This is a genomic window from Klebsiella sp. CTHL.F3a (assembly GCF_019890895.1).
In the GTDB taxonomy this organism is placed as follows: Bacteria; Pseudomonadota; Gammaproteobacteria; order Enterobacterales; family Enterobacteriaceae; genus Klebsiella; species Klebsiella grimontii.
In genome coordinates, this window is record NZ_CP082360.1 from 5,912,114 (window position 1) to 5,995,415 (window position 83,302).

General features: G+C 53.1%; 73 protein-coding genes and 3 rRNA genes (1 of these 76 only partly in view). 40 read left to right on the forward strand and 36 right to left on the reverse strand.

Annotated features, from left to right (window positions below; translation table 11 throughout):
* Nucleotides 1–1,215: the 3' portion of an MFS transporter gene (locus K7H21_RS27670; RefSeq protein WP_142481703.1), read on the forward strand. It extends 177 nt beyond the left edge of the window; 1,215 of the gene's 1,392 nt are visible here — the last part of the coding sequence; its start codon lies off the left edge, out of view; the stop codon is at nucleotides 1,213–1,215.
* A gap of 79 nt (nucleotides 1,216–1,294) precedes the next feature.
* Nucleotides 1,295–1,987, forward strand: a complete 693-nt coding sequence (gene ompL / locus K7H21_RS27675) for a porin OmpL (protein WP_142481704.1) — start codon at nucleotides 1,295–1,297, stop codon at nucleotides 1,985–1,987.
* A 59-nt stretch (nucleotides 1,988–2,046) separates the two neighbouring features.
* On the opposite strand, the gene typA is transcribed toward ompL, so the two are convergent.
* Nucleotides 2,047–3,870, reverse strand: a complete 1,824-nt coding sequence (typA, locus tag K7H21_RS27680; RefSeq protein ID WP_004127103.1) for a ribosome-dependent GTPase TypA — start codon at nucleotides 3,868–3,870, stop codon at nucleotides 2,047–2,049.
* A gap of 378 nt (nucleotides 3,871–4,248) precedes the next feature.
* On the opposite strand from typA, the gene glnA reads away from it, so the two are divergent.
* The 4 genes from glnA to K7H21_RS27700 all read left to right on the forward strand — a co-directional run bounded on the left by glnA (nucleotide 4,249) and on the right by K7H21_RS27700 (nucleotide 8,536).
* Nucleotides 4,249–5,658: a glutamate--ammonia ligase gene (gene glnA, locus K7H21_RS27685; RefSeq protein ID WP_004127100.1), complete on the forward strand. Its 1,410-nt coding sequence runs from the start codon at nucleotides 4,249–4,251 to the stop codon at nucleotides 5,656–5,658.
* 188 nt (nucleotides 5,659–5,846) lie between these two features.
* Nucleotides 5,847–6,896 (forward strand): nitrogen regulation protein NR(II), encoded by a 1,050-nt coding sequence (gene glnL / locus K7H21_RS27690; protein WP_004127098.1) that lies wholly within the window; start codon nucleotides 5,847–5,849, stop codon nucleotides 6,894–6,896.
* 8 nt (nucleotides 6,897–6,904) lie between these two features.
* Nucleotides 6,905–8,314, forward strand: a complete 1,410-nt coding sequence (glnG, locus tag K7H21_RS27695) for a nitrogen regulation protein NR(I) (RefSeq protein WP_004107350.1) — start codon at nucleotides 6,905–6,907, stop codon at nucleotides 8,312–8,314.
* 111 nt (nucleotides 8,315–8,425) lie between these two features.
* Nucleotides 8,426–8,536 (forward strand): YshB family small membrane protein, encoded by a 111-nt coding sequence (locus tag K7H21_RS27700; RefSeq protein WP_004127096.1) that lies wholly within the window; start codon nucleotides 8,426–8,428, stop codon nucleotides 8,534–8,536.
* A gap of 36 nt (nucleotides 8,537–8,572) precedes the next feature.
* On the opposite strand, the gene hemN is transcribed toward K7H21_RS27700, so the two are convergent.
* Nucleotides 8,573–9,946, reverse strand: a complete 1,374-nt coding sequence (hemN, locus tag K7H21_RS27705; protein ID WP_049113224.1) for an oxygen-independent coproporphyrinogen III oxidase — start codon at nucleotides 9,944–9,946, stop codon at nucleotides 8,573–8,575.
* A 188-nt stretch (nucleotides 9,947–10,134) separates the two neighbouring features.
* The gene (gene yihI / locus K7H21_RS27710; RefSeq protein ID WP_142445133.1) at nucleotides 10,135–10,641 is read right to left on the reverse strand and encodes a Der GTPase-activating protein YihI; all 507 of its coding nucleotides are present in this window, start codon (nucleotides 10,639–10,641) and stop codon (nucleotides 10,135–10,137) included.
* 583 nt (nucleotides 10,642–11,224) lie between these two features.
* Here yihI and yihA point away from each other — a divergent pair.
* Nucleotides 11,225–11,857: a ribosome biogenesis GTP-binding protein YihA/YsxC gene (gene yihA, locus K7H21_RS27715; protein WP_004127091.1), complete on the forward strand. Its 633-nt coding sequence runs from the start codon at nucleotides 11,225–11,227 to the stop codon at nucleotides 11,855–11,857.
* Between the two features lie 135 nt (nucleotides 11,858–11,992).
* On the opposite strand, the gene spfP is transcribed toward yihA, so the two are convergent.
* Both spfP and polA read right to left on the reverse strand, forming a co-directional pair.
* On the reverse strand, nucleotides 11,993–12,040 hold the full coding sequence (gene spfP / locus K7H21_RS29455; RefSeq protein ID WP_071892919.1) for a small protein SpfP: 48 nt from the start codon (nucleotides 12,038–12,040) through the stop codon (nucleotides 11,993–11,995).
* A gap of 165 nt (nucleotides 12,041–12,205) precedes the next feature.
* Complete coding sequence (gene polA / locus K7H21_RS27720; RefSeq protein ID WP_223035493.1) at nucleotides 12,206–14,995, reverse strand: DNA polymerase I; 2,790 nt, start codon at nucleotides 14,993–14,995, stop codon at nucleotides 12,206–12,208.
* Between the two features lie 396 nt (nucleotides 14,996–15,391).
* Between polA and K7H21_RS27725 the strand changes: the two genes are divergently transcribed.
* Nucleotides 15,392–16,291 (forward strand): acyltransferase, encoded by a 900-nt coding sequence (locus K7H21_RS27725; protein ID WP_223035494.1) that lies wholly within the window; start codon nucleotides 15,392–15,394, stop codon nucleotides 16,289–16,291.
* Between the two features lie 49 nt (nucleotides 16,292–16,340).
* Here the strand turns inward: K7H21_RS27725 and dsbA are convergent, their stop codons facing one another.
* From dsbA to K7H21_RS27740, 3 genes are all read right to left on the reverse strand, one after another.
* Nucleotides 16,341–16,964, reverse strand: coding sequence for a thiol:disulfide interchange protein DsbA (gene dsbA / locus K7H21_RS27730; RefSeq protein ID WP_004127082.1), 624 nt, complete (start codon nucleotides 16,962–16,964; stop codon nucleotides 16,341–16,343).
* Between the two features lie 27 nt (nucleotides 16,965–16,991).
* On the reverse strand, nucleotides 16,992–17,978 hold the full coding sequence (locus K7H21_RS27735; protein WP_142469853.1) for a serine/threonine protein kinase: 987 nt from the start codon (nucleotides 17,976–17,978) through the stop codon (nucleotides 16,992–16,994).
* A gap of 75 nt (nucleotides 17,979–18,053) precedes the next feature.
* Nucleotides 18,054–18,323: a YihD family protein gene (locus K7H21_RS27740; RefSeq protein WP_004127077.1), complete on the reverse strand. Its 270-nt coding sequence runs from the start codon at nucleotides 18,321–18,323 to the stop codon at nucleotides 18,054–18,056.
* A gap of 71 nt (nucleotides 18,324–18,394) precedes the next feature.
* Between K7H21_RS27740 and mobA the strand changes: the two genes are divergently transcribed.
* Together mobA and mobB are read left to right on the forward strand one after the other, a co-directional pair.
* Complete coding sequence (mobA, locus tag K7H21_RS27745) at nucleotides 18,395–18,976, forward strand: molybdenum cofactor guanylyltransferase MobA (RefSeq protein ID WP_223035495.1); 582 nt, start codon at nucleotides 18,395–18,397, stop codon at nucleotides 18,974–18,976.
* A complete protein-coding gene (mobB, locus tag K7H21_RS27750; RefSeq protein WP_049113233.1) occupies nucleotides 18,973–19,479 on the forward strand; it encodes a molybdopterin-guanine dinucleotide biosynthesis protein MobB in 507 nt (168 codons plus the stop codon). The genes mobA and mobB overlap by 4 nt, the downstream gene beginning before the upstream one ends.
* A 124-nt stretch (nucleotides 19,480–19,603) precedes the next feature.
* Here mobB and rrf read toward each other — a convergent pair.
* The 3 genes from rrf to K7H21_RS27765 form a co-directional block, all read right to left on the reverse strand.
* Nucleotides 19,604–19,719: ribosomal RNA gene (gene rrf / locus K7H21_RS27755) — 5S ribosomal RNA — on the reverse strand.
* Nucleotides 19,720–19,919: 200 nt separating this feature from the next.
* Nucleotides 19,920–22,825 (reverse strand): 23S ribosomal RNA (locus tag K7H21_RS27760).
* Between the two features lie 206 nt (nucleotides 22,826–23,031).
* Nucleotides 23,032–24,571, reverse strand: a 16S ribosomal RNA gene (locus tag K7H21_RS27765).
* The 16S, 23S and 5S rRNA genes sit together here, the layout of an rRNA operon.
* Nucleotides 24,572–25,053: 482 nt before the next feature.
* Between K7H21_RS27765 and K7H21_RS27770 the strand changes: the two genes are divergently transcribed.
* Both K7H21_RS27770 and mdtD read left to right on the forward strand, forming a co-directional pair.
* Nucleotides 25,054–25,764, forward strand: a complete 711-nt coding sequence (locus K7H21_RS27770; RefSeq protein WP_142469245.1) for a FadR/GntR family transcriptional regulator — start codon at nucleotides 25,054–25,056, stop codon at nucleotides 25,762–25,764.
* Between the two features lie 3 nt (nucleotides 25,765–25,767).
* Nucleotides 25,768–27,165: a multidrug transporter subunit MdtD gene (mdtD, locus tag K7H21_RS27775; protein WP_087828634.1), complete on the forward strand. Its 1,398-nt coding sequence runs from the start codon at nucleotides 25,768–25,770 to the stop codon at nucleotides 27,163–27,165.
* Here the strand turns inward: mdtD and rbsR are convergent.
* From rbsR to kup, 7 genes are all read right to left on the reverse strand, one after another.
* On the reverse strand, nucleotides 27,162–28,145 hold the full coding sequence (gene rbsR, locus K7H21_RS27780) for a ribose operon transcriptional repressor RbsR (protein ID WP_185910065.1): 984 nt from the start codon (nucleotides 28,143–28,145) through the stop codon (nucleotides 27,162–27,164). The two genes, mdtD and rbsR, sit on opposite strands and share 4 nt — an antisense overlap.
* 12 nt (nucleotides 28,146–28,157) lie before the next feature.
* Nucleotides 28,158–29,090, reverse strand: a complete 933-nt coding sequence (gene rbsK / locus K7H21_RS27785; RefSeq protein ID WP_162626102.1) for a ribokinase — start codon at nucleotides 29,088–29,090, stop codon at nucleotides 28,158–28,160.
* A gap of 98 nt (nucleotides 29,091–29,188) precedes the next feature.
* Nucleotides 29,189–30,079, reverse strand: coding sequence for a ribose ABC transporter substrate-binding protein RbsB (gene rbsB / locus K7H21_RS27790; protein WP_004127061.1), 891 nt, complete (start codon nucleotides 30,077–30,079; stop codon nucleotides 29,189–29,191).
* 27 nt (nucleotides 30,080–30,106) lie between these two features.
* Nucleotides 30,107–31,072, reverse strand: a complete 966-nt coding sequence (rbsC, locus tag K7H21_RS27795; protein ID WP_004127059.1) for a ribose ABC transporter permease — start codon at nucleotides 31,070–31,072, stop codon at nucleotides 30,107–30,109.
* A gap of 5 nt (nucleotides 31,073–31,077) precedes the next feature.
* On the reverse strand, nucleotides 31,078–32,583 hold the full coding sequence (gene rbsA, locus K7H21_RS27800; RefSeq protein WP_004127057.1) for a ribose ABC transporter ATP-binding protein RbsA: 1,506 nt from the start codon (nucleotides 32,581–32,583) through the stop codon (nucleotides 31,078–31,080).
* A 10-nt stretch (nucleotides 32,584–32,593) separates the two neighbouring features.
* Nucleotides 32,594–33,013, reverse strand: a complete 420-nt coding sequence (rbsD, locus tag K7H21_RS27805) for a D-ribose pyranase (protein WP_004127055.1) — start codon at nucleotides 33,011–33,013, stop codon at nucleotides 32,594–32,596.
* 184 nt (nucleotides 33,014–33,197) lie between these two features.
* Nucleotides 33,198–35,066 carry a low affinity potassium transporter Kup gene (gene kup, locus K7H21_RS27810; protein WP_004127053.1) on the reverse strand — a complete coding sequence of 623 codons (1,869 nt, stop codon included), beginning with the start codon at nucleotides 35,064–35,066 and terminating at the stop codon, nucleotides 33,198–33,200.
* 217 nt (nucleotides 35,067–35,283) lie between these two features.
* Between kup and ravA the strand changes: the two genes are divergently transcribed.
* Complete coding sequence (ravA, locus tag K7H21_RS27815; protein ID WP_004127051.1) at nucleotides 35,284–36,783, forward strand: ATPase RavA; 1,500 nt, start codon at nucleotides 35,284–35,286, stop codon at nucleotides 36,781–36,783.
* A complete protein-coding gene (viaA, locus tag K7H21_RS27820; protein WP_004127049.1) occupies nucleotides 36,780–38,228 on the forward strand; it encodes an ATPase RavA stimulator ViaA in 1,449 nt (482 codons plus the stop codon). Before ravA ends, viaA begins: the two co-directional genes overlap by 4 nt.
* 7 nt (nucleotides 38,229–38,235) lie before the next feature.
* Here viaA and asnA read toward each other — a convergent pair whose 3' ends face one another.
* Nucleotides 38,236–39,228, reverse strand: coding sequence for an aspartate--ammonia ligase (gene asnA, locus K7H21_RS27825; protein ID WP_004127047.1), 993 nt, complete (start codon nucleotides 39,226–39,228; stop codon nucleotides 38,236–38,238).
* A gap of 152 nt (nucleotides 39,229–39,380) precedes the next feature.
* Between asnA and asnC the strand changes: the two genes are divergently transcribed.
* The 13 genes from asnC (at nucleotide 39,381) to K7H21_RS27890 (ending at nucleotide 50,878) form a co-directional block, all read left to right on the forward strand.
* Complete coding sequence (gene asnC / locus K7H21_RS27830; protein WP_004107306.1) at nucleotides 39,381–39,839, forward strand: transcriptional regulator AsnC; 459 nt, start codon at nucleotides 39,381–39,383, stop codon at nucleotides 39,837–39,839.
* A 91-nt stretch (nucleotides 39,840–39,930) separates the two neighbouring features.
* Nucleotides 39,931–40,371, forward strand: a complete 441-nt coding sequence (gene mioC / locus K7H21_RS27835; RefSeq protein ID WP_004127045.1) for an FMN-binding protein MioC — start codon at nucleotides 39,931–39,933, stop codon at nucleotides 40,369–40,371.
* 381 nt (nucleotides 40,372–40,752) lie between these two features.
* On the forward strand, nucleotides 40,753–42,642 hold the full coding sequence (gene mnmG / locus K7H21_RS27840) for a tRNA uridine-5-carboxymethylaminomethyl(34) synthesis enzyme MnmG (RefSeq protein WP_004127044.1): 1,890 nt from the start codon (nucleotides 40,753–40,755) through the stop codon (nucleotides 42,640–42,642).
* Between the two features lie 112 nt (nucleotides 42,643–42,754).
* The gene (gene rsmG, locus K7H21_RS27845) at nucleotides 42,755–43,378 is read left to right on the forward strand and encodes a 16S rRNA (guanine(527)-N(7))-methyltransferase RsmG (RefSeq protein WP_004127042.1); all 624 of its coding nucleotides are present in this window, start codon (nucleotides 42,755–42,757) and stop codon (nucleotides 43,376–43,378) included.
* A gap of 616 nt (nucleotides 43,379–43,994) precedes the next feature.
* A complete protein-coding gene (atpI, locus tag K7H21_RS27850) occupies nucleotides 43,995–44,375 on the forward strand; it encodes a F0F1 ATP synthase subunit I (protein ID WP_004127040.1) in 381 nt (126 codons plus the stop codon).
* A gap of 8 nt (nucleotides 44,376–44,383) precedes the next feature.
* Complete coding sequence (atpB, locus tag K7H21_RS27855) at nucleotides 44,384–45,199, forward strand: F0F1 ATP synthase subunit A (protein WP_004127037.1); 816 nt, start codon at nucleotides 44,384–44,386, stop codon at nucleotides 45,197–45,199.
* Between the two features lie 47 nt (nucleotides 45,200–45,246).
* Nucleotides 45,247–45,486, forward strand: coding sequence for a F0F1 ATP synthase subunit C (gene atpE / locus K7H21_RS27860; protein WP_000429386.1), 240 nt, complete (start codon nucleotides 45,247–45,249; stop codon nucleotides 45,484–45,486).
* Nucleotides 45,487–45,542: 56 nt separating this feature from the next.
* Nucleotides 45,543–46,013, forward strand: a complete 471-nt coding sequence (gene atpF / locus K7H21_RS27865; RefSeq protein ID WP_004107293.1) for a F0F1 ATP synthase subunit B — start codon at nucleotides 45,543–45,545, stop codon at nucleotides 46,011–46,013.
* Between the two features lie 14 nt (nucleotides 46,014–46,027).
* Complete coding sequence (gene atpH, locus K7H21_RS27870) at nucleotides 46,028–46,561, forward strand: F0F1 ATP synthase subunit delta (RefSeq protein ID WP_004127031.1); 534 nt, start codon at nucleotides 46,028–46,030, stop codon at nucleotides 46,559–46,561.
* Between the two features lie 12 nt (nucleotides 46,562–46,573).
* Nucleotides 46,574–48,115, forward strand: coding sequence for a F0F1 ATP synthase subunit alpha (gene atpA, locus K7H21_RS27875; protein WP_004127029.1), 1,542 nt, complete (start codon nucleotides 46,574–46,576; stop codon nucleotides 48,113–48,115).
* Nucleotides 48,116–48,165: 50 nt separating this feature from the next.
* Nucleotides 48,166–49,029, forward strand: coding sequence for a F0F1 ATP synthase subunit gamma (atpG, locus tag K7H21_RS27880; protein ID WP_004127027.1), 864 nt, complete (start codon nucleotides 48,166–48,168; stop codon nucleotides 49,027–49,029).
* Between the two features lie 26 nt (nucleotides 49,030–49,055).
* Nucleotides 49,056–50,438: a F0F1 ATP synthase subunit beta gene (atpD, locus tag K7H21_RS27885; protein ID WP_004127025.1), complete on the forward strand. Its 1,383-nt coding sequence runs from the start codon at nucleotides 49,056–49,058 to the stop codon at nucleotides 50,436–50,438.
* A gap of 20 nt (nucleotides 50,439–50,458) precedes the next feature.
* The gene (locus K7H21_RS27890; RefSeq protein ID WP_004107274.1) at nucleotides 50,459–50,878 is read left to right on the forward strand and encodes a F0F1 ATP synthase subunit epsilon; all 420 of its coding nucleotides are present in this window, start codon (nucleotides 50,459–50,461) and stop codon (nucleotides 50,876–50,878) included.
* Between the two features lie 412 nt (nucleotides 50,879–51,290).
* On the opposite strand, the gene K7H21_RS27895 is transcribed toward K7H21_RS27890, so the two are convergent.
* Nucleotides 51,291–53,462 carry a right-handed parallel beta-helix repeat-containing protein gene (locus tag K7H21_RS27895; RefSeq protein WP_049113668.1) on the reverse strand — a complete coding sequence of 724 codons (2,172 nt, stop codon included), beginning with the start codon at nucleotides 53,460–53,462 and terminating at the stop codon, nucleotides 51,291–51,293.
* A 345-nt stretch (nucleotides 53,463–53,807) separates the two neighbouring features.
* On the opposite strand from K7H21_RS27895, the gene glmU reads away from it, so the two are divergent.
* The 10 genes from glmU (at nucleotide 53,808) to K7H21_RS27945 (ending at nucleotide 66,227) form a co-directional block, all read left to right on the forward strand.
* Nucleotides 53,808–55,178 carry a bifunctional UDP-N-acetylglucosamine diphosphorylase/glucosamine-1-phosphate N-acetyltransferase GlmU gene (glmU, locus tag K7H21_RS27900; RefSeq protein ID WP_223035496.1) on the forward strand — a complete coding sequence of 457 codons (1,371 nt, stop codon included), beginning with the start codon at nucleotides 53,808–53,810 and terminating at the stop codon, nucleotides 55,176–55,178.
* Between the two features lie 180 nt (nucleotides 55,179–55,358).
* Nucleotides 55,359–57,188, forward strand: a complete 1,830-nt coding sequence (gene glmS, locus K7H21_RS27905) for a glutamine--fructose-6-phosphate transaminase (isomerizing) (protein WP_004871870.1) — start codon at nucleotides 55,359–55,361, stop codon at nucleotides 57,186–57,188.
* A gap of 316 nt (nucleotides 57,189–57,504) precedes the next feature.
* Nucleotides 57,505–58,545 (forward strand): phosphate ABC transporter substrate-binding protein PstS, encoded by a 1,041-nt coding sequence (pstS, locus tag K7H21_RS27910; RefSeq protein ID WP_004127017.1) that lies wholly within the window; start codon nucleotides 57,505–57,507, stop codon nucleotides 58,543–58,545.
* Between the two features lie 135 nt (nucleotides 58,546–58,680).
* Nucleotides 58,681–59,640: a phosphate ABC transporter permease PstC gene (gene pstC / locus K7H21_RS27915; protein ID WP_004107261.1), complete on the forward strand. Its 960-nt coding sequence runs from the start codon at nucleotides 58,681–58,683 to the stop codon at nucleotides 59,638–59,640.
* Nucleotides 59,640–60,530, forward strand: a complete 891-nt coding sequence (gene pstA / locus K7H21_RS27920; protein WP_004107257.1) for a phosphate ABC transporter permease PstA — start codon at nucleotides 59,640–59,642, stop codon at nucleotides 60,528–60,530. The genes pstC and pstA overlap by 1 nt, the downstream gene beginning before the upstream one ends.
* Nucleotides 60,531–60,577: 47 nt before the next feature.
* Entirely contained in the window at nucleotides 60,578–61,351 is a 774-nt protein-coding gene (gene pstB / locus K7H21_RS27925) for a phosphate ABC transporter ATP-binding protein PstB (RefSeq protein WP_004107254.1), read from the forward strand.
* A gap of 49 nt (nucleotides 61,352–61,400) precedes the next feature.
* A complete protein-coding gene (gene phoU, locus K7H21_RS27930) occupies nucleotides 61,401–62,126 on the forward strand; it encodes a phosphate signaling complex protein PhoU (protein WP_004107251.1) in 726 nt (241 codons plus the stop codon).
* Nucleotides 62,127–62,595: 469 nt separating this feature from the next.
* Entirely contained in the window at nucleotides 62,596–64,242 is a 1,647-nt protein-coding gene (locus tag K7H21_RS27935) for a carbohydrate porin (RefSeq protein ID WP_004127013.1), read from the forward strand.
* A 41-nt stretch (nucleotides 64,243–64,283) separates the two neighbouring features.
* Nucleotides 64,284–65,450: an esterase gene (locus K7H21_RS27940; RefSeq protein ID WP_049113664.1), complete on the forward strand. Its 1,167-nt coding sequence runs from the start codon at nucleotides 64,284–64,286 to the stop codon at nucleotides 65,448–65,450.
* A 54-nt stretch (nucleotides 65,451–65,504) separates the two neighbouring features.
* Nucleotides 65,505–66,227 carry a glucosamine-6-phosphate deaminase gene (locus tag K7H21_RS27945; protein ID WP_004127007.1) on the forward strand — a complete coding sequence of 241 codons (723 nt, stop codon included), beginning with the start codon at nucleotides 65,505–65,507 and terminating at the stop codon, nucleotides 66,225–66,227.
* Between the two features lie 56 nt (nucleotides 66,228–66,283).
* Here K7H21_RS27945 and yieH read toward each other — a convergent pair whose 3' ends face one another.
* The gene (yieH, locus tag K7H21_RS27950) at nucleotides 66,284–66,949 is read right to left on the reverse strand and encodes a 6-phosphogluconate phosphatase (protein ID WP_004127005.1); all 666 of its coding nucleotides are present in this window, start codon (nucleotides 66,947–66,949) and stop codon (nucleotides 66,284–66,286) included.
* Between the two features lie 167 nt (nucleotides 66,950–67,116).
* Between yieH and adeP the strand changes: the two genes are divergently transcribed.
* Complete coding sequence (gene adeP / locus K7H21_RS27955) at nucleotides 67,117–68,454, forward strand: adenine permease AdeP (RefSeq protein WP_004127003.1); 1,338 nt, start codon at nucleotides 67,117–67,119, stop codon at nucleotides 68,452–68,454.
* Between the two features lie 48 nt (nucleotides 68,455–68,502).
* Here adeP and K7H21_RS27960 read toward each other — a convergent pair whose 3' ends face one another.
* From K7H21_RS27960 to K7H21_RS27995, 8 genes are all read right to left on the reverse strand, one after another.
* The gene (locus tag K7H21_RS27960; RefSeq protein ID WP_004126998.1) at nucleotides 68,503–69,069 is read right to left on the reverse strand and encodes an NADPH-dependent FMN reductase; all 567 of its coding nucleotides are present in this window, start codon (nucleotides 69,067–69,069) and stop codon (nucleotides 68,503–68,505) included.
* A 37-nt stretch (nucleotides 69,070–69,106) separates the two neighbouring features.
* Nucleotides 69,107–69,844, reverse strand: a complete 738-nt coding sequence (locus K7H21_RS27965; RefSeq protein ID WP_142447100.1) for a 4'-phosphopantetheinyl transferase family protein — start codon at nucleotides 69,842–69,844, stop codon at nucleotides 69,107–69,109.
* 147 nt (nucleotides 69,845–69,991) lie between these two features.
* The gene (yidZ, locus tag K7H21_RS27970) at nucleotides 69,992–70,951 is read right to left on the reverse strand and encodes an HTH-type transcriptional regulator YidZ (RefSeq protein WP_004126988.1); all 960 of its coding nucleotides are present in this window, start codon (nucleotides 70,949–70,951) and stop codon (nucleotides 69,992–69,994) included.
* On the reverse strand, nucleotides 70,920–72,101 hold the full coding sequence (locus K7H21_RS27975; protein ID WP_123828624.1) for an MFS transporter: 1,182 nt from the start codon (nucleotides 72,099–72,101) through the stop codon (nucleotides 70,920–70,922). The genes yidZ and K7H21_RS27975 overlap by 32 nt, the downstream gene beginning before the upstream one ends.
* 169 nt (nucleotides 72,102–72,270) lie before the next feature.
* Entirely contained in the window at nucleotides 72,271–72,735 is a 465-nt protein-coding gene (nanQ, locus tag K7H21_RS27980) for an N-acetylneuraminate anomerase (protein WP_004126981.1), read from the reverse strand.
* Nucleotides 72,732–73,607, reverse strand: a complete 876-nt coding sequence (gene nanK, locus K7H21_RS27985) for an N-acetylmannosamine kinase (protein ID WP_049113657.1) — start codon at nucleotides 73,605–73,607, stop codon at nucleotides 72,732–72,734. Before nanK ends, nanQ begins: the two co-directional genes overlap by 4 nt.
* Nucleotides 73,604–74,293 carry an N-acetylmannosamine-6-phosphate 2-epimerase gene (locus K7H21_RS27990; RefSeq protein WP_004126973.1) on the reverse strand — a complete coding sequence of 230 codons (690 nt, stop codon included), beginning with the start codon at nucleotides 74,291–74,293 and terminating at the stop codon, nucleotides 73,604–73,606. The genes nanK and K7H21_RS27990 overlap by 4 nt, the downstream gene beginning before the upstream one ends.
* 50 nt (nucleotides 74,294–74,343) lie before the next feature.
* Nucleotides 74,344–75,834, reverse strand: coding sequence for an MFS transporter (locus K7H21_RS27995; protein ID WP_004126970.1), 1,491 nt, complete (start codon nucleotides 75,832–75,834; stop codon nucleotides 74,344–74,346).
* A gap of 326 nt (nucleotides 75,835–76,160) precedes the next feature.
* On the opposite strand from K7H21_RS27995, the gene K7H21_RS28000 reads away from it, so the two are divergent.
* The gene (locus tag K7H21_RS28000; RefSeq protein ID WP_004126967.1) at nucleotides 76,161–77,042 is read left to right on the forward strand and encodes a MurR/RpiR family transcriptional regulator; all 882 of its coding nucleotides are present in this window, start codon (nucleotides 76,161–76,163) and stop codon (nucleotides 77,040–77,042) included.
* A gap of 147 nt (nucleotides 77,043–77,189) precedes the next feature.
* On the forward strand, nucleotides 77,190–78,080 hold the full coding sequence (locus K7H21_RS28005) for a dihydrodipicolinate synthase family protein (RefSeq protein WP_004126964.1): 891 nt from the start codon (nucleotides 77,190–77,192) through the stop codon (nucleotides 78,078–78,080).
* 103 nt (nucleotides 78,081–78,183) lie between these two features.
* On the opposite strand, the gene K7H21_RS28010 is transcribed toward K7H21_RS28005, so the two are convergent.
* The 7 genes from K7H21_RS28010 to K7H21_RS29460 form a co-directional block, all read right to left on the reverse strand.
* Nucleotides 78,184–78,591, reverse strand: a complete 408-nt coding sequence (locus K7H21_RS28010) for a GNAT family N-acetyltransferase (protein ID WP_004126960.1) — start codon at nucleotides 78,589–78,591, stop codon at nucleotides 78,184–78,186.
* A 143-nt stretch (nucleotides 78,592–78,734) separates the two neighbouring features.
* A complete protein-coding gene (mnmE, locus tag K7H21_RS28015) occupies nucleotides 78,735–80,099 on the reverse strand; it encodes a tRNA uridine-5-carboxymethylaminomethyl(34) synthesis GTPase MnmE (RefSeq protein WP_004126955.1) in 1,365 nt (454 codons plus the stop codon).
* Between the two features lie 194 nt (nucleotides 80,100–80,293).
* The gene (gene yidC, locus K7H21_RS28020; protein WP_004126953.1) at nucleotides 80,294–81,940 is read right to left on the reverse strand and encodes a membrane protein insertase YidC; all 1,647 of its coding nucleotides are present in this window, start codon (nucleotides 81,938–81,940) and stop codon (nucleotides 80,294–80,296) included.
* 2 nt (nucleotides 81,941–81,942) lie between these two features.
* A complete protein-coding gene (gene yidD / locus K7H21_RS28025) occupies nucleotides 81,943–82,200 on the reverse strand; it encodes a membrane protein insertion efficiency factor YidD (RefSeq protein WP_004871831.1) in 258 nt (85 codons plus the stop codon).
* Nucleotides 82,164–82,523, reverse strand: coding sequence for a ribonuclease P protein component (gene rnpA, locus K7H21_RS28030; RefSeq protein ID WP_004871829.1), 360 nt, complete (start codon nucleotides 82,521–82,523; stop codon nucleotides 82,164–82,166). The genes yidD and rnpA overlap by 37 nt, the downstream gene beginning before the upstream one ends.
* Nucleotides 82,524–82,538: 15 nt before the next feature.
* Entirely contained in the window at nucleotides 82,539–82,679 is a 141-nt protein-coding gene (gene rpmH / locus K7H21_RS28035; protein ID WP_004871828.1) for a 50S ribosomal protein L34, read from the reverse strand.
* Nucleotides 82,680–82,897: 218 nt separating this feature from the next.
* The gene (locus K7H21_RS29460; protein WP_418271147.1) at nucleotides 82,898–82,978 is read right to left on the reverse strand and encodes a hypothetical protein; all 81 of its coding nucleotides are present in this window, start codon (nucleotides 82,976–82,978) and stop codon (nucleotides 82,898–82,900) included.
* Nucleotides 82,979–83,302: the final 324 nt, after the last annotated feature.

An 83,302-nucleotide genomic window follows, 5' to 3' on the forward strand; every position in this document is an offset into this window, starting at 1 on the left:
AAATTCTTTACCGCCTTCACCGATATGCTAACCGGCGTACTGCTGGACTCCCGGCGTAACATTGGCGCAAAAGGAAAATTCAGGCCCTTTATATTGTATGCCTCATTTCCTGTTGCGCTGGTGGCCACGGCGCAGTTTTTAGCTACAGATTTTACGCTGACGGTCAAAACGGCCATAGCGACCATACTGTTCATGATGTTTGGCCTGTTTTACAGCCTGATGAACTGTTCCTATGGGGCGATGGTACCTGCCATCACCAAAAATCCGCATGAGCGCGCTCAGTTGGCCGCCTGGCGTCAAGGCGGCGCCACCCTCGGCCTGCTGCTGTGTACGGTTGGGTTTATGCCAATTCAAGCGCTTTTTATTGATTCACCTTCGCTGGGTTACCTGATAGCTGCCCTGCTCTTCTCTGTTTGTGGGTTGTTTAGCATGTGGTGGTGCTTTAGCGGAGTGAAAGAGCGTTATATCGAAATCGTACCCGATCACCACCAGCCCAGCATTCTCAAATCTTTCTGCGCAATCTTCCGTAATCCTCCGCTGCTGGTGTTGTGCATTGCGAACCTGTGCACGCTAGCAGCATTTAACATCAAGCTGGCCATTCAGGTTTACTACACCCAGTACGTGCTCAATGATATTCATCTGCTGTCGTGGATGGGATTCTTTAGCATGGGGTGCATTCTGGTAGGCGTACTGATGGTTCCGGCAGCGGTGCAGCGCTTTGGTAAAAAGCAGGTTTATCTTGGCGGGCTGGCGCTATGGGCCATTGGCGATGTATTGAATTTTTTCTGGGGCGGAACCTCAGTCCTGTTTGTAACGCTCTCCTGTATGGCGTTCTTTGGCACCGCTTTTGTGAACAGCCTGAACTGGGCGCTGGTTTCGGATACAGTTGATTACGGTGAGTGGAAAACAGGCGTTCGTGCCGAAGGTTCGGTTTATACCGGCTATACCTTTTCGAGGAAAATCTCTGCTGCGCTTGCTGGCTTCTTACCGGGTATTATGCTATCGCAAATTGGCTATATCCCTAATATCACACAAAGCGAAACCACCTTGCTTGGCTTGCGTCAGCTTATTTTTATCTGGCCCTGTACGCTTGCCATTATTGCGGCACTGACTATGGGCTTCTTTTATAAACTCAATGAGACCCGCTTTGCTTTTATTATTGAGGAAATTGAAGATCGAAAGAAAACGATAAAACCCGGCATCATGAATAATTAAAAAGCTCTATTTTCAATAAAATTGCCGCTCTATCCATTTCGATGGATAGCGGCTCCCCTACGTTAAAAATGGACTTATCATGAAAAAAATAAACGCATTACTTTTGTTAACCTCTGTTATTTCAACCTCTGCATTAGCTGGTGCCTATGTGGAAAACCGCGAGGCATATAATCTGGCATCGGACCAAATGGAGTTCATGCTCCGCGTTGGCTACAACTTCGATATGGGCGCAGGACTTATGCTCACTAACACCTATACTCTTCAGCGCAAGGATGAATTAAAGCATGGCTATAATGAAATCGAGGGGTGGTATCCACTCTTTAGGCCGACGGATAAATTAACTATTCAACCCGGTGGCTTAATTACCGATAAAAGCGTAGGCTCCAGCGGCGCAGTTTATCTCGACGTTAATTATAAATTTACCCACTGGTTTAATTTGACCGTTCGCAACCGATATAATCACCATAACTACAGCTCAACTGACTTAAACGGTGAGCAAGATAATAATGACACCTACGAAGTGGGCACCTATTGGAATTTTATTATCACCGATAAATTTTCTTATACTTTTGAACCACACTATTTTACGCGGGTGAATGACTTTAATAGTAGCAATGGTAAAAACCATCACTGGGAAATTACCAATACTTTCAGGTATCGCATCAATCAAAACTGGTTACCCTACTTTGAACTACGCTGGCTGGACCGTAATGTGGAACCTTACCATCGGGAACAAAACCAGATCCGTGTGGGGGTGAAGTATTTATTCTAAGTTATAGGCAAAAAAAAGCCGCTGATAATCAGCGGCTTTTTCATCATGAGAAGTGTTAATTAATCTTCTTTCGCACCGCGCATCGCGCGTTTACGGTCGTTCTCGGTCAGGTGACGTTTACGGATACGGACAGAAGTCGGGGTGACTTCTACCAGTTCGTCGTCATCGATGAACTCCAGAGCCTGCTCCAGGGTCATCTTAACCGGCGGCACCAGAACCGTTGCTTCGTCAGTACCGGACGCACGCATGTTGGTCAGTTTCTTACCGGTCAGGCAGTTTACCGTCAGGTCGTTAGAACGACTGTGAATACCGATAATCTGGCCTTCGTAAACTTCTGCGCCGTGACCCAGGAACAGCTTACCGCGATCCTGCAGGCTGAACAGTGCGAACGCAACCGCTTTACCCTGGCCGTTGGAGATCAGAACACCGTTCTGACGCTGACCCACATCACCCGCACGAACGTCGTCGTAGTGGCTGAAGGTGGAGTACAGCAGACCGGTACCGGAGGTCATGGTCATGAATTCTGAACGGAAGCCGATCAGACCACGGCTTGGGATCACGTAGTCGAGACGTACGCGGCCTTTGCCATCTGGATTCATGTTTTTCAGATCGCCTTTACGCTCACCCAGCGCCTGCATCACAGAACCCTGGTGCTGCTCTTCAACGTCCAGCGTGACGTTTTCGAACGGCTCTTGCTTACGGCCATCGATTTCGCGGAAGATAACTTTCGGACGGGAAACCGCCATTTCGAAACCTTCACGACGCATGTTCTCGATAAGAACGGACAGGTGCAGTTCGCCACGGCCAGAAACGCGGAATGCGTCTGCATCCGGCGTTTCTTCAACGCGCAGCGCCACGTTATGCACCAGCTCTTTGTTCAGGCGGTCAAGGATCTGACGAGAGGTAACGTACTTACCTTCTTTACCGCAGAACGGCGAGGTGTTAACGCAGAAGAACATAGAGACGGTCGGCTCATCAACAGACAGCGCCGGCAGCGCTTCAACATTCTGCGTATCACAGATGGTGTCAGAGATGTTCAGTTCGCCCAGGCCGGTGATCGCGATGATATCGCCAGCTTCTGCAACGTCGCTCTCGATACGCTCAAGGCCCAGATGGGTCAGAACTTTACCGACTTTACCGTTACGAGTTTTGCCTTCGCTATCAATGATAGTGACCTGCTGGTTCGGCTTCACTTTACCGCGCTTGATGCGGCCGATGCCGATGACGCCAACGTAGTTGTTGTAGTCCAGCTGGGAGATTTGCATCTGCAGCGGGCCATCCAGGTCAACGTTCGGCGCCGGTACGCGATCGACGATGGTCTGATACAGCGGAGTCATGTCTTCAGCCATATCTTCGTGATCCAGACCCGCAATACCATTCAGCGCAGAAGCGTAAACGATAGGGAAGTCCAGCTGTTCGTCGGTAGCGTCGAGGTTAACGAACAGGTCGAATACCTGATCGACAACCCAGTCAGGGCGCGCGCCCGGACGGTCAACTTTGTTGATAACAACAATTGGCTTCAGGCCATGAGCAAAGGCTTTTTTGGTCACGAAGCGCGTCTGCGGCATCGGACCATCCATTGCATCAACGACCAACAGAACGGAATCAACCATGGACATGACACGTTCAACTTCACCACCGAAGTCGGCGTGCCCCGGGGTATCAACGATGTTGATACGGTAGTCATTCCATTTGATAGCGGTGTTTTTAGCCAGGATGGTAATCCCGCGCTCTTTCTCCAAATCGTTGGAGTCCATCACTCGCTCTTGAGTTTCGGCACGCGCGTCGAACGTACCGGATTGCTGTAGCAGCTTATCAACCAGGGTAGTTTTACCATGGTCAACGTGCGCGATGATGGCGATATTACGCAAATTTTCGATCACAACTTTGCCTCAGGCATTAGAAATAGCGCGTTATTGTACACGGATTAATCGCAGTACAAAACAGGATCACAAACATCCTCCGCAAACAAGTATTGCAGAGATTCTTTGTGATCGCTTTCACGGAGCGTTAAAAGGGTTATTCAAGGTCAATTGCACCAAATAAGTGCCCAATGTTCACACAAATGCACTATATTGGTGCAATGCATTCATTTTGGTGCAGCCCTTTTGCACGATGATGTGCATGATAACGCCTTTTGGGGGCAATTTAAAAGTTGGCACAGATTTCGCTTTATATTTTTTAAGGCAACAACGCCACTTTACGTAGTTAAAAAGTTTTCGTTTCCACGACGACAATGACCAATCCGGGAGAGTTTAAGTATGTCCGCTGAACACGTTTTGACGATGCTGAACGAGCATGAAGTGAAGTTTGTCGATCTGCGCTTCACCGATACCAAAGGTAAAGAACAGCACGTTACTATTCCTTCTCATCAGGTAAATGCCGAATTCTTCGAAGAAGGCAAAATGTTTGATGGCTCCTCGATTGGCGGCTGGAAAGGTATTAACGAATCCGACATGGTTCTGATGCCGGATGCAACCACCGCGCTGATCGACCCGTTCTATGAAGAACCGACGCTGATCATCCGCTGCGACATCCTGGAACCAGGCACCCTGCAGGGCTATGATCGCGACCCGCGTTCCATTGCTAAGCGCGCTGAAGAGTATCTGCGCTCTACCGGTCTGGCTGACACCGTGCTGTTCGGGCCAGAACCAGAATTCTTCCTGTTCGACGACATCCGTTTTGGTGCCTCCATCTCCGGTTCCCACGTTGCTATCGACGATATCGAAGGCGCATGGAACTCTTCCACCAAATACGAAGGCGGCAACAAGGGCCACCGTCCGGGTGTGAAAGGCGGTTACTTCCCGGTTCCGCCAGTAGACTCCTCACAGGATATCCGCTCCACCATGTGTATGATCATGGAAGAGATGGGTCTGGTTGTTGAAGCTCACCACCACGAAGTGGCGACTGCGGGCCAGAACGAAATCGCGACCCGCTTTAACACCATGACCAAAAAAGCGGACGAAATTCAGATTTACAAATACGTTGTGCACAACGTTGCACACCGTTTCGGCAAAACCGCGACCTTTATGCCAAAACCGATGTTTGGCGATAACGGTTCCGGTATGCACTGCCACATGTCCCTGTCCAAGAACGGCGTAAACCTGTTCTCCGGCGACAAATACGCAGGCCTGTCTGAACAAGCGCTGTACTATATCGGCGGCGTAATCAAACACGCTAAAGCGATTAACGCCCTGGCTAACCCGACCACCAACTCCTACAAGCGTCTGGTCCCGGGTTACGAAGCGCCGGTTATGCTGGCTTACTCTGCCCGTAACCGTTCCGCGTCTATCCGTATTCCGGTTGTCACCTCTCCGAAAGCGCGCCGTATCGAAGTTCGCTTCCCGGACCCGGCTGCTAACCCGTACCTGTGCTTCGCGGCGCTGCTGATGGCTGGCCTTGACGGTATCAAGAACAAAATCCATCCGGGCGAAGCCATGGATAAAAACCTGTACGATCTGCCGCCGGAAGAAGCGAAAGAGATCCCACAGGTTGCAGGCTCTCTGGAAGAAGCACTGAACGCGCTGGACGCGGACCGTGAATTCCTGACCGCCGGCGGCGTATTCACCAACGACGCTATCGATGCTTACATCGCCCTGCGTATTGAAGAAAACGACCGCGTACGCATGACTCCGCACCCGGTTGAGTTTGAGCTGTACTACAGCGTCTAATTTTGCTGTAAATCCGCGGTATTCCGTGTTGTGGCGTGGGGTACCAAGGATGTTTTGTTGCCGTGGAAACTTTCAGCCCATCTCAGGATGGGCTTTTTTCTCCACCAACGCGCTGATCCCATGAGCTTTTTATTCATAAAAAGCTATACTGCACTAAAATGGTGCACTCTTTTTCAGGAGACTGTCGAATGGCAACAGGCACACTGCCCGATGCTGGGCAGATCCTTAACTCTTTAATCAACAGTATCTTACTGGTCGATGACGACCTGGCGGTACATTACGCGAACCCGGCGGCGCAGCAGCTGTTGGCGCAAAGCTCGCGTAAATTATTCGGCACGCCGCTGCCGGAGCTGTTGAGCTATTTCTCGCTGAATATCGGCCTCATGCAAGAGAGCCTCGCCGCAGGTCAGGGTTTTACCGATAACGAAGTGACGCTGGTTATTGATGGCCGCTCGCATATCCTTTCCCTAACGGCGCAACGCCTACCGGAAGGCTATATCCTGCTGGAAATGGCGCCGATGGATAATCAGCGTCGCCTGAGCCAGGAGCAGCTACAGCACGCACAACAGATTGCCGCGCGTGACTTAGTGCGTGGTCTGGCCCACGAGATTAAAAATCCGCTGGGCGGCCTGCGCGGCGCGGCGCAGCTGCTGAGCAAAGCGCTGCCCGACCCTGCGCTAATGGAATATACCAAAGTCATTATTGAACAGGCCGACCGGTTAAGAAATCTGGTCGACCGTCTACTGGGACCACAGCATCCCGGAATGCATGTAACAGAAAGCATCCACAAGGTCGCTGAGCGGGTGGTGAAGCTGGTGTCGATGGAACTACCGGATAACGTTAAGCTGGTGCGCGACTATGACCCCAGCCTGCCAGAACTCCCGCACGACCCAGACCAAATTGAACAAGTGCTGCTGAACATCGTACGCAACGCGCTGCAGGCGCTGGGACCGGAGGGCGGAGAGATCACTCTGCGCACCCGGACGGCCTTCCAGTTAACCCTGCACGGCGTGCGCTACCGCCTCGCAGCGCGTATCGACGTTGAAGATAACGGCCCGGGAATCCCATCTCACTTACAGGATACGCTGTTTTATCCCATGGTGAGCGGACGCGAAGGCGGTACCGGACTCGGTCTGTCTATCGCCCGCAGCCTTATCGATCAGCACTCCGGCAAAATTGAATTTACCAGTTGGCCAGGGCATACCGAATTCTCGGTGTACCTGCCTATTCGGAAGTAGAGGTGTTTATGCAACGAGGGATAGCATGGATCGTTGACGACGATAGCTCCATCCGTTGGGTGCTTGAACGCGCGCTCACCGGGGCAGGCTTGAGTTGTACAACGTTTGAAAGCGGCAATGAGGTGCTTGATGCCCTCACGACCAAAACCCCGGATGTGCTGCTGTCGGATATCCGCATGCCGGGGATGGATGGGCTGGCGCTGCTAAAGCAAATTAAACAGCGTCATCCGATGCTCCCGGTCATCATAATGACGGCGCATTCGGATCTTGACGCGGCGGTCAGCGCCTATCAGCAGGGCGCCTTTGATTATCTGCCGAAGCCGTTTGATATCGATGAAGCGGTGGCGCTGGTCGACCGTGCGATTAGCCATTACCAGGAACAGCAGCAGCCGCGTAATGCGCCGATTAACAGCCCGACGGCCGATATCATCGGCGAAGCGCCGGCCATGCAGGACGTTTTTCGCATTATCGGCCGCCTGTCGCGTTCATCAATCAGCGTACTGATCAACGGGGAATCCGGTACCGGTAAAGAGCTGGTTGCCCATGCTCTCCATCGGCACAGTCCGCGCGCCAAGGCGCCGTTTATCGCGCTAAATATGGCGGCAATACCTAAAGATTTAATCGAATCAGAACTATTTGGCCACGAGAAAGGGGCCTTTACCGGCGCTAATACTGTGCGTCAGGGACGTTTTGAGCAGGCAGACGGCGGCACGCTGTTCCTCGACGAGATCGGCGATATGCCGCTGGACGTACAGACTCGCCTGCTGCGCGTCCTCGCTGATGGCCAGTTTTATCGCGTCGGCGGCTATGCGCCGGTGAAAGTGGATGTGCGCATCATTGCCGCAACCCACCAGAACCTTGAGCTGCGCGTCCAGGAAGGAAAATTCCGCGAGGATTTATTCCACCGCCTTAACGTGATTCGCGTCCATCTGCCGCCGCTGCGCGAACGTCGGGAAGATATCCCCCGTCTGGCGCGACATTTCCTGCAAATCGCCGCCCGTGAGCTGGGCGTAGAGGCCAAACAGCTGCATCCGGAGACGGAGATGGCGTTAACCCGACTGGCATGGCCGGGTAACGTACGTCAGCTGGAAAATACCTGTCGATGGCTGACGGTAATGGCCGCAGGTCAGGAGGTTCTGACGCAGGATCTTCCCAGCGAGCTTTTTGAAACCGCGATACCGGATAACCCAACGCAAATGCTGCCGGATAGCTGGGCCACGCTGCTGGGACAGTGGGCCGATCGCGCTTTGCGTTCCGGTCATCAAAACCTGCTCTCGGAAGCGCAACCTGAGATGGAGCGCACGCTGCTGACCACCGCCTTACGCCACACTCAGGGGCATAAACAAGAGGCGGCCCGGCTGCTGGGATGGGGTCGTAATACCCTGACGCGTAAGCTAAAAGAGTTGGGGATGGAGTAGCTGCGCACTGGCGAGTAAAAAATAGTCACCCAGCGCAAACTGCTGCTATTTTGTACTTTACTGTTGCCATGCGTTGAGTATGATCTTGCCCGGAAAGACGGGGGAGAAATCATGCTTGAATCACTCATTAATATTATATCGAGCGGTGTTGCAGCGGGTCATACGCCGCAGACGGCGGTCGCTGCCGTTCTGTGCGCGGCAATGGTTGGCCTGTTTAGCTGATAATATCCCCTCTCCTGCCAGGAGAGGGGATATTGCTTATATGACGCGGGAAAACTGCTGCATCCGCGCTTTCTGGCGCAGATACGCATCAAAACACATGCAGATATTGCGAATCAGCAGCCGGCCTTTCGGCGTTACCTGAATGCCTTTCCCATCCACATCCACCAGCCCGTCTTTGGCCAGCGGCGCCAGCAATTTCATATCGTCGGCAAAGTAGCTATCGAAGGTAAGATCCCACTGCGCTTCTACCGCAGCGAAGTCGAGACGGAAGTTACAAATCAGCGCCTTAATCACGTCACGGCGGATACAGTCATCGCGAGTCAACGCGATACCGCGCCACAGCGCCGTTCCGGTTTCATCAACCTGCTGATAATACTGCTTCAACTCTTTCTGGTTCTGCGCGTAGCAATCGCCAATCATGCTGATCGCCGACACGCCCATCCCCAGCAGGTCGGTGTCTCCCTGGGTGGTATATCCCTGGAAGTTCCGATGCAGGATACCTTCACGTTGGGCTATCGCCAGTTCATCATCCGGACGGGCAAAGTGGTCCATGCCGATAAACTGATATCCCGCGGCCGTCAGTGAATTGATGGTTTCCTGAAGAATGTCCAGCTTCTGCTCCGCTGAGGGCAAATCGGCATCTTTGATTTTGCGCTGCGCGGCGAAGAGCGTGGGCAGATGCGCGTAATTGAACACGCTCAGACGATCGGGATTAAGCTCCGCCACTTTCTGTAGCGTATAAGCGAAGCTCTGCGGCGTCTGCTTCGGCAGGCCGTAAATCAGGTCGATATTAGTCGAGGTAAAGCCAATGTCGCGCGCATGGTTGAGTAGCGCGAAGATAAAGGCCTCATCCTGCTCGCGATTCACCAGGCGCTGTACTTCTTTGTTGAAGTCCTGCACGCCCATACTCAGGCGATTAAAGCCTTCGCCGCGTAAATGATCCAGCACATCGAGTTCGATTTCGCGCGGATCAACCTCAATGGAGATCTCTGCATCCGCGTTAAAATTGAAATGGGTACGCAGCAGACCCATCAGACGACTAATTTGCGCCTTGTTTAAATACGTTGGCGTACCGCCGCCCCAGTGCAGCTGATTAACTTTGCGGCCAGCAAAAAGCGGCGCGCGATGAATAATCTCCTGCTCAAGCACATCCAGATACTGGTCGGCCTTATGCTGTTGGCGGGTGACGATTTTATTGCAGCCGCAGAAATAGCAAAGCTTATGGCAAAACGGGATATGCACGTACAGCGACAGGGGACGCTGCGGATAGCGGGCAACCGCCGCATCAAATTCAGCGGCGCCGAATTCTGGAGAAAACTCCAGCGCGGTGGGATACGAAGTATAACGCGGCCCGGAATAGTTATATTTCTGGATCAGGGCCAGATCCCAGTCGATTAACTGCACAGACATGCTCACTCCTTCCGATGGTACCGTCGGCGGGTACGCCGCCCCGGCCCAACCGCACCTCGGGTAATGAGCCGGTTGCGCAGCCATTTTTGACGCCGCGACAACCGTCGTAGTTTAACGAATAACCACAGCAGATAACATATAACCAGAAGGGTTATAAGCAGGACCGGGAATCCGATGGGGTGCAAACGTTAGTTTCCACCCTTCAGCAGACGCATCATATCTTCTTTGCGCTCTTCCTCTTCTTCATCTTCGTCATCATCGTATGAGAGGCCCAGCTGCTGCATCAGCTCATCAATACGATCCAGCTTGGCGTCAACCCAGGCCTGCTCTTCGGCATTCAGGGTGCCGCCCTCTTCCAGACGTTCCAGCAGCGCGTCCAGGCGCTCATCGTTCTCCAGCAAATCCAGCTCAGCCTGCGGTGAAAGCATAGGTTTCTCGCTCTTTGGTTTATGCTGCTTAATCGCCGGAGCATTTTCAGTTACGCCCAGCGGGATTGGTTTTTTACTGCCAATTCGGGGATCTTGCTGCTGGCCTTGTTTTTTACCTGCCGAAGCGGTCTCGCCACCGGTCGCACGACTTCCTGCCGCGTGGCCACGATGCTTCTTCTGATGCTTACGCTCGCGGGCTTCCTGGTTCAATTCTTCACGGGTTTTGCGATTTTTTTTGCCGCGAGGTACGGATGTCGGTTTTTTCATGTTGTGTAATCTTCAGGCCGTTTTCTTCAGTATAGAATTGAGGCGGAATCTAGCAGAAAGCAAGCAAAGAAAAAAGGCGACAGATTACTCTGTCGCCTTTTTCCGCACTAACAACCCTTAATGGGCTTCTACTTTCCATGTTCGCTAACGACACACCCTGTCTTTCCTTTAGCGACCAACGGTCCCTGTTACATCCATTTCCTTTTAAAACGTCTCCAGACGTTTGTCATCCTGACAATCCGTAGTCCTCGCCTCCTGGCGCTTCCTGACTCCTCATCCTGAGTCATAATCCTGTCAGCATCCTCGCCCTTGACCGCTACTTTACTGTTTTGAGAAAAACCTACAACCGACTGTACGGAAAAAAAACGAGTTTCAGAATTTTCTTTCAGCCCAACACGATGATTTATCAGAATTTGTATTATGTTTACTCAGTTTTTCCTCATGTATTTCTCATATAATCAATAGCCAATGTCTTACAAAGACTGTGGTTTTAGCTTACAGCGATGAGGTGCGGTAAAAACAGCCTTTTTCTGCTGTTCAGGTATAATCCCCGTCAAAGCCTGATTTAACGGAGACGACCGTCTTGACCAACTGGAATTATCAACTGACGCATTTTGTCACTAGCGCGCCAGATATCCGCCATCTTCCTGCCGATACCGGTATTGAAGTGGCCTTTGCTGGCCGCTCTAACGCCGGGAAATCCAGCGCTCTGAACACGCTGACTAACCAGAAAAGCCTGGCGCGTACTTCGAAGACGCCCGGCCGTACGCAGCTGATTAACTTGTTTGAAGTCGCTGAGGGCAAACGCCTGGTCGACCTGCCGGGCTATGGTTATGCCCAGGTTCCCGAAGAGATGAAAATCAAGTGGCAGCGCGCACTGGGTGAATATCTCGAGAAACGCCTTTGCCTGAAAGGCCTGGTTGTGCTGATGGATATCCGTCATCCGCTTAAAGATCTCGATCAGCAGATGATCCAGTGGGCGGTTGAAAGCGATATTCCGGTTCTGGTGCTGCTGACCAAAGCCGATAAGCTGGCCAGCGGCGCGCGGAAAGCGCAGATCGCTATGGTCCGTGAAGCGGTAACCGCCTTTAACGGAGATGTGCAGGTGGAAGGATTTTCTTCCCTGAAGAAGCAAGGCGTGGATAAACTACGGCAGAAACTGGATAGCTGGTATAACGATATCCCACCTCAGGAAGAACCTGAAGACGGCGAATAGTCTCGCTAATTACCCCGGGTAGCGGCGCTTGACGCCCTGTCCGGGTAGCCCGCCTCATCAGCATCGATACGCAAAAATTTTCTTTCGCGCAATAAAAAACGCCCCGGTCATAAATGACCGGGGCGGCTAAAATATTCAGCCAAATCCGATTACGTGAAGTAAAAGGTCTGAAAGATAGAACATCTTACCTCTGTACCCTACGTCTTTAACTCTACTCTTCTTTCGATTACGGATAAAGCATTTTTTGTAGTTTTTTTTCACTCTTTACATAGCAAATTCAAATGATCATCACAAAATACGATAAGTTATGTTACTCACTTACAAGAAATGACCATACCTGCCGAATACTTAGTGCGCTTGATCCCAGTTTTCTCCGCTTCCAACTTCCACCAGTAGCGGAACCGCCAGCGTCGTACTGCTTTCCATCAGTTCATGGATCTTTTTCGCAACCGCCTCAAGATCGTCTTTATGCACTTCAAAGACCAATTCATCGTGCACCTGCATGATCATCCGCACGCGTGGTTTTTCACTTAGCAGCCAGCTGTCGACGGCGATCATCGCACGCTTAATAATATCGGCGGCGGTTCCCTGCATCGGCGCGTTGATCGCCGCACGCTCGGCACCGGCACGACGCGCTCCGTTGCTGGATTTGATGTCCGGCAAATAGAGGCGACGACCATCGAGCGTTTCAACATACCCCTGCTCTTTTGCCTGGGCGCGGGTGCGCTCCATATACTCCAGCACGCCCGGATAGCGCTCAAAGTAGAGATCCATATACTTTTGCGCTTCTTTGCGCGGAATATTGAGCTGGCGCGCAAGTCCGAACGCGCTCATGCCATAAATAAGGCCGAAGTTGATCGCCTTCGCGCTGCGGCGCTGCTCGCTGCTGACGCTCTCCAGCGGCAAACCGAAAACCTCGGCCGCCGTCGCGCGGTGGATATCCTTCCCCTCCGCAAACGCGGTCAACAGGCCCTTGTCGCGAGACAGATGCGCCATGATGCGCAGTTCAATTTGCGAGTAGTCGGCAGAGACGATGAGATAATCTTCCGGTGCAATAAACGCCTGGCGGATACGGCGCCCTTCATCATTGCGCACCGGAATATTCTGCAGGTTCGGATCGGTAGACGACAAACGTCCCGTTGCCGTAACCGCCTGGTGATAAGAGGTGTGAACCCGGCCCGTTTTCGGGCTGATCATCAGCGGCAGCTTATCGGTATAGGTGGACTTGAGTTTGGCCAGACCACGATATTCGAGGATGACTTTCGGCAGCGGATAGTCCAACGCCAGCTCTTCCAGCACCTCTTCCGAGGTCGAGGGCGCGCCGCCCGGGGTTTTCTTCAGCGGCTTAATACCTTGTTTTTCAAACAAGATCGTTTGCAGCTGCTTCGGAGAAGAAAGGTTAAACTCTTCACCCGCGATGTCGTACGCTTTTTTCTCCAGCTCAACCAGGCGCTTGGCTATCTCCTGAGAATGCGCATGCAGTACGGCCGGATCGATCTTCACGCCATTGCGCTCAATGCGGGATAGTACCGGCACCAGCGGCATTTCAATATTTTTAAAGACGTTCAGCGGGCCATCATTTTGCTGAAGTTTAGGCCACATTTTCAGGTGCAGCTGTAGCGTGACGTCGGCATCTTCCGCCGCGTAGCGGCCCGCTTCTTCCAGCGCGATTTGGTTGAATGTAAGCTGGTTTTTACCTTTACCCGCAATCTCTTCAAAAGTAATGGTTTTGTGCTTCAGCCAGCGATCGGAGAGGCTATCCATATCATGGCGGCCCGCCACGCTGTCAAGAATGTAAGATTCCAGCATGGTATCAAAGGCAATACCGCGCAATTCAATGTCGTAGTTAGCCAGGATACCGCGGTCATATTTGAGGTTTTGCCCAACCTTCAGAATCTTGTCATCTTCCAGTAGCGGTTTCAGTAGCTCAAGGACACGGTCACGCGGGATCTGATCCGGTGCATCCAGATAATCATGGGCAACCGGTACATAGGCCGCAACGCCAGGCTCAATAGCGAAGGATAAACCGACCATATTGGCTGAAACGTTATCCAGGCTGTCAGTTTCGGTATCAAAGGCAAAAAGCGGCGCTTTCTTCAGGTTTTCAATCCAGGTCAGCAGCGTTTCTTCATCAAGAATCGTGACATAGTTTTCAGAAGAGAGCGCCGTGGCGGTTTCCTCTTCGGCATCAGCCACTGCTGCCACCGCTGCTACCGGGTTCGCCGCAGGCTTCGCGCCTTTTGCCTGCATCCACTTGCCGGACTCGACATCGGTGATCCAGCGTTTGAACTCATACTTTTTAAATAGCGTCAGCAGTTCATCAGCGATGGGCTGTGCAACCAGCAGATCTTCGCAGCCCAGATCCAGCTCGACGTCGGTTTTGATTGTCGCCAGCTGATAAGAGAGATAGGCCACCTCTTTATTCTGCTCCAGCTTCGCTGCCATTGTTTTTGCACCGCGGAAGGTCAGTCCGGCGATTTTTTCAGGTTCCGCATATAGCGTATCAAGGCCGCCCAGCCCCTGTAACAACGCCTGCGCCGTCTTCTCACCCACGCCTGGTACGCCAGGGATGTTGTCCGATGAGTCCCCCATCAGGGCCAGAAAATCGATGATCAGCTCCGGCGGCACGCCATATTTGGTCACCACTTCATCCGGGCCAAGGATGGTGTTGGTCATGGTGTTAATCAGCGTAATACCCGGCGTAACCAGCTGAGCCATGTCTTTATCGCCGGTGCTAATCAGTACCGGACGCCCGACCTTTTCAGCTTCACGCGCCAGGGTACCGATGACATCGTCAGCTTCTACGCCAGGGACGGCCATCAGCGGCAGGCCCATCGCCTTGACCATGGCATGCAGCGGCTCGATCTGCGCCCGAAGATCGTCCGGCATCGGCGGGCGATGAGATTTATAGTGCTCAAACAGTTCATCACGGAAAGTCTTCCCCTTGGCATCAAACACGACGACGGCATGGGTCGGTTGATACTGCAGGATCAGGCTTCGCAGCATATTCAGTACGCCATACATTGCGCCTGTCGGCTCGCCAGCGCTATTCGTCAGCGGAGGGAACGCGTGATATGCCCGATAAAGGTAAGAGGAGCCGTCAACGAGGATGAGAGGGTTTTCTGGGATCTGAACCATAATTTCCGTGCCTGTTTATCAGATTATCGGTAAAGGATGCCACAGACGGGCATTAAATCCTGAATTTTTCCCGCATTTCGTCGAAAAGATTCCGCGATCCCGTCGATCGTATGATGTGTCAACCTGTGGATAACTTTGTGAATAGTTTTATAACGATGACTAAACCATCATTAATAAAATAATCTATTGATAAATTATTCTATATTTATCATGACATTATGAATTAATGACTTGCGTTAATAACATCATGATGACTCAATGTTCCATGTGGATATAAGATCCGGAAATTTTTCTATCCAGGTAAAACCCGTCATTTGCTCTATTTTCTGGTAAAATCAGCCGCTTGCGCTGTTTAAACGCGTTCTTTGTCAGCCTAACTTTCTGAATAAATTAACTATGTCGAGATTACTCGCTGCGATAACGCTCCCGCTGAGTATCGCCCTGACTATCGTAGTCACCATTATATGTTCCGTGCCAATAATCATCGCGGGGCTGATTAAACTGCTTGTGCCTGTTACTGCGGTCTGGCGCTCGATATCCATTTTCTGCAATTTCATGATGTACTGCTGGTGTGAAGGGTTGGCCCTGCTGCTGCGCCTTAATCCCTGGCTTAAGTGGGATGTTGAGGGCCTGGAAGGCTTGAACAAGAAAAACTGGTATCTGCTTATCAGCAACCACCATAGCTGGGCCGATATCGTGGTGCTTTGCGTACTGTTCCGCAAACATATCCCGATGAATAAATATTTCCTGAAGCAACAGCTCGCCTGGGTGCCGTTTATTGGCCTGGCCTGCTGGGCGTTGGATATGCCTTTTATGCGCCGTTATTCCCGGGGTTATTTAATCCGCCATCCAGAACGCCGCGGCAAAGATGTGGAAACCACCCGTGGATCCTGCGAGAAATTCCGCTCGCATCCCACCACTATCGTTAACTTTGTCGAAGGCTCACGTTTTACTGAAGAGAAGCGGCTGCAGACCCGCTCGCCTTATAATAATTTATTAGCACCAAAAGCTGCCGGTACTGCCATGGCATTAAGCGTCCTGGGCTCGCAGTTTGATAAGCTGCTGAACGTTACACTGTGTTATCCAGAGAATCATCACCGACCGTTTTACGACATGCTGAGCGGCCGATTAACGCGGATTGTAGTACGCATCCGCCTTGAACCCGTGACAGAAGAGCTGCACGGCGATTATGTGAATGATAAAAACTTTAAGCGGCGGTTTCAGCGCTGGCTAAATACGCTTTGGGAAGATAAAGATCGTCAGTTAACGGAAATAATGCAGCAGAAAGGAAAATGATGCTGGGCGCTGAAAAGCGTAACGCCGGTCAGTAACCGGCGTTTATTTTTTATTTCTTCTCAACTAACTGCTTAACGGTATCGGCATACTGGGCAACAAATGCGTCCATATTGCTGGTATCCATACCCTGCGGGTTAAGCTGATATTTGCCGTTAACGTACATAGCGGGTACGCCCTGCAGCTGGAAATCAGCGGCGGCTTTCTCTTGCTGAGCCACCAGGGATTTCACTACAAAACTGTTCCAGGCTGCATCGTAATCTTCACCTTTAACGCCAGCGTCAACGAAGACCTTACGAATATCGGCTACGGTCTGAACGGTCTGTGTTTTCTGTACCGCTTCAAACATCGGGACAGTGATCTTGTCTTCCACACCCAGCGCCATCGCGACGGCCCACGCCTGAGTCAGATCCTTGCCCAACGGGCCCAGGAACTCTACGTGGTATTTCGTCATTTTGACGCCTTCAGGCAGCTTTTTCTTCACGTTATCTGACACATGAAGCACTTCTTCAAACTGATAGCAGTGCGGGCAGTAGAACGAGAAAAACTCGAGCACCTGAGGCTCACCAGCAACGGGCTTATCGAGGGTAATATACTGCTTACCGTCGGTGATCTGGGCAGCGGATGCACTAAAAGCCAGAATCATACCAGCCAGCGCCAGCCAAATTTTTTTCATGATTAACTCTCTCCTGGATATATCACATTAATACATTGGCGTTAACTGAAGAGGCGGTTCCTGTAGAACCTTTACCTGCTCAAGAAAAGTTGTTGTCTGCCCACGCCAGTAATCTTCCCCTGTTAACCACGGGAAGTTCTTAGGAAAAGCAGGATCTTCCCAGCGCCTTAACAACCACGCCAGATAATAAACTAAGCGCATTGCACGTAAAGGTTCGATGAGGGCAATTTCATCCGTATTAAAAGAGCTAAACTCTTCATACGCTTCAATGATCATCTCAAGCTGCATCCGTTGCTCGGCCTTATCACCGTTCAACAGCATCCACAGATCCTGGATAGCAGGTCCATTACGTGAATCATCTAAATCAACAAACAAAGGGCCATCGCGCCAGAGGATGTTTCCTGCATGGCAATCACCGTGTAAACGTAAGATATTGGCGCGTCCGTGCCATTGCGCCATTACCGCATCTATCAGCTTATCGGTGGCGTTAAGAAAAGCCTCTTTCAGCCCTGCTGTTATCAGCGGGGAGAGCTCAAAGACCTGCCGGGGCTCAAGAAGGTACTCATTGGTGCCAATCTCCGGGCGCGCGACAAAACGCTGTTTGCGTCCCGTTTGATGCAGACGACCAAGGTAGCGCCCAACCCATTCCATCTGATCGAGGTTATCCGCCTCAAACTGACGTCCCCCCAGGCTTGGGAACACGGCGAAAAAGAACCCCTGATGCTGATGAAGGGTACTTCCGTTAAATGACAATGGCGCCGCTACAGGGACTTCGTCCTGAACGAGCTGAAGGGAAAACTGGTGTTCTTCGAGGATTTGTTCGGCGGACCAGCGCTCAGGACGATAGAACTTCACCACATAGCGGCGACGGTCTTCGTCCTGAAACTGGTAAACTCGGTTCTCATAGCTATTAAGCGGGGTAAGACCTGAGTCCACCCGCATTCCCAGATCAAATAAACCATCAATGATGGTATCCGGGTGAAGCGTCTGAAAAGTGAAAGCCTTATCGTGCATCCTGACATCCGATAATCGTACGAATGATACAGGATATCATCTCATTGCCGATTCCGCGGCAGCGCTTACAACCTTTTACTCTTTAATCACTCCGCGAGCGCGTAGCAGCGCAGTTTTAAAATCTTCTTCATAATCTTTCTGGATACCGGGGATAACGGCCTCTTTTGCCGAGTCGCGCATCTTCAGGTGATAAATCAGAATATCGTCGGAAAGATCGCTCAGTTCACCGGCATAACCAGCCTCTTTCGCCAGTTTTTGCAAAAATTGAATCAAATTCAGCTCGGGTTCTTTCTGCCAGGCCGGCTGGAGGAGTTCAATGACTTCATTCAGGCGTTTACATTTCATAGCAATGCTCCTTACTCTTGATAGGTGTACGTTAGCAGGGACAATCCCACAATGAAAGAGGCGATATTAATATGCAGGGTAAGGTAATAACCGGCGTTGTACTGGCAGGTGGGAGAGGTACGCGTATGGGAGGTGTTGATAAAGGATTGCAGTTGCTGAAGGGGAAAGCGCTGTGGCGTCATGTCGCCGATACGCTGCAACCCCAGGTCACAAAGCTGGTGATTAGCGCTAACCGCAATCTTGATTGCTGGCGAAGCAGCGGCTACCCGATTATTACCGACTCTCTGAACGACTTTCCCGGGCCGCTAGCTGGCATGCTTTCCGTTATGCATCAGGTTGAGGGTGAGTGGTTTCTGTTTTGTCCGTGCGATACGCCTTTTATTCCATCATTTCTGGCTGAGCGCTTAATACTGCAAAAAAAGTCATCCCCGGTCGTTTGGGTACACGACGGTGAACGCGACCATCCGGCGATTGCTCTGGTGAATCGAGAGGTGATTAGCGAGCTGGAAATCTATCTGGCGGTAGGCGAGCGGCGGGTTATGGTGTTTATGCGCAAAATGGGGGGGCATAGCGTCGATTTTAGCGATGTAAAATCAGCCTTTATTAACGTCAACACTCTCAGCGATTTACAAAGTATGCAGGTGTCATCATGATCCCTCTTTTAGCCATCGCCGCCTGGAGCGGCACGGGTAAAACAACTTTATTGAAAGCGCTGATTCCAGCGCTACGCGCGGAAGGCATACGTCCTGGGCTCATTAAACATACCCATCATGATATGGACGTGGATAAACCCGGTAAAGATAGCTATGAGCTACGTAAAGCAGGGGCGGCTCAGACGATTGTCGCCAGCTCGCAGCGTTGGGCATTAATGACGGAAACACCCGAAGAGCCTCCGCTGGATCTGGCATGGCTGGTTAGCCGAATGGACACATCAACGTTAGATCTCGTACTGGTTGAAGGTTTTAAACATGAAGCTGTGCCAAAAATTCTGCTATTTCGGAAAAACAGCGGACATTGCAAAGAAGAATTAGTATTTGATGATGACGTGATTGCCGTAGCTAGCGATACGCCTGTCGAGACGTCGCTTCCCTTTTTAGATTTAAATAATATTCCGCAGATAGCCGCTTTTATTATGCAATGGTCAAAAAGGGCTTAATCGCAACCTTAATTGAGATTGCAGAGATGTCGCTACGCGTCATCTTGCTAAATCATCACTGATTTCTCAGGCCACAAAAACGCAAAAAGCCCATCCGTCAGGATGGGCTCTTCACGTGTTTGATGCCTGGCAGTTCCCTACTCTCACATGGGGAGACCCCACACTACCATCGGCGCTACGGCGTTTCACTTCTGAGTTCGGCATGGGGTCAGGTGGGACCACCGCGCTATCGCCGCCAGGCAAATTCTTTGTGCTCAGTACGCAATTCTTTATCGCATCTGCCACGTTGCCCGCGCTCGTAAAGTCAGTCACATACTTCAGTATGCTCCTTCCTTTCCTTCGCTTGTCGCCTTGCTGCTGCGCAAATTATTGCGTACTCAACTCTGAATCAATGCTGAAATTGTTGTCTTCTCAATCCGCCAAAACATCTTCGGCGTTGTAAGGTTAAGCCTCACGGTTCATTAGTACCGGTTAGCTCAACGCATCGCTGCGCTTACACACCCGGCCTATCAACGTCGTCGTCTTCAACGTTCCTTCAGGACTCTCAAGGAGTCAGGGAGAACTCATCTCGGGGCAAGTTTCGTACTTAGATGCTTTCAGCACTTATCTCTTCCGCATTTAGCTACCGGGCAATGCCATTGGCATGACAACCCGAACACCAGTGATGCGTCCACTCCGGTCCTCTCGTACTAGGAGCAGCCCCCCTCAATTCTCCAGCGCCCACGGCAGATAGGGACCGAACTGTCTCACGACGTTCTAAACCCAGCTCGCGTACCACTTTAAATGGCGAACAGCCATACCCTTGGGACCTACTTCAGCCCCAGGATGTGATGAGCCGACATCGAGGTGCCAAACACCGCCGTCGATATGAACTCTTGGGCGGTATCAGCCTGTTATCCCCGGAGTACCTTTTATCCGTTGAGCGATGGCCCTTCCATTCAGAACCACCGGATCACTATGACCTGCTTTCGCACCTGCTCGCGCCGTCACGCTCGCAGTCAAGCCAGCTTATGCCATTGCACTAACCTCCTGATGTCCGACCAGGATTAGCTGACCTTCGTGCTCCTCCGTTACTCTTTAGGAGGAGACCGCCCCAGTCAAACTACCCACCAGACACTGTCCGCAACCCCGATTAGGGGCCCACGTTAGAACACCAGCCATTAAAGGGTGGTATTTCAAGGATGGCTCCACGCAGACTGGCGTCCACGCTTCAAAGCCTCCCACCTATCCTACACATCAAGGACCAGTGTTCAGTGTCAAGCTATAGTAAAGGTTCACGGGGTCTTTCCGTCTTGCCGCGGGTACACTGCATCTTCACAGCGAGTTCAATTTCACTGAGTCTCGGGTGGAGACAGCCTGGCCATCATTACGCCATTCGTGCAGGTCGGAACTTACCCGACAAGGAATTTCGCTACCTTAGGACCGTTATAGTTACGGCCGCCGTTTACCGGGGCTTCGATCAAGAGCTTCTCCTTACGGATAACCCCATCAATTAACCTTCCGGCACCGGGCAGGCGTCACACCGTATACGTCCACTTTCGTGTTTGCACAGTGCTGTGTTTTTAATAAACAGTTGCAGCCAGCTGGTATCTTCGACTGATTTCAGCTCCATGGGTAAACCACTTCACCTACATATCAGCGTGCCTTCTCCCGAAGTTACGGCACCATTTTGCCTAGTTCCTTCACCCGAGTTCTCTCAAGCGCCTTGGTATTCTCTACCTGACCACCTGTGTCGGTTTGGGGTACGATTTGATGTTACCTGATGCTTAGAGGCTTTTCCTGGAAGCAGGGCATTTGTCACTTCAGCACCGTAGTGCCTCGTCATCACGCCTCAGTGTTAAAGTGAACCGGATTTACCTGGAACACACACCTACACGCTTAAACCGGGACAACCGTCGCCCGGCCAACATAGCCTTCTCCGTCCCCCCTTCGCAGTAACACCAAGTACAGGAATATTAACCTGTTTCCCATCGACTACGCCTTTCGGCCTCGCCTTAGGGGTCGACTCACCCTGCCCCGATTAACGTTGGACAGGAACCCTTGGTCTTCCGGCGTGCGGGTTTTTCACCCGCATTATCGTTACTTATGTCAGCATTCGCACTTCTGATACCTCCAGCAACCTTCACAGGCCACCTTCAACGGCTTACAGAACGCTCCCCTACCCAACAACACATAGTGTCGCTGCCGCAGCTTCGGTGCATGGTTTAGCCCCGTTACATCTTCCGCGCAGGCCGACTCGACCAGTGAGCTATTACGCTTTCTTTAAATGATGGCTGCTTCTAAGCCAACATCCTGGCTGTCTGGGCCTTCCCACATCGTTTCCCACTTAACCATGACTTTGGGACCTTAGCTGGCGGTCTGGGTTGTTTCCCTCTTCACGACGGACGTTAGCACCCGCCGTGTGTCTCCCGTGATAACATTCTTCGGTATTCGTAGTTTGCATCGGGTTGGTAAGTCGGGATGACCCCCTAGCCGAAACAGTGCTCTACCCCCGAAGATGAATTCACGAGGCGCTACCTAAATAGCTTTCGGGGAGAACCAGCTATCTCCCGGTTTGATTGGCCTTTCACCCCCAGCCACAAGTCATCCGCTAATTTTTCAACATTAGTCGGTTCGGTCCTCCAGTTAGTGTTACCCAACCTTCAACCTGCCCATGGCTAGATCACCGGGTTTCGGGTCTATACCCTGCAACTTAACGCCCAGTTAAGACTCGGTTTCCCTGCGGCTCCCCTATACGGTTAACCTTGCTACAGAATATAAGTCGCTGACCCATTATACAAAAGGTACGCAGTCACCCAACAAGTGGGCTCCTACTGCTTGTACGTACACGGTTTCAGGTTCTTTTTCACTCCCCTCGCCGGGGTTCTTTTCGCCTTTCCCTCACGGTACTGGTTCACTATCGGTCAGTCAGGAGTATTTAGCCTTGGAGGATGGTCCCCCCATATTCAGACAGGATACCACGTGTCCCGCCCTACTCTTCGAGTTCACAGCCTGTGTGTTTTAGTGTACGGGAGTATCACCCTGTACCCTGCGACTTTCCAGACGCTTCCACTAACACACAAGCTGATTCAGACTCCGGGCTGCTCCCCGTTCGCTCGCCGCTACTGGGGGAATCTCGGTTGATTTCTTTTCCTCGGGGTACTTAGATGTTTCAGTTCCCCCGGTTCGCCTCGTTTGACTATGTATTCATCAAACGATAGTGCAACGAATTGCACTGGGTTTCCCCATTCGGACATCGCCGGCTGTAACGGTTCATATCACCTTACCGACGCTTTTCGCAGATTAGCACGTCCTTCATCGCCTCTGACTGCCAGGGCATCCACCGTGTACGCTTAGTCGCTTAACCTCACAACCCGAAGATGTTTCGTAAAACATCATCGTGTCGCGAAAATTTGAGAGACTCGAACACACATAACATGTGTGTCGTTTCAATTTTCAGCTTGATCCAGATTTTTAAAGAGCAAAATTTCACAATGCACTTCACAGTACATTTTGAAATTTATCATTCATCAGACAATCTGTGTGAGCACTACAAAGGCAGGTTCTTTAAGGTAAGGAGGTGATCCAACCGCAGGTTCCCCTACGGTTACCTTGTTACGACTTCACCCCAGTCATGAATCACAAAGTGGTAAGCGCCCTCCCGAAGGTTAAGCTACCTACTTCTTTTGCAACCCACTCCCATGGTGTGACGGGCGGTGTGTACAAGGCCCGGGAACGTATTCACCGTGGCATTCTGATCCACGATTACTAGCGATTCCGACTTCATGGAGTCGAGTTGCAGACTCCAATCCGGACTACGACATACTTTATGAGGTCCGCTTGCTCTCGCGAGGTCGCTTCTCTTTGTATATGCCATTGTAGCACGTGTGTAGCCCTACTCGTAAGGGCCATGATGACTTGACGTCATCCCCACCTTCCTCCAGTTTATCACTGGCAGTCTCCTTTGAGTTCCCGACCGAATCGCTGGCAACAAAGGATAAGGGTTGCGCTCGTTGCGGGACTTAACCCAACATTTCACAACACGAGCTGACGACAGCCATGCAGCACCTGTCTCAGAGTTCCCGAAGGCACCAAAGCATCTCTGCTAAGTTCTCTGGATGTCAAGAGTAGGTAAGGTTCTTCGCGTTGCATCGAATTAAACCACATGCTCCACCGCTTGTGCGGGCCCCCGTCAATTCATTTGAGTTTTAACCTTGCGGCCGTACTCCCCAGGCGGTCGACTTAACGCGTTAGCTCCGGAAGCCACTCCTCAAGGGAACAACCTCCAAGTCGACATCGTTTACAGCGTGGACTACCAGGGTATCTAATCCTGTTTGCTCCCCACGCTTTCGCACCTGAGCGTCAGTCTTTGTCCAGGGGGCCGCCTTCGCCACCGGTATTCCTCCAGATCTCTACGCATTTCACCGCTACACCTGGAATTCTACCCCCCTCTACAAGACTCCAGCCTGCCAGTTTCGAATGCAGTTCCCAGGTTGAGCCCGGGGATTTCACATCCGACTTGACAGACCGCCTGCGTGCGCTTTACGCCCAGTAATTCCGATTAACGCTTGCACCCTCCGTATTACCGCGGCTGCTGGCACGGAGTTAGCCGGTGCTTCTTCTGCGGGTAACGTCAATCGACAAGGTTATTAACCTTATCGCCTTCCTCCCCGCTGAAAGTACTTTACAACCCGAAGGCCTTCTTCATACACGCGGCATGGCTGCATCAGGCTTGCGCCCATTGTGCAATATTCCCCACTGCTGCCTCCCGTAGGAGTCTGGACCGTGTCTCAGTTCCAGTGTGGCTGGTCATCCTCTCAGACCAGCTAGGGATCGTCGCCTAGGTGAGCCGTTACCCCACCTACTAGCTAATCCCATCTGGGCACATCTGATGGCAAGAGGCCCGAAGGTCCCCCTCTTTGGTCTTGCGACGTTATGCGGTATTAGCTACCGTTTCCAGTAGTTATCCCCCTCCATCAGGCAGTTTCCCAGACATTACTCACCCGTCCGCCACTCGTCACCCGAGAGCAAGCTCTCTGTGCTACCGTTCGACTTGCATGTGTTAGGCCTGCCGCCAGCGTTCAATCTGAGCCATGATCAAACTCTTCAATTTAAGTTTGATGCTCGTAGAATTAAACTTCGTAATGAATTACGTGTTCACTCTTTGAGACTTGGTATTCATTTTTCGTCCGAGGACGTTAAGAATCCATGTCACTTTGAGTGCCCACACAGATTGTCTGATAAATTGTTAAAGAGCAGTGCAACGCGGCTTTCGCTCACCGTTGCGAGGTGGCGTATATTACGCTTTCCTCTTTCAGAGTCAAGCGTTTAATTTCGCTTTTCTCTGCCGGCATTCATCGCTGAATCCCGTTGACCCGGCGGCTTACGTGCCGTTGTTCCGTGTCAGTGGAGGCGCATTATAGGGAGTAATTCTGAAGTGACAAGGGCTAAATGCAAAAAACTTTTCAACCGCCTCTTTTTTCATCATTACGGCGCGTGATGTAGCAAAAAACCGGCGTTTTGCCGTTTTAACCAACGAAGCAAGCCGTCAGATGGCATACTGGTAAGGTAAAAAAGAGAAAGGAACGGCATTGTATGTCTTTAAGCGCACAGCAGTTGGCGGCACAAAAGAATATATCCTGGGTATTAGCGGAGAAGCTGGCTCAAAAAATTTTGACCGGTGAATATCAGCCAGAAAGTATCCTTCCAGGCGAGATGGAACTGGGCGAGCAGTTTGGCGTGAGCCGCACCGCCGTGCGTGAAGCGGTGAAGACGCTAGCGGCAAAAGGCATGCTTTTACCACGACCGCGCATCGGAACGCGGGTGATGCCACGCAGCAGCTGGAACTTTCTCGATAAAGAACTCCTGGCCTGGTGGTTAACAGAAGATAACTTCTCCGATGTTGTCAGCCATTTCCTCGTGATGCGCGGCAGTCTGGAACCTCAAGCCTGTTTTCTGGCGTCAACGTCAGGCACGCCGGAGCAAAAAGCCCAGCTTAACGCCTTGATGGAGGAGATGATTGAGCTAAAGAGGAACTTTCAGCGCGAGCGCTGGATTGAAGTCGATATGGCCTGGCATGAACATATATATGAAATGAGCGGCAACCCTTTCCTGATCTCTTTCGCCTCTTTATTTCATTCGGTCTATCACACCTACTTCACATCAATTACTCAAAATGAAGTGGTGAAGCTGGATCTGCATCAGGCAATCGTTGATGCCATTCTGGATAGCGACGGCTCGCGAGCGCTTAACGCCTGCCAGGCGTTGCTGAGTGCCCCCAATCATTCCGACAAATCGCAAGGGTAACGAATGACCAAAAAGAAAGGCCGCAGTATGGCCGGGCTGCCATGGATCGCAGCGATGGCTTTTTTTATGCAGGCGCTCGACGCCACCATTCTGAATACAGCCCTTCCCGCTATCGCCCATAGTCTCAACCGTTCACCGCTAGCGATGCAATCGGCCATCATCAGCTATACGCTGACGGTGGCTATGCTTATTCCGGTCAGTGGTTGGCTGGCCGACCGTTTCGGCACGCGGAAAGTATTTATCATCGCCGTCAGCCTGTTCACACTCGGTTCTCTTGCCTGCGCCCTGTCAAACTCGCTGATGGAACTGGTTATTTTCCGCGTCATTCAGGGAATCGGCGGGGCAATGATGATGCCAGTAGCGAGGCTGGCGTTACTGCGTGCCTATCCGCGCAGCGAACTGCTGCCGGTACTCAACTTCGTCACGATGCCTGGGCTGGTTGGCCCCATTCTTGGCCCCGTACTCGGCGGCGTTTTGGTCACCTGGGCTAGCTGGCATTGGATTTTCCTGATTAATATTCCCATCGGCATTATCGGGATCGTGTATGCCCGCAAATATATGCCGGATTTCACCACGCCCCGTCGCCGCTTCGACACGCTCGGTTTTATACTGTTTGGCCTGAGCCTGGTGCTGTTCTCCAGCGGAATCGAGCTGTTTGGCGAGAAAATTGTCGCCACATGGATGGCTTTGGCCGTTATCGCTCTGAGCATCATTTTACTGTGGGCCTATATTCGCCACGCTCGCCGTCATCCCACGCCGCTCATTTCACTTTCTTTATTTAAGACGCATACCTTCTCTGTCGGGATCGCGGGGAACCTGGCCACGCGCCTGGGTACCGGTTGCGTTCCGTTCCTGATGCCGCTGATGTTACAGGTTGGCTTCGGTTATCCGGCGATTATCGCCGGATGCATGATAGCGCCTACGGCTATTGGTTCGATTATTGCGAAATCAACCGTCACCCAGATACTTCGCTGGTTTGGTTATCGTAAAACGCTGGTCGGGGTCACGATATTTATCGGCCTGATGATCGCTCAGTTTTCGCTGCAAACTCCGGATATGTCAATCTGGATGCTGCTGCTGCCGCTATTCGTTTTGGGAATGGCGATGTCCACTCAGTTCACCTCAATGAACACCATCACGCTCGCCGATTTAACGGATGACAATGCCAGCAGCGGCAACAGCATGCTGGCTGTTACTCAGCAGCTTTCTATTAGTCTTGGGGTCGCCGTTAGCGCGGCGGTGCTGCGGTTTTATGAAGGATTCGATAGCGCAAATACCATTGAGCAGTTCCACTACACCTTTATTACCATGGGGGCAATCACCGTGGTATCGGCGCTGGTATTTACCTTATTAAGAGCAAAAGATGGCCGCAACCTGATTAAGGAGCGGCACAAGCGTTAAGCTGAACCGCGAACCACTAGCTCGGGGGTTAACTGTACGCGTTGCTGTTTTTGCCCAGGATCGGCCATGCGGTGAATCAGCACATCGATGGCCAGCTCGCCCAGTTCATCTTTCGGTTGATGAATTGTGGTTAACGGCGGCGTCATATAGCGCGCCAGTTCAATATCGTCATAACCCACCAGCGCCATATCCTGAGGGATGCGCAGACCGCCCTGATAAAGGGCCTGGTAGGCGCCCACCGCCATCGCATCGTTACCGATAAACACCGCCTGCGGCAGCGTTGATAGGGTCAGCAGCTTCTGCATGGCGCTAAATCCGCCGCCAAACTCAAAATCGCTGCTAATCACATAGCCTTCAGGTACCGTGAGTCCGGCCCGAGCCATCGCTGAATGATACCCCTCCAGGCGCAGCCGGGCAGGCGTTTTATCCAACGGACCCGCAATACAGGCAATTCGCGTGTAGCCCTGGTCGATCAGATACTTCGTCGCCATATCGCCACCCAGCAGAGAGTTATCCTGAATCAGATCGCTATCGCCGTCGAACGGCGCCCAGTCCATCATCACCGTCGGAACAGAAGGGTAACGCTGCATGATCTCCGGCGAAGGTTGATGCGTTTCAGTGCACAGCAACAGTAAACCATCGACGCGCTTTTGCATCAGCGTCTCCAGATTACGGTTCATGCGCTGCTCATCGCCTTCGGTATTACACAGCACCAGGCTATAACCCCGCTCGAAGCAGCTGCGCTCCACGCCGCGTACCAGCTCCGAATAAAACGGATTGGTACTGGCGGTAATGAGCATACCTATAGTGCGGGTTTGATTTAATTTGAGACTACGCGCCAGCGCGGACGGCGCGTAGTTCAGGCTTTTAATCGCAGCGTCGACTTTAGCGGTAATCGCTTCGCTAACGAAACGGTCTTTGTTAATGACATGAGAAACCGTCGAAGTGGAAACGCCCGCGATGCGGGCTACATCCTTCATGGTGGCCAAGCGTTACCCCTGTTGACGTAAAAATTCGTCTATTTCTTTTCGCCAGGGCACGGAGGGCTGAGCCCCTTTTCGGGTGACGGCGATAGCCGCAGCTGCATGGGCAAAACGAATTGCCTCCGCCAGTTCGCGACCTTCAAGCAGCGCGGTGACCAGCGCGCCATTAAAGGTATCGCCAGCGGCAATGGTGTCAACCGCCTGCACTTTAAATCCCGGAACCCGACGACCGTTACCTTCGCTGCTGGCCCATACACCACGGCTGCCAAGCGTAATGATCACCGTACCAATACCTTTATCATGGAGCACTTTAGCGGCTTTTGCCGCATCCTCGTCGTTTTCCACGCGCACGCCGGTGAGCTTTTCCGCTTCGGTCTCGTTAGGGGTAATGATATCCACCAGCATTAACAGTTCATCCGGCAATTCACGCGCCGGAGCAGGATTGAGTATGACCGAGGTTTGATTTTGGTGAGCAATTTTCGCCGCCGCCAGTACGCTTTCCAGCGGTGATTCCAGCTGCATCAGCAGCGCCTGCGCGCTGGCAATACGCTCTTTTTCCGCATCAACCTGCGCAACGCAGAGCGCGGCATTAGCACCGGCGTGAATACCGATGGTGTTTTCACCTTCAGCGTTGACAAAAATCAGCGCCACGCCAGTTGATTCTCCGGAAACGGCCCTGACCGGCGCGACGTCGATATTATCGCTGTCCAGCTGACGACGAACGCGTTCGCCAATATCGTCATCGCCGGTACAGGCGATAAAGGAGATATTTGCCCCGCTGCGTCCGGCGGCAACCGCCTGGTTTGCCCCCTTACCGCCGAAAGCGACCTGATAATGATGACCGGTGACAGTTTCACCGGGCGTAGGGAAGGCGTCGAGATTAAGGATGTGATCGGCGTTGATACTGCCAAGGACGACAAGTTTGCCTGCGGTTTTCATAATCAATATTCCCGGAAAGCGCGCCACCGGAATCCGGTGGCGCATGCCCTGCTTTTCTTTATTATGTTGTCCCTCGGACCGTCGCCGATCCGAATCGCACATTATTGCTTAATGACCAGTTTCAACTCAACCGGATAGCTGGTTTCCACTTTTTCGCCCTTCAGCACTTTATCGGCTGTCTCAACGCCTTTCACGCCGATCTGCTCCGGTAACTGGGCGATGGTCGCTGCCAGTTTGCCACTATTTACCGCTTTTTCGCCATCCGGAGTGCCATCAAATCCAACAACCATCACATCAGATTTGCCCGCCGTTTGCAGCGCACGCAGCGCGCCCAGCGCCATTTCATCATTCTGGGCAAATACCGCCTGTACATCCGGATGTGCGGTCAGCAGGTTCTGCATGACGTTCAGGCCCTTAGTGCGGTCAAAATCTGCCGGTTGGCTGGCCAACACGTTAAACTTATGTGCAGCCACGGCCTGCTGAAAACCTTCGCCACGCTCGCGCGCCGCGGATGTCCCCGCAATGCCCTGTAGTTCAATGATCTTCGCGCTTTCGCCGACTTTTTTGGCGATAAAGTCACCGGCCATTTTTCCGCCCAGCACGTTATCAGACGCGATATGACTAACTACGTCACCTTTTGATGCCTGACGATCAAGGGTGATAACCGGAATTTTCGCCTGGTTAGCCAGCTTCACGGCATTACCAACCGCATCGGAATCCGTTGGGTTGATCAGCAGCAGTTTGGTGCCACGGACGGTTAAATCCTGAACGTTAGCCAACTCTTTTGCCGGGTTGTTCTGTGAATCCAGAACCACCAGGTTATAGCCAAGTTTATCCGCTTCTTTTTGCGCACCCTCTTTCAGAGAGACAAAGAACGGGTTGTTAAGGGTTGAGATAACCAGAGCGATAGTGTCTTTTGCCATCGCGTTTGCACTTACGGTCGCACTTAGCGCTACAGCAGAGACCAGGGTCGCCAGTTTTTTCATATTCATAGTTAAGATGTCCTGTAGAGTTCTCAGTTACTGCTTCTTGTTATCTACCAGTACCGCCAGCAAAATAACCACCGCTTTCACGATCATCTGGTAATAGGATGAAACACCTAATAAATTCAGTCCGTTGTTCAGAAAGCCAAGGATCAACGCACCAATCAACGTGCCGACAATACGCCCTTTACCGCCCGCGAGGCTGGTACCACCCAGCACCACCGCCGCAATTGCATCCAGTTCATATCCGGTGCCCGCCGTCGGCTGCGCGGAGGAGAGACGCGCGACCTCAATAATACCGGCCAGCGAGGCCAGCATGCCGCACAAAGAATAGACGATGATCTTAACTTTATTCACGCTGATGCCGGAAAGACGCGTTGCCGCCTCGTTACCGCCGAGGGCGTAGATATAACGGCCCAGACGGGTATGGTGCAGCATGTACCAGGCGGCCAGGAAGACAAACGCCATAATCCACACCGGCGTTGGGATCCCCAGCGGACGACCAATCCCGAACCAGCCAAACAGATCGGCATTATCGGTAAAACCGGTATTCACCGGGCTACCGTTGGTATACACCATCGTCACGCCGCGCAGCAGCAGCATCATCACCAGCGTAGCGATAAATGCCTGGACGCGCCCTTTCGCCACAATCACGCCGGTAACGGCGCCAATTGCCGCCCCTAACGCCAGCGCAGCGGCTACGGCCACCAGCGCGTTAACCTCAATTCCGACAATCGACGCAGCGACCGCGCCGGTCAGCGCCAGCAGGGAACCGACGGACAGGTCGATGCCCGACGTCAGGATAACCAGCGTCATCCCTACCGCCATAATGGCGTTAACTGAAGTTTGTTGCAGGATATTGAACAAGTTATTCACGGTAAAAAAGTTGGGGCTCATGGTCGAAACAATCGCAATCAGCACCAGCAGGGCTATCAGCGATTTTTGCTCCATCAGCCACGCTTTTGTGAAGTAGCGACGACCAGAAACAGCCGGGTTATTCATCTTTTTTACTCCTGATTCACACGGTTAAGCTTGCCCACAGCGGCAGCCATCAATACTTCCTGGGTGGCCTGCTCGCGTGTGAATTCACCGCCGAGATGCCCTTCATGCATCACCATGATGCGATCGCTCATGCCCAGCACTTCCGGCATCTCCGAAGAGACCAGAATGATGCTCAGGCCTTCGGCTTTAAACTGGTTAATCAGCTGGTAGATCTCTTTCTTCGCACCAACGTCGACGCCGCGGGTCGGTTCATCAAGGATCAACACTTTCGGACGAGTCATTAACCCGCGGGCGATCGCCACCTTCTGCTGGTTACCGCCCGAAAGCAGCCCAATAGCCTGCTCCATCGACGGCGTTTTCACATTAAACAGGCGGATAAAATCACCTACCGCCTGCTGTTCATCTTTATGCTTTAGGCTACCGCCGCCGCGGCTGAAGTAACGCAGCGCGGTTAGCGACATATTCTCTTTAACCGACATGCCGAGCACTAAACCATCGCGCTTGCGGTCTTCAGAGATGTAAACAATGCCGTTGGCCAGGCCATCCTGCGGAGAACGAGCGACAACTTCGCGCCCATCAAGAGTCACCGAGCCGCTGCTGCGCGGCAGCGCACCGTACAGCACCTTCATCAGTTCGGTGCGACCGGCGCCCATCAGCCCGGCGACGCCGAGAATTTCACCCTGGCGCAGAATAAAGGAGATATTCTCCACGCCTGAGCCGCACAGGTTGTCGACCTTAAGGCGAACCTCACCCGGGGCTTTGTCCAGACGCGGATACTGATCCTCCAGCTTGCGGCCGACCATCATCTCAATAAGCAGATCTTCATCCAGGCTGGCCACTTCGCGCTCGGCGATAAACTGCCCATCGCGAAATACCGTGACGTCATCGCAAATCTCGAAGATCTCTTTCATACGGTGAGAGATATAGACAATACCGCGCCCCTGCGATTTCAGTTCGCGGATCACGCGGAACAGGGATTCGGTCTCAGTATCGGTTAGCGCGTCGGTGGGTTCATCCATAATGATGACCTTCGACTCAAAGCTCAGTACTTTAGCGATCTCGACCATCTGCTGATCGCCGATCGACAAATCGCCCACCAGCTTCTGGCTATTAAAACGTAGATTCAGCTTTGCCAGCAGCTTATCGGCTTCGGCGTACATCATCTTCCAGTCAATTTTGCCAAAGCGATTCACAAACTCACGACCAAGGAAAATGTTCTCGGCGATCGTCAGTTGCGGGATCAGGTTGAGCTCCTGGTGGATGATGCCGATTCCGGCTTCCTGAGAAGATTTGGGTCCGTTGAAGGTGGTTTCTTTCCCCAGCCACAGCAGCGAACCGGCATCGCGGGAGTAAATACCGGTCAGCACCTTCATCATGGTGGACTTGCCGGCACCGTTCTCGCCGACCAGCGCCATCACGCGGCCCGGATAGACATTTAGCGAGGCGCCGGAGAGCGCCTTGACGCCAGGGAACGCTTTATCGATCCCTTTTAATTGCAATAACGCTTCCATATCGGCGACCTCAGAACGTCACGCCGGCACAGAGAATAACGTTCGCATACGGGGAACACTCCCCGCTGCGAATCACCGCCTGACTGTCTGCGGTTTCTTTTTTAAACTGCTCATGACTGGTGTAACGAATTTCAATAGTGTTTCCCTGGTGCTGCTGCAGCTGCTCAAGGTGATTGAGCAACGTCGCGTGGAGCTGCGGATTAAGAGTTTTAATCTCTTCCGCGAGGATAGCCGCTTCAACCTGCATTTCGCTCGTCACCACCTCCAGAACCTGCATAAAGGAGGGCACCCCGTGGGTTAACGCCATATCAATACGTGCGCTGCTGCGGGGAACCGGTAAACCAGCGTCGCAAACCACCAGCGTATCGGTATGACCCAGACGGGAGATAACTGACGAAATATCAGCATTGAGGACGGTACCTTTTTTCATTTTCTCTTTTGCTCCACTAGCGAAACGTTTCGCTGGTATTAGTATTAGCAATAAGAGAACAGAAAACCATCACCAGATGTGAGAATTGTGATCGTCATCGAAACGTTTCGCAACGCAGAAGCGAGAAAGTCCGAAGTGAGTAGATAAAACAAAAAAGCCCTTCGTCAAGAGGGGCCTTAGCGAATCAGATCTCAACCTGAGTGCCGAGCTCAATAACCCGGTTAGGCGGGATTTCGAACTGGTCCGGCGCTCGCAGGGCGTTGCGCTGCAGCAGCAGATACAGCTTGCCGCGCAGGCGCAGATACCATGGCCGCTTGCCGATGATCAACGACTCATGCGACATAAAGAAGGAGGTCTCCATCATCCGGCAGCTCAGACCTTCCAGCCCGCAGCGGTGGAAAACCTCTTCGACATTCGGCGTTTCGCGCCAGCCGTAGCTGGCAACGACGCGCCAGAACGATGGCGATATCTGTTCAATCTGCACGCGACGAACGTTATGTACGTACGGCGCGTCTTCGGTACGCAGCGTGAGCAAAATCACCCGCTCGTGCAGCACCTTGTTATGCTTCAGGTTGTGCAACAGCGCGAAAGGAATCACGTTCAGCGCCCGAGACATATAAACAGCGGTACCCGGCACACGAACCGGCGGCGATTTTTCAAGAGAAGAGATCATCGCCTCCAGAGAGTTACCGTGCTCATGCATCCGACGCAGAAGGCGGAAACGCTCGCTCTTCCAGGTCGTCATGATGGTAAACATCACCAGACCGAGGGTCAGAGGCAGCCAGCCGCCGGAGACGATTTTATCGAGGTTCGCAGAGAAGAGCGGGATATCAATGCACATAAAGGCAACCAGCAGCAGGGCCACTACGAACTTATTCCAGTGCCAGTTTTGACGCGCCACGGTCGTGAACAGAATAGTGGTCAGCACCATCGTTCCCGTCACCGCAATACCGTATGCCGCCGCCAGATTCGAAGAGTGCTCAAAGTTAACAATCACGATAACCACCGAGATATACAGCAGCCAGTTGATGAACGGGATGTAAATCTGCCCGGACTCCATTTCCGAGGTATGAATAATACGCATTGGCGACAGGTATCCCAGACGCACCGCCTGACGAGTCAGGGAGAAGACGCCGGAGATAACCGCCTGGGAAGCGATAACCGTCGCCAGGGCGGCAATAATCAGCATCGGAATCAGCGCCCACTCCGGGGCCAGCAGAAAGAACGGGTTTTTAATTGCTTCCGGGTGTTTGAGCAGCAGCGCCCCTTGGCCAAAGTAGTTCAGCACCAGCGAAGGCAATACCACCGAAAACCAGGCCAGACGAATAGGTAATTTACCGAAATGCCCCATATCGGCATACAGCGCTTCCACGCCGGTGATTGACAGCACCACCGCCCCCAGCGCCACAAACGAAACGGTTTTATATTCAAGGAAGAAATGAACCGCCCAATACGGGTTCAGCGCCTGCAGCACCTCCGGATTAGCGAAGATACTGCGTGCCCCCAGCACCGCCAGTAGCAAGAACCAGATCAGCATAATTGGCGCGAACAGCTTGCCCACCATGCTGGTACCGTGCTTTTGAATGGCGAATAATAGCGTCAGAACAATAATGGAGATGGGCACAACCCAAGTATCCAGGTCGGGAGCGATAATTTCCAGCCCCTCTATCGCCGACATCACCGAGATGGCAGGCGTAATCACCACCTCGCCATAAAAGAAGCTGCCGCCGATAAGCCCAAGGATCACCAGTACGGATGTCGCACGTGCGGAGGTATTACGCCCCGCCAGCGACATTAACGTCAGGATGCCACCTTCACCGGCGTTATCTGCCCGCATCACGAATGTGATGTACTTGAGCGATACGGTAAAAATTAATAGCCAGAAAATGAGCGACAGGAAGCCAAAAACAGCATCACGCTCAACGCCAAAGCCAAACTGGCCTGACAGACATTCACGAAGTGTATACAGTGGGCTGGTGCCGATATCGCCGTATACCACGCCGATTGCCGCCAGCGTTATTGCCGGCAGCGATTGCTTATTATCAGTGCTCATAGACTAGTCTTTTCGTTTATAAAACAAATGTGTGCCTAGTCCCTTGGCCCACAAAAAGCGCACAGTATGCACGATTATTTGCTGAATCGTACCCCTAACTGACATCATCTTAACCTGACTCAAAGAAAATAAATCGATTCTTCAGGCTATTACCACCCCTAATCAAACATCTATACTCGACCTAACAACGACATTCTAAAAAGCACGCAACTCTATTATGGCTCAATCACATTTACTGGCAGAAAGAATTTCCCGGCTCAGCGCCGCGCTGGAAAAAGGACTCTTCGAACGCAGCCACGCAATACGCCTTTGCCTGCTTGCCGCCCTCAGCGGCGAGAGCGTTTTTCTGCTGGGCCCGCCGGGGATCGCCAAAAGCCTGATTGCCCGTCGCCTCAAGTTCGCCTTTCAGCAGGCTCGCGCATTTGAATACCTGATGACCCGTTTCTCCACGCCGGAAGAAGTCTTTGGCCCACTCTCCATTCAGGCGCTGAAAGATGAAGGGCGCTATGAGCGTTTGACCGCCGGCTATCTTCCGGAAGCCGAAATTGTTTTTCTCGATGAGATCTGGAAAGCGGGCCCGGCGATTCTCAATACGCTACTGACGGCGATAAACGAACGCCATTTCCGTAACGGGGCGACCGAAGAGAAAATCCCCATGCGCCTGCTGGTGGCGGCGTCAAACGAACTCCCGGAGGCGGACAACAGCCTGGAAGCCTTATACGACCGTATGCTTATCCGGTTATGGCTGGACAAGGTACAGGATAAAACTAACTTCCGCTCAATGCTGGTAAGCCAGCAGGACGAGAACAGTAATCCAGTCCCGGCGAATTTGCAGGTCAGCGACGAGGAGTTCCTGCAATGGCAGCAGGATATCGGCAACGTGAAGCTACCGGACAGCGTGTTTGAACTCATATTCCAGCTGCGCCAGCAGCTAGATACGCTGCCGAACGCGCCCTACGTCTCAGATCGTCGCTGGAAAAAAGCGATTCGTCTGCTGCAGGCCAGCGCCTTTTTCAGCGGTCGCGACACCATTGCGCCAATAGACCTGATCCTGCTGAAGGATTGCCTGTGGCACAACGTTGAGACAATGAACCTGATGTCCGCGCAACTGGAGACCTTAATGACCAGCCACGCCTGGCAGCAGCAGGCGATGCTCACTCGACTGGGGTCGATAGTCCAGCGGCGCATTCAGCTTCAACAGCAGCAAAGCGATAAGACCGCGCTAAAAGTCACCCGTCTCGGCGGGATGTTCAGCCGGAAACCTCATTATGAACTGCCTGCTGAAGTGCAGGACCCCACGCTAACGCTGCTTCTCCAGCAGCCGCTCAAACTGCACGATCTGGAAGTCATTCATATTACGTTCGTTCGTGAAGAGCTCGCTCATTGGCTGGAGAAAGGCGGTGAGATCCGCGGCAAGCTCAACGGTATTGGTTTTGCCCAGCAGCTGAATATGGATGTCGATACCAGCCAGCACCTTGTCGTGCGCGACGTCAGCTTACAGGGATCGCGGCTCTCCCTGCCCGGTAGCGAATCACGGGAAAATATGCCGGCCGAAATCCGGCAACAGCTGGAGGCGCTGGACGACGAATGGCATCAGCAACATAACCGCTTTAGCGAACAGCAAAAATGTCTGTTTATCCCCGGCGAGTGGCTGGGGCGTATTGAAGCCAGTCTTCAGGACGTCGGCGCGCAGATTAAACAGGCCCGCCAGTCATGACCCTGGACATGCTGAATGTCATGCTGGCAGTCGGCGAAGAGGGCATGATCGATGAGATGCTGCTGGCGCTGCTGGCGGCGCCTCAGCTAGCGGTATTCTTTGAAAAATTCCCGCGGCTCAAAAATATTATCGCCGCCGACATCCCTCGCTGGCGGGAAGCGGTGAGATCGCGGCTAAAAGAGACCAACGTCCCGCCCGAGCTGGATGCGGAAGTTCAGTGCTATCAGCAGTCACAACGGCTTTCCACCTCGCAGTTTATCGTCCAGCTTCCGCAAATTCTGAGCCAGCTGCATAAGCTCCACTCCCCGTTCGCCAGTCAGGCGCAGCAGCTGGTGGATGACAACAGTACCTTTACGCCAGCGCTGCACACATTATTCCTCCAGCGCTGGCGCCTGAGCCTGGTGGTGCAGGCTACCTCTCTTAATCAGCAGCTGCTGGATGAAGAGCGCGATCAGCTGCTGAGCGAAGTTCAGGAGCGCATGACCCTTAGCGGCCAGCTGGAGCCGGTACTGGTGGAAAATGACAATGCTGCTGGGCATCTGTGGGACATGAGTGCCGGAGAGCTGAAGCGCGGCGATTATCAGCTGATCGTTCGCTACGGGGATTTTTTATCTCAACAACCTGAGCTCATGCAGCTAGCCGAACAGCTGGGACGCTCGCGTGAAGCGAAAGCGGTGCCGAAAAAAGATGCGCCGATGGAGACCTTTCGCAGCCTGGTGCGCGAACCGGCCACCGTGCCGGAGCAGGTCGACGGGCTTCAGCAGAGCGACGATATTCTGCGTCTGCTGCCGCCAGAGCTGGCCACCCTCGGCATTACCGAGCTGGAGTTTGAGTTCTACCGCAAGCTGGTTGAAAAGCAGCTGCTGACCTATCGGCTACACGGCGATGCGTGGAAGGAAAAGATCACCGAACGGCCGGTCACGCGCCAGGACGTTGACGAACAGCCGCGCGGGCCGTTTATTGTCTGCGTCGATACTTCCGGCTCAATGGGGGGGTTCAATGAACAGTGCGCCAAGGCGTTTTGTCTGGCGTTGATGCGGGTCGCTCTGGCGGATAACCGCCGCTGCTTCATTATGCTGTTTTCCAGCGAAGTGGTGCACTACGAACTCACCGGCCCGCAGGGGCTGGAGCAGGCGATTCGTTTCTTAAGTCAGCGCTTTCGCGGCGGCACCGATCTGGCCAGCTGCTTCCGGGCGGTGATTGAGCGTATGCAGAATCCGCAGTGGGTCGATGCTGATGCGGTGGTGATTTCCGATTTTATCGCCCAGCGCCTGCCGGATGAGGTGATCAATAAGGTGGGAGAGCTACAGCATAAACATCAACATCGTTTTCATGCGGTGGCGATGTCGGTACACGGTAAGCCCGGCATTATGCGCGTTTTCGATCATATCTGGCGCTTTGATACCGGGTTGCGTAGCCGCCTGCTGCGACGCTGGCGGCGTTAATCACTGATTAAAGAAGAGCAGCAACGCTTTGACGAACCTGCGTTGGCCACACGCCGCACTGCACCTGGCCGATGTGATCCAACTGCAGAAGCAGCATCGTCAGGCGTGACTGGCCAATGCCGCCGCCGATAGTCTGCGGCATCTCCCCGCGTAGCAGCGCCTGGTGCCATTCCAGCTTCAGGCGATCTTCATCACCGGTTATCGCCAGCTGACGCTTCAGCGCTTCGGCATCCACGCGGATCCCCATTGAAGAGAGTTCGAATGCATCTTCCAGAACCGGGTTCCATACCAGAATGTCGCCGTTCAGGCCCGCATAGCCTTCAGCGGCAAGCGTACTCCAGTCATCGTAATCAGGCGCGCGAACGTCGTGGCGCTGGCCATCAGAAAGCTTACCGCCGATACCGATCAGAAATACCGCGCCCAGCTCTTTTGCGATTGCCCTCTCGCGGCCCTTGGCATCGAGATCCGGATAACGGCTTAAAAGCTCCTGGCTGTGAACAAAGTGGATCTTCTCCGGCAAGAACGGCGTGAGGCCAAACTCTTTACTGACTGCATCCTCGGTGGCTTTGATCCCAGCATAGATCGCTTCAACGGTTGCTTTCAGCGTGCCGCAATGGCGTTCTTCATCCCCCATTACGCGCTCCCAGTCCCACTGGTCAACGTAGACGGAATGGATGGCGGTTAACCGGTCTTCATCGGGGCGAAGGGCCTTCATGTGCGTGTACAGCCCTTCGCCCGCGCTGAAGTCGTGTTGTCCCAGGGTTTGACGCTTCCACTTCGCCAGCGAGTGAACCACTTCGAACTGGGCGTCAGGCAGTGTTTTCACTTTGACCTGAACCGCTTTTTCGCAACCAGAGAGGTTATCCTGCGTCCCATCGCCCACGCGGCTTAAGATCGGCGCCTGGACTTCTATCAGGCCGAGCTTCTCTTCAAGCTGGCGGGAAAAGTGTGACTTAACGAAACTAATCTGGCGTTGTTTTGCGATGTATGCGGTTTTCATTTTTTATAACTCCTGCGTCCTGTTGCCATTGATTAAGCAACAAAACAGCGCTGCAATTCAATAATCCAACAACAAAAAGCCTACATCGATTTTGATTCATTAAAATTTGAGGCTAAAATAGAAATATTCGTCAAACTTCATAAGAAAATCCTATGGAAAATTATCAGATCGACAATCTGGACCGCGGCATCCTTGAGGCTCTCATGGCCAACGCGCGTACCGCCTATGCTGAGCTGGCAAAACAGTTTGGCGTCAGCCCGGGGACCATCCACGTTCGCGTAGAGAAAATGAAGCAGGCCGGAATTATTACCGGCGCGCGTATAGACGTGAGCCCCAAGCAGCTGGGTTACGATGTGGGATGCTTTATCGGCATTATTCTGAAGAGCGCGAAAGACTACCCCTCGGCGCTGGCCAGGCTAAACAGCCTGGATGAGGTTACCGAGGCGTATTACACCACCGGGCACTACAGCATCTTTATAAAAGTGATGTGCCGTTCGATTGACGCTCTCCAGCATGTACTTATCAACAAGATCCAAACAATTGATGAAATTCAGTCCACTGAAACGCTGATCGTCCTGCAAAACCCGATTATGCGCACCATCCGCCCATGATCGGGCTTTTTAATCCCACATTTTTCCACAGGTAGATCCCAGCTCGCTCACAGCGTACAATACGCCACTCTGAATAGTGGAGCGGGCGATCATGGCAGAGATAACTCTAATCAGCGGCAGTACGCTGGGTAGCGCAGAATATGTATCAGAACATCTGGCGGAAAAGCTGGAAGAGGCTGGTCACAGCACGACTATCCTGCACGGACCGCTGATCGAAGATCTGCAGCCGCAGGGGATCTGGCTCGTTATCTCTTCGACGCATGGCGCCGGGGACATTCCCGATAATCTTCTGCCTTTCTATGAAGCGCTTCAGGAGAAGCAGGTCGATCTTTCTGCAGTCCATTTTGGCGCAATCGGCATTGGTAGCCGCGAATACGATACCTTCTGCGGAGCGATTGATAAGCTCGAGGCTGCGCTCAAAGCCTGCGGGGCAAAACAGATCGGTGAAACGCTCAAAATTAACGTCCTCGAACATGAAATTCCGGAAGATCCGGCCGAGATTTGGCTGGGATCCTGGAAAAACTTGCTCTGAGAATTGTAAAGATCATACTTTCTTCTGTGGATAACTATGCTTAAAAGCTTGGATCAACCGGTAGTTATCCAAAGTATAACCGTTGTCTGATTTTTGTGCTGTGTATAACCCTTCATTTTGATCCCAGCTTATACGGACCAGGATCACCGATCATTCACAGAAAGCGATCCTTCTTAAACGGTTGATCCTAAACCGCGGATCTGACTTATCCACAAGACAAGCCGATCCTAATAAGAGATCACAATAAAACAGATCTCTAAATAAAAGATCTTCTTTTTAATACTCAGGATCCCGGCGCTTTCTCGAAAGGCTAAAGTTGAGTAGAATCCACGGCCCGGGCTTCAATCTATTTTCAAACCGCTTTATGCGAGGCATACCACCATGTTTTATCAGGATCCTTTTGACGTCATCATCATTGGCGGGGGTCATGCAGGCACTGAGGCCGCGATGGCCGCAGCGCGAATGGGTCAACAGACTCTGCTTTTGACACACAATATCGACACGCTGGGGCAGATGAGCTGCAACCCGGCGATTGGCGGCATTGGGAAAGGACACCTGGTAAAAGAAGTGGATGCGCTTGGCGGCCTGATGGCGAAGGCCATTGACCACGCAGGCATCCAGTTTAGGATACTAAACGCCAGCAAAGGCCCTGCCGTACGGGCGACTCGCGCTCAGGCAGACCGAGTGCTGTACCGGCAGGCCGTACGGACCGCGCTAGAAAACCAGCCCAACTTAATGATCTTCCAGCAGGCGGTGGAAGATCTGATTGTTGAGAACGATCGTGTTGTCGGTGCCGTCACCCAGATGGGGCTTAAATTCCGCGCCAAAGCGGTAGTACTGACCGTCGGAACCTTTCTCGACGGTAAGATCCATATTGGCCTCGATAACTACAGCGGCGGCCGTGCAGGGGATCCTCCTTCGATCCCGCTGTCCCGCCGTTTGCGTGAACTGCCGCTGCGCGTCAGCCGCCTGAAAACCGGTACCCCGCCGCGTATCGACGCAAGGACGATTGATTTTAGCGTTCTGGCACAGCAGCACGGCGATAATCCGATGCCGGTCTTCTCGTTTATGGGGGATGCTTCTCAACATCCGCGTCAGGTGCCGTGCTACGTCACGCATACCAACGAGAAAACTCATGACGTGATCCGTAATAACCTCGATCGTAGCCCGATGTATGCCGGCGTAATCGAAGGGATCGGCCCCCGCTACTGTCCTTCGATCGAAGACAAGGTCATGCGCTTTGCCGATCGCAACCAGCACCAGATCTTCCTCGAGCCGGAAGGACTGACGTCCAACGAGGTTTATCCAAACGGTATCTCCACCAGCCTGCCGTTCGATGTCCAGATGCAAATCGTCCGCTCAATGCAGGGGATGGAAAATGCAAAAATCGTTCGTCCTGGCTACGCTATTGAGTACGATTTCTTTGACCCGCGTGACCTGAAACCGACGCTGGAAAGTAAATTTATCCATGGCCTGTTCTTTGCCGGCCAGATTAATGGCACGACCGGTTATGAAGAAGCTGCCGCTCAGGGCCTGCTTGCCGGCCTGAACGCCGCCCGTTTCTCCTCCGAGAAAGAGGGATGGGCGCCCGGCCGCTCTCAGGCATACCTTGGCGTCCTGGTGGACGATCTCTGTACTCTTGGCACCAAAGAACCGTACCGCATGTTTACCTCACGCGCGGAATACCGCCTGATGCTGCGTGAAGACAACGCCGATTTGCGCCTGACCGAACAAGGCCGTGAACTGGGTCTGGTGGATGACGAACGCTGGGCGCGCTTCAACCAGAAGCTTGAAAGCATTGAACGTGAACGCCAGCGCCTCAAAGCCAGCTGGGTTAATCCGCTGGCGGAAAGCGCTGCGGAAGTGAATGCTCAGCTGACTGCGCCTTTATCCCGTGAAGCTAACGGTGAAGATTTGCTCCGTCGTCCGGAAATGACCTACGAACAGCTGGTGCAGATGACGCCGTTCTCGCCGGGTCTTGAGGATAAGCAAGCGGCTGAACAGGTTGAAATTCAGGTAAAATACGAAGGCTACATCGCGCGCCAGCAGGATGAAATCGAGAAACAACAGCGCAACGAGAACACGTTGCTGCCCGCTACGCTTGATTATCGCCAGGTGAATGGGTTGTCGAACGAGGTCATTGCCAAGTTGAACGACCATAAGCCGTCTTCGATAGGACAGGCATCGCGTATTTCCGGCATTACGCCTGCGGCAATCTCGATTTTGCTGGTGTGGTTGAAGAAGCAGGGAATGCTGCGCCGTAGCGCCTGATTTTCCACTGAACAATACATTGGCGGATAACGCATCTGACGTCCGCCAGGTTAATTTCTCAGCCCGGTTAGCGAATCGCCTCCGGGCTCATTGTTTTAAACAGGTACCGATCGTGCTCAACAAACTTTCTCGTCTGCTTGATGAAGCAGGTATTTCACTTACCGATCACCAGAAAAACCAGCTTGTCGGCTACGTTGGCATGCTGGATAAGTGGAATAAGGCCTATAACCTGACCTCGGTTCGCGATCCTGCCGAGATGCTGGTACGCCACATCCTCGATAGCATTGTTGTTGCGCCATTCCTTAAAGGAACGCGTTTTATCGATGTCGGTACGGGCCCTGGCCTGCCGGGGATCCCGCTGGCTATCGTGCGTCCTGAATCCCACTTCACCCTGTTAGACAGCCTTGGCAAGCGAGTTCGTTTCCTCCGCCAGGTCCAGCATGAGCTAAAACTGGATAACGTCACCCCGGTACAAAGCCGTGTGGAAGAGTTCCCGGCAGAGCCGCCGTTTGACGGCGTCATTAGCCGCGCATTTGCGTCGCTGAATGACATGGTGAGCTGGTGCCATCATTTACCCGCCGAGAACGGTCACTTCTATGCGCTCAAAGGGTTAGCGCAGGAAGATGAAATGGCAAATTTACCGGAAGGGTTCGTCATTAAAGATGTTGTCGAACTGCATGTGCCTCAGCTGGAAGGGGAGCGTCACCTTGTGGTGATTCAGCCAAAAATGATTTAATTTTTATCAAAAAATGTGAAAAAAAGACGGGCCGTGCATGTTACAAAAATAGAAGTCACGGCAGGGTATTATCGGACGGTCTTTAACCATGAAGTTACCATGGTTTTTCTTTCCGTTAACTTTTCCCGATTGCTTTACCAACAGAATAGTCAACATTGAAAATATCAGTACGCTAAAAATCTCGCTGCTTGCCGTTCATACTGATGTTAAATATTTATTATGAATGTCAATAAAAGGTTTTTATTGTATATGGGATTGTTTTAGAAAGAATACCTGGTTTTTATGTTGAATATCAAACGGATAAAAAATTGGGTTTTATGTACAGAATTAATTCGATTTCGCGAAAAATGTTTATTATGTGATCTGATGCACGCTTTAATTGCCGATTTTACGCGGTATTTGCAGTTTTGCATGACTGCTCACAGATTGGTGAAATGCATGAAAAGTTGTCTGTCGGAAAATAATTAAACATTTATTCACTATTTTGCTACTTATTGTTTGAAATCACGAGGCGTCACCGTATAATTTGTCCGCTTTTTGATGCTTGACTCTTCGTCTTAAAGGACGTTTTATACGACACGCGACATACCTCGAAGGGAGCAGGAGTAAAAACGTGATGTCAGTGTCGCTCTTGAGTCGAAACGTTGCTCGTAAGCTTCTGTTTATTCAGTTACTGGCAGTAATAGCAAGTGGACTGCTGTTCAGCCTCAAAGACCCTTTCTGGGGCATCTCCGCGGTGAGTGGAGGTTTGGCGGTTCTTTTGCCAAACATGATATTTATGATTTTTGCCTGGCGTCATCAGGCGCATACACCAGCTAAAGGCCGAGTGGCCTGGTCCTTCGCCATCGGTGAAGCCTTCAAGGTGTTGCTGACCTTCGCCTTTCTGGCGGTGGCGCTGGCGGTTTTGAAAGTGGTATTTTTGCCGCTGATAGTGACGTGGGTTTTGGTGCTGGTGGTACAAGTTCTGGCGCCAGCTGTAATTAACAACAAAGGGTAAAAGGCATCATGGCTTCAGAAAATATGACGCCGCAGGATTACATAGGCCACCATCTGAACAACCTTCAGCTGGACCTGCGTACATTCTCGCTGGTGGATCCGCACAACCCCCCGGCCACCTTCTGGACGCTCAACATTGACTCCATGTTTTTCTCAGTGGTGCTCGGTCTGTTATTCCTGTTTATGTTCCGCAGCGTGGCTAAAAAGGCGACAACCGGCGTACCTGGTAAATTCCAGACCTTCATTGAGATGATCATCGGCTTCGTCCATGGCAGCGTCAAAGATATGTATCATGGCAAGAGCAAGGTCATTGCTCCGCTGGCCCTCACCGTGTTCGTCTGGGTATTCCTGATGAACCTGATGGATCTGCTGCCTATCGACTTTATCCCTTGGATCGGCGAACACGTTCTCGGTCTGCCTGCTCTGCGCGTGGTGCCGTCAGCTGACGTTAACATCACCCTGTCGATGGCGCTTGGCGTATTTATCCTGATTCTTTTCTACAGCATCAAAATGAAAGGCGTGGGCGGGTTCGTTAAAGAACTGACCCTGCAGCCGTTCAATCACTGGGCGTTCATTCCTGTCAACTTAATCCTTGAAGGGGTAAGCCTGCTGTCAAAACCTGTATCACTGGGTCTGCGACTGTTCGGCAACATGTATGCCGGTGAGCTGATTTTCATTCTGATTGCTGGCCTGTTGCCGTGGTGGTCACAGTGGATTCTGAATGTGCCATGGGCCATTTTCCACATCCTGATTATTACGCTGCAAGCCTTCATCTTCATGGTTCTGACGATCGTCTATCTGTCGATGGCATCTGAAGAGCATTGATTTTTACCAACATACTACGTTTTAACTGAAACAAACTGGAGACTGTCATGGAAAACCTGAATATGGATCTGCTGTACATGGCTGCCGCTGTGATGATGGGTCTGGCGGCAATCGGTGCTGCGATCGGTATCGGCATCCTCGGGGGTAAATTCCTGGAAGGCGCAGCGCGTCAACCGGATCTGATTCCTCTGCTGCGTACTCAGTTCTTTATCGTTATGGGTCTGGTGGATGCTATCCCGATGATCGCTGTAGGTCTGGGTCTGTACGTGATGTTCGCCGTCGCGTAGTAAGTTGTTCGAAAGAAACCTAAGCCACAGAGTTATTTTTTAAGAGGTATTGTGCTGTGAACATGAACGCAACAATCCTCGGCCAGGCCATCGCGTTTGTTATCTTCGTATGGTTCTGCATGAAGTATGTATGGCCGCCGTTAATGGCTGCCATCGAAAAGCGCCAGAAAGAAATTTCTGACGGTTTAGCTTCTGCAGAACGCGCTAAGAAAGATTTGGACCTTGCACAGGCCAACGCGACCGACCAGCTGAAAAAAGCGAAAGCGGAAGCCCAGGTAATCATCGAGCAGGCGAACAAGCGTCGCTCTCAGATCCTGGATGAAGCAAAAGCGGAAGCAGAACAGGAACGCACCAAAATCGTCGCACAGGCGCAGGCTGAAATCGATGCCGAACGTAAACGTGCTCGTGAGGAGCTGCGTAAGCAGGTTGCTATCCTGGCTGTTGCTGGCGCCGAGAAGATCATCGAACGTTCCGTGGATGAAGCTGCTAACAGCGACATCGTGGATAAACTTGTCGCTGAACTGTAAGGAGGGAGGGGCTGATGTCTGAATTTGTAACGGTAGCTCGCCCCTACGCCAAAGCAGCTTTTGACTTTGCCGTCGAACACAACAGCGTTGAACGCTGGCAGGATATGCTGGCGTTTGTTGCTGAAGTGACTAAAAACGAAGAAATGGCAGAGCTACTCTCTGGCGCACTGGCGCCGGAAACGCTCTCTGATGTGTTTATCGCGGTTTGTGGTGAGCAACTGGACGAGAATGGTCAAAACCTGATTCGGGTAATGGCTGAGAATGGTCGTCTGAATGCGCTCCCTGATGTTCTCGAGCAGTTCATTCACCTGCGCGCTGCCAGTGAGGCAACCGCAGAGGTAGAAGTTATTTCTGCCGCTCAAATGAGTGACGAACAGCTTGCGAAAATTACCGCCGCGATGGAAAAACGTCTGTCACGCAAAGTTAAGCTGAATTGCAAAATCGATAAGTCTGTAATGGCAGGCGTAATCATCCGTTCGGGTGATATGGTCATTGATGGTAGCGTACGCGGCCGTCTTGAACGCCTTGCAGACGTCTTGCAGTCTTAAGGGGACTGGAGCATGCAACTGAATTCCACCGAAATCAGCGAACTGATCAAGCAGCGCATTGCTCAGTTCAATGTTGTGAGCGAGGCTCATAACGAAGGTACTATCGTTTCTGTAAGTGACGGTGTTATCCGCATTCACGGCCTGGCCGATTGTATGCAGGGTGAGATGATCGCTCTGCCGGGTAACCGTTACGCTATCGCACTGAACCTGGAGCGCGACTCCGTAGGGGCAGTTGTGATGGGTCCGTACGCTGACCTCGCCGAAGGTATGAAGGTTAAATGTACTGGCCGTATCCTTGAAGTTCCGGTTGGCCGCGGCCTGCTGGGACGTGTGGTTAACACCCTGGGTGCACCGATTGATGGTAAAGGTCCGCTGGAGCACGACGGCTTCTCCGCTGTTGAAGCTATCGCGCCGGGTGTAATCGAACGTCAGTCCGTCGATCAGCCGGTGCAGACCGGTTATAAATCCGTTGATGCCATGATCCCAATCGGTCGTGGACAGCGTGAACTGATTATCGGCGACCGTCAGACCGGTAAAACCGCGCTGGCTATCGACGCCATCATCAACCAGCGTGATTCCGGCATCAAGTGTGTCTACGTAGCCATCGGCCAGAAAGCGTCCACCATTTCTAACGTGGTACGTAAACTGGAAGAACACGGCGCGCTGGCTAACACCATCGTTGTGGTTGCAACCGCATCTGAATCTGCCGCACTGCAATACCTGGCGCCATACGCTGGTTGCGCAATGGGCGAATACTTCCGCGACCGCGGTGAAGATGCGTTGATCATTTATGATGACCTGTCTAAACAGGCCGTTGCTTATCGTCAGATCTCCCTGCTGCTCCGCCGTCCGCCTGGACGTGAAGCATTCCCGGGCGACGTATTCTACCTCCACTCTCGTCTGCTGGAGCGTGCTGCACGTGTTAACGTCGAATACGTTGAAGCTTTCACCAAAGGTGAAGTGAAAGGTAAAACCGGTTCACTGACCGCGCTGCCGATTATCGAAACCCAGGCGGGTGACGTTTCTGCGTTCGTTCCGACCAACGTAATTTCCATTACCGATGGTCAGATCTTCCTGGAAACCAACCTGTTCAACTCCGGTATTCGTCCTGCGGTTAACCCGGGTATCTCCGTATCCCGTGTTGGTGGTGCAGCTCAGACCAAGATCATGAAGAAACTGTCCGGTGGTATTCGTACCGCTCTGGCGCAGTATCGTGAACTGGCGGCGTTCTCCCAGTTTGCCTCTGACCTTGATGATGCAACCCGTAAGCAGCTGGACCACGGTCAGAAAGTGACCGAACTGCTGAAACAGAAACAGTATGCGCCGATGTCCGTTGCGCAGCAGTCTCTGGTTCTGTTCGCGGCAGAACGTGGTTATCTGGCGGATGTCGAGCTGTCGAAAATCGGTAGCTTTGAAGCCGCTCTGCTGGCTTACGTCGACCGTGATCACGCTCCGTTGATGCAAGAGATCAACCAGTCCGGTGGCTATAACGACGAAATCGAAGGCAAGCTGAAAGGCATCCTCGATTCCTTCAAAGCAACCCAATCCTGGTAAAGTCTGGCGGCTTGCTTTAGGGCAGGCCGCAAGGCATTGAGGAGAAGCTCATGGCCGGCGCAAAAGAGATACGTAGTAAGATCGCAAGCGTCCAGAACACGCAAAAGATCACTAAAGCGATGGAAATGGTCGCCGCTTCCAAAATGCGTAAATCGCAGGAGCGCATGGCGGCCAGCCGTCCTTATGCAGATACCATGCGCAAAGTGATCGGTCACCTTGCGAACGGTAATCTGGAATATAAGCACCCTTACCTGGAAGAACGCGACGTTAAACGCGTGGGCTACCTGGTGGTGTCTACCGACCGTGGTCTGTGCGGTGGCTTGAACATTAACCTGTTCAAAAAGCTGCTGGCGGAAATGAAAGCATGGTCCGATAAAGGCATTCAGTGCGAACTCGCAATGATCGGCTCTAAGGGCGTGTCGTTCTTTAATTCCGTTAGCGGCAACGTTGTCGCCCAGGTGACGGGTATGGGTGATAACCCATCCCTGTCCGAACTGATCGGTCCGGTAAAAGTGATGTTGCAGGCCTACGATGAAGGCCGTCTGGACAAGCTGTATATTGTCAGCAACAAATTTATTAACACCATGTCTCAGGTTCCAACCATCACTCAGCTGTTGCCGTTACCGGCTTCAGAAGATGGTGAGTTGAAGCGTAAATCCTGGGATTACCTGTATGAACCCGATCCGAAAGCGCTGCTGGATACCCTGCTGCGCCGTTATGTGGAATCTCAGGTTTATCAGGGTGTGGTAGAAAACCTGGCCAGCGAGCAGGCCGCACGTATGGTGGCGATGAAAGCCGCGACCGACAATGGCGGCAGCCTGATTAAAGAGCTGCAGTTGGTATACAACAAAGCTCGTCAGGCCAGCATTACTCAGGAACTCACCGAGATCGTCGGTGGAGCATCCGCGGTATAACCAGGTTAATTCGTAGAGGATTCAAGATGGCTACTGGAAAAATTGTCCAGGTAATCGGCGCCGTGGTCGACGTCGAATTCCCTCAGGATGCCGTACCGCGCGTGTACGAGGCTCTTGAGGTGCAAAATGGTAGTGAGAAGCTGGTGCTGGAAGTTCAGCAGCAGCTCGGCGGCGGTATTGTTCGTACCATCGCCATGGGTTCTTCCGACGGTCTGCGTCGCGGTCTGGAAGTAAAAGACCTCGAGCATCCGATCGAAGTCCCGGTAGGTAAAGCAACGCTGGGTCGTATCATGAACGTACTGGGCCAACCGGTAGACATGAAAGGCGACATCGGCGAAGAAGAGCGTTGGGCTATCCACCGCGCAGCGCCTTCCTACGAAGAGTTGTCAAACTCTCAGGAACTGCTGGAAACCGGCATTAAAGTTATCGACCTGATGTGTCCGTTTGCGAAGGGCGGTAAAGTTGGTCTGTTCGGTGGTGCGGGCGTAGGTAAAACCGTAAACATGATGGAGCTGATCCGTAACATCGCGATCGAGCACTCCGGTTACTCCGTGTTTGCGGGCGTAGGTGAACGTACTCGTGAGGGTAACGACTTCTACCACGAAATGACCGACTCCAACGTTATCGATAAAGTATCCCTGGTGTATGGCCAGATGAACGAGCCGCCGGGAAACCGTCTGCGCGTTGCGCTGACCGGCCTGACCATGGCTGAGAAGTTCCGTGACGAAGGTCGTGACGTTCTGCTGTTCGTCGATAACATCTACCGTTACACCCTGGCCGGTACTGAAGTATCCGCACTGCTGGGCCGTATGCCTTCAGCGGTAGGTTACCAGCCGACCCTGGCGGAAGAGATGGGCGTTCTGCAGGAACGTATCACCTCTACCAAAACCGGTTCAATCACTTCCGTACAGGCGGTATACGTACCTGCGGATGACTTGACTGACCCGTCTCCAGCCACCACCTTTGCGCACCTTGACGCAACCGTGGTACTGAGCCGTCAGATCGCCTCTCTGGGTATCTACCCGGCAGTTGATCCGCTGGATTCCACCAGCCGTCAGCTGGATCCGCTGGTTGTTGGTCAGGAGCACTACGACACCGCTCGTGGCGTTCAGTCCATCCTGCAGCGTTATCAGGAACTGAAAGACATCATCGCCATCCTGGGTATGGATGAACTGTCTGAAGAAGATAAACTGGTGGTAGCTCGCGCGCGTAAGATTCAGCGCTTCTTGTCCCAGCCGTTCTTCGTGGCAGAAGTATTTACCGGTTCTCCGGGCAAATACGTCTCCCTGAAAGACACCATCCGTGGCTTTAAAGGCATCATGGAAGGCGAATACGATCACCTGCCGGAGCAGGCGTTCTACATGGTCGGTTCTATCGACGAAGCCGTGGAAAAAGCCAAAAAACTTTAACGCCTTAATCGGAGGGTGATATGGCAATGACTTACCACCTGGACGTCGTCAGCGCAGAGAAACAAATGTTCTCTGGTCTGGTCGAGAAAATCCAGGTAACGGGTAGTGAAGGTGAACTGGGTATTTACCCGGGGCACGCGCCGCTGCTCACCGCCATTAAGCCTGGTATGATTCGCATCGTTAAGCAGCACGGTCACGAAGAATTTATTTACCTGTCAGGCGGCATTCTTGAAGTGCAGCCGGGTAGCACGACCGTTCTGGCTGATACGGCAATTCGTGGCCAGGATCTCGACGAAGCGCGAGCCCTGGAAGCGAAACGTAAGGCTGAAGAGCACATTAAGAGCTCTCATGGTGACGTGGATTACGCTCAGGCGTCCGCGGAACTGGCCAAAGCGATCGCTAAACTGCGCGTTATCGAGTTGACCAAAAAAGCGATGTAACACCGGCTTGAACGTTAAAAGCCAGTCTGGTTTCCAGGCTGGCTTTTTTTATGGTTTCGTTTCAGAAAAAACAAAACTAAAAAGAGGGTTTAAAAATTTTGTGATGAATGTCTCATTTTTATTGATCGTTTAAAAGATGAAGCGTAGACTTGTTTTTGTGATGTAAATCACAAAAAAGAATTCATCAAAAACGTAATCGCTATCCAGGAAGAGATCATGAAACTGCTTAATAAAATCGTCGCTTTCTTCAGTGCTATGAACGTAACCTTCGGTACGTTCAATCACTAAGACGTCCGCTCTCCAGACTGCTTATGCGCTGTACCGCTAACTAAAACGACAACACATGCGGTGTGAAGCAGGAAAGAAAGTAAAAAGGTCGCCCGAGGGCGACCTTTATGTTTTTAGCGTGTCCCTAGTTGCGACTAAGGAAGTTACCGGTGTTAAAGCTGCCGTCGGCCTCACGCATCAGCGGATCCGGCAGTGTCAGAGTCTGATAGTCGGCGCTGTGAATACTCTTTCCCTGGGCGTTGATGCTTCTGCCACCGTGGATAAAGTAGTTACTATCATCAATGTTCCCGACAACGGCATCGTCATATTTCCCCGGCTGGCTGCGCAGGGAAAGGTTATCGCTAAAGGTACCCTGCGTTTCCGGTGCGCCATATGGGCTTGGGCGGAATAGATAGTTAAAGCGCTGGTTATCCACCGCAACGTTATTGATCACTACCAGCTTGCCCGGGTTGAAGTTGTCGGTAAAACCGTCCAGATGATTGCCGATGGCGATGCTGTTACGGACCTCGTGGGCGACCGGCTGCCCTTCCCCACCGAGCTTAAAGCCGTTGCTGATATTATTGCGGGCAATTGAGTTCTCGATCACCACAACGCCGTTAGCGCCGTCCTCAATCTTATTGAACAGGTCGAAGCCGTCGTCGATGTTATCGTGTGAGTAACAGCCCTCCAGCCGGTTACCCTCCCCTACGCGCATTTTCACCGCAAAACCATCGGCGTTAATTTTACCCGGATCTTCGTTATTAAAGGATTCAGAATTCACCACCCGGTTATAGCTGGCCCACAGCGGGCGTCCGACATCCGCCGGAGAGGAAATTTGAATGCCGGTATCATCGTTTCGATACGCGGTGACGTTCTCAATCAGGTTATGGCTACCCTGTATGCGCAGACTCTTGTCCGTAATCTCTATTCCATTGATATGCCAGTAGCCGGCATCCAGCAGTAGCCCGTGAATCACGGCTTTTCCACCAGCTTTCAGGGTTTTAATTTTGTCTTTCAGGCCGCTGGCGCTAACCGGAATGGTAGTTTGCGGATAATTACCGGCGGCTAATATAATTTGCCCGCCAGGGGGAACGAGTTCGACGGCGGTGGCTAAATCCAGCGGCGACTCTGCCGTGCCTTTGGCCTGCGGTTGCCCCTCAGGTGAAACATAGAGCGTATTGCCTGTGATATTGGCACTCTGTTCCACCGTCAGCGTCTGAGTCAGCGAGTTTGCGCTGGTGGCCGGCGTAAAAATAACTTCGAATGTGCTTTTATCTTTCAGAACGGCAGGTTGGGTAAACATTTCACCGGCTTTCACGGCTTTCTCCTGCCCGATCACCACTTCATCCTGGCGAACGGTGATGCGCCCGTCGCTATTGGTACGCGCCTGTAGTATGTACGTTTTGTCCTGGCTTTTTGTTCCCGAGGCAATTTGCATGACCGGCGGCCAGCTTTTGGCAACATACGGGGCGGAGGGAACCGTATTTGCCGCGGAAGTCGTCAGGGAAGCATTGCTGACGGTTATTTTGGCATTACGTGAGGCGAAGAAACCGACGTAGTAATGTTCTTTATCCTGCTGGGTAACCAGATCGGCGTGAGGAACACGCTGGCTTACCCACTCATTACTGCCCGTTGCCGCCCATGAGGTAATAAATCCGTCGTTAGTGCGTTCCAGCTTAAGCTGAAACGTCGGGGTTTGCTGAATATCGATTTTCTCTTTGTAACTTTGACGCTTGATTACTGCGCCCGCATTTCCCCACGGCTGGGTTATCCCTTCCCGGCTGATAGCCTGCAGCTTAATATGCGAGTGATCTTTTTTATCCTGGGTCATAATGGCGTTCATCACCATATTGGACGCCGCCGGGAACTCTTCGTAGCCGACCTTGAGGGGCTCTTGGCGTGGGTTGCCAATGACGTCGCGGACCAGCAGTCCAGCGCCTTCCTGCGCCGCAGGACGCGCGCCATTTTCCGGGCCAAACTGATTGACGGTCACCGTAGCCTGCAGGATAAAATTCTGACTGGTTGGGAGTTGGGTATAAAAGAAGGTCAGTCCGTCGTGGGCGTTGGCAATTTTACCTCCCCGGCTCTCGATGGTAATGGGCTGGCTGAGATCGGCGGAATCCTGCGGCGTCAGTTTTTTACCGGCGATAGTGACATCATTGACGCCAATCTTTTCAGGCAGAACATTCGAGGAAAAATTGCTGTCGGTGGATTGCCCAAAGGCGATTGCCCGCCACTGATGGCCTCCGTTGGCCTGCAGCGGTAGCGCGATCATCGTACTGCAAAGGGTTAATGCCAAAGGTATTTTGTTTTTCATTTTTTTCTCCTGGGTAATTATTAAGCGGCATTATCAGGAAAATGAAATGGTGTTTCTATTTATTGCGTCACAATTAATGAATATTAAAACTGCGTTTTATTTTATGGGTTTTCTTTATTTATCCATCAAAAAAACAGCAAAAGCAGAGGGATAGCCGGTATCCCTCCCCCCTAAAATGCTTTTTTTGCGCTAAACGGGTTTGCGCTGGCTAAAAATACCCACCTAAAATGGTCTATAGCGTTACGCTTGTGCGTTTTATATTCGTCTCGTTTCATGATGAAAAATATGTAGATATTTCAACGTGAAAGGCTTTTACTTTTCGTTCTAACAGCAGTCAGGATGCGTATGTCAAACAGTCCGATGAGCGTGGTTATTCTTGCCGCAGGCAAAGGTACCCGCATGTATTCCGATCTTCCTAAGGTGTTGCATTCGCTGGCCGGAAAGCCGATGGTGCAGCATGTTATTGATGCAGCTAAAGAATTAGGGGCATCCGCCGTACATCTGGTGTACGGGCACGGCGGCGACCTGCTTCGCCAGACGCTGCGCGAAGACAATCTTAACTGGGTCCTACAGGCCGAACAGCTTGGTACCGGCCACGCCATGCAGCAGGCGGCACCGTTCTTCAGCGACGATGAAGATATCCTGATGCTGTACGGCGACGTGCCGCTTATTTCGGTCGAAACATTACAGCGCTTGCGGGACGCAAAACCGCAGGGTGGTATCGGCCTGTTGACGGTGAAGCTGGACGATCCGACCGGCTATGGCCGCATTACGCGCGATAACGGCGCGGTGACGGGAATTGTTGAGCATAAAGACGCCAGTGAAGAGCAGCGCCGGATTCAGGAAATTAACACCGGGATTCTGGTCGCCAACGGGGCGGATCTTAAACGCTGGTTGGCTAAGCTCACCAACAACAACGTTCAGGGCGAATACTACATCACCGACATTATCGCCATGGCCTATCAAGAAGGCCGTGAAATTGCCGCTGTACATCCGCAACGGTTAAGCGAAGTGGAAGGCGTGAATAACCGCCTGCAGCTCTCCCGTCTTGAACGCGTCTGGCAGTCGGAACAGGCTGAAAAACTGCTGCTCGCGGGCGTTATGCTGCGCGATCCGGCGCGTTTTGATCTACGCGGCTTGCTGAAATACGGGCGCGATGTCGAAATTGATACTAACGTTATCCTCGAAGGTGACGTGGTGTTGGGGGATCGGGTCAAGATCGGCGCTGGCTGCGTGATCAAGAACAGTACCATTGGCGATGATTGCGAGATCAGCCCCTATACCGTGGTGGAGGATGCTCATCTGGAAGCCGCCTGTACCATTGGGCCGTTCGCGCGGCTGCGCCCAGGCGCTGAGCTTCTCGAAGGCGCGCACGTCGGCAACTTTGTCGAAATTAAAAAGGCGCGCCTGGGTAAAGGCACAAAAGCCGGGCATCTTTCTTACCTCGGCGACGCTGAGATTGGCGATAACGTTAATATCGGCGCGGGCACCATCACTTGTAACTATGATGGTGCAAATAAACATAAAACGGTGATCGGCGATGACGTGTTTGTTGGCTCTGACAGCCAGCTGGTCGCGCCGGTGACCGTCGGCAAAGGCGTCACCATTGCCGCAGGAACAACGGTAACGCGTGATGTTGCCGATAATGAATTAGTGTTAAGCCGCGTGCCGCAGGTTCATAAACAGGGATGGCAGCGCCCGGTGAAGAAGAAGTAAGGCTATTTCTCTTTCGCCCTTTTGGGGGAAAGAGCGGGGTGAGGGGATAATATAATCCTCCCCCCACGGCAGTACCATAAAAATAACCCCACTCTCTACAAGGCTCGGGGCGCCCGGAAAAACGGGTAAACAGGTTGACCGACAACGTATGGCATACAGCCAAAATCGGAATTAAAAACTATGTGTGGAATTGTTGGCGCAGTCGCGCAGCGTGATATTGCTGAAATCCTTCTCGAAGGTTTACGTCGTCTGGAATACCGCGGTTATGACTCCGCCGGTCTGGCAGTCGTCGATAACGAAGGTCATATGAACCGCGTTCGTCGCCTTGGGAAAGTCCAGATGCTGGCCCAGGCGCTGGAAGAACATCCGTTGCACGGTGGGACTGGAATTGCCCATACCCGCTGGGCGACGCACGGCGAACCGTCTGAAGGCAACGCGCATCCGCATGTTTCTGACCATATTGTGGTGGTGCATAACGGAATTATCGAAAACCATGAGCCGCTGCGCGAGCTGTTGCAGTCGCGAGGCTACGTTTTTGTCTCCGAGACTGACACAGAAGTGATTGCGCATCTGGTTCACTGGGAGCTGGAACAAGGCGGCACCCTGCGTGAAGCCGTTCTGCGAACCATCCCGCAGCTGCGTGGCGCTTACGGCACCGTGATCATGGATACCCGCGATCCGGGTACGCTACTGGCCGCTCGTTCAGGCAGCCCGCTGGTCATTGGCCTGGGGATGGGGGAAAACTTCATTGCCTCCGATCAGCTCGCGCTACTGCCGGTTACCCGCCGCTTTATCTTCCTCGAAGAGGGCGATATTGCTGAGGTTACCCGCCGTTCGGTGACTATCTTTGATAAATCCGGCGCCGAAGTGCAGCGCCCGGACATCGAATCCAATCTGCAGTACGATGCAGGCGATAAAGGTATCTATCGCCACTACATGCAAAAAGAGATCTACGAGCAGCCGAACGCCATCAAAAATACCCTTTCCGGGCGCATTAGCCATGGTGAGGTTGATTTAAGCGAACTGGGCCCTCAGGCTAACGAGCTGCTGTCGCAGGTCGAGCATATTCAGATCATCGCCTGCGGCACCTCCTACAACTCAGGTATGGTTTCCCGCTACTGGTTTGAGTCGCTGGCAGGGGTACCGTGCGATGTCGAAATCGCCTCCGAGTTCCGCTACCGCAAATCGGCCGTGCGTCGAAACAGTCTGATGATCACCCTCTCTCAGTCAGGCGAAACGGCAGATACGCTGGCCGGTCTGCGCCTGTCGAAAGAGCTGGGCTATCTGGGCTCGCTGGCGATTTGTAATGTGCCCGGTTCTTCTCTGGTGCGTGAATCCGATCTGGCGATGATGACCAACGCCGGGACGGAAATCGGCGTCGCCTCGACCAAAGCCTTCACTACGCAGCTGACCGTTTTGCTGATGCTGGTGGCGAAACTGGCGCGCCTTAAAGGCCAGGACGCCGCTATCGAACACGAGATCGTGCATGGCCTGCAGGCGTTACCGAGCCGCATTGAGCAGGTGCTTTCGCAGGATAAGCGTATTGAAGCGCTGGCTGAGAATTTCTCTGACAAACACCATGCGCTGTTCCTTGGACGCGGCGATCAGTATCCCATCGCCCTCGAAGGGGCGCTGAAGCTGAAAGAGATCTCCTATATTCACGCAGAAGCCTATGCTGCCGGTGAGCTGAAGCATGGCCCGCTGGCGCTGATTGATGCTGAGATGCCGGTGGTGGTGGTGGCGCCGAACAACGAACTGCTGGAAAAACTGAAATCCAACATTGAAGAAGTTCGCGCTCGCGGCGGCCAGCTGTACGTCTTTGCTGACGGCGATGCGGGTTTCACCAGCAGCGACAATATGCACATCATCGAGATGCCGCACGTTGAAGAGGTTATCGCGCCAATCTTCTACACTGTACCGCTGCAGCTGTTGGCGTATCACGTCGCGCTGATCAAAGGGACTGACGTTGACCAGCCGCGTAACCTGGCGAAATCAGTTACCGTGGAATAACGGTTTTTACATCCTGACAGGGCTGCCATCCGGCAGCCCTTTTTATTTGCGGCGAACGGAGAGATCCCACCCGCTTTATGACAGTCTGTCATTTTTGAGACGCTTTTTTGCCGTCATAAAAATAAAATTTTTCGGCAATATTTTCTTCATTATCTTTATTAACAATATGATTTGTATTGTTTTTATTTAGCGTAAAATCCCGCCTTTTCGACTGTCATAAAACTGTAATAATTCGTACATTTTACTGTCACCTGTTTGTCCTATTTTGCTCACCATAGCTTCGAAACAATGGTTTACGAATCCAGCAGGAGACATTATGAACGTTATGCGTACCACCGTCGCAACAGTTGTCGCCGCGACCTTATCGATGAGCGCTTTCTCTGTTTTTGCAGCAGCAAGCCTGACTGGCGCAGGCGCAACTTTTCCCGCGCCGGTGTATGCCAAGTGGGCAGATACCTATAACAAAGAAACGGGTAATAAAGTCAATTACCAGGGTATCGGCTCCTCTGGCGGCGTAAAACAAATTACGGCCAACACCGTAGACTTTGGCGCTTCTGATGCCCCTCTGGCTGACGATAAACTGGCTCAGGAAGGTTTGTTCCAGTTCCCGACCGTTATCGGCGGCGTGGTGCTGGCGATTAACCTGCCTGGCGTGAAATCCGGTGAGCTGGTGCTTGACGGTAAAACGCTGGGTGACATCTACCTTGGCAAGATCAAAAAATGGGATGACGCAGCGATTGCTAAGCTCAACCCGGGCATGAAGCTGCCTTCTCAGAATATCGCAGTGGTTCGTCGTGCCGATGGTTCCGGTACTTCCTTCGTTTTCACCAGCTATCTGGCGAAGGTGAACGAAGAGTGGAAATCTAAAATCGGCGCGGGTTCAACCGTTAACTGGCCGACCGGTCTGGGCGGTAAGGGCAACGACGGCATCGCCGCGTTTGTTCAGCGTCTGCCGGGCTCTATCGGCTACGTAGAATATGCCTACGCAAAACAGAACAACCTCGCTTACACCAAACTGCTGTCTGCCGATGGCAAGCCGGTGAGCCCGACTGAAGATAACTTTGCTAACGCGGCAAAAGAAATCGACTGGAGCAAATCCTTTGCACAGGATCTGACTAACCAGAAAGGCGACAATGCATGGCCGATTACCTCGACTACCTTCATTCTGGTTCACAAGGCTTCCAATAAGCCAGAGCAGACCGCTGAAGTGCTGAAGTTCTTCGACTGGGCGTATAAAAACGGCGGTAAAGAGGCTAACGCGCTGGATTATGCAACCCTGCCGGAAAGCGTGGTTGAGCAGGTTCGCGCGGCATGGAAGACCAACGTCAAGGATAGCAGCGGTAAAGCGCTGTACTAATACCCGTCATACTTCGAGTTACAGGCGCGTTGGCAGCGCTTGCCTGTAGCTCGAATTATTTAGGGTATGGCATTACCTTTGCCAGAAAGATCAGTAAACTACGATTTTTTCTGGCCCGAAACTGAAGAGTAACGTATGGCTGCAACCAAGCCGGCATTTAACCCTCCGGGGAAAAAGGGTGACATAATTTTCAGCGTGCTGGTAAAACTGGCGGCGCTGATTGTGCTATTGATGCTTGGCGGCATCATCGTCTCCCTTATCATCTCGTCCTGGCCAAGCATTGAGAAATTCGGCTTTGCCTTCCTGTGGACCAAAGAGTGGGATGCGCCGAACCAGATTTTCGGTGCCCTGGTGCCTATTTACGGAACGCTGGTCACCTCATTTATCGCGCTGCTGATCGCCGTACCGGTGAGCTTCGGTATTGCGCTGTTCCTGACCGAACTTTCACCCGCCTGGCTCAAGCGCCCGCTGGGTATCGCTATTGAACTGCTGGCCGCAATCCCCAGTATCGTTTACGGCATGTGGGGCCTGTTTATTTTCGCCCCGCTGTTTGCGACTTACTTTCAGGAACCGGTTGGCAATGTATTGTCGACCATTCCGTTCGTTGGCGCGCTCTTTGCGGGCCCGGCATTTGGTATCGGTATCCTGGCGGCGGGCGTGATTCTGGCCATCATGATCATTCCTTATATCGCGGCCGTTATGCGTGACGTCTTTGAACAGACACCGGTGATGATGAAAGAGTCGGCATACGGTATCGGATGTACAACGTGGGAAGTTATCTGGCGTATCGTTCTGCCTTTTACCAAAAACGGCGTGATTGGCGGAGTGATGCTCGGACTGGGGCGCGCGCTTGGGGAAACCATGGCGGTGACCTTTATTATCGGCAACACCTACCAGCTTGATAGCGCTTCGCTGTATATGCCAGGTAACAGCATCACCTCCGCGCTGGCCAACGAGTTTGCCGAAGCGGAAACCGGACTGCACGTTGCAGCCTTGATGGAGCTGGGTCTGATTCTGTTCGTTATCACCTTTATTGTTCTGGCCGCATCAAAGTTTATGATCATGCGCCTGGCTAAGAACGAGGGGGCACGCTAATGGCGACGATTGAACTACAAACCACCGCGGAGCTGGCGGAGTCTCGCCGAAAAATGCAGGCGAAACGCCGCATGAAAAACCGCCTCGCGCTGACGCTATCGATGGCGACCATGGCGTTTGGTCTGTTCTGGTTAATCTGGATCCTGATGTCCACCGTTACCCGCGGCATCGACGGCATGAGCCTGGCGCTGTTTACCGAAATGACCCCGCCGCCAAATACGGCGGGCGGCGGTCTGGCGAACGCCCTGGCAGGTAGCGGATTGTTGATTCTGTGGTCGACGGTTATCGGTACCCCACTGGGCATTCTGGCGGGGATTTATCTGGCGGAATATGGCCGTAAATCCTGGTTGGCTGAAGTCATTCGTTTTATTAACGACATCCTGCTTTCCGCGCCGTCGATTGTCGTCGGTCTGTTTGTGTACACCATCGTCGTTGCGCAAATGCAGCACTTTTCCGGCTGGGCGGGCGTGATTGCGCTGGCGCTGCTGCAGGTACCTATCGTTATTCGTACCACTGAAAACATGCTGAAGCTGGTTCCGGACAGCCTGCGCGAGGCGGCCTATGCGCTCGGTACGCCAAAGTGGCGAATGATTTCTGCGATCACCCTGAAGGCATCGGTATCGGGCATTATGACCGGTATCCTGCTGGCTATCGCCCGTATCGCCGGGGAAACGGCGCCGCTGCTGTTTACCGCGCTCTCCAATCAGTTCTGGAGCACCGATATGATGCAACCGATCGCTAACTTGCCGGTGACGATTTTCAAATTTGCCATGAGTCCGTTTGCGGAGTGGCAGCAACTGGCATGGGCCGGGGTCTTGATTATCACCCTGTGCGTATTGCTGCTGAACATTCTGGCGCGCGTTATTTTCGCGAAGAATAAACACGGTTAATTTTTGCGGCGCGGCGAAACGCGGCGCCGAATGAGGAAGAGAACGAGATGAGTATGGTGAATACGACCCCGGGTAAACTTTCAGTACGTAATCTGAACTTCTACTACGGAAAATTCCATGCCCTGAAAAACATCAACCTGGATATCACCAAAAACCAGGTTACGGCATTTATCGGTCCGTCAGGCTGCGGTAAATCCACGCTGCTGCGTACGTTCAACAAAATGTTTGAGCTGTACCCGGAGCAGCGTGCGGAAGGTGAAATTCTGCTGGATGGCGATAATATTCTCACCAACACCCAGGATATCGCCCTGCTGCGCGCCAAAGTGGGGATGGTGTTCCAGAAGCCGACGCCGTTCCCGATGTCGATTTATGACAACATCGCCTTTGGCGTACGCCTGTTTGAGAAACTCTCCCGCGCGGATATGGACGAGCGAGTGCAATGGGCTTTGACCAAAGCCGCATTGTGGAATGAAACCAAAGATAAACTGCATCAGAGCGGATATTCTCTCTCCGGTGGTCAGCAGCAGCGTCTGTGCATCGCGCGCGGTATCGCTATTCGTCCGGAAGTCTTACTGCTGGATGAGCCCTGCTCGGCGCTGGACCCGATCTCTACCGGGCGTATTGAAGAGCTGATTACCGAACTGAAACAGGATTACACCGTCGTTATCGTGACCCACAACATGCAGCAGGCCGCGCGTTGTTCCGACCATACGGCATTTATGTATCTTGGCGAGCTGATTGAATTCAGCAACACGGACGATCTGTTTACCAAGCCCGCTAAGAAGCAAACTGAAGATTATATTACTGGCCGCTACGGTTGATTGCCCTTCTGCTTTCAGGCTCTAACCTATTGGGCAATCAGGAGATACTATGGATAACCTAAACCTTAACAAACATATTTCCGGCCAGTTCAACGCTGAACTGGAGTACATCCGCACCCAGGTCATGACCATGGGTGGGCTGGTGGAACAGCAGCTTTCTGATGCGATCACCGCTATGCATAACCAGGACAGCGAGCTGGCGAAGCGCGTTATCGACGGCGATAAGCAGGTCAATATGATGGAAGTGGCGATCGATGAAGCCTGCGTACGCATCATCGCCAAGCGCCAGCCAACCGCCAGCGACCTGCGCCTGGTGATGGCGATTATCAAAACCATCGCCGAGCTGGAACGTATTGGCGACGTAGCGGATAAAATTTGCCGCACCGCGCTGGAAAAATTCTCCCAGCAGCATCAGCCGCTGCTGGTCAGCCTGGAATCGCTGGGGCGCCATACCGTGCAGATGCTGCACGATGTGCTGGATGCCTTTGCGCGTATGGACCTTGATGAAGCCGTGCGTATCTATCGCGAAGATAAGAAAGTTGACCAGGAATATGAAGGCATCGTGCGTCAACTGATGACCTATATGATGGAAGATTCGCGCACTATTCCAAGCGTATTGACCGCGCTGTTCTGCGCCCGCTCGATTGAGCGTATCGGCGACCGTTGCCAGAATATCTGCGAATATATTTTCTACTTCGTCAAAGGTCAGGATTTTCGTCATGTTGGCGGTGACGAGCTGGATAAACTGCTGGCGGGGAAAGACCCCAAAGAGTAATAAATCACAGAGACTAATTCTGATAAAAGGACATATCAGAATTAGTTATGATATATATTTCGGTTTTTTTTCATTAACAATAACGGTGCGATTGTCGTCACAAATAACAATTTCACCAATTGTGGTTTTATTTTTATAGCGTAACAATACGGTTTATCAATCGAGTGACTTGTCGTTACAAGGCTCGAATGGAAACGGCGGATTGTTACTGCGTAAGCAGGCAAAACCTGACATCACCTTTAATCTGGTGATGTCAGGTTTTTTTTTGCCAAATAATCCACTCGCAGTAGATGAATGGGGTTGTTACCGCCGTGCGGGCAAAACCTGAAGAAAATCGCCTCTGTTTTATGCAGAGAGTTTTCTTCAGGTTTTTTTATACGCTGCAAGGATGTCTGAGGGTAACCATGCCTCGCGCTGGTCGTTATTTTTCACGATGTTCAGCTGCACTCATTTTATATAAAGGGAATTTATGTTTAGAAGAAATCTGATTACATCTGCCATTATTATTATGGCGCCGCTCGCTTATTCTACCCATGCTATGGCGGCATCGTTGACGGTTGAGCAGCGCCTTGAACTTCTGGAAAAGGCGCTTAAGGATACGCAGTCCGAACTCAAAAAATATAAAGATGAAGAGAAAGCCAGAAATCAAATATGGGTCGCCAATACGCAGCCGGGCGAAAATAAAACTAGCTCGGCCCAGCAAGTTGTTAGCCCGCCAGCGCCGGCCCGCGCCGCCCAAAAACCGGCGGCAGTGCTGGTGAAAAATGAACAACCTGCGGCTAATGGCGAGTCTATCTATAGCTCCATGACGATGAAGGATTTCAGCAAGTTTGTGAAGGATGAAATTGGCTTCAGCTATAACGGCTATTACCGTTCCGGTTGGGGAACCGCCTCTCATGGATCGCCAAAATCGTGGGCGATTGGTTCGCTTGGCCGCTTTGGTAACGAATACTCTGGCTGGTTTGATTTACAGCTTAAGCAGCGGGTCTATCAGGAAGGCAATAGGCGTGTTGATGCGATCGTGATGTTAGACGGTAACGTCGGGCAGCAATATTCCAGCGGCTGGTTCGGGGATAATGCTGGCGGCGAGAACTATATGCAGTTCTCTGATATGTACGTCAATACCAAAGGTTTCCTGCCGTTTGCGCCGGAGGCGGATTTCTGGGTCGGCAAGCACGGCGCGCCGAAAATTGAAATCCAGATGCTGGACTGGAAAACGCAAAGAACCGATGCTGCAGCTGGCGTTGGTCTTGAAAACTGGAAGGTGGGCGCGGGTAAGTTTGATATTGCGCTGGTGCGCGAGGACGTTGATGACTACAACCGTACGTTGACCAAAAGCCAGCAAATTAACACCAATACTATTGATGTTCGTTATAAAGAGATCCCGCTTTGGGATAAAGCGTCATTGATGGTCAGCGGCCGGTATGTCGCGGCAAATCAGAGTTCATCCGAGAAATATAATGAAGGTAATAATGGGTATTATGAATGGAAAGATACCTGGATGGCGGGAACGTCGTTAACGCAGAAATTCGATAACGGCGGGTTTAACGAATTTTCATTCCTGCTGGCGAATAATTCCATCGCCAGCAGCTTCTCGCGCTACGCGGGATCCAGTCCGTATACCACATTCAACGGCAGATACTATGGCGATCATACTAACGGCACAGCCGTTCGTTTGACCTCCCAGGGGGAAACCTATCTGAGTGATGACATCATTATGGCTAACGCCATCGTTTACTCCTTTGGTAATGATGTCTACAGCTACGAGACCGGCGCACACTCCGATTTCGAATCTATTCGCGCCGTCGTTCGTCCCGCTTGGATCTGGGATAAATATAACCAAACCGGCGTCGAACTGGGCTATTTCAAACAGCAGAACAAAGATATCACCGGCAAGAAATATAACGAATCCGGCTACAAAACCACCTTGTTCCATACCTTTAAAGTGAATACCAGTATGCTGACCTCACGCCCGGAAATTCGTTTCTATGCGACTTATATTAAAGCGAAGGATATCGACCTGGATAAGGCCGCTAACAGCAACACCAGCAGCATTTTTGAAGATGGCAAGAACGATCAGTTTGCCGTTGGCGCCCAGGCTGAAATCTGGTGGTAAGGCTGGCAATGGCCAGGACAAAACTCTAAAGAGGAATAACGATGAAACGACATGCTATTTACTTCGCTCTGGCCCTGGCGGGCGCAGCGTTTACCGCTCATGCTGCGCCGTTTCCGGCCACGCCGAGCGCGGCGATCCCGGTCAGCCAGTATATTACGCAGGTTAACGGCGATAAGAGTATTACCTTCCGCCTGTTTGCCCCGGACGCAAAACGAGTATCCGTGGTGACGGGGGCAACGCCGGACACCTTCGTCTCCCACGATATGGCCAAAGATGAACAGGGGATCTGGACATGGAAAAGCGAAGCTCTGGCACCCAACCTCTACGAATACTATTTTGATGTCGACGGATTCCGTTCAGTCGATACCGGTAGCCGCTATCAGAAGCCCCAGCGACAGGTGAATACCAGCCTGATTCTGGTCCCCGGCAGCATTCTTGACGATCGCGCGGTGGCTCATGGTGAACTACGCACCTTGACCTACCACTCAAAGGCGCTGAATTCTGAACGCCGTGTCTACGTGTGGACGCCGCCGGGCTATACCGGTACCGGCGAGCCGCTGCCGGTGCTCTATTTCTATCACGGTTTTGGCGACAGCGGCCTGTCGGCCATCGATCAGGGACGTATCCCGCAAATCATGGATAACCTATTGGCGGAAGGTAAAATCAAGCCAATGCTGGTGGTGGTGCCGGATACCGAAACCGATATCCCTGAAGCGGTTGCGGAAAACTTCCCGCCGCAGGAACGGCGTAAAACCTTCTATCCGCTGAATGCGAAAGCGGCGGATAAAGAGCTGATGAACGATATTATTCCGCTGATTGATGCCCGCTTTAATGTGCGTAAAGACGCGGATGGTCGGGCGCTTGCTGGGCTGTCGCAGGGCGGTTATCAGGCGCTGGTCTCCGGAATGAACCATCTGGAGAGTTTCGGCTGGCTGGCGACGTTCAGCGGCGTAACGACCACCACGGTACCGGATGCCGGCGTCGAGGCGCAGCTAAACAACCCGCAGGCGATCAATAAGCAGCTGCGTAACTTCACCGTCGTCGTAGGCGAGAAAGACGCGGTCACCGGAAAAGATATCGCCGGACTGAAAGCGGAGCTGGAGAAGCAGAACATCAAGTTTGACTACCACGAGTTCCCGGGCCTGAATCATGAAATGGACGTCTGGCGTCCCGCCTATGCCGAATTCGTACAGAAGTTGTTCAAATAACATGAAGGAGTCAGTTCGCTGGCTCCTTATCTTCATTATATTCAGGGAAATAACATGAAGTTAATCGTGACGGAAGATTATGCCGAGATGAGCCTGGTCGCCAGCCATCATGTCTTAGGCTACATCACTGCGCCGCGGAGGATGAATCTGGCGGTAACGGCAGGCAGTACGCCGAAGAAAATGTATGAACATCTGACGGCAGCGATTAAAGGCAAATCGTTCTATTCTCAAGTCCATTATTACAATTTTGACGAGATCCCGTTCCGCGGACAGGATCGCGAAGGCGTGACCATTTCCAATCTGCGCAACCTGTTTTTCACTCCCGCTCAGATCCCTGAAGAGAACATTCACAAGCTCAGCCATGCAAACTTTATCCATCACGACCAGCGGTTACACGAAGAAGGGGGCCTCGATCTGATGGTGATGGGCCTCGGCGCTGACGGCCATTTTTGCGGTAACTTGCCGAATACCACGCGGTTCCACGATGCGACGGTGGAAGTTCCTATCATCGGGGGTTTGGTGGATCTCGTCGCGCACGGCGAAATGGGCGGCGACTTCTCCGCGGTGCCGGATAGCTACGTCACGATGGGGCCGAAAAGCGTCATGGCGGCGAAAAATTTGCTGCTGATCGTCAGCGGAGCGGCAAAAGCGCAGGCGCTAAAACAGGTGATTGAAGGCGAAGTCAGCGAGCGGGTTCCGGCATCAGTGCTGAAACTGCATCCATCCCTGGTGATAGTGGCTGATAAAGCGGCGGCTGCGGAATTGAGTCAACCGTAATCCACTTTCAGCGTAGCGCAGGCGGGACGCTCCCGGGTTGCGCTACGCTGCGGCTTTTATCGAGTAATATGCCAGCCGCGCGCTTTCCACAGTTCCGGCAGCGCTTCCAGACGGGTAAACGTCGTCACTTTCGGATGGTCGATGGGCTTGTTGTGCGGATCGGCGCAGAAGTAGAACACCTCCATGCCTGCCGCGATCCCCGACTGCGCGCCTGCGCTGGAGTCGTCAACCAGTATGCAGTTCTCGACGTTAACGTTCATCGCTTTTGCGGCATGCAGCATTAGCGCCGGATCGGGCTTCCAGCGCTGGATATCGTAGCCGCTATACAGACGCTCGGGGAAATGGCGCAGCATGCCTGTTTTACCGAGAGAGTGCTGCATTTTGCTGACCGGGCCGTTGGAGACCACGCACATCGGCACGTTGACCGCGTCCAGCAGCGCCTGGGCGCCAGAAATGACTTCCAGTTCAGTATCAAACAGGCGTGCGACTTCATCGCGGTAAACCGGCTCAAGGGTCGCCTTATCCAGATTAACGCTGTACTCCGCGTTAATAGTATCGATAATCTCGTACAGCTTTACGCCTTTGAAGCGCTTAAAAATCTCTTCTAAATCCAGCGTAATGCCGAATTCCCTGAACATGTGAACGTAGGCGCGGGAGCAGATCACCTCGCTGTCGACCAGCGTGCCGTCACAGTCGAAAAATACTGCTTCTGGTTGGGTCATGTCGTTTCCATTTTAATAAGTTAACGTTTTCGTCATGCTGATTGGTGAGACGCAATCGTTGCCGTATAAGCAAAATCGATGAAAAAAAGTATCTCACAACCGCCCTTATTGTCGCATTTTGGTATAGGATAGCGACGAATTTTCCCTCCTTTGTTCGGAAACCGATAATGAGTCAACAACAAACCAGCCAGTCATCTGGCCAGGGTCTGCTGGAGCGCGTGTTCAAATTACGTGAACACGGCACCACGGCACGCACCGAAGCGATTGCAGGTTTCACCACTTTTCTGACAATGGTGTACATCGTTTTTGTTAACCCACAGATTCTCGGCGTGGCGGGTATGGATACCAGCGCCGTTTTTGTCACAACCTGTCTGATTGCCGCATTCGGCAGCATTATGATGGGGCTGTTCGCTAACCTCCCGGTGGCGCTGGCGCCGGCAATGGGCCTGAACGCCTTCTTTGCTTTTGTCGTGGTACAGGCGATGGGCTTGCCCTGGCAGGTCGGGATGGGCGCGATTTTCTGGGGCGCCGTTGGCCTGCTGCTGCTGACGATTTTCCGCGTGCGCTACTGGATGATTGCCAATATCCCGGTTAGCCTGCGTATTGGCATCACCAGCGGTATCGGCCTGTTTATCGGTATGATGGGCCTGAAAAATGCGGGCGTTATCGTCGCCAACCCGGAAACCCTGGTGAGTATCGGCAACCTGACGTCCCACAGCGTGCTGCTGGGTATTCTTGGCTTCTTTATTATTGCAATTCTGGCTTCCCGTAACATCCACGCGGCGGTGTTGGTTTCTATCGTGGTTACCACGCTGCTGGGCTGGATGCTGGGTGACGTTCACTACACAGGCATCGTTTCCATGCCGCCGAGCGTGACTACGGTGATTGGTCATGTTGACCTGGCGGGCTCGCTGAATCTCGGCCTGGCGGGCGTGATCTTCTCGTTTATGCTGGTTAACCTGTTCGACTCCTCCGGCACGCTGATCGGCGTGACCGATAAGGCCGGTCTGGCCGATGCGCAGGGCAAGTTCCCGCGTATGAAGCAGGCGCTGTTTGTCGATAGCGTATCGTCCGTTGCGGGCTCCTTTATCGGCACCTCTTCCGTAACCGCCTATATTGAATCGTCCTCGGGCGTTTCCGTGGGCGGCCGTACCGGCTTAACCGCCGTGGTCGTTGGGCTCTTGTTCCTGCTGGTGATTTTCCTGTCGCCGCTGGCGGGTATGGTCCCGGCCTATGCCGCAGCCGGTGCGCTGATTTACGTTGGCGTCCTGATGACCTCCAGTCTTGCGCGGGTGAAGTGGGATGATTTAACCGAATCAGTGCCTGCGTTTATTACCGCCGTGATGATGCCGTTCAGCTTCTCCATTACGGAAGGTATTGCCTTAGGCTTTATCTCTTACTGCGTTATGAAGATTGGTACCGGCCGCCTGCGTGACCTCAGTCCGTGCGTGATTGTGGTTTCGCTGCTGTTTGTACTGAAGATTGTGTTTATCGACGCGCATTAATACCTGCGCCGTCACACTCGCCCGTTCTGGCGAGCGTGACGGCGTCTGTCAGGCCTTAACCCGCTGAATATACTCGGCAAAAGCGCTCAGCTGTCCGCTCAGATGATCGAGCGTACTCTGATCGACGACTTTCCCCTCCTGCGGATCCACTTTGTTCTGAATCACGCCGCCCATAAATTCGGGCTTATTCATCACCATTGCATCGAGGAATACCAGAATCTGACGCAGGTGATACTGACAGCGCGCACCGCCAATAGCCCCCATCGAACTGGTTTGAATCAGTACCGGCTTACCGGCCAGCGGCTGTTCCGGCAGACGAGATAGCCAGTCGATGGCGTTTTTCAGGCCGCCGGGAACCGAATAGTTATATTCTGGCGTCACGATGACCACACCGTCGGCCTCGCGAATTTGCTGCGCGATATCCTGAACGCTTTGTGGGAATCCCTCTTCCTGCTGGACATCGGCATCATAGAGTGGAATATCGCCAATGGACGGTAATGCGGAAACCGCCATACCTGCGGGCGCGATGCCGGGGAGGGTACGCGCGACCATGGCATTAAAAGAGCCTTTGCGCAGACTTCCGAGTAACGTAACAATTTTCAACGTATCAGACATAATTGCTCCTTTGCATCATGATGGCCGGGAAAACCGGTCAGTTGAGGGAGATGGCTTTTTCTAACGGTAAATGGGTAAAGCGCATAAGCCGGGCGGACGGTTCTTTGGCGCGAGCCTGCGCGTCGGGCAGGCTGCGCCAGCCCTCTTTACCATTATATTCCCAGACTTTCAGCTGACCGATATCCGGGCTGGCGGCGATGGACCAGACCAGCACCGTTTCGGCATCGCAGACGGCTTCGATTGCCTGCGTCCCACTTGTCCTTAACCGCCCGGAGCCCGGAAGAAGCTGTAGGTTAACGGCGGTTTCGCCGGTCAGTTTCATGACGCTTTTGCGCAGCGCGTCAAGCTGAGCGCGAGCTTCGTCAGGATCGTGCTGATTGCTAATCCATACACGCTCATTACTGTTGAAAACGTAGCGGTCGGCGTCGTGCGGGGAGTGTAAACCGCGGGTGGCGTGCGGTAATTCCATATCCAGGCCGCAATCGCCTTCGGTGGTTAACGCGACGCCAACGATATTTCCAGCATAGGAGATGGAGAAACGCGGGAGATGTTCGTCGCGAAATGCGGGTTTTCCATTTTCTTCATCAATGATTTCAGGTAGTTCGCTGATGCCGTACAACATAAAGAGGAGTTCTGCGAGGAGTGACCGGGAAGCGCGATAGCGGCTTTGTCGGTACTCAGGCAGGCGCCTGGCGGATTGATGGCAGGCCGCTGACAGGCGTGTTGATAGCGGTTCCCGGGTGTTGAGTATCCCTCTTGCAAAATGCGTTGCCATTCGTCGCTCCGTGATTAATGGTCAATGATAGAAATTGCGAATTATATTATCGCTCAGAATTGTCAGGTTTTAATGCGGAAATCATCCGTTGAAAAGAGAAATCGCATGAATTTTACAATTTATTGCGCAAGGCGGGCTAAACCAGCGCTATAGCGGTTCAGTGTAAAGCTGTCTCAGCGTTTCTCGTAGCCAGACGATCTTCGGGTTGTAGCTGTTGCGCTTATGCCACAGGAGGGTAAAGGGGACGCGTATTTTCTCCAGCTGCGACGGTTCCAGCGGCAGCGGCAGTGAGACCAGCGGCAGATGATGCTGCTGATTGTAGCGCTGGCAATAACGCGGGGCGGTGGCCAGCATCGTATGATGAGGCTGGGCTGCCATAAACAGCGACTGTTCAAAGCCCGGAACGGTTAACGCCACGGTGCGTTTATGCCCCAGGTCGTGCAGAACATCATCCAGCGCCCAGGTATCGCTTTGTTCCCAACAGATATTGATATGCGGGTAGCGCAGGAAAGCGTCCAGATTCCATTCATCGTTCAGCGCGGGATGGTCGGCGCGCAGCCATACCTGCGGTAGATCGGTGAACAGGATTTCAAAATCGATATACCAGGGCAGCAGGCTGAGCTGTTCACGGGAGCGAGGATGGGTTTCCCGGCCGCAAAAACCGATGTCGACTTCGCCGCGAATAATGGCATCCAGCGAATCGTAATCCCAGTTGCGCAGGCGGATCAGCGCCTGCGGATAGCGCTGGTAGATCCGCTGTGAAAGCGTATTCAACAGGATCATCAGCAGGGGCGACTCCGCCGCCAGCTCAAACTTTAGCCCGCTTGGCATAGTGTGATGGGGCTTGTCGAGGATCTGATTACCCATCTGCATCCAGTCCGCCAGATCCTGCTCCATACTGCTCATCAGCGGCGTGGGCGACAGCCCCAGAGGCGTTTTGACAAACAGCGGATCGTCAAACCAGGCTCGGAGTTTGGCCAGCGACTTGCTCACCGCCGATGGCGAAACGTTCATCCGCTTCGCCGTGCGGGTAACGCTGAGCTCCTGAGTTAAGAGCTGCAGGCACAGCAGTAAATTAAGATCGAGACTCGACAGGGGTTTCTTCATAGCGTTGCGCGGCCCGCGCCGGAGAGGCGACCATAATCAGAACAATACTCACTATGCTACAGGCAATAAGTATCCCGATCAGCATATTCATCGCGCTGAGCCCGATGATAGCCGCCAGCCAAATCCACAGTGAAGAGCCGCAAACCTGAGCAATCCCCAAAACTGAACTCGCCATGCCAGCGCGTAGAGTAAATGGCCCCAGGGCCTGGCTCATCGCCACGCCAAAGCCGGCGGAGAACCCGGCGCAAATCAGTCCCAGCCCCAGCATCGTTATCGTCTGGCTGGTGGCAAGGCTCAGCAGCACGCCCGCGATAAAAAAGAGCGCCTGCGAGGTCAGCATCAGGGTGCGGGGTTTAAAGAGCGACAGAGCAAACGGCGTCGAGAACGATACCACCATGCTCACTAGCGCCATGAGTGCCATCGCCATGGAATAAGTCCCGCGATCGAAGCCCATCACTTCCATCATGAGCACCGGGGAGACGTTAACGTAGGTCAGAATAGCCGTCACGCTGAGGGTAGTCATGATCATTCGGCTGAGGAAAAAGCGGTTAAGCAGCGATTCGAGGGCCACATTTTGCTGCGCCGCCTGCGGAACGGATGTTGGACGCGTTTCCCGCAAGATAAATATCGACAGCAGTCCCACCAGAACGCCCATGCCGGTCATGGTATAGAACAGGCTCTGCCAGGGGTATTTCAGCATAATCAGGTGGCCGAGTACCGGCGCCAGCACCGGAATAATGCAGGTGATGCCGTTAAGGAGGGAAAGCACCTTCGCCCGGCGGCGATCGTCGAGGGTATCGCGCAGCACCGCAAAGGCAACGACGTAGCAGCTGCCGGCGCCAATCCCCTGAATAAAACGCCCCGCCAGGAAGTGGGCGCTGACCTGCGCCTGCGAGCAGATAAGGGAGGCGAGTATGAAAACAACGGCGCCGAAAATCGCCACTGGCTTACGGCCTGACTTGTCGGCGATACGGCCAGCAAACAGCATGGCTGCGGCCATCCCTGCCAGATAAACCGAGAAGGCGATGTGCAGCTGCGCTTCACTGGCCCCCAGATCCTGCGCAATGCGCGGCAGGCCGACCAGATACATATCAATACCGGATGGATAAAGCAGAACCAGCGCAAAACTGCAGATAAGAAAGCGTGCCATAGAACCCTCGCATAAGATTGCCGTACAGCATAGAGGGGTTCGTGCGGTAGTACGAGTTGCCATTTGGACAACAATGATTTCCTGGGAGGAAAAGCGACGAAGCAAGCGCCGCTTTGGCGTCGGGAGGCCATCCCGCCAGGAGGCATACCTGGCGGGCGAAGGAAGCAACTCAGACAAGCAGCGCGCGGTTAACTTTAATTACCGCTTTTTTTATCTCCATGCTCGCTGCGCCCTGCACGCCCGGCTTATGCGGTTCGCCAGGAAAAAAAATGGCGAACATGCCAGGCTTCAGGGTCACCTGCTGCTGGTCGGCGATAGCTGCGCACAGCTGGTAGTCCTCTTCTTTATGCCAGACGTCGCACTCACGGGCGCTGTCGGCTACGCCGCAGTGGATTGTCTCCTCGCCTTGCAGCAGGATCTGAATATCAATAAATTTTTCGTGCAGCTCCGCTTTTTTACTTTCCGCCGACTGCGTGGCGAAGCGCATGACGTTCATATAAATATCATCGCCCTGCAACTCATAACGACCCGGCTCACACTGCTGCGGCTGAACTTTAACGGCCAGCCTCACGGCCTGAAGCAGAACGGGTAACAGTCCCGCGCGTTCCGGATGGTGGATATCGCCGATAATCATAATGCTTTGTCCTCCGCTAACAACGCCGCGCCAATCAGACCGGCATCATGCTGATAGTGTGCGGCTACAATCTTCGTCTGATAGACCGCAGGTTCCTGCGCCAGATAGGTCTCAACTAGCGGGAGATAGCCGGGCGCCAGCCCGATACTGCCGCCCAGTACGGCACACTGGCAGTTAACGCTGGCCTTCATGTCGGCAATCAGCCGGGCGATGGTTTGCGCCGAACGGTGGACTAACGACGTTGCCTGCGGATGGCCGCTCTGCGCAAGAGTAAAAATGGATTTGGCCGTCATCCCCTGCAGATCGTCCGTCGCCAGCGCGGCGATCCCTCTGCCGGAGGCAATAGCCTCTACGCAGCCGGTGCGACCGCAGCCGCAGCGCGGACCGTGCGGATCGGCCAGCGTGTGCCCGATATGCCCGGCTAGCCCCTCGTTCCCGGACAGGAGCCGACCGTTGCAGATGATACCGCCGCCCACGCCCGTTGAGATGGTGATGAATACCATCTCGTCGGCATCGACAGACAGGGCGTGATATTCGGCCCAGGCCGCCGCCTGCGCATCGTTCACGACCAGGCACGGTCGCCCCGTCAGCTGCGCCAGCGTCTCCCGCAGAGGAAACTGCGCCAGCCCGCCAAGGTTATCCGGGTTTAACGCCGTCAGTACGCCGTGACGAATGATTCCCGTCGAGGCGACCGCTATCCGCCGGGCCTCCCCCGCGAAAGGCGCGACCAGCGCGCTCAACGCCTCCGTCAGTGCCGCCGGCGTTTTGCTGGCGGGCGTCGGCAGCGCTCGTTTCTCCAACAGACGATGCTGCGTATCAATTAGCGCGGCGGCCAGCTTGGTGCCGCCGATGTCTATCGCCAGCGTCGTCATAGCGCAACCTCAGCCAGCGCATCGCGGTACCACTGGCAGATGTGTTCAATACGCGTAATCGCGGAACCGACGGTCACCGCCCATGCGCCTTGCATTATGGCCTGCGCTGCCAGGGCCGGGGAGTTGAACCGCCCTTCGGCAATGACCCGGTATCCTTTGGCGCTCAGCGCCTGCACTAGCGGGAAATCCGGTTCGGTAGGTACCGCATCCGTGGTATACCCGGATAGCGTAGTGCCGATAATTTCTGCGCCCAGAGCGTGGCAGCGAGTACCGTCTTCAAGGTTCGAGCAGTCTGCCATCGCGACGCAGCCCTGCTGATGAATACGCTCGATAGTCGCCTTCACGCTGGCCGGACGCGGGCGATCCGTGCCGTCAAAGGCGATAATATCCGCACCCGCCTGCGCCAGCGCGTCCACATCCTCAAGGAACGGCGTGATGCGCACCGGCGAGTCCGGCAGGTCGCGCTTGATGATGCCGATAATGGGTACTGAAATAAGTTCGCGCGTGGCCTTCAGGTTATTAATGCCTTCAATACGTACCGCGACTGCTCCCGTCTTGACCGCCGCCAGCGCCATCGCCGCGACTATTTCAGGCTTATCTAACGGGCTGCCCGGCACCGGCTGGCACGAGACAATGAGTCCGCCCAATTCTTTAACCTTCACATCCAAAGTATCAAATAAAGACATAGCGCTATCCCTTACTTCCGTTTGCGCCCGACAGCGCCGGGCGCATGAATTTAATGTTTACTGCAAAGCGGAGCGTCCGCTTTGTCGTGACGAACCTTTGCCCCGCTAAACGGTTTGCCATCAATAGCGTCATGGGTTCGCAGCGCCTCCGGGCGAATCCAGCGCTGTACGCGAGACGGCATATCCAGGCCAATCAGCAGGATCACCACAAACGTCAATCCAAAAGAGAGCGACCCCAGCGCCGTACCCAGATGCATATGCTGTGCGACCAGCGCGCCGAGGACCGGCGCCGCCGCACCGCCCAGAGCGCCGACGTTGTAGGTGAAGCCCAGACCGGCAGCGCGCTGATCGGTGTCAAAGTAACCACCGATCAGTTTCGGCAGTATTCCCGCGATCCCCTGTCCCAGCATCTGCTGGAAGAAGAGCAGGAGGCCCAGACCCCAGAGGCTGGCGCCGCCGATGGCGAAGACAGGGATAATCAGTACCTGCGAGGCCAGCAGGCTGTAAACGTAGGCTTTACGCGTGCCCAACCAGTCGCCAAGGAATCCGCCGACGATGCAACCGACGGCCGCGCCGAATCCACTGAAGAAAAGTACCTTCGCAACCGTCGCCGGATCGTATGCCAACTCGGTTTTCAGATAGGTTGGCAGCAGCGCCTGGATAGGCCACGAATAGAGGAAGGCGAACAGAACGACAACCATCAGCATCACGCCGGTCGGCCAGCGTTTTCCGCTGCTCTGTACCATGAAGCTGATGAAAATAACGGTGCAAACGAGCGCCAGGGCAATCACCACCAGCGGGTTGTGCTGGTTACCTGCGAAGCAGAACCACAGCGCTGCCGTTGCGATCAGCGTCGTTGCTATATTCATGGCGCGATATTTACCGCGATAGAGGATATCCACCATCGTCCGCACCGGCGCTTTCTTCGTCTGCCGCTCTTTCCAGTCTTCCGTTTCCGGAATATTTTTACGCAGCCACAGCGCGAAAATAATCGGCAAAATGCCGAGGAAGAATAAGGCGCGCCAGCCCCAGAGGGGCACCACCAGGCTGTAAACCTGCGCCGCCACAACGGCGCCGACGGAAAAGCCTGAGATCAGGAAACCGCTGGCTTTGTTACGCAGATGTTTTGGCCAGCTTTCAATAACATAGGTGGCGCTGGAGCCGTACTCGCCGGCCATCCCCATTCCGATCACCATTCGGGCGATAAACATCGAGGTGTATCCCGGCGCAAAGCCGCAGGCCAGCGTACCGACGGAGAAAAGAATAATACTGCTGACCATTGCCAGGCGGCGGCCATAGCGGTCGCCCATTGCCCCCAGCAGCAGGCCGCCGAACCAACGGGAGATAAATGCCGCGGAGATAATACTCGCCGCCTGGACCGTGGTGAGCTGAAATTCGCTTTGTACTTCGGTGAGCACCAGAGCGATTAAAACGAAATCAAAACCATCCAGTAAATAGCCCAGCCAGGCTGCAGAGAAAGCCCGCCACTGGGACTTATTGAGATGCTTATACCATGGTTTGGTACTTATTATTTCACTCATATGCTCTCCTGTGATGAGCAGCGTTTTTATGCTATCGGGCCTAAAACAGCAGGGTGTCGCATAGCCAAATGAAGTTAAACTCCATTTAATGTATTTTTTGGAAGTTAAACACCACAAGAGCATTTTATTAAATGTGTGAACAAGATCATGGACACAGAATAGGAGAAACGAAAAAAGGCGATCTGACTCACGCCATGAGACGTAAAATGTTTTCGCCGCTCAGGATATAGACGCGGCGGCACGGCGTTTTTAAAAATCCATATTGCCTGGTGATGCGCTGTACTCCATCATTAGCGCCTGATAATCGCGTAAACAGTAGGGAAGAGATGACGACTCCGACTTCGCCGGTCAAAGCCGGGAAAATACTTGATACCCTGGGAGCGATGCAAAGCAGTATGACCCGCGTCGGGAAAAGCATTGCGCAGTTTGTGATGACTTCCCCCCACAAGGTGACGCAGCTTTCTATCGCCGACCTCTCAGAGGAAGTGAACGCGGGCGAAGCGTCGGTGATCCGTTTCTGTCGACAGCTGGGCTATAAAGGCTTTCAGAATTTCAAAATGGAGCTGGCTATTGAGCTGGCCATGACCGATACCGATGACAACAGCACGCTTCTGGAGGCTGAGATTCAGAAAGCCGACGATGCGCACACCATTGGTCTCAAGCTCCAGGGCGCTATCTCGACCGTGCTCTCGGAAACGCTCAATCTGCTGGATATGGAGCAGGTTGAACGGGTCGTTGAGGCGCTGCATAGCTGCAATAGCACCTTTATCTTCGGCGTTGGCGCCTCCGGGCTGACCGCCGAAGAGATGAAGCACAAGCTGATGCGAATCGGGATGCGCGTCGATGCCTTAACGAATAATCACTTTATGTATATGCAGGCCGCGCTGCTCAAGGCTGGTGATGTCGCTATCGGTATCAGCCACTCCGGGCATTCGCCGGAAACCACCCACGCCCTTAGTCTGGCAAAGCAGGCCGGAGCCATCACCGTCGCCTTAACGCATAACCTCGGGTCGCCATTGAGTAAAGTCGCGGATATTACGCTGATTAACGGCAACCGCCAGGGACGCCTGCAGGGCGACTCCATTGGCACCAAAACGGCGCAGCTTTTCGTACTGGATCTCATTTACACGCTGCTAGTGCAGAAAGATCCTGAAGCCGCCCGAGCCAATAAACTGCGCACGATGGATGCCCTGTCCACGCTCAAATAGAGCGATTTTTGTGCGATTCGTCACAATCTTCTACTCCCGTTTTTCTCCCTGCCGGTATCCAGTTGCAACCGGCATGGTTACCTTTTAAAGTGGAGTAATACTTCAAATTAAATTTATTTAAGAAGAAAAACACCATTAGAGGTTTACATGACAAAGCTAACCGGTCTTATTGCCGCTCCCCACACGCCTTTTGATGCCAACGGCGAAGTCAACTACCCCGTTATCGATCGGATTGCCGAGCACCTGATTCGCCAGGGCGTTAAAGGCGCTTACGTCTGTGGGACAACCGGAGAAGGTATCCACTGTTCTGTTGACGAGCGTAAAAAAATCGCCGAGCGCTGGGTCGCGGCAAGCCAGGGACAGCTCAGCATCACGCTGCACACGGGGGCGCTCAGCATCGCCGATGCGCTGGAGCTGAGCCGTCATGCTGAAACCCTCGATATTTTTGCCACCTCGGTCATCGGTCCGTGCTTCTTTAAACCGTCTACCGTCGACGATCTGGTGGAATATTGCCGCATTATCGCCGCCGCGGCGCCGTCAAAAGGCTTCTATTACTACCATTCCGGCATGTCGGGTCTGAGCCTCGATATGGAGCAGTTTCTGATCGCCGCGGCGGATAAAATTCCGAACCTGTCCGGTATGAAGTTTAACTCCGCGGATATGTATGAGTTCCAGCGCTGCCTGCGCGTCAACAATCGCCAGTTCGATATTCCGTTCGGCGTGGATGAGTTTTTACCCGCAGGCCTGGCCTGCGGCGCCATCGGCGCGGTGGGCAGTACCTATAACTACGCGGCGCCGCTCTATCATCGCCTGATCGAGAGCTTCAACCAGGGGGATCATCAGGACGTTGCCGCCTGTATGGATAAAGTCATCGCGATTATTCGCATCCTGGTTCAGTACGGCGGCGTGGCGGCCGGGAAGCTGGCCATGCAGCTGCACGACATTGACGTCGGCGATCCGCGCCGCCCGCTGCGCCCGATGACCAGCGAGCAAAAGCGCGTCGCGCTGGACGCTTTTCGCGCCGCCGACTTTATTTAATTCTTATAGCATCACCGGCATCCGGGAGATACCGCATCCCCGGATGCCCCTCCGCCGTTACGGCGATTCTGGTTACATCTAAACAGGGCGTTAGTACTCGGGGCTATTTCCAGATCTTCGCCATACCTTCACTTTCCGGCCTGACGCTGGAAAAGCCGAATTTCGCGTACAGTTCGGGAACATCGGCCACCAGCGAGACGTATGCCCCTTTAAACGCGTTGTTATCAAGCCAGGTAACTATTTTTTGCACGATCTGGCGACCGAGACCTTTTCCCTGATGGGCCGGGTCCACGGCGACGTCGACAATTTCAAAGTTCAGCGCGCCGTCGCCGACGATACGCCCCATACCAACGGTCACGCCCTCATAGAGAATATGAACGCCGTAGCAGCTACGCGGCAGGCCAGCACGGGCGCCTTCCAGCGGGCGCGGCGACATACCTGATATGACGCGCAGGCGACAAAAATCTTCTGCAGAAGGGACGGTATCAATAAAGGTGTAATCGATGGTCATGGTTGCATCCGGCACGTTAAAAACGGCGATGCCGATAAGGGTAATAGATAAACCGATCTACGGTGAAGATGATAAATAAAAATAATAAAAAACCCGCTTTAACAGGACGTTAATGCGGGTTAGTCAATGCTCACATACTGAGCTTATTTACCAATACAGAAACTTGAGAAAATACGCCCCAGCAGGTCATCGGAGGTAAACTCGCCGGTGATTTCGCTCAAGTTCTGCTGAGCCAGGCGCAGCTCTTCCGCCAGCAGCTCGCCAGCCCACGCGCCCAGCAGCTGCGCTTTACCCTGCTGCAGATGCTCTGCGGCGTCGGACAGCGCCTGTAGATGGCGGCGGCGTGCCAGAAAACCGCCTTCCATATTGGTTTCAAAGCCCATGCTCTGCTTGAGATGATTACGCAGTACGTCTACGCCCTCGCCGGTACGCGCCGAAAGGCGTACAAGTGAGTGATCATTTACTTCGCTCAGCCCCAGCGTTTCGCCGGTTATATCCGCTTTGTTGCGCACGACGGTAATCGGCAGGTTTTTCGGCAGACGGGCGATAAAATCTGGCCAGATATCCGCCGGATCGGTCGCGTCAGTGGTGGTGCCATCGACCATAAATAGCACGCGGTCGGCCTGTTCAATCTCCTGCCAGGCGCGCTCGATACCGATGCGCTCGACCTCATCGTTCGCATCGCGCAGGCCGGCGGTATCGATGATGTGCAGCGGCATACCATCGATATGGATATGTTCGCGCAGCACGTCGCGGGTGGTACCGGCAATATCGGTGACGATAGCCGCTTCCCGGCCCGCCAGCGCATTCAGCAGGCTTGATTTCCCGGCGTTCGGCCGCCCGGCAATGACGACCTTCATCCCTTCGCGCAGCAGGCTGCCCTGGCGCGCTTCGGCGCGAACGGCATCAAGATCGGCGATAACGTCGTTTAGCTGGGCTTCAATTTTGCCATCGGAGAGGAAGTCGATCTCTTCGTCCGGGAAATCAATGGCCGCCTCCACGTAGATGCGCAGGTGCGTCAGCGCTTCCACAAGATGGTTTACGCGGGTAGAGAATGCGCCCTGCAGCGAATTCAGCGCAGAACGTGCCGCCTGCTCGGAGCTGGCGTCGATCAGATCGGCAATGGCTTCTGCCTGTGCCAGGTCGAGCTTGTCGTTTAAAAACGCGCGCTCGGAGAACTCGCCGGGCCTGGCGATGCGCACGCCCGGCAGAGTCAGAATGCGTTTCAGAAGCAGGTCGAGGATAACCGGGCCGCCGTGGCCCTGAAGCTCCAGCACGTCTTCACCGGTAAAGGAGTTAGGGCCGGGGAACCACAGCGCAATCCCCTGATCCAGCGCACTGCCGTCGCTGTCTTTAAACGGCAGGTAGTCGGCATAGCGCGGTTTCGGCAGCTTGCCCAGCACCGCCTGCGCAACGTCGCGCGCCTTCAGGCCAGAGATGCGCAGAATGCCCACACCACCGCGTCCCGGTGGGGTTGCCTGGGCGACGATAGTGTCGTTATGGCTCATGGTGACTCTCTATGTAGATGTAAAAAAGGCGGTCTATTGACCGCCTTCTCTGGCATTAACGTTACCGTAGATACTCGAAATAATTCAAGTTGCAGAAAGGCGGCAAATTAGTGAGGCCCCAGGAGCTTACTGTAGTAAGTGACTGGGGCGAACTAATGAAGCCAACGCATCTGCGGCTTGAAGAATGAAGAGTATCAGGATTTTTTCTTCTCGCGGCTATGAAGGCCACGCTTCTCCAGACCACGGTAAATCAGCTGCTGCTGAATAATGGTGACCAGGTTGCTGACGATATAGTAAACCACCAGACCGGACGGGAACCACAGGAAGAACACCGTGAAGATGACCGGCATAAAGGTCATGATCTTCTGCTGCATCGGGTCGGTCACGGTGGTCGGAGACATCTTCTGGATGAAGAACATCGTCGCGCCCATGATGATCGGCAGGATGTAGTACGGGTCTTGCGCAGACAGGTCGTGGATCCACAGGATAAACGGCGCATGACGCAGTTCAACCGAGGCGCTCAGCATGTAGTACAGCGCAAGGAAGATTGGCATCTGGATTATCAGCGGGAAGCAGCCACCCAGCGGGTTAACCTTCTCAGCTTTATACAGGGCCATCATTTCCTGGCTTTGACGCTGCTTGTCGTCGCCAAGACGCTCGCGCATCGCCTGAATCTTCGGCTGCAGCATACGCATCTTCGCCATGGAGGTGTACTGCGCTTTAGTCAGCGGGTACATGATGCCACGAACGATAAAGGTGATGACGATGATGGAGAAGCCCCAGTTGCCCAGGAAGCTATGGATCCATTTCAGCAGTTTGAACAGCGGCTGAGAGATAAACCACAGCCAGCCGTAGTCGACGGTCAGGTCAAGGTGTGGCGCAACGGCAGCCATTTTGTCCTGAATGGCCGGGCCGACCCACAGGGTGCTTTCCAGCTTATCGGTTTGACCCGGCTGCACCAGAACCGGCTGCGATTTGTAGCCGATCGCCACAATACCGTTGCCGAGATTCGCGGTGTAGAAGTTGTTAGTACCGTTGTTCTGCGGAACCCATGCGGTTGTGAAGTACTGCTGCAGCATGGCAACCCAACCATTTTTGGTGCTAACGTTCAGGTTTTCGTTATCGATGATAGTATCGAATTTATATTTTTCGTACTTCGTTTCAGACGTTGAGTACGCCGCGCCGCGGAAGGTGTGCATCGTTGTCAGACCGCCGGTCTGCGTATCGCGATGCGTCGGCAGGTTGGCCGTTTGCTTCAGCTGACCAAACGTCGACACTTCCAGCGGTTTTTCGCTGGCGTTCTGCACGCTATAGCCGACGTTTACCGCATATTCACCGCGCTTCAGGGTGAAGGTTTTGGTGAATACGTTGCCTGCTTTATCGGTGTACGTCAGAGGAATGACGATTTCGTTCTGGCCATCAGCCAGCACAAACGCATCTTTATCGACGTTATACAACGGACGCGGTCCGTTAGCCGGGTTGTCCGGGCCATCACGACCGGTCAGGCCGCTCTGCGCCTGATAGGTAAACTGCGGCGTGGTTTCCAGTAACTGGAACGGCTCAGTCGACTTCAGCTCTTTCGGATAATCCAGAAGCAGCGCTTGCTCAACATCACCACCGCTGGTGTTGATGGTCAGGTCAAGCACATCGGTTTTTACCGTAATCAGTTTCCCCTGGCCACTGGCCGGTACGCCCTGGTCGGCGGCGCTACCCGTTGCTGTGGTCGTTGTCTGCGTGGTCTGCTGCTGAGGTTGAGGATTGTTATCCTGCTCCCAGGCTTGCCAGATCATGAAAGACACGAACAACAAAGCGATGATAAGAAGATTGCGTTGCGAATCCATCGTTAGTGTTCTCTGGTATCAAATGGTCCAGGCGGGACGGGATCGTCACCACCAGGGTGTAAAGGGTGGCATTTTAATACGCGTTTCACCGTCAACCAACTGCCTTTTATCAATCCAAACCTGCGCAATGCCTCAATTCCGTATTGAGAACAGGTCGGCGTGAAACGGCAGTGCGGCCCGAGTAGCGGACTAATCAGGCGCTGATAGACCCGAATCAGGCCTATCAGGACCCGCGAGCCAGGCGACAGTGGCGGCGCCATAATTTTTCCAACGCTTCCGAGAGAGCACGGTTATCGAGGTCGGCAACCCCTTTCTTCGCCACCACCACGAAATCCATTGGCGGGAGTTCATGTTGACGTAAACGGAAGCTTTCACGCGTCAGACGTTTAATCCGATTGCGTTCATGCGCTCGCTTAACGTTTTTCTTGGCGACGGTAAGACCGATGCGGGGATGCCCCAGCGAATTTTGGCGGCCGAGGATGGTGATTTGCGGCGTGCCAGCCCGTAATGGCTGCTGGAAGACGAAAGTGAAATGACTGGGAGTTAACAAGCGTAACTCCCTGGGAAATGCGAGCTTAACCACTCAGGGTTAGCTTTATTACTTGGAAACGGTCAGACGAGCGCGGCTTTTAGCACGACGACGTGCCAGAACCTGACGACCATTTTTAGTAGCCATACGAGCACGGAAGCCGTGAGAACGGTTGCGCTTCAGTACAGACGGTTGAAAAGTGCGTTTCATGGCGATTTCTACCTAAACTTGAATAATTTCACTGACTTTCGCGTAAATCCGAACGAATTTCGAACGGCCTACGCCTCAGCGTGGGTGATTAAAGAGGCCGGATTGTAATAATTGTACACTCCGGAGTCAATTCTCTTTCCTTATTTCTCGCACCTTGCCGCACAAAAAACAGGCGATGGCACGTTACGGAAAACGGGCATTACGCGCCGGGTGGTGGATTATACGACCTGGTGGATAAAGCGCAAGGATCGCAAAGGATCTTTGTTAGATCGATTAAGCCCAAAACCAGGATAGTTCATTAATTTTTCCAATATGCGGCTGAAATCGTGCTCCACTCCAGCCAGGATCGATTACACTTACCCAGCTTCGATCCTTCCTGTGGATAAATCGGGAAGAATCTGTTGAGAAACACAAGATCTCTTTCTCAGTTTAGGCTATGATCCCCGGTCCCGATCGGGATCCAGAGATCCGCATCGGGTAATAACCGCAGATAGCGGTTCGCACGTCACCCCTTTAGTGCAGGGGCTTTTCGGCTATGCAGGGTCTTGTCGACGTGTGCCAACAATCACGATTGTTTCAGTTTCTCTTTTTATATATCGATTTTTGTTCGAGTGGAGTCCGCC

Coding starts and splice junctions, on each gene's coding strand:
- ompL (WP_142481704.1), top strand. CDS start 1,295: ATGAAAAAAATAAACGCATTACTTTTGTTAACCTCTGTTATTTCAACC.
- glnA (WP_004127100.1), top strand. CDS start 4,249: ATGTCCGCTGAACACGTTTTGACGATGCTGAACGAGCATGAAGTGAAG.
- glnL (WP_004127098.1), top strand. CDS start 5,847: ATGGCAACAGGCACACTGCCCGATGCTGGGCAGATCCTTAACTCTTTA.
- glnG (WP_004107350.1), top strand. CDS start 6,905: ATGCAACGAGGGATAGCATGGATCGTTGACGACGATAGCTCCATCCGT.
- K7H21_RS27700 (WP_004127096.1), top strand. CDS start 8,426: ATGCTTGAATCACTCATTAATATTATATCGAGCGGTGTTGCAGCGGGT.
- hemN (WP_049113224.1), bottom strand. CDS start 9,946: ATGTCTGTGCAGTTAATCGACTGGGATCTGGCCCTGATCCAGAAATAT.
- yihI (WP_142445133.1), bottom strand. CDS start 10,641: ATGAAAAAACCGACATCCGTACCTCGCGGCAAAAAAAATCGCAAAACC.
- polA (WP_223035493.1), bottom strand. CDS start 14,995: ATGGTTCAGATCCCAGAAAACCCTCTCATCCTCGTTGACGGCTCCTCT.
- K7H21_RS27725 (WP_223035494.1), top strand. CDS start 15,392: ATGTCGAGATTACTCGCTGCGATAACGCTCCCGCTGAGTATCGCCCTG.
- dsbA (WP_004127082.1), bottom strand. CDS start 16,964: ATGAAAAAAATTTGGCTGGCGCTGGCTGGTATGATTCTGGCTTTTAGT.
- K7H21_RS27735 (WP_142469853.1), bottom strand. CDS start 17,978: ATGCACGATAAGGCTTTCACTTTTCAGACGCTTCACCCGGATACCATC.
- K7H21_RS27740 (WP_004127077.1), bottom strand. CDS start 18,323: ATGAAATGTAAACGCCTGAATGAAGTCATTGAACTCCTCCAGCCGGCC.
- mobA (WP_223035495.1), top strand. CDS start 18,395: ATGCAGGGTAAGGTAATAACCGGCGTTGTACTGGCAGGTGGGAGAGGT.
- mobB (WP_049113233.1), top strand. CDS start 18,973: ATGATCCCTCTTTTAGCCATCGCCGCCTGGAGCGGCACGGGTAAAACA.
- K7H21_RS27770 (WP_142469245.1), top strand. CDS start 25,054: ATGTCTTTAAGCGCACAGCAGTTGGCGGCACAAAAGAATATATCCTGG.
- mdtD (WP_087828634.1), top strand. CDS start 25,768: ATGACCAAAAAGAAAGGCCGCAGTATGGCCGGGCTGCCATGGATCGCA.
- rbsR (WP_185910065.1), bottom strand. CDS start 28,145: ATGAAGGATGTAGCCCGCATCGCGGGCGTTTCCACTTCGACGGTTTCT.
- rbsB (WP_004127061.1), bottom strand. CDS start 30,079: ATGAATATGAAAAAACTGGCGACCCTGGTCTCTGCTGTAGCGCTAAGT.
- rbsC (WP_004127059.1), bottom strand. CDS start 31,072: ATGAATAACCCGGCTGTTTCTGGTCGTCGCTACTTCACAAAAGCGTGG.
- rbsA (WP_004127057.1), bottom strand. CDS start 32,583: ATGGAAGCGTTATTGCAATTAAAAGGGATCGATAAAGCGTTCCCTGGC.
- rbsD (WP_004127055.1), bottom strand. CDS start 33,013: ATGAAAAAAGGTACCGTCCTCAATGCTGATATTTCGTCAGTTATCTCC.
- kup (WP_004127053.1), bottom strand. CDS start 35,066: ATGAGCACTGATAATAAGCAATCGCTGCCGGCAATAACGCTGGCGGCA.
- ravA (WP_004127051.1), top strand. CDS start 35,284: ATGGCTCAATCACATTTACTGGCAGAAAGAATTTCCCGGCTCAGCGCC.
- viaA (WP_004127049.1), top strand. CDS start 36,780: ATGACCCTGGACATGCTGAATGTCATGCTGGCAGTCGGCGAAGAGGGC.
- asnA (WP_004127047.1), bottom strand. CDS start 39,228: ATGAAAACCGCATACATCGCAAAACAACGCCAGATTAGTTTCGTTAAG.
- asnC (WP_004107306.1), top strand. CDS start 39,381: ATGGAAAATTATCAGATCGACAATCTGGACCGCGGCATCCTTGAGGCT.
- mioC (WP_004127045.1), top strand. CDS start 39,931: ATGGCAGAGATAACTCTAATCAGCGGCAGTACGCTGGGTAGCGCAGAA.
- mnmG (WP_004127044.1), top strand. CDS start 40,753: ATGTTTTATCAGGATCCTTTTGACGTCATCATCATTGGCGGGGGTCAT.
- atpI (WP_004127040.1), top strand. CDS start 43,995: ATGTCAGTGTCGCTCTTGAGTCGAAACGTTGCTCGTAAGCTTCTGTTT.
- atpB (WP_004127037.1), top strand. CDS start 44,384: ATGGCTTCAGAAAATATGACGCCGCAGGATTACATAGGCCACCATCTG.
- atpE (WP_000429386.1), top strand. CDS start 45,247: ATGGAAAACCTGAATATGGATCTGCTGTACATGGCTGCCGCTGTGATG.
- atpH (WP_004127031.1), top strand. CDS start 46,028: ATGTCTGAATTTGTAACGGTAGCTCGCCCCTACGCCAAAGCAGCTTTT.
- atpA (WP_004127029.1), top strand. CDS start 46,574: ATGCAACTGAATTCCACCGAAATCAGCGAACTGATCAAGCAGCGCATT.
- atpG (WP_004127027.1), top strand. CDS start 48,166: ATGGCCGGCGCAAAAGAGATACGTAGTAAGATCGCAAGCGTCCAGAAC.
- atpD (WP_004127025.1), top strand. CDS start 49,056: ATGGCTACTGGAAAAATTGTCCAGGTAATCGGCGCCGTGGTCGACGTC.
- K7H21_RS27890 (WP_004107274.1), top strand. CDS start 50,459: ATGGCAATGACTTACCACCTGGACGTCGTCAGCGCAGAGAAACAAATG.
- K7H21_RS27895 (WP_049113668.1), bottom strand. CDS start 53,462: ATGAAAAACAAAATACCTTTGGCATTAACCCTTTGCAGTACGATGATC.
- glmU (WP_223035496.1), top strand. CDS start 53,808: ATGTCAAACAGTCCGATGAGCGTGGTTATTCTTGCCGCAGGCAAAGGT.
- glmS (WP_004871870.1), top strand. CDS start 55,359: ATGTGTGGAATTGTTGGCGCAGTCGCGCAGCGTGATATTGCTGAAATC.
- pstS (WP_004127017.1), top strand. CDS start 57,505: ATGAACGTTATGCGTACCACCGTCGCAACAGTTGTCGCCGCGACCTTA.
- pstC (WP_004107261.1), top strand. CDS start 58,681: ATGGCTGCAACCAAGCCGGCATTTAACCCTCCGGGGAAAAAGGGTGAC.
- pstA (WP_004107257.1), top strand. CDS start 59,640: ATGGCGACGATTGAACTACAAACCACCGCGGAGCTGGCGGAGTCTCGC.
- pstB (WP_004107254.1), top strand. CDS start 60,578: ATGAGTATGGTGAATACGACCCCGGGTAAACTTTCAGTACGTAATCTG.
- phoU (WP_004107251.1), top strand. CDS start 61,401: ATGGATAACCTAAACCTTAACAAACATATTTCCGGCCAGTTCAACGCT.
- K7H21_RS27935 (WP_004127013.1), top strand. CDS start 62,596: ATGTTTAGAAGAAATCTGATTACATCTGCCATTATTATTATGGCGCCG.
- K7H21_RS27940 (WP_049113664.1), top strand. CDS start 64,284: ATGAAACGACATGCTATTTACTTCGCTCTGGCCCTGGCGGGCGCAGCG.
- K7H21_RS27945 (WP_004127007.1), top strand. CDS start 65,505: ATGAAGTTAATCGTGACGGAAGATTATGCCGAGATGAGCCTGGTCGCC.
- yieH (WP_004127005.1), bottom strand. CDS start 66,949: ATGACCCAACCAGAAGCAGTATTTTTCGACTGTGACGGCACGCTGGTC.
- adeP (WP_004127003.1), top strand. CDS start 67,117: ATGAGTCAACAACAAACCAGCCAGTCATCTGGCCAGGGTCTGCTGGAG.
- K7H21_RS27960 (WP_004126998.1), bottom strand. CDS start 69,069: ATGTCTGATACGTTGAAAATTGTTACGTTACTCGGAAGTCTGCGCAAA.
- K7H21_RS27965 (WP_142447100.1), bottom strand. CDS start 69,844: ATGGCAACGCATTTTGCAAGAGGGATACTCAACACCCGGGAACCGCTA.
- yidZ (WP_004126988.1), bottom strand. CDS start 70,951: ATGAAGAAACCCCTGTCGAGTCTCGATCTTAATTTACTGCTGTGCCTG.
- K7H21_RS27975 (WP_123828624.1), bottom strand. CDS start 72,101: ATGGCACGCTTTCTTATCTGCAGTTTTGCGCTGGTTCTGCTTTATCCA.
- nanQ (WP_004126981.1), bottom strand. CDS start 72,735: ATGATTATCGGCGATATCCACCATCCGGAACGCGCGGGACTGTTACCC.
- nanK (WP_049113657.1), bottom strand. CDS start 73,607: ATGACGACGCTGGCGATAGACATCGGCGGCACCAAGCTGGCCGCCGCG.
- K7H21_RS27990 (WP_004126973.1), bottom strand. CDS start 74,293: ATGTCTTTATTTGATACTTTGGATGTGAAGGTTAAAGAATTGGGCGGA.
- K7H21_RS27995 (WP_004126970.1), bottom strand. CDS start 75,834: ATGAGTGAAATAATAAGTACCAAACCATGGTATAAGCATCTCAATAAG.
- K7H21_RS28000 (WP_004126967.1), top strand. CDS start 76,161: ATGACGACTCCGACTTCGCCGGTCAAAGCCGGGAAAATACTTGATACC.
- K7H21_RS28005 (WP_004126964.1), top strand. CDS start 77,190: ATGACAAAGCTAACCGGTCTTATTGCCGCTCCCCACACGCCTTTTGAT.
- K7H21_RS28010 (WP_004126960.1), bottom strand. CDS start 78,591: ATGACCATCGATTACACCTTTATTGATACCGTCCCTTCTGCAGAAGAT.
- mnmE (WP_004126955.1), bottom strand. CDS start 80,099: ATGAGCCATAACGACACTATCGTCGCCCAGGCAACCCCACCGGGACGC.
- yidC (WP_004126953.1), bottom strand. CDS start 81,940: ATGGATTCGCAACGCAATCTTCTTATCATCGCTTTGTTGTTCGTGTCT.
- yidD (WP_004871831.1), bottom strand. CDS start 82,200: ATGGCGCCGCCACTGTCGCCTGGCTCGCGGGTCCTGATAGGCCTGATT.
- rpmH (WP_004871828.1), bottom strand. CDS start 82,679: ATGAAACGCACTTTTCAACCGTCTGTACTGAAGCGCAACCGTTCTCAC.
- K7H21_RS29460 (WP_418271147.1), bottom strand. CDS start 82,978: ATGAACTATCCTGGTTTTGGGCTTAATCGATCTAACAAAGATCCTTTG.